Origin of the sequence: Streptomyces sp. L-9-10 (genome assembly GCF_004151105.1) — a bacterium.
GTDB lineage: Bacteria > Actinomycetota > Actinomycetes > Streptomycetales > Streptomycetaceae > Streptomyces.
Genome location: NZ_PHRF01000020.1, coordinates 1 through 112540, shown reverse-complemented (window position 1 = coordinate 112540; position 112540 = coordinate 1). Strand labels below are relative to the sequence as shown.

Genomic DNA, 112540 nt, shown 5'->3' with positions numbered 1-112540 from the left:
GGGTCTTCCCCCCATTCCGGACGGCCGGTTACGGCTCCAGGACGACCTTCCCCATCGTTCCGCGGGTCTCCAGCGCGCGGTGCGCCCAGGCCGCGTTCGCCAGCGGGAAGCGCTGTACGGCGGGGCGCAGCCGTCCCGCGGCGGCCTCGGCAAGTGACCGCTCTTCGAGCGCGCGGACGTCGCCGCCCGCCTTGGCGATCATCACCGGCCCGAGGACGGACTCGGAGGTGATGCCGCGCTCCGCCAGTTCCTCGTCGGTGAAGGTCAGCGGCTCCCCGTCGTGCGGCCCCTCGCCCGACCAGCCGAAGACGATGTGCTTGCCGCCCTTGCCGAGAAGGTCGACGGCGGCGCGCCCGGTCGCCCCGCCGACGGAGTCGAAGACGACGGTCGCGCGCCGGTCGCCCAGCCGGTCGCGCAGGTGGGCGCGGACCCGCTCGGGCCAGTCGGGCAGGGTGTAGTCGACGGCGAGGTCGGCGCCGTTCGCGGCGACCCGCGCGACCTTGGCCGCGCCGCCCGCCAGTCCGATGACGGTGGCGCCGGCGTTCTTCGCGTACTGGACGAGGAGCGTGCCGATGCCGCCGGCCGCCGCCGGTACGAGGGCGATGTCGTCGGGGCCGAGATCCGTGAACTGGAGGATGCCCATGGTCGTACGGCCCGTGCCGATCATGGCGACGGCCTCGGCCTCGTCGAGCCCGGCCGGGATCTCGTGGAGCCGTGCCGTGTCGGTGACGGCCAGCTCCGCGTAACCGCCCGGGACCATCCCGAGATGGGCGACGACCCGCTTGCCGAGCCAGCCCGTGTCCACGCCCTCGCCGAGCGACTCGACCGTACCGGCCACCTCGCGGCCGGGGATGGTGGGCAGTTCGGCGGGGGCGGGGTACGGGCCCCGCATGCCCTCGCGCAGGGCGGTGTCGAGGAGATGGACCCCGGCCGCGGCGACGGCGATCCGGACCTGGCCGGGGCCGGGTACGGGGTCGTCGGTCCGCTCGTGGACGAGGTTCTCGGCGGGGCCGAAGGCGTGGAGGCGGATGGCGTGCATGGCGGGCTCCCAGGGGTGGTCCGGCGTACGAAGGTGTCCGGCGTACGGGGAACAGCCAATGACCTCAAGCATGGTTGAGGTCAAGCGGCACAGCGGTATGGCGGCACAGCGGCACAGCGGCACAGCGGCACAGCGGCACAGCGGCACGGCGGTCCGGCGGTCCGGCGGTCCGGCGGTCCGGGCGGTGTGGCGGTCCGGCGGGCAGGCCGGCATGCGGCCGAGCGGCCGAGCGGCCGAGCGGCCGAGCGGTCGGGCGGCCGAGCGAGGGAGCGGTCAAGCGGCGTCGGAGCTCTGCTGGTTGAGGGCCGAGAGCTGCTGGACGGCCAGCGCCGCCGCGCCGATCCCGCTGTTGAACGAGACCTCCGTGAGCACCCCGGGCGCGGCGACCTCGTCACCCGCGAGGAAGACGCCCTGGCCCCGGTCGATACGGGGCCGGTCCCGCCAGGTGGTGCCCGGCGGGTCGACGGCTCCGGTACGGCCCGTCGCGAGGGACTCGCGCCGCCAGGCGGTACGGTCGCGCCAGCCGGGAAACCCCAGGTCGAGCAGGGTTTCGGCGCGGGCGATGCCCTCGGCCTTGGACGCGTCGGGGCCGATGGGGAAGTGGCCCTGGAGCAGTTGCTCACCGGTCGGGGCGAGGGACGGATCCTGCGCGGTGAACCGTTCGAGCCAGCCGGGCGCGTCGAGGTCCGAGACGATGAACGGGTCGCCCTTGCGCGTACGCAGCGCGAGGTCCAGCAGCGCGGTTCGGCCGCCGGTCCAGCGCAGGCTGTCGTCCTTGAGCAGGCGGCGGGCCGCTTCCAGGGAGGTCGCGACGATCACGGGGGTGTGCTCGGGGAGGCTGTCGATCCGTACGCCGGTCTCGATCCGCACGCCCAGACTCCGGGCGTGCGCGGCCATCCGGTCGGTCAACCGGCCCCAGCCGCCGACCGGGTAGCGGGCCTCGGGCGGCATGGCGGTGGCGCGCCGCAGCCGCTCCTGGACGAAGGCGGCGGAGAGCGCGCCGGGGTCGTGGTGGAAGAGGGCGACGGCGGCGAAGTGTGCGGCGGCGCGTGCGGTGGAGGCGCCGGCCAGCTCCGTGGCCCAGGTCATGAAGTCGGTGTCCACCGGGGCGGTTTCGGTCTTGCGGCGGGCGAGGGTGAACACCCCGAGGGGCGGGGTCCTGCGCAGTGCCCCGGCCCGGTGGAAGCGGAAGCGGTGGCCCTCGCGCAGGGGCGCGGACGCCATCGGACCGAGCAGACCGCGCCGGCGCAGCCAGGCCCAGTGCGGCCCGTGGCTGTAGAGGGCGTGCGGCCCGTCGTTGGCCGCGTACGGGCCCTGAGCGGTGCGGCCCCGGCCGCCGAGGGTGCGGTGGGCCTCGTACAGGGTGACGGCGGCGCCCGACTCGGCGGCGCTGATGGCGGCGGTGAGCCCGGCGAAGCCGCCGCCGATGACGGTGACGCGATGGCTGGGATTCATGGTCTGTCTCTCTCCTTCGCTCGCTCTCACCCCTGTGACGGGAACTGGACAGCCGGATGTGACATCGGCGCGTTGTCAGTGGTGTACGTCACCATGGGGGCATGGCACGGAAGACAACGAAGAGCGGCGCGGGCGGGGCGGGCGGGGTCCCGGCGGCGCGGCGGGCAGAGGTACGGCTGCCGCCGCTGAGCCCGTACGGCGGCGGGCTCGACCCGGACGGCGACTACGACGGGCTGGAGTTCAAGGATCTCGACCTGTCGGGACAGGAGGGGCCCGGCTCGCGGTTCATCGACTGCGCGCTGCGGGACTGCGGACTGGACGAGACGGCGCTGGGGCGGGCGCGGTTCATCGACTCCGTACTGAGCGGTGTCCGGGGTGTGGGCACGGATCTGGCCGGGGCGTCGCTGCGCGATGTGGAGGTGGTGGACGCGCGGCTGGGCGGGACGCAGCTGCATGGCGCCGTGCTGGAGCGGGTGCTGATCCGGGGCGGGAAGATCGACTATCTGAACTTCCGGAAGGCCCGGCTCAAGGACGTCGTGTTCGAGGGCGTCGTCCTGTCCGAACCGGACTTCGGGGGAGCGGAGTTGGTACGGGTCGAGTTCCGGGACTGCGTGCTCAGGCGGGCCGATCTGAGCGGTGCCCGGATGAAGGACGTCGATCTGCGGACGGTCGCCGAGCTGGATATCGCGCGCGGTATGGACCGGCTGGCGGGAGCGGTCATCAGCTCGGCCCAACTGCTACAGCTGGCACCGGCGTTCGCGGCGCAGATCGGGGTGCGGGTGGAGGACTGATGACGAGGACCGATGAGAAGGACCGATGAGGACCCGCCCCGTCCTTCGAAGGCCCCGACCTGGGGGGATGGGTCGGGGCCTTCGTGGTGCTCCAGAGGCACGGCCTTCAGTGGGGGGAGGAAGCGGTCGCCCGGTTCCCGGCAGTGCCCCGGCAGGACCTCGTCTGCCCGGTGCCGAGGGATGTACGCCTGCCGATTCGAAATTCGATGAGTGGGGTGTGTGACCGCGGTGTGGGGGTGATGCGGTGGCCACGGCCGGGACCGTCGGCCCGCGAGGTGTCCCCTGCCCGTGCCCGGCCCGCGCCCGGCCCTGACCTGGGGCTTCGCCGGGTCGGCGGCTGAGCCTCCGTCTGGGTCTCCGCCTGGGTCCCCGTCTGGATCTCCGCCTGGGCGGGTCAGCTGCGGGGGAAGCGGGACTGGAGGTCCCAGACGATCGGATTGTCGGCCAGGCCCTCGTGCATGTCGGCGAGATCCGCGATCAGATCGTGCAGGAAGTCACGTGCCTCACGGCGCAGCAGACGGTGGCTGAAGGTGAGTGGCGGCTCGTCGCCGGGCATCCAGTCGGCCTCCACATCGACCCAGCCGAAGCGCCGCTGGAAGAGCATGCGGTCGGCGGACTCGGTGAAGTCCAGCTCGGCGTACTGCGGCTTGGCCGCGCGGCTGCCGCGCGGATCGCGGTCGAGCTGCTCCACGATGTCGCACAGCGCCCAGGCGAAGTCGAGCACCGGTACCCATCCCCAGGCGGTGGACACCTCGCGGTCCGCGTGGGTGTCCGCGAGATAGACATCCCCGCAGAACAGGTCGTGCCGCAGCGCCCGGACATCCGCGAGGCGGTAGTCGGTCTGCGGGGGATCGGGAAAGCGCCGGGAGAGGGAGTAGCCGATGTCGAGCACGGGCCCGATGGTGTCACGGCCGGCCAGACGGGCTCGTGGGGGTGGTCGAGCACGGGGCGGATGCCTCGGTGCCTCCGTTGTGCCTCCGTGCTTCGGTGTCGCGACGCCTCGGTGTCGCGGTGCCTCGCGTCGAGGTGACCTGGTGCCCCCCGGTGCCGGTGCAGGTGCCTTGGTGCTCTGACGTCCGGTGACCTGGTGTCCCGGTGACCTGGTGTCCCGGTGACCTGGTGTCCCGGCGGCCCGGTGCCCCGGCGACCTGGTGTCCCGGTGACCCGGCGAGTCCCCGCCGACCGGCGAGTCAACGCCACCCGGCCTACGATCACCGGGTGTACCCGCGTCCGGCACTCCGCCCCGCCTCCGCCTCCGGCCCCGCCCCTGCACTCCCTGTCGCTCTCTCCCTCACCACTGCCCTTGTCCTCGTTCTCGTTCTCGGCGGCTGTGTGCCGGGCGGCGGCGTGCACGGCAGGCCGGGTGCCGCGAGCCTGCGCGATCCCTACTTCCCGCGGATCGGCAACGGCGGGTACGACGTCCAGCACTACGGCCTGACCCTCGACTACGCGCCGGACACCGGCCGGCTCAGCGGCACCGCCGAGATCACCGCCCGTGCCACGCAGGACCTCAGCGCCTTCAACCTCGATCTCGACGGGCTGACGGTGGACTCCGTGACCGTCGACGGCGAGAAGGCCGCGTTCCACCACGCGGGTACGGAACTGACGCTGCGCCCCGGCGACGACCTCCGCCGGGGCGCCACCTTCCGTACGGTCGTCCGCTACTCCGGCGCGCCCCGCCGCATCACCGACCCCGACGCCTCGGAGGAGGGCTGGCTGCGGTCCGGGGAGCGCGCGGTCGGGCTGGGGGAGCCGACCGGATCGATGGCGTGGTTCCCGGGCAACCACCACCCGAGCGACAAGGCGTCCTACGACATCCGGATCACCGTCCCCGAGGGACTGAAGGCCGTCTCCAACGGTGAACTGCGCGATGAGCGCACGGCGGACGGGCACACGTCCTTCGACTGGCATGCGGCGGAGCCGATGGCGAGCTATGTGGCCATGGTCGCCATCGGCCCGTACAAGACGCGTCGGACCGACGGGACGAAGGGGGCGGTGCCCGTCTTCACGGCGGTCGACCCGACCGCCGCCCGCAGCGGCGCGCGGCTCCTCAAGGAGCTGCCCGCGATCGTGAAATGGCAGGAGAAGACCTTCGGGCCGTATCCCTTCTCCTCGACCGGTGTGGTGATCGGGCGGCCGGGCGACTCCGGGTACGCCCTGGAGACCCAGAACAGGCCGTTCCTCCCCGGCCCCACCAGCGTCGCGACGCTGGTCCACGAGATGGCCCACCAGTGGTTCGGCAACTCCGTGACCCCCAAGTCATGGCAGGACATGTGGCTCAGCGAGGGCTTCGCCGAGTACACGGAGTGGCTCTGGACGGAACACACCGAGCGAGTACCGGTCCGCCAGAGCTTCGCCGACGCGTACGACGCCGACGCGAACTGGGCTTTCCCGCCGGCCCGCCCGCCCTCCGCGGTGAACATCTCCGACCCGCCGGTGTACGGACGCGGCGCCATGGTGCTCCAGCGCGTACGGGAGACCGTGGGCGACGCCGCCTTCTTCCGTCTCGTACGCGGCTGGGCCCGGACGCACCGTCACGGCAACGCGGACACCCACGACTTCACGACGTACGTGGAGCGGGAGTCGGGCCGCGACCTCGGAGACCTGTGGGACACCTGGCTGTACGGGGAGGACAAGCCGTCGCTGGAGTAGCGGGTGCGGGTGCGGGTGCGGGTGGGGGTGAGGGTGAGGGGTGAGGGGTAGTCGGGGCGGCCCCCGCCCGACATCAAACGTCCCGGGGCGCCCCGACTGTCCCCGGTGTGCGTCCGCGCAGACGGGTGGGCCCCGGCCGGAGCCGGGGCCCACTCGTTTCGCGTCGCTCCGCGCGCGGCGTTCGGGTCAGAGGTTGACGCCGAAGTCCGTGGCGATGCCCACGAGACCCGAGGCGTAGCCCTGGCCGACCGCGCGGAACTTCCACTCCGCGCCGTTGCGGTACAGCTCGCCGAAGACCATCGCGGTCTCGGTGGCGGCGTCCTCGCTCAGGTCGTAGCGGGCGATCTCGGTGCCGCCGGCCTGGTTGACGATGCGGATGTACGCGTTCCGCACCTGGCCGAAGTTCTGGCTGCGGGACTCGGCGTCGTAGATCGAGACCGGGAAGACGATCTTTTCGACGTCGGCCGGCAGGCCCGCCAGGTTGACGTTGATCGCCTCGTCGTCGCCCTCGCCCTCACCCGTGCGGTTGTCACCCGTGTGGACGATCGTCTGGTCCGGCGTCGACTTGTTGTTGAAGAAGACGAAGTGGCCGTCGGAGACGACCTTTCCGCCTCCGTTGACCGCGATCGCCGAGGCGTCGAGGTCGAAGTCGGTGCCGGTGGTGGTACGGACGTCCCAGCCGAGGCCGACCGTGACGGCTGTCAGGCCCGGTGCCTCCTTGGTGAGCGAGACGTTGCCGCCCTTGGACAGGCTTACAGCCATGGGGATGTCCCTTTCGTTGTCGTGTGCGGGCTTCGAGTGGTCCCGAAGCTACCGTCACCCGGCATAACGAAGGCAGAGGCCCGGGAGGTTCCTCACCTCTTTGCTTTCTTTACCCGCGCCGCTCCCCGCCGCTCCCCGCCGGGAACGCAGGGAAAAGAGGGTGACGGAATCGGGCCGGACACGGGACCATGGGGGCATGTCCGGACCCGCTCATGTCATCCGCGGTTCGGTCTCCCTGCCGGAGGCCGAACTGATGTGGCGTTTCTCAAGGTCCTCCGGGCCCGGCGGACAGCACGTCAACACGAGTGACTCGAAGGCGGAACTGCGCTTCGATCTCGCGAAGACGGAAGCGCTGCCGCCGGTCTGGAAGGAACGCGCGCTGGAGCGGCTCGCGGACCGGCTCGTGGACGGCGTGATCACCGTACGCGCGTCGGAGCACCGCTCTCAGTGGCGCAACCGCGAGACCGCGGCCGTACGGCTCGCCTCCCTGCTGGCGGAGGCGACCGCTCCGCCACCGCGCCCGCGCCGTAAGACGAAGATCCCGCGCGGGATCAACGAACGCCGGCTGCGCGAGAAGAAGCAGCGCGCCGAGACGAAGCGCGGCCGTACCGGCCGTGGCTGGACCTAGGCCCCAGGCCCAGGCCCAGGCCCCAGGCCCAGGCCCCAGGCCCAGGCCCAGGCCCAGGCCCAGGCCCAGGACGAGTACGTCCGGAGTCCCGTCCTTCACCGGTGGCGGTAGAGGTCCCGTATCAGGGCGACCTCGGCCCCGTGGTGCAGCAGTTCCTGGTTGACCCACCACACGATGTCGATGAAGACGTTCTCCCGGTCGCTGCCGTGCGGGTAGGTGCTGCGTCCCACCGTGTCCAGCGCGGTCTCGTCCGTGGCGAGCAGCGCCTTCCGCCACGCGTCGGCCCCCGCGTCGAAGGCCGCCATCGCGCCCGCGGCGTCCCCGCTCACCCGGTAGTCGTCCCGGGTCAGGGTGTGGGTTCCGGTCGTGTGGTCGGCGCGGAGGGTCAGCAGTTCACTGAGGTGGCTCAACCGCCAGGCGATGGTGGTGAACGGCGGCGGCGCGGGGTGCGGGGCGGCCGCGTAGTCGTGCCCCCACTCGCCCGCGCCGATGAGCAGCGTCGCCCCGGGCCCCGGCCCGTCCGCACGGCGGCGGACCGACCAGCAGCCGGCTACCGGCTCCCAGAGATACTCCTCGTCGGTCATCGGGACGACGTCGACGTCCGTGCCGTTGCCGCTGTCCATGACCGGGCCCGCCAGACGGTCGGCGAGCCGCGTCCGCGCGAAGTCGAACTGATCGAGCAGAGGGAGCAGCCGTGGGGGCAGAGGTGGGTTCAGCGGCGTCATCCGCCGATCCTACGAACCCAACTGCCGGTAGCGCCCCTTGAAATACATCAGCGGCCCGCCGTCCGCGCTCGGCAGCTCCGCCGTCAGCACCCGGCCGATGACCAGCGTGTGGTCGCCCGCCTCGATCCGCTGTTCCGTACAGCACTCCAGCAACGCCAGCGACCCCCCGATCAGCAGCGCGCCGCTCACCTCGCCCCGGCGGTACGGGACGTCCTCGAACAGCAGCCGGTCACTGATCCGGCCCTTCATCGCGAACCGGCCCGCGACATGCCGCTGGCTCTCGGAGAGCAAGGAGGCCGCCCACAGCGGCTGTTCGGCGAGCAGGTCGTCCATGCGGGAGCCGTTGCGCACGCTGACCAGGACCAGCGGCGGGTCCAGCGAGACCGACATGAAGGCGGTCGCCGTCATCCCGGCGTCCTCGCCGCGCGGTCCGGTGGCGCTCAAAGGAGGCTCGTGCGCTGTCACCAGCACCACACCCGCGGCCAGCCGGGCGAGGGCGGCGCGGAACTCTTCGTTGCTCACCCCCTCAGGATGAGGGATGGCGTCGACGGCTTCGGTACGGGTGTCAGGGGGCGTTTGGTGCACGGAGAAGACGCTAGCCCCGGCGGCCCGCGCCCGCATCGGGCCAGGGGACCAGCCCGGTCCTAGGACCAGGAGCCGCCATGTGAGCGCCACCGCCGCCGTCGCCGTCGCCGTGTCACTCGTTCCCTCACGCGCTGCCACGCCGAAAAAGCCCTTGTAACCCGACGCGTTGAACCGCCCAGAAACCCCCCGTGTGCCATCCTCCGGGATTTTCCCGCTAATCAGGCAGGGGGGATTGGCCGACAGGATCGGCGGCGACGAGAGGGGCGCCTGTGGGGCTTCTTGCCCCGGGTCCGCGTGGGACCTTCGGTAATCTGAGAAGCGTCCCGTCGCCCCCGGCGCCGGGATCCGCGGGCCCGGAGGGTCCTCTTCGGTCTGTCCGCGACATGTTTTCCGTCCAGCGATCCGACCGCTCTCGCGCCGTGGCGCGCGGGAGCGCGGTTCGCCATGTCCGAAAAGAGAGCCTTGTGACTACTTCCGGCGCTCCCACCGCCCCAGCGACCTCCGAGAGTTCCGGCGTCGAGCAGAACGGCCATGCCGGGTCTGCCGCGTATGACGCCAACGCGATCACCGTCCTGGACGGGCTGGACGCGGTACGCAAGCGGCCCGGGATGTACATCGGCTCCACAGGCGAGAGGGGTCTGCACCATCTGGTGCAGGAGATCGTGGACAACTCCGTCGACGAGGCGCTGGCCGGGGTGGCCGACCGGATCGACGTGACGATCCTGGCCGACGGTGGCGTGCGGGTGGTCGACAACGGGCGCGGCATCCCGGTGGGCACGCACCCGGTGGAGGGGAAGCCGGCCGTGGAAGTCGTACTGACCGTGCTGCACGCGGGCGGCAAGTTCGGGGGCGGCGGGTACGCCGTCTCCGGAGGTCTGCACGGTGTGGGCCTGTCGGTGGTCAACGCGCTCTCGACGAGGCTGTCGGTGGAGATCCGGACCGACGGTCACCGGTGGACCCAGGAGTACAAGGACGGGGCGCCGACCGCGCCGCCGGCCCGCCACGAGGCCACATCGAGGACGGGCACATCCCTGACGTTCTGGGCCGACGGCGGCATCTTCGAGACCACCGAGTACTCCTTCGAGACGCTGGCCAGACGGCTCCAGGAGATGGCCTTCCTCAACCGGGGGCTGACCCTCACCCTCACCGATGAGCGTGCGTCGGCCCGCGCGACCGCCGCGGCGGACGAAGCGGGTTCGGACACCGCCGGGGAGCAGGCCGCGAAGACGGTCTCCTACCGCTACGACGGCGGCATCGCCGACTTCGTCGTCCACCTCAATGCCCGCAAAGGTGAGCCGGCCCATCCCTCCGTCGTCTCCATCGCCGCCGAGGACGCCGAGCGGCTGCTGTCGGTGGAGGCCGCGTTGCAGTGGAACAGCCAGTTCGCCGACAGCGTCTACTCGTACGCCAACACCATCCACACGCACGAGGGCGGCACCCATGAGGAGGGCTTCCGCATGGCGCTGACCACGGTCGTCAACCGGTACGCGCGTGAGAAGAGGCTGCTGCGCGAGAAGGACGGCAACCTCACGGGTGAGGACATCCGCGAGGGTCTGACGGCGATCATCTCGGTCAAGCTGGGGGAGCCGCAGTTCGAGGGCCAGACCAAGACCAAGCTGGGCAACGGCGAGGCCAGGACGTTCGTGCAGAAGGTCGTGCACGAGCACCTGACGGACTGGTTCGACAGCAACCCCCACGAGGCGGCCGACATCGTCCGCAAGGCGACGCGGGCGGCCACCGCCCGGCTGGCGGCCCGCAAGGCCCGGGACCTGACCCGCCGCAAGGGCCTGCTGGAGTCGGCGGCCCTGCCGGGCAAGCTGTCCGACTGCCAGTCCAGCGATCCGGCGAAGAGCGAGATCTTCATCGTCGAGGGGGACTCCGCCGGTGGCTCGGCCAAGTCCGGCCGCGACCCGCGGTACCAGGCGATCCTTCCCATCCGCGGCAAGATCCTCAATGTCGAGAAGGCCCGTATCGACAAGATCCTGCACAACCAGGAGGTCCAGTCGATGATCTCCGCGTTCGGCACGGGCGTGCGCGAGGACTTCGGCATCGGGAAGCTCCGGTACCACAAGATCATTTTGATGGCGGACGCCGATGTCGACGGTCAGCACATCAACACCCTGCTGCTGACCTTCCTGTTCCGCTTCATGCGGCCTCTGATCGAGCACGGGCACGTCTACCTCTCCCGCCCCCCGCTCTACAAGATCAAGTGGGGCCGGGACCACGTGGAGTACGCCTACTCCGACCGCGAACGCGACGTACTGCTGGAACGGGGCCGACGGGACGGCCGCCGGGTCAGGGACGACTCCGTCCAGCGGTTCAAGGGCCTGGGTGAGATGAACGCCGAGGAACTGCGGATCACGACCATGGACCAGGAGCACCGCGTCCTGGGCCAGGTCACCCTCGACGACGCGGCCGTTGCCGACGCTCTCTTCTCCGTCCTGATGGGTGAGGACGTCGAGGCCCGGCGCTCCTTCATCCAGCGCAACGCCAAGGACGTGCGCTTCCTCGACATCTGATCGCGCCGGCGACATCCGATCGCGCCGGCCCCCGCCGCCGCCGTCAACGCCCGCCCGCGCCGTCAACGCCCGCGCCCGCCGTCAACGCCCGCGCCCGCCGTCAACGCCCGCGCCCGCGTCCCCCGAGGGCCGTCGTAAAATTTGCGTTCACGAAAGGTGTGGAGCGCTCCCATCAGGCTTTTCGCCTCTTGATCGGATCATGTGACTTGACTCACAGAGTGGGGTAATTGTTGACCCTGTGTACCGAGCGCGCAGCTCCCTGTGATTCAGTGGCGATGCCAGTGCAAGACGAGAGCCGATGAGAATCCTGGAGTTGCTGTCGAGGTCTCGGGGAGAGCGAGCAATGGAGACCGAGTCGGAGCCGTATGTCCGTCTTGCGACCCTGCGGCAGCTGCATGAGGCCGTCGCCGAACTCAACACCGCCCGCAGCCTGGCGGACACCCTGCAGACCGTGGCCGACGGGGTCGTCTCCGGGCTCGGCTACGAACTGGCCTGCGTCAATGTCGTCCAGGCCGACGGCGACCTCGTCGTCGCCGCCTTCGCCGGAAGCGCCGCCGCGGAAGCCCTGATCACGGGCCGCGTCGGCTCCCGGGCCTCCTGGGAGCGGCGGCTGCTGATGGGCGAGAGCTGGGGCGAGCTGCGCTTCATACCGCACACCGAGGGCTGGGTGCTGCTGGAGGACGACGTTCCGCAGTGGTACACCGAGGGCCCCGATCCCCGTTTCGAGGACGAGTGGCACCCGCAGGACCGGCTCTACGCCCCGATGTACGCCTCCGGTGGCGGGAGCGAGCTGCTCGGCGTCATCTCCGTCGACCGGCCGCGCGGCGGGCGCCGTCCGGGCCCCTGGGGGCAGGAAGCGCTCCAGATGTACGCGTCCCAGGCCGCCATTGCGATCAGTAACGCTCGCCTCCGAGCAAATATGCAGCGCGCGCTGGTCCGTCTCGAACGCGAACAGCAGGCGCTGCGGGCCAGTGAGGAATCCTTCCGTCAGGCGTTCGAGTACGCACCCAGCGGGATGGCCATCGCCGAGATGGGCGGCGACCAGCACGGCCGGCTGCTGCGGACCAATGACGCGCTCTGCCGGCTGCTGGGCCGCCCGGCCTCGGCGATGCGCCGCCACTCGTTCTCCGATCTGGTCCACCCCGAGGACATCGGGACCCTCCTGCGCACCTCCGCCGAGGGGGGCCGCGCAGAACTGCGGCTGCTGCGGCGCGACGGCACGTACGTCTGGGTCTCGCTGCGCAACTCCGTGGTCGCCGACACCGCCGACGGCCCGCGCTTCCTGCTCACCCACGTCGAGGACATCGAGGAGCGCAAGAGCCGCGAGCTCCAGCTCGCGCACCGCGCCTCGCACGACTCGCTCACTGGCCTGCCGAACAGCGCCGAGCTGCGCTCCCGCCTCAGCGCCCGGCTCTGCTCGCGGCCCCACGCGATGCGCGAGACCGCGGTCGAGGCGCTGGACGCGGCGTACGGAGGGTACGAGGGCACCGTCCTGTACGAGCCCGGATACGACGCGTACGACGGCTATGACGGCTACGACCAGTACGAGGAGCGCGGCGGCCGGCAGGGCGGCGGACGCTCCGTCGTCCCCGCGGTCGGCGGCGTGCCCCCCGACCACCATGTGCACATGGTCGCGCCCAGCGACGACCCCGAGGCCGACGACGGGACGAAGGGCCTCGCGGTCCTCTTCTGCGACCTCGACGGCTTCAAGTCCATCAACGACCGGTTCGGCCACAACACCGGCGACGCGGTGCTGATCGAGGTCGCGCGCAGGCTGACCACGGGCGTACGGGACGGGGACACCGTCGCGCGCCTCGGGGGTGACGAATTCGTCGTTCTCGCGGACGGACTCGGTTCGGCGGACGCCGCCGACCTCGCCGTACGGCTGCGGAACGCGATCATTCCGCCGATCAGGGTCGACGGCCGGGCGGTCCGGGTCGGGGCGAGCTTCGGTATCAGCTGGGCGAGCTGCGGGATGTCGGTGGAGGAAGTGCTGCAATCCGCTGACCAGCGGATGTATATCGAGAAGCGATCGCGGAGCAAGGTTCACCGGCGTGCGGGGTAGACGCTCGTGGACGGGTCCTCGGGACGGGTCGGAAGCCGTGTTCCCGAACTGTTCGGGACAGGGCTGCGACATGTCCGCGATCCGTTGTTCATCCACGGGGCGCAGACTGGCTGACACCCCTCAAGGCCCGTCCGTGGCCTTGCCCATTCGAGGTAGGCTCGGCCGGTCGGCGACGCTGGCGAGATGGTAAGGAGTGACCAGGGATGACGGCCGGGAACAACGGCGCTAGCACGCCCGAGGACGACGATCCGTTCGGCTATCTGTACGAGGACGGGCAGGCGGCGGGCGCCAATCAGCGACGCCAAGGCGGCTACGGCTACCCCGGTCCGGCCGCGCAGCCTGGCGTGCCCAGGACGTCGTACAACCAGGTCAGGACGGTCGGCGAGCGCCAGTACGGCCAGCAGCAGGCGGCCCCGCCGCAGCAGCCGCAGTACGGTCAGCAGCCGCAGTACGGCCAGTCCGGCCAGGCTCCCTACGGCCAGCAGCAGGCGCCCTACGGCCAGGCACCGTACGGCCAGCAGCAGAACCCGCACTACGCGGCCCCCGAGACCCACCCCGGCGGTGCCACCACCCGTCAGGTGCCGGCGCAGCGGGGCGGCGGACGCGGCAGCGGCGGCGGCCCCAACACCAAGGGCCTGCTGATCGGCGCGATCGCCGTCGTCGCGGTGGTCGTGATCGGTATCACGGCCGCGCTGCTCAGCAACGGCGACGACAAGAACGACAACGCCGACGCGACCCCGTCCGGCGGCCCGGTCCCCTCGGCCGAGCAGTCGCAGCAGCCCACCGACGGGGCGAGCGGCAAGGACGAGACGTCGCCCGACGGGATCGGCCTCCCCAAGCAGGACGCGGCGACCCTCCAGCTGGGACCGCCCGCCGCCCTCGCGACGGACATCGACGGCGCCCAGGGCACCAATGGTTCGTATGTGACCGGCTTCAACGCCGTCGGCGCCTCGGTGACCTGGACCGCCGACATCGAGAAGGCCGGCGCCTACGCGCTGTCCGTGCGCTACGCCATCCCCGCCAAGGACGCCAACGCCACCCTGACCGTCAACGGCAAGGCGAACAACTCCCCGCTCGGGCTGAAGAACTTCATCAGCTCCGACGACCCCGACTGGTCGAAGAACTGGCAGACCACGTGGGCGCCGGTGGAGCTCAAGAAGGGCAAGAACACCCTCAAGATCTCCTGCGAGCAGGGCAATCAGTGCGACGCCATCCTCGACTGGCTGGAGGTCACGCCCCCCAAGGGGTAGTGATCACGTCGTCGCGGAGCCGACCGCCCGCAGGAAGTCCGCCACCGTCCCGGCCATCGCCTCGCGAGCCGGGACGAGGTATTTCCGGGGGTCCACCGTCGTCGGGTGCGCCGCGAGGTACTCGCGTACGGCGCCGGTGAAGGCGGTGTTGAGGGCCGTGCCCACGTTGATCTTGACCATGCCGGAGGCGACCGCCCGGCGGATCTCCTCGTCCGGGACACCGGACGAGCCGTGCAGGACCAGCGGTACGGGGACGGCGTCGCGCAGCGTGGCGATCAGGGTGTGGTCCAGGGCGGCCGTGCGGTGCGTCATCGCGTGGGACGAGCCGACCGCGACGGCCAGCGCGTCCACGCCGGTCTCGGCCACGTAGACGACCGCCTCGGCCGGATCCGTCCGTACCCCCGGGGCGTGTGCGTCGAGGGACGGCTCGCCGTCCTTGCCGCCCACCGCGCCCAGCTCCGCCTCGACCCAGATGCCGTGGTCGTGGCCCCAGCGCACGGCCTCGGCGGTGGCCGCGAGATTCTCCGCGTACGGCAGCTTCGACGCGTCGAACATCACCGAGCTGAAGCCGGCCCCGGGCGCGGCCCGCAGCAGTGCGGCCGATTCGACATGGTCGAGGTGGAGGGAGAGCGGCGCGGAGGAGGCGCGGGCGACGGCCGCCGCGGCGGCGGTGACCGCGCCGGGGTCGCCGCCGTGGAACGTCACCGCGTTCTCCGATATCTGGAGGATCGCGGGCGCACCGGCCCGCTCGGCGCCGGTGGCGATCGCCTCGGCGTGCTCCAGGGTGATGACGTTGAACGCGGCGATCCCGTGGTTTCCGGCCCTGGCGGCCGTGACGAGTTCACCGGTGCTGACGAGTGGCATGTGTCCCTCAGTTCTTCCAGCTCGCGGTTCTTCCAGCTCGCGGATCGGTCCCGGCGCTACGGTCCGGGGTGTTCCGTCACCGCCACCCGCGGCAGCAGCTCCTCGTACGCCTCCGCGTCGAACTCGCCCGCCGTCGGTGCCAGGACCGTCGCCGTGGCCAGCGCGACCGCGCGGGCCAGCCGGGCCGGCCAGGGCAGCTGCTCGACGAGGCCCGAGAGCAGCCCGGCCACCGCCGAGTCGCCCGCGCCCGTCGGGTTGCCCTTCACAGGCGCGGGCGGGGTCGCCTGCCAGACACCGTCCGGCGTGGCCGCGAGGATGCCGTCCGGTCCGAGCGAGGCGATGACGGCGTGCGCGCCGCGGCGCCGGGCGTCGCGCGCGGCGCGCAGCGGCTCCCGGGAGCCGGTGAGCCGGGCGAGTTCGTCGGCGTTCGGCTTGACCAGATCGGGGCGGGCGGCGACGCCGCGGCGCAGCGGTTCGCCGCTGGTGTCGAGGAGCGTCGGCACGCCCGCCGCACGGGCCCGGCGGATCAGTTCGGCGTACGCGCCGACATGGATGCCGGGCGGCAGGCTGCCGCACAGGGCCACGGCGTCGGCGCCGGTGAGCAGTCGCTCGTACGTGCCGAGGAAGGCGGACCACTCGCTGGACGAGACGGTCGGGCCCGGCTCGTTGAGCTGGGTGGTGTCGCCGGTGGCCTCGTCGACGACGGCGAGCGTGCGGCGGGTGGACCCGGAGATCGGTACGAGCGCGTCGGCCGGCCGGCCCCTGGAGCCCTCCGGGCCGCAGCCGGCGAGCAGCTCCCGCAGTACGTCGCCCGTCCGGCCGCCCGCGAACCCCGTCACCACCGACTCGTGGCCCAGCGCCGACAGCACCCGTGCGACGTTCAGGCCCTTGCCGCCGGGGCGCTCGACGACATCGCTGACGCGGTGCGTCGTGTGCGGGATCAGCTCGGGGGTGCGGTAGGTGATGTCCAGCGCGGCATTGAGCGTGACCGTCACGATCATCCGTCGCACCCCCGGGGAAAACGCGCTCATGTGGCCGATACCCGCTCGGCCGATTACCGGAGCGATCATGCCAAACAGAAGGCGGTAGGCCCAGACCCCGAGCCGACCGCCTTCGTATGGCTTTCTTCTGCTTTGCGGTCGAATCAGCTGACTTGTCGCTGATTCAAATGAATCGGCCTACTTGGGGTCAATTACCCATTCGCCCTTGTGCAGGACACCCTTGACCGAGAACTCCTCGTCCAGGACCACCAGGTCCGCGTCCTTGCCCGGCTCCAGCGAACCGACCTTGTCGTACACGCCCAGCAGTCGCGCCGGATTGGCGGAGATCGCCTGGACGATGTCCTCCACCGGCAGCCGGTCCACCGTCGCCGCCCGCTTGAACGCGGTGTCCTGGGTCAGCGTGGAGCCGGCGATCGAGCCGCCCTCCACCAGCCGCGCGACGCCGTCCTTGACCTCGACCGCGAGCGGGCCGAGCTGGTAGCGCCCGTCGCCGAACCCGGCCGCGTCCATCGCGTCCGTGACGAAGGCGACCCGGTCCGCGCCCGCGCGGTGGAAGGCCAGCTCCAGGGCCGCGGGGTGCAGATGCGTGCCGTCGTTGATCAGCTCGACCGTGACCCGCTCGTCCTCCAGCAGCGCGGCGATCGGTCCCGGGGCGCGGTGTCCGAGCGGCGGCATCGCGTTGAAGAGATGCGTCGCGACGGTCGCGCCCGCGTCGATGGCCCGCACGGTCTGCTCGTATGTCGCGTCCGTGTGGCCGACGGCGGCGATCACGCCGTGCTCCACGAGCAGCCGTACGGAGTCGATACCGCCCGGGAGTTCGGTGGCGAGCGTGACCATCCTGGCCGTGCCGCGCGCCGCGTCGAGCAGCTTGCGGATCTCGGCCGGGTCGGGGTCGCGCAGCAGCGCCTCGCTGTGGGCGCCCTTGCGGCAGGGGGAGATGAACGGGCCCTCGAAGTGGATCCCGGCCAGCTCGCCCTGCTCGACCAACTCGGAGAGGAAGCCGGCGCGGTGGGCGAGGAAGTCCATCTCGCCGGTGACGGTGGAGGCGACGAGGGTGGTGGTGCCGTGCTCGCGGTGCGTGCGGATGCCCTTGAGCACGTCGTCCACCGAGCCGGAGGTGAACGAGGCGCCGCCGCCGCCGTGGTTGTGCATGTCCACGAAGCCGGGGACGATCCAGTGGCCGGAGAGATCCAGCGAGGCGGCGTCGTCGCGGGCGGCGCCCGCGATCCGGCCGTCCTCGATGATCACCCGCCCGCCGTCCACGGTTCCGGTGGGCAGCACCACCCGGGCGCCGGTGAGAACGGTGCTGTCGGCGCGTGGGGCGCGTGCGGCGTGCGCGGCGCGTGGGGCGCTAGCGGCCATCAGGCGGATACCTCCGTGGCGAGTGGATCGTCGGCGGGCGGGTCGTTGTCGTCGGCGGGTCGGGCTTCCGCGGGTCGTGTTCCGGTGGGTCGCGCGTCGGTGGGGCGTACGTCGGCGGAGGACCCGGCGGCGGCGAGCAGGTCCCAGGCGAGCAGCCCCGCGCCCAGACAGCCGGCGGTGTCACCGAGGGCCGCCGGGACGATCTCGGGCAGTTTCTGGAACGTCACCCGCTTCTCGACCGCCGCCCGCAGGGGTGTGAACAAGGTTTCCCCGGCTTCGGCGAGACCGCCACCGATGATCAGCGTGCGGGGGTCGAGCAGGGTGAGCGCGGTGACCAGTCCTGCGGCGAGCGCGTCGACCGCGTCCAGCCAGACCCGTACGGCCGCGGGGTCGCCGGATTCCACGGCCTTCGCGCAGTCGGCGGCGTCCGCCTCCGGGTCGCCGCTCGCCGCCGCCCAGGCGCGGGTCACGGCCGCGGCGGAGGCGAGGGTCTCCAGACAGCCGCGCTGCCCGCAGCCGCAGTCGGGCCCGTCGGGGCGGACCACGATGTGACCGATCTCGCCCGCGTAGCCGTGCGCGCCGGCCTCGATGGCGCCCGCGATGCCGATGGCCCCGGCGATCCCGGTGCCCAGTGGCACGAACAGGAACCGGTCGGCGCCCCCGCCCGCGCCGAGCCGCCCCTCGGCGAGCCCGCCGGTGCGTACGTCGTGCCCGAGCGCGACGGGCACGCCGCCGAGCCGGGCGCCGAGAAGATCGCGCATCGGTACGTCGTGCCAGTCGAGGTTGGCGGAGTACACCGCGATACCGCGCTCGGCGTCGACGATGCCGGGCACGGCGACCCCGGCCGCGACGGCGCTCTCGCCGAAGTGCTCGATGCCGTACGCGCGCAGGTCCGCGGCGAAACCGAGGATGGTCTCCACGACGGCCTCGGGGCCGCGCTCCCTGCCGGTCGCCCGCCGCGCCTGATACAGCAGCGCGCCGTCCGCCCCCACCAGGGCGGCTTTCATGCCGGTGCCGCCCACATCCAGGGCGATGACGTGTCTCACGAGAACAGTCTCGCGCGTAGACCCTTGAAAGGTCTAGTCCACTGTCCAGGATTGTTGAGTCTCCATACAAACGCGCGACCCGGATGAGCGATGGGACGGGCGTTGCTCAAGTGAGATCAACCCCAGGTGGCCCCCAAACCTCCGGATGAGGGAAAATCACTTGCCTCTATAACAGTGCGTCACGGGGGACCGACCGGGGCCTTACGCGCAATCGAAGAACAAGGGCGGGAACACAGCCGTGCGACGACAGCGCTATCTGGGAATGACCGCGGCGATAGCCGCCTGGGGCATGACGATGGCGCTGGCCGGCTGCGGCAGCACGGGAGAGTCCGGGGACGAGGTCACCCTCAAGGTCGTCGCCGCGGACTACGGCACCAACTCGGAGAACTCCTCGGAGAAGTACTGGTCCGCGCTCGCCTCGGCGTTCGAGTCCAAGAACCCCGGCATCAAGGTCGACGTCAACGTCCGCCCCTGGAAGACCGTCGACAGCGATGTCGCCACGATGGTCGAGGAGGGCGAGGCGCCCGACATCGCGCAGGTCGGCTCGTACGCCAACTACGTGAAGCAGGGCGAGCTTTACGCCGCCGACGAAGTGCTCTCCGTCCCCACGCAGGCGAACTTCCTCTCCCAGCTCTCCGACGCCGGCAAGGTCAACCGCATCCAGTACGGACTGCCGTTCGTCGCCTCCACCCGGCTGCTCTTCTACAACACGAAGCTCTTCGACCAGGCCGGTCTCGACGCCCCGAAGAACTGGGACGACATCCAGGCCGACGCCGAGGCGCTCAAGTCCATCGGCGTGACCACGCCGTTCGCGCTGCCGCTGGGCTCCGAGGAGGCACAGGGCGAGACCCTGATGTGGCTGCTGAGCGGCGGGGGCGGCTACACGGACACCGCCGACGGCTCGTACAACATCGACTCGCAGCAGAACATCAAGACGTTCGAGTGGCTCCAGAAGCAGCTTGTCGGCAAGGGGCTGACCGGCCCCGTCGCCCCCGGGAAGCTCGACCGCGCCATCGCGTTCAAGGCGTTCACCAGCGGTCAGGTCGGCATGCTCAACGGCCATCCCTCCCTGATGGAGGAGGCCGCCAAGCAGGGCGTCAAGGTCGGGATGGTGCCGCTGCCCGGCGTCAACGGCAAGGCCAAGGCGTCCATGGGCGTGGCCGACTGGATGATGGCCTTCAAGCAGAACGGCCACCGCACGGCGATCGGCAAGTTCCTGGACTTCGCGTACGACGACAAGAACGTGATGTCCTTCGCCGCGCAGTACGACCTGCTGCCGGTCACCTACAGCGCCAACGAGGCGATGGCGGCGGACCCGCAGTACGGGGACCTGCGCAAGTTCCTGGACGCACTGCCCACCTCCGAGCTGCTCCCGTACGGCAAGAACTCGTGGGCGAGCGTGAGCGAGAGCTTCAAGAAGAACATCGGCAAGGCCGTCGAGCCCGGCGCCAGCCCGTCGAACGTCCTCGGAGGGATCGCCAGGGACGCGGCGGCGGCCGAGGCCGCCGAGTAGCGTGTGGTCATATGACCGCGCCTGAGCCCGCCGAGCCCGGTGGTCCCGCCGCCCCCGCCGCCCCCGCCGCCCCCGCCGAGCCCGCCGGGCTGTCCGAGCGGGACCGCGCCGTACTCGCCATGGAGCGGCGCGGCTGGCCGGGGCCCGGCGCCAAGGAGCGGGCGATCAGGGAGGGGCTCGGCCTGTCGCCGACCCGCTACTACCAGCTGCTGGGCGCGCTGCTGGACGATCCGCTGGCGCTGGAGCACGACCCGGTGACGGTGAACAGACTGCGGCGGATCAGGGACGAGAAGCGCCGCCGACGTTAGAGCAGAGACCCCAGAGGCCCCATTGGCCGGACGGGCCCCCCGCGGCGGCGGGCGCCGATAGGCTCGGGGGCATGGGCAGCAATCCGTACCCCCTGCCGAAACCGGCCACCCCCGCAGGCGCCGACGCTCTGGCCGCGCTCCTCGCGCGGCCGGGCGAGGCCGTCGCCGCGTTCGACTTCGACGGCACCCTCGCCGAGATCGTCCCCGACCCCGAACAGGCCCGCGCGCACCCGCGCGCCGTCCCCGCCCTGGCCGCGCTCGCGCCGCACGTCGCGTCGGTCGCGGTCATCACCGGCCGCCCGGCCGGGGTCGCCGTGCGGTACGGCGGCTTCGCCGGAGTGCCGGGCCTGGACCATCTCGTGGTCCTCGGCCACTACGGCGCCGAGCGCTGGGACGCCGTCTCCGGCTCCGTCCACACCCCCACCCCGCACGAGGGCGTCGCGGCGGCCCGCGCCGAACTCCCCGGCGTCCTCGACCGGTTCGGTGCCTGGCGCGGCACGTGGATCGAGGAGAAGGGGCAGGCGGTCGCGGTCCACACCCGCCGCGCCTCCGACCCGCAGGCTGCCTTCGACGCCCTGCGCGACCCGCTCACCGAACTGGCGGCCCGCCACGGCCTGATCGTCGAACCGGGCCGGATGGTCCTGGAGTTGCGCCCGCCCGGCGTGGACAAGGGCGTGGCGCTGCTGGAGTACGTACGCGAGGTCGGCGCCAGGACGGTCCTGTACGCGGGCGACGACCTCGGCGACCTCCCGGCCTACGCGGCGGTGGAGAAGCTCCGCTCGGACGGCTACCAGGGCCTGCTGATCTGTAGCGGCACGGAAGTACCCGAACTGGCCGAGCGCGCCGACCTGCTGCTGCCGGGACCGGCGGCGCTGGCGGACTTCCTGGCGGCGCTGGCGGAGGCGATGGACTGAGAGACGGCCGGCGCGCCCGACCCGGAGCCTCCCTCCAGGCGCCGGGCGCCGTCGGGCGTGTCAGGCGCGCAGCGCCGTCAGCTGGTCCAGGAACCACTGCTTCGGCGGCAGCGCCGTCGCCGCCGCGGCCAGCCGCTTGGCGCGTTCCGCGCGCTCGGCGGCCGGCATGGTCAGCGCCTCGTGGAGGGCGGTCGCCGTGGCGCTGATGTCGTACGGGTTCACCACCAGCGCGTCCTCGCCCAGCTCCTCGTACGCCCCCGCCTCCCGCGACAGCACCAGCGCGCAGCCGCGCTCGGAGACGAGGGGGATCTCCTTCGCGACCAGGTTCATGCCGTCGCGGATCGGGTTGACCAGCGCCACGTCCGCCAGCCGGTAGGCGCCCAGGGAGCGGGCGAAGTCGTCCTGGACATGGAGGACGACCGGGACCCAGCCGTCCGTGCCGAACTCGGCGTTGATCTCGTCGGCCACCCGCTGGACCTCGGCGGTGTACTCGCGGTAGACCGCCAGATCCTGCCGGGACGGGTAGGCGAAGGCGACATGGACGACGCGTTCGCGCCATTCGGGACGGTCGGTCAGCAGCAGCCGGTAGGCGAGCAGTCCGCGCACGATGTTCTTGGACAGTTCCGTACGGTCCACCCGGACGATGGTCTTCCGCTCCTCGCCCGCGCTCGTACGGCCGATCTGCCCGCGCAGGGTGACGATCCGCTCGTCCACGTCGGGGCGGTGCGCGCGCTCGCGCAGGAAGTCGCCGTCCGCGCCGAGGCCGTGCACCCCGATCGCGGTGTTGCCCGTCCCGCCCAGCAGCTCCGTGCAGCACGCCGTGAAGGCGTCCGCCCACCGGTGCGTCAGGAAGGCCGCGCGGTCCGCGCCGAGGATGCCGCGCAGGAGCTGGCGCGCGATGTCGTCGGGCAGCAGCCGGAAGTAGTCCACCGGCGCCCAGGGCGTGTGCGAGAAGTGCCCGATCCTCAGGTCGGGGCGCAGGGCGCGCAGCATCCCGGGCACCAGCGCCAGGTGGTAGTCCTGCACCAGCACGGCCGCGCCGTCGGCCGCCTCGTCGGCCAGCGCCTCCGCGAAGGCGCGGTTGTACGTCTCGTACGACGCCCACCGCGCGCGGAACTCCGGGCCGAAGGACGGCTCAAGCGGGGTCTGGTAGAGCAGGTGGTGGACGAACCAGAGCGCGCTGTTGGCGACGCCGTTGTACGCGTCCGCGTACACCTCGGGCGCGATGCCCAGCATCCGTACGCGCTGGCCGCCGGTGTCGCCGGTGTCGAGCCGGCCGCCCGTGCGCCGTACAGCCTCGCGGTCGCCGTCCCCGAGCGCCGCGCACACCCACACCGCGTCCGCGTCCTGCCCGATGGCCGACAGGCCGGACACCAGTCCGCCGCCGCCCCGCTTGGCCTCCAGCGCGCCGTCGTCGCGCAGCGTGTACGAGACGGGGCCGCGGTTGGACGCGACGAGGACCTGGGCCCGGGAGGGCGGCTCGGTAACCATGTGCCGAACCTAGCCCGTCACGGAAACGCTCAAACGTACGGGCGCGACCATGTCGGCGGCTGTGTCGACCGTCACGGGGGCGGCACCGCCGTCAGTCCCGCCACCGTCACGGGGGCGGCAACCGCCGTCAGTCCCGCCTGCCGCGCAGGGCCGCCAGCGCGACCACCCCGGCGCCGCTCAGCGCGAGCACCACCCCGCCCAGCAGCCACAGTCGCTCGGCGGCGCTTCCCGCCCCGGCCAGGTGCGCGTGCACGGCGGCGGCCAGCGGCCCGGTCAGCGCTCCAGCCCACACATGATTCATGCCCATAACTGGGCAATCTAGATAATTCACATGATCGCATTCCGTTACGCCGCGCGTCCGGCCGTGTACTCCGCGATCTCCCGTACCGGCGGCCGTTCCTCCGTGTCCACCGCGTGCGTACGCGGCACGAAACCGTTCTCGCCGCGCTCGAACTGCGTCAGCTCCGGCCGTACCAAGTGCGCCCGGGACAGCCGCAGCTGCGCCGTACGGTAGATCGCCGCGGCCATCCGCCCCAGCGCCCGCTCGTCCTGGTGGCGGTGGATCCGCACCCCGACGTCGACCTGCCCCAGCGCGTCGAGACCCGCCGTGTGCAGCGCGTCCACGAGCAGCCCCAGTTCCACGCCGTACCCGACGGGGAACGGCAGCCGCTCCAGCAGCGAGCGCCGCGCCGCGTACTCACCGCCCAGCGGCTGAACGAAACCGGCCAGCCGGGGCCAGTGCAGATTGAGCAGCGGCCGGGCCACCAGCTCGGTCACGCGCCCGCCCTGGCTCCCCTGGCCGCCCTGCCCGCCCTGACCGCTCCGGCCGGGGTGTCCCGCCGCGGGCTGGAGCAGCGGACGGTCGTACATCGCCTTGACGAACTGCACGTCCTGGTCGGTCAGCAGCGGCCCCACGATCCCCGACACGAAATCGGCCGAAAACCTCCGCAGATCGGCGTCCACGAAGCACACGACCTCGCCGCTCGTCACCAGCAGCGACCGCCACAGCACCTCGCCCTTGCCGGGCAGAGCCGGCAGCCGCGGCAGTATCGCGTCCCGGTGCTCCACCCGCGCGCCCGCCGCCGCGGCGACCGCGGCCGTCCGGTCGGTGGAACCGGAATCGACCACCACCAGTTCATCGACGAGCCGCACCCGCTCCATCAGTTCGCGCCGGATCACGGACACGATCTCGCCGACCGTCTCCTCCTCGTCCAGCGCCGGAAGGACCACACTCACCGTCGTCCCGCGCGCGGCCTTCGCCACCATCAGCCGGTCGAGCGGGCGGTCGGCCACGGACCAGGAACGCCTGGTCAGCCAGTGCTCCACCTCTTCCAGCACGGTCGGTACTCCCTGTGCGTGTGCCATGAACGTGATCCATCTCGCGGTGCGGACCACTATCTCAACCGTCCGTTCCTTCGGTTACAGTCTTGAACAACACGAATGACCCACGCATGCCGGGGGTCGTTACGTGGAAAAACGCACCGGACCCCGGGTCCGGTGCCATAGCGCTCATCCAGAGGGACTGAGGGAACGGCCCGTTGAAGTCCCGGCAACCCTCCCGCCGACCATTCGAGGTCACGGTGGGGAAGGTGCCAATTCCGTCTCGTGGCGAAGTACGTCGCGAGGAAGATGAGGAGAAAGGGCCTCGCCTCCATGGCTGTGCAGACCGCCGAACAGAACACCGGCTCCGACACCGGCGCCGTTGATCTCGGACCCGCCGCCGCACTCTCGTGCCGCGAATGCGGAGAGCGCTTCGACCTCGGCCCGATCTTCGCCTGTGCCAGCTGTTTCGGGCCGCTCGAAGTCGCGTACGACCTGCCGAGCGGCACCCCCGAAGAGCTGAAGAAGCGCATCGCCGAGGGCCCGGACAACATCTGGCGCTACGCGCCGCTGCTGCCCGTCCCCGCCGACGTGGCCACGAAGCCCAACATCAACCCCGGCTTCACCAAGCTCGTCAAAGCCGACAACCTCGCCCGTGAACTGGGCGTCACCGGCTCCCTCCACATCAAGGACGACTCCGGCAACCCGACGCACTCCTTCAAGGACCGTGTCGTCGCCATCGCCGTCGAGGCCGCCCGCGCCTTCGGATTCACCACGCTCTCCTGCTCCTCCACGGGCAATCTGGCCGGCGCCGTCGGCGCCGCCGCCGCCCGCGCCGGCTTCCGCTCCTGCGTCTTCATCCCGCACGACCTGGAGCAGGGCAAGGTCGTCATGGCGGCGGTGTACGGCGGTGAACTCGTCGGTATCGAGGGCAACTACGACGACGTCAACCGCTTCTGTTCCGAGCTGATCGGCGACCCGCTCGGCGAGGGCTGGGGCTTCGTCAACGTCAACCTGCGCCCGTACTACGGCGAGGGCTCCAAGACGCTGGCGTACGAGATCTGCGAGCAGCTCGGCTGGCGGCTGCCCGACCAGATCGTCGTCCCGATCGCCTCGGGCTCGCAGCTCACGAAGATCGACAAGGGTCTCCAGGAGCTGATCAAGCTCGGCCTGGTCGAGGGCAAGCCGTACAAGATCTTCGGCGCCCAGGCCGAGGGCTGCTCGCCGGTGTCCACCGCCTTCAAGGCCGGACACGACGTCGTACGGCCGCAGAAGCCGGACACCATCGCCAAGTCCCTGGCGATCGGCAACCCGGCCGACGGCCCCTACGTCCTGGACATCGCCCGCCGCACCGGCGGCGCCGTCGAGGACGTCACCGACGAGCAGATCGTCGACGCGATCAAGCTGCTGGCGCGCACCGAGGGCATCTTCGCGGAGACGGCCGGGGGTGTGACCGTCGGCGTGACGAAGAAGCTGATCGAGGCCGGTGTCCTCGACCCGGCGCTCACCACCGTCGTCCTGAACACCGGCGACGGCCTCAAGACGCTCGACGCCGTCGCCCCGACGACCGGCCCGACGGCGACCATCCGCCCGAGCCTGGACGCGTTCCGCGACGCCGGCCTGGCCGGCAGCTGACGACCATCACGACGTTTCCGACGTTTCGGAAGACGGAAGGCAGAACACCACCATGAGCGTCAACGTCCGCATCCCCACCATTCTCCGTACGTACACCGGCGGCAAGGCCGAGGTCGCCGCCGAGGGGGCCACCCTCTCCGAGGTCATCCAGTCCCTGGAGGCCAACCACCCGGGCATCGCCGGCCGCGTCCTGGACGACCAGGGCAAGCTGCGCCGCTTCGTGAACGTGTACGTGAACGACGACGACGTCCGCTTCGAGCAGGGCCTGGAGACCGCCACCCCGGCGGGCGCCGGCGTCTCGATCATCCCCGCGGTCGCCGGAGGCTGACCGCCCGGATTCCGCGGGTTTCCGGATTCCCCGGATTTCCTCCGCTCTGTGACTGGTACGGCCCCCTCCGTGAGAGAAGCGGAGGGGGCCGTTCTACATGGTTGAGCGGGGTACAGTGTGGGAACGCCCCGCTGTCGCCCCTGCCGAAGGCATGCGAGAACGCGACAACATGAGGCCGATGTCGGAGTGCCGTATGCGCCGTAGGTGCGCTTTGCCCGGCCCGACTTGCCCTGGAACGCTGGGAATTCATCTCTATGTGTGTTCGGCCATGCCCAGAATTCTCGTCCGATTGACCTGTTGCAGAGGGCAGTTGGGCAGATACATTCAGCCGCGGTCGACGCGTTCCGGCGCGAAGTGTGGCCCCGTGCAAGGGCCAGTAATAGGGGAGTTAGGCATGGCTCAGGGCACCGTCAAGTGGTTCAACGCGGAGAAGGGCTACGGCTTCATCGCGGTAGACGGTGGTGCGGATGTATTCGTCCACTACAGCGCGATCCAGATGGACGGTTACCGCACCCTTGAAGAAGGTCAGCGAGTGGAGTTCGAGATCTCGCAGGGCCAGAAGGGTCCGCAGGCGGACATGGTCAAGCTCGCCGTCTGATCCCGGCGCGATCGGCCACCGACGCACTGACGTACACGTACTCACGCCGAAGGGTCCGCATCCCGAACAGGGGATGCGGACCCTTCGGGCGTTCCCGGTGCCCCCTGTTCCTCCGGGGCGGCTTCCCGTGTCCTGGAGCGGCGTTCCCGCGTCCTGGAGCGGCGCGGGCGCCGGGCGGCGGGGACCATGGGAGCTTGCACTCTCGGGGGTCGAGTGCTAATCATTGGCGTTAGCACTCTGCAAGTGAGAGTGACAACTTAAGGACCGGGTCGGTGAGGCCCGAAGAGCCGGTGGGGCAAGGAACCGCACGGCTCTCAGGCCGTCCGTCGCGGGCGCCAGCACGGTCCGGAGCAATCCACCCCATGTCCGGGAGGACCACTTCACATGGCCAAGATCATCGCGTTCGACGAGGAGGCACGGCGCGGTCTCGAGCGCGGGATGAACCAGCTCGCCGACGCCGTCAAGGTCACCCTTGGCCCCAAGGGCCGAAACGTCGTCCTCGAGAAGAAGTGGGGCGCCCCCACGATCACCAACGATGGTGTGTCCATCGCCAAGGAGATCGAGCTCGAGGACCCGTACGAGAAGATCGGCGCCGAGCTGGTCAAGGAAGTCGCCAAGAAGACGGACGACGTCGCCGGTGACGGTACGACCACCGCCACGGTGCTCGCCCAGGCGCTGGTCCGCGAGGGCCTGCGCAACGTGGCCGCCGGCGCCAACCCGATGGCCCTCAAGCGCGGTATCGAGAAGGCCGTCGAGGCCGTCTCCGGTGCCCTGCTGGAGCAGGCCAAGGACGTGGAGACCAAGGAGCAGATCGCTTCGACCGCCTCCATCTCCGCCGCCGACACCCAGATCGGCGAGCTGATCGCCGAGGCCATGGACAAGGTCGGCAAGGAAGGCGTCATCACCGTCGAGGAGTCGCAGACCTTCGGTCTTGAGCTTGAGCTCACCGAGGGCATGCGCTTCGACAAGGGCTACATCTCGGCGTACTTCGCCACCGACATGGAGCGTATGGAGGCGTCCCTGGACGACCCGTACCTCCTGATCGTCAACTCCAAGATCGGCAACGTGAAGGACCTCCTTCCGCTGCTGGAGAAGGTCATGCAGTCGGGCAAGCCCCTGCTGATCATCGCGGAGGACGTCGAGGGCGAGGCGCTGTCGACCCTGGTCGTCAACAAGATCCGTGGCACCTTCAAGTCCGTCGCCGTCAAGGCCCCGGGCTTCGGTGACCGCCGCAAGGCCATGCTCAACGACATCGCCATCCTCACCGGCGGCACGGTCATCTCCGAGGAGGTCGGCCTCAAGCTGGAGAACGCCGGCCTGGACCTGCTGGGCCGCGCCCGCAAGGTCGTCATCACCAAGGACGAGACCACCATCGTCGACGGTGCCGGTGACAGCGACCAGGTCGCCGGGCGGGTCAACCAGATCCGTGCCGAGATCGAGAACAGCGACTCGGACTACGACCGCGAGAAGCTCCAGGAGCGCCTCGCGAAGCTGGCCGGCGGCGTGGCCGTCATCAAGGCCGGCGCCGCGACCGAGGTCGAGCTCAAGGAGCGCAAGCACCGCATCGAGGACGCGGTGCGCAACGCCAAGGCCGCCGTCGAGGAGGGCATCGTCGCCGGTGGTGGCGTGGCTCTGCTCCAGGCTTCCTCGGTCTTCGAGAAGCTTGAGCTGACGGGCGACGAGGCGACCGGCGCGCAGGCCGTCAAGCTCGCGCTGGAGGCCCCGCTCAAGCAGATCGCCGTCAACGGTGGTCTTGAGGGCGGCGTTGTTGTGGAGAAGGTCCGCAACCTGCCGATCGGTCACGGCCTGAACGCCGCGACCGGCGAGTACGTCGACATGATCGCCGAGGGCATCATCGACCCCGCGAAGGTGACGCGCTCTGCCCTGCAGAACGCCGCCTCCATCGCGGCGCTGTTCCTCACCACCGAGGCTGTCATCGCCGACAAGCCGGAGAAGGCCGGCGCGGCCCCGGCCGGCGGCGGCATGCCGGGCGGTGACATGGACTTCTGAGCCTGACGGCTCGGACCTGGTCCATGGTCTGAAGTGACCGAGGGCGGTACCCCTTCGCGGGGGTGCCGCCCTCGGGCGTTTCAGCGACTGAAGTCCTTGAGCGCTTCGGTTTCCAGAACGATGCCGACGGGGGCCGGGATCTTGACCGTCGCGCCGTACGGGCGTGAGGTACGGAGCTGGTACCGCCCGTTCTGCGGATCGGTGTAGATCACCAACAGCCCCGCGTCCCTGTCGACGAGGAGATAGACGGGGACTCCGGCGGCGGCGTAGCCATCGCGCTTTTCCTTGCGATCGCGGCGATCGGTGTCGTGATCGTGGGAGGTCACCTCGACCGTCATGAGCACGCCGTTGGTGTCACCCCACTCGCCCTGACCCGCGAAGTGACCCACTGGTGCGAGGGCTCCGTCCGGGCGGGCGCGGCCATTGCGGTAGGTCTCTACCTTCAGGCCCTGCTCCGGGTACAGCCCCAGTTCAGGGCGCTGCTGCATGCACTGGCGCAGCAGCCACATGATGATTTCTCCGTGGTCGCCGTCCGGCACGGGCTTGACCTCCAGCTTTCCTTTGATGAATTCGAGCGTCACGGTCTCGGGGGCCGCGTGGGCGATCTGCTCAAATTCCTCGACGGACATCTGGGCGTGATCAGCGGTGCTGGGGGTCATGGTGTCGCCTCCTCCCCTCCATGGTGCCCCGGATTTATGGCGGCGCATCGACTGGACGGTCATGTCGGGATCCTCTCGGGTGGACGGGTCGCCGCCGCGCGGGCCTGGGCCGCCAGGGCATGGACCTTGGTGGGTGGGAGCGGGCCGGGAGGGCGTACGGGGGCGGGCTCGCCCCGGCACGGGCCGCACTCGCCGTCCGTGAGTGCCTCGGGACGGCCGGGGGCGCCGCACTTCGCACACTCCAGGACCCGCAGCGGCGGGCGTGGCGCGCGGATCCGCTCCGGTGGGAGCTTGGACGTCAGCCGTACGCGGGCGAGCGCCGCCGGGTGGTGGACGACGGCGGGAAGTCCGGCGGTGAGGGCGTGCAGGATGTCCCTCTCGGTGGCGCCCCGTTCGAACCATGGCGTGGTCAGCGGCTCCAGGGCCGCGCAGTCGGCCGCCGACAGCGACATCACCGGCGCGCTGCGGCCGAGCGCGGCGAGCAGGATGAAGGCGCGCGAACGGGTCGGCGGGTCCGAGGTGTTGGCCCGCGCGTCCGCGGTGGCCAGGTCGCCGGAGACGAACGCCGCCCACCAGTCGTTGTCCCGCGCGGTACGGGAGAACCACGTACGCGTCACCCAGCGCATGCCGTCCGGCCCGGAGAGGTGTTCCTTGCCGCGCCGCAGATGCCCGGCCACCTGGAGGCGGCGGAGCGCGGTACGCAGGGCGCACTGCCCGTACGGGAGCACCTTGGCGAGGGCCTTCACCGAGATGTCCGTGCCCTCGGGCAGCCGGTCGACGAACGCGGCGACGGCGGCCTCGCGCGGTGGCAGGTGCGCGAAGGCGTCGGCGCTGCGGGCCTGTTGACCGGGTGTCGAACGCTTGCCGTACCCGGGGGACGCCATCGGGGGAGAAGAGGGTGAAGCGGGCGAGGCCGCGTGCGTCTCGGGCGCGGCGGCACTAAGCTGGCTCTCAGCCATGAGATCGCCTTTCGTGTAGGCGTCGATCTTGTTGGTTAGGCCCTCGCCAGATGTCGCAAGCATCGGCGGGGGCCCGTTTTGTGCTCTGTGCGGCACGCTAAAGCGTCGCGACCCTGCGTGGCAAGTCGGTCACGAAAAGTCAACCCCCCAGGCAGGGAGGGTGGGTGGGGAGAGACCCGCCTTCCATTCCTTGGAAAGAGGGCTCGGACCCTGAGGCTTGAGCCCCGGGCCGTGAGGAAGTTTTTCGGAGGCGGACGCAACCCCGGGGGGTGTCGCACGTCTGGTGGGTTGAAGGCGCCCTTCAGCTGATGTTCCAGACCGTGTAGTCGTACAGTTCGGGAGAAACTCATGTCTTCGCAGGCCAAGCCGAACCGCCGTTCCCTTCGCCGGGGCATGGGCGCCGCCATCGGTGCCGCGCTGCTGCTGGGTGCCGGGTTCGCCACGCAGGCCGTCGCCGACTCCGGCGAGAAGAAGCCGTCTCCGGTCGCGCCGGACGTCGTCGACGACGGCACGCCGGCCGGTGAGGCCAAGGCGCCGAAGTCCGTCGCGCCGGAGGTGGTCGCCGAGGGCAAGCCGGGTGCTGAGGCCAAGGCGCCGAAGTCCGTGGCGCCCAAGGCCGTCGCCGAGGGCGTGGCGCCGGAGGCTGCCGCCGAGAGCGTGCCCGCCGCTGAGGGCAAGGCGCCGAAGGTCGTCTCCGAGGGCCGGCCCGCCTCGGTGAACTAAGCGCCGCGGGGCAGCACCACGGGGCGGGTCGGTCACCCCCGGGCCGCCCGCCCCTCCCGCAACGGAACGAGGTCCATGCAGTACGCCATCCCCGCACCGCCGCCCTGGTGGTCCCGCCTGCTCGCCCGTATGTCCCCGACCGAGGACATGCCGACGCGGGGGCGTCACCTGCGGGCACTCGGTACGCCGCACCACGACGAGCCACGGCCCACTCTGGCCGAGCTGTACCGGGCGCGGCGACTCGACATGGTGCGGCTCGCGCTGTTCCTGGTGGACGATCTGCACACCGCCGAGGACGTCGTCCAGGACGCCTTCGCCGCGGTCTGCCGTCATCACGGCACCTCGCTCGACGGGCTCCAGGACCCGGCGGCCTACCTGCACACCGCCGTGGTCAACGCGGCCCGTTCCGTACTGCGCAGACGCCGCACCGCGCGTGGCCACACCCCGCCCCATGAGGGGTACGGGCCGCCCGTGGACGAGGGGCTGCTGCTCGCCGAGGAACACCGTCAAGTCCTCGACGCACTCGCCCAGTTGACCCGGCGGCAGCGCGAGGTGCTGGTGCTGCGCTACTGGTCGGAGCTGACCGAGGCGCAGATCGCGAAGACACTCGGTCTGTCGCGCGGCACCGTGAAGTCCACCGCGAGCCGTGCGCTGGACGCGCTGGAGAAGAAGCTGGAGGTGGTCCGATGAAGCAGGATGCCGAGGACCGCCGCCTGGCGACCGAGGACCGGCTGCGCGCCGCGCTGGCCGCACGGGCCGCGCTCGTCACCCACCGCGATCTGCGGCACGACGCACCCCCGCAGGGCCGCGCTTGGAGCATGCGCCGGGTGCGCGGGGTCGCCCTCGCCGGGCTCGGTGTGGCCGCCGCGGTGGTGGCCATATACCTGTCCGCGCTGCTGCCCGGCGGCCCGCGCGAGCCCGCTCCGGTGCCGCCCGCCCGAACCCCTGGCATCACCGAACCATCGGCGGCCACACCCGAGGTCGAGGTGCGGCCGGGCGAGCAGGGGTCCGCACCGGACGAGCGCGGGTCCGCACCGGGCGAGCGCGGATCCGTACCGGGCGAGCAGGGATCCGTGCCGAGCGAGCAGGGCGTCGTTTCGAGCGAACAGGGTGTCCTGCCGTCGGGCCGACCGTGAGCGCAGGCGCCTTGAGCGTAGGCGGCAAAAAGGGCAGAGCCATTGTCAGAGGCGGCCCGTAGGATCACACGCGTATTCGATCTTTTGGGGCGGCCGTTCGGGCCGCCCGCAGGAACCTGGGGGGTTCTGATGCGCGAAAGAGCGCTCACCATGGCTGCCGTCTGCGCGGCCGCTGTGCTTGGTGTCACCGCTGTGGCGCCGGTCGCCGGCGCCGCGCCGGTGGCTGTGGGGGAAAAGGCTGTGGGGGGAAAGACCGCGGGGCAGAAGGCCGCGGGGGGAAAGGACGCCGACTTCAACGGCGACGGGTATCCGGACTTCGCCACCGGAGCGCACACCGCGACGGTGGGGGCCGTCAAGCGGGCCGGAGTGGTCACCGTCGCCTACGGGTCGGCCGAGGGGCTGAAGCTCAGCAGCGCCTCCATCATCAGCCAGGCCACGCCGGGGGTCCCGGGGGACCCGGTGGACGACGGGAAGTGGCGGGAAGTCGGTTCGTTCGGGGATCTGGACGGGGACGGGTACGACGACCTGGTGATCCACTGGGCCGAGCGGTTCATGGTGCTCTGGGGGAGCGCGGACGGCATCACCGGCGCGGGCACGACCATTCCGGTCGAGAAGACCTCCGCCGGGCATCCGAGGCTGCTCGGCGGCACCGTCGGCGTGGGGGACGTCAACGGTGACGGGGTGGACGACTTCGTCACCCGCGGACACGACGGCATGACCTATGGCCTTTCCGTCCGGCTCGGTCCGATGAACCGGACCACGGGTGTGTCGGCCGGGGCCTGGTTCCGCAACACCGGGAAGCTCGACAAGCAGTCGACCTCCGCCGTCTACGTGGGGGACCTGACGGGTGACGGCGTCGACGATGTCGTCGCGAGCGGGGGTGTCGTGCTCGGGAACGGCAAGCCGGGCGCCATGGTGCTCAAGGGGTCGGCCACCGGGCTGGTCAAGAGCGGTACGTTCAGCGGGCTGCACCAGTACGAGACCTCCTATCCGGCGGCCTTCGGCGATCTGAACAAGGACGGCTACCAGGACCTGGTCAGCGGCCACTCGGACCAGAACAAGGTCTATGTGACCTACGGCGGCCCGAACGGTCTGAGCGACACCCTGAAGCCCCGCTCCTACAGCCAGGCCAGCACGGGCGTTCCGGGGACCGAAGAGGCGGGCGACAAGTTCGGGTCGGCGGTGGCCATGGGGGACACCGACCAGGACGGCTACGACGACGTGATCATCGGCGCCTCCTACGAGACCGCCTCCGACCCGGCGACCACCTCGCAGTCGGGTGCGTTCACCGTGCTGCGCGGCAGCGCCACGGGCATCACCACCACGGGTGCCGTGACGTTCACCCAGAACTCCAAGAGCGTCCCGAGCACGTCCGAGAACGAGGACCACTTCGGTGCTGCGGCGGCCGTGCTCGACTCCGACAAGGACGGCAGCCCCGAGGTCTACGTCGGCGGCAACGGCGAGGACGGCTACAAGGGCCGGGTCTGGACGTTCCCGACCGGCCCCACCGGCGTCACGGCCACCGGCTCCACCAGCTTCCACCTGGGCACCCTCGGGGGCCTGACCAGCGGCGGCAACTTCGGCTACCGCATAGCCGGCTGAGTGGGTTCTTCCTGTTGAGTGCGCTCCCGGGCCGACACGGTGATCAGTGCCGGGGCGGTCGTTCCCGTGGACCTCAGGGCGTCCACGAAGATCTCCGTCGTCCATGCGGCCACATCGAGTGACCATGCACGGACGCGGCAACGGAACGCGGGTCCGGGGCGCATTCCCTCCGTCTGGACCTCTCCCGCCAGGGGGAGGGCCAGACCTTCCTGAGCGGTCGTCGTGGCCGTGGCGGCCGGTGCGGGCCGAATCGTCATCGCGTCGTACGTACGCTGCCGGGCCGCGGTGAGGAGGTCGGCCGCGCGGGCGAGCAGGTTGGCGGTTTCGGCGGCCCATACGGACACGGTGAGGTCGACCGCCGCGCCCGGGTCCAGGGCCGGGTCCGTGAGGGCGAACCAGGCCGCCGCGTCGGCGAGATCGGCACGGCCGTCGGGGGCCAGATGGAGAGGCGCCAGGGTGTGCAGGCCCGTCAGGCGGAAGCGGCCGAGGCGGGTCAGGACGTCGCGGAGGACCGTCGCCGCGGGCTGGACCGGCAGCCGCTGCCCGGGAAGCTCCTCGCTGACGGCGACCTGGAGCCAGGCCAGTTGGCGGATCTCTCCGTCCTGGGTCCAGTCCCCGCCCGCGTCGTTGTGCCCCCACCGCTCGCCCTCCGGGCCGCCCGCGTGGAACGAACTCAGCCCGTAGGCGACCGTGCGCTTCACAACGAGGCTGTACATGTCCTCTTCGAGGCTGTCGTCGTCATGGGCCCGGCGGATCCACGGCTCCAGATCGAGGACGCCGTGGACGCCCAGAATCATGGTCGGTGCCAGGTAGTCCGCGCGAGTGCTCAAGGCCGCCGGCTCAGCAGACCTTGCCCGGCCCGGCCGCCGTGGCCCGCAGCAGATCCCGGAGAAGCTCGAAGTCGATCTTCTCCGGCTTTCGGAAGCGCAGGCAGCCCTTGCCCATGTCATGGCCCGCCAGCCGGTCGGCGAAGGAATCGCGGACGTCGCCGCGCAGCACATAGACGGAGATGTACTGCTTCTGGCTCGCGAAGGCGATCTCCCCCGTGCCGTTCCGCTCGTAGGCGGGCATCCCGTACGCCATCACCTCGGTGAATCCCCGCAGCTCCGCACGGCACAGCTCACGCAGCCGGGTCAGAGCCTCCTTGCGTTCCTCGGGAACCTCGGCAAGGTAGCCGTCCACATCTTCCGCCTGGCTCTGCACCATGGTCCGAGCGTAAGTGACCCGGGGCGGTGGCCGGGACCTCACATACGTCCGAGAAGGATGCGGGCCAGTTCGTGGGGCGCGGAGAACATCGGCCAGTGGCCGGTGTCCAGCTCGACCAGCCGCCAGCGGTCGCTGGTCAGCAGCTCCGCAACGCGGGGGTTCGGCTCGGCGCCGTCGAGCAGGCACTTGACGTACGTCGCCGGAAGCTCGCCGAGCGGGCGGCGCAGCTTGGCGGGCTCGGTCAGGGAGGCGCCCGGGTGGGGCGTCGAGCCGGTGACGATCCGGGTGATCTGCGCGTCGGTCAGGCCCTGACCGGCGTAGTCGGGCGCGGGCAGCGGGGGCCAGAAACCACCGGTCTCGGCGATCACCGGCTCCACCGTCGCCCGGCCGTCCGGCCAGTCGGAGACGAACGACTCGCCGTCCACCGGAACGGCGGAGTCCACGAAGACCACGCGCGTGAGCCGGTCACCGATCAGCTCGGCGGCCTGGCCGACCGGGATGCCCGAATAGCTGTGCCCGACCAGGACGACGTCCCGCAGATCGTTCCGCTCGACCGCGTCGACGATGTCCCGGACGTGCGTCTGCTGCCCGGCCGGTACGCCCTGCTTCTCGGCGAGACCGGACAGCGTCAACGCGTGGGCGCCGTGGCCCGCCGCGCGCAGCTCCGGCACCACCTCGTCCCACGCCCACGAACCGAGCCATGCTCCTGGTACCAGTACGAAGTCAGTCATGGCGGCAACCTAGTGGAGGGGTCTGACAACGCGTGTCAGGCCACTCCGCCGGTCAGCCGGCGTTGCTGTCGGCCTTGATGTCGGAGAGGAAGGTGGACCAGGACGCCGTACGGAAGACGAGCGCCGGGCGGTCGGGGAACTTGGAGTCGCGGACGGGGACGATGTCGGGGTGACCGTCGGCCACCTCGACACAGCTTCCGCCGCTGCCTCCGCTGTGCGTTGACTTGCGCCAGATCCCGCCTACTTCGACGCAGTTCCCGCCGCTGCCGCCGCTGTGGGTCGACTTGTGCCAGACGGTGCCTACTTCGAGGCAGTTCCCGCCGTCCCCGCCGCTGTGGGTCGACTTGCGCCAGGAGGTGCCGATCTCCAGGCAGTTGCCGCCGCTGCCGTCGCTGTACGTCGACTTCTGCCAGGTGCCCACTTCGAGGCAGTCGCCGCCGCTGCCGCCGCTGTAGCTGGACTTGTGCCAGGAAACGGCGCTCAAGTCGTACTCATGGCTGCTGCTCTGCATGTTCATAATCCTCCGCCACTGATTCGATCAGGGCCAAGGACTTTTCCGGTGAGAGTGCGCTGGCCCCCAATAGATCGTAGGTCAGTTCGTGGCGGGTCACCGTTGCTGGATCGTCCAGCAACTGGCCTGTTCCTGTGCCCTGGAGGTAGGCGAGCGGGGGTGCGTCCTCGAAGGACATGAGCTTGATCGCGCCCTCAAGCGCGGCGTGCGCGCCTGCGCTGAACGGCAGCACCTGCACGATGATCCTGTGCCGCCGGATGAGGGCAGCGACATGGCGCAGCGCCTCCGCCATCACCGCAGGTCCGCCCACGGGTCGGCGCAGAATCGCCTCGTCAAGCACCGTCCACACAACGGGCCTTGTTGGATCCTTCAGCAGCTTTGCGCGATCCAGTCGCGCTGCCACCAACTCGTCGATGACCTCCTCCGTCGCCGTCGGGTGATACCTGCGAAACACCGCCCGCGCGTACGCCTCCGTCTGCAATAGCCCAGGGATCAGCTGCGGCGCGTACTCCTTGATCATCGTCGCGATCGCCTCGGCCTCCGCCGCCTCCGCGAAGTGATCCGGGTATTTCGACTTCCGCAGTGCCTCGCAATTCCGCAGGAAGAAGCCGTCCGTCTTGAAGACCTCATCGAAGTGAATGGCGTATTCCGGCTGCATTCGGCGCGTACCCGCCTCGATCTGGCCGATGAGCGATCCGCTGACGAAGATCGGCCTGCCCAGCTCTTCCTGGGACATGTCCGCTTCGTCGCGCTGATGTCGTAGCTCGGCGCCGAGCATGGCGCGGGGTGATGACGACGGGTCAAGTGGCTTGGGTCCAGGCACAGGTGCTCCCGGTGAGACAGATGTCGGTGTTGTGCTGCTTCCTCTGTTCACGCTAGCGACTGTCGGCCACTCTGTGTAGCCCGGTCGGTCACACACAGTGGAGAGTTGCGTTGCTTCGTACCCAGGACACAAGAGATGCCGTCACGCACCAGTTCAGCCTCGTGCACTGCTCAGCCGACAGTTCCCCGGACTTCGACGACCCCCGTTACGACGGGCTCAAGGCCCGGCCGCCGGAGGGATGCACGGTGGTGCGATTCGAGGCGTACTTCAGTCTGCGCTGCGCGCGCCGGGGTGCGACCCTGCTCGACGCGGTGGCGCCGCTGTGCGCGGAGATCAGGGCCGAACACGGCCTGCTCATGACCGATCTCGGGATCGAGGGGCTCTGGGAGTGGGCCTCCGACGGGACCGACGGCCGGGGCGCGGAGGTGGTGGGGCAGTTGCTGCTGATGGCCGCCGAGCGCGGGCCGCTGCTCGGGTACAGCGTGGACGACCTGGTGCGGTTCCTGCGTACGGCGGCGGTGGGTTGAATGGCCATGACCTGCTGGACGTTCACGCGCCCGTCGTGGAGCCGGGGCGGATGATCATCAGGACCGTGACCGTCGCCCACAGGAGGTTGAAGATCCCCGTGTGCATGCCCAGACGCGCGGTCAGCTTGGTCGTCGATGTTCCGGTGGCCTCTTCGAGGTCCGTCACTATCGCCTCCTGGCGCGGCAGTACCAGCACCATGAGCGTGACGGCCGCGAGCCCGGTCAGGATGATCGAGACGATCAGCCAGGTGTCGCCCAGGACGCCCATCGCGCTGCCCGTGGCGAAGCCGAAGACCGGCACGGCGAGGCCCACCGCCGCGTAGACGCGGCAGATGCGGTGCAGCAGCTGGACCGACGACAGCGCCCGGGGATCCCCGGGCGCTGCCATCGCCCGCCTCGCATACGGGGGGAACATGCTGGCGGCGACGGTGACCGGGCCGATCGCGACGATCGCGGCGAGGACATGAACGGCGAGCAGGAACTTCGTCACGGCGGGGATCGCTCTTTCGGCTTCGGCTTCGGCTTCGGTTACGACTTCGGCTACAGCGGGGGGTCCGGCAGTGCTCATGCCGACGCTAAGGCGCTGCTCACGCACGTAGTAGTGGCTCGATTGCCAGGAACCGCCGGATTCTCGCCACCACCGGCCGGGTGGCCACAGGCGGTGCGGAGGACGCGGCTGAAGCGGGGGTAGCGGATGAATCAGCTCAGGATCTGTGGACGCAGAGACAAGTGTTGTGCACCCTCCGTCAAAGACGGCACGGGCGGGAATGGCGAGAGTGGGTGACGAGCGGAAAGGAAACGAAAACGAAGCTGACGGGCCGCTCAATGCCATCTCTCCGTCATCGAACGCAAACACACCAGACCCCTGGGGGGAACACACGTGTCGTGGAAGAAGAGAACCGCCGGCACCGCCTCGGTCATGCTCCTGGCGGCGGGGGGCATGATGGTGACGGCGCCACCGGCCGCCGCGGACGGCCCATGCCCGGCGAACCGCGTCTGCGTCTACGACGCGACAAGTTTCGGTGGTAATCGCATTGCCAGCGGCAGTACCAACTCCTGTTTCTTCCCTCAGGACTTCACGTTCGGCACCATCGTGTCGTACGACAACAACCTGTCGGTGGACGCGAAGGTCTGGCACTACTACGCCGACGTCGGTGTCTACAAGGTGGCCCGTACGTTGGTGGGCGGCGGATTCAGCAGCAATATCGGTGTCCCCAACCTGGGCGCCGCCTATGGCGACCTGGTGTGCATGGGCAACGCGCGCCCGTGAGCCTTGGGTCGGGGCTGTCCACGGGCTGTCTCCGACCTGGCCTTCTCTTACTTCAGGGCACGGTGCTCTCCGGCGGCTGAGGTCACACTTCCTTTTGTGCCTCAGCCGCCGACGCAGCAGGAGCGGACAGGAACGGACAGGCAGGTACATGGGCACCATCAGGAACAGAGATGTGCGCAAGGCTCTCACGGCCGTTCTGACGGCGGCGCTGCTCATGCCGCTTTTGTGGGCTCCAGCCGAAGCAACCGAAGCGGCCGGCGTGACCGAGGCGGCCGCCGGTGGCGTCGGCCGTCTCACCCTGGCCGCCGACACGGACATACCCCGAGGTGCCACTGTCGACCTGCTGCGACGGACGATGACCCTTGCGGCTGGGGAGAAACGGCATCTGCGTGGCCGGCTCGAAGCCACCAGCAGCACGACCGGAATTGTCGGTCTGACAGAGCGCATCAGGTGCCTGAACTCAACGGGCCAGACCGTGCCCGTCGTCGCGGCGTCCGCCCGTAACCACGAAGGCAGTGACACCACCACGTACGCGACCCCAGGCCATCTGCCGCTCTACGCCGATCTGCTGTTCACCGCGCCGACTGCCGGTGTCTATACCTGCGTGCTCCAGGGCACGGCCTACTCGACGCTGCCGGGCACCTACCATCTCACAGCGGTCGCCAACAGCACGTGGCTGGAGAGCGACGACACCCACCGGCAAGGTGCGCGCTGGTGGCAGAACCCTGCCTGCGAGAGTGCCGACACAGCCGGTGCGTGCACGTATGTCGGTGGCGGAGCCGCCCGCCGGGATGCCTGGGTCTTCTACGACGACGGAACACCGGTCCACAAGTGGCAGGCACACCCCGACGCGGTCAGCGTCTCGGCACAAGCGAATGTCGAACTGACCACGTGCTACCGGGGAACCGCTTCCTGCGCCGAAACGATGCAGGTCCACCCGCGCGGTCAGAACGCGGTCGTGGACACCCGCTTCGAATTCATCCAGCTCGATGCCACCGCCCATGCTTGCCGGACCCACAGTGCGCCCGCCCGTCGGACCGTCACCGACGACGCGCACCACGCCGTCGGCTACTCCGCCCTGTCCAACATCCCCGTCGACCCCGCGTGCGGCAGCCGGACATTCCTGATGCGTGTCTACGTGAAACACGTATCCGGACAGACCGTCAAGATCGACGGTGTGCAGAGCGGCATCACCTCCCTCACCAACGGCATCGCGTTCAACAACTTTCGCCAGGACGTGTCCGGGCGATGACGCGCGGAGCCGGGAGCGGCGGTGTGCTGTGTTGTCGGGCCCACGAAGACCGGCCGGACACGGCTTATCCGTGGAACGTCGTGGTCGACTCAAGCGGAGCCCGCTCGGTCGTGACCCGGTTCACCGGCGCGGTCTCGTCGGCGTAGCCGAAGGAGATGCCGACGAGCAGGCTTCCGCCGGTGACGCCGAGTTCGGCGCGGACCGTGTCGGCGTAGAAGCTCAGCAGCCCCTGCGGGCAGCTGTCCACGCCGTACCCCGTCATGGCCAGGAGCAGCGTCTGCATGTAGGAGCCGACATCCGCGGCCAGCCGTGCCCCGCCGTCGCCGTCACCGTCGACGAACAGGAACGCGGCGTGTGGGGCGCCGTAGAAGCCCAGGCTCTCCGCGTCGTAGGCCGTGCGTGCCGTGTGATCGTCATGGCCGATGCCCAGCGCTCCGTACAGCTCGGCGCCGAACGCCGCCCGGCGTGTCTGGTGCGCCCGCGAGTACATCCCTTCGGAATACGGGACGTCCACCGAGGTTCGCCTCTCGGCGTGGGCCGTCCGCAAGGCATCCGCCAGACGGTCGCGCGCCGCGCCGCTCGCCACCTCCACGTGCCACGGCTGCGTATTGGAACTGGACGGCGCGGCGCCGGCCAGCGAGAAGATCGCGCGCATCGTGTCCTCGGGGACGGCCTCCGGGCGGAACGCACGGGTCGCGTGGCGGCCACGTATCAGCTTCTCCGCGAGGCCGCTCAGCTCCGTGGGAATCGACCTGATCGACCGAATCGACCTGTCCATGGGACTCCTTCATGACAGCTCAAGTAAACGGGAGCGTTTACTTGTGTGGGTGACCTTAACAGGGCGCTCCGCTCGAAGTAAACGCGTGCGTATACTTCCCGTATGAGTACGACGACGGCCACGGCATCTCCGCGGCGAGGGCGTGGCGGCCGGGAGCGCGTTCTGGCCGCCGCCGCTCAGCTGTTCGCGACCCAGGGGATCAACGCGACCGGCATGGAACAGATCGCGGAGGAAGCGCCGGTGTCCAAGCGGACGCTGTACGCGCACTTCCGGACCAAGAACGATCTGGTCATCGCCCACTTGCAGAGCCTCGCGCTGTCGGGCGCCACCCTGGAAAGCGTGCTGACCCGCGAGGACATCCCGCCGCGAGAACGGATCCTCAAGCTGTTCGACCCGTCGCCGGAGGCGGACACGGCGCCGGTGCGCGGATGTCCGTTCATCGATGCCGCCGTGGAGTTCCCCGACCCGGAGAGCGCGGTGCACTCCTACGCCCGCGAACAGAAACTGCGCATGGTGGAACTGATCGCCGCCTCGCTGGCGGAGCTGGGCTGCCGCGAACCAGCCGCGCTCGCCGAACAGCTGGCCATCCTCGCGGACGGGGCGGCCAGCCGCGCCATGGTGCTGTGCGACGCGGACTACGGACGGCACGCGCGGGCGGCGGCGGAGGTCCTCCTCGGACAGGCTCTGCCGGGCACGGACTGACGCGACGGGCAGCCCTTGGCGCGGACGGGGCAGCCCTTAGGCCGTGTCCGTAAAGTCTCGCCTGGTTCGCGACGCCCGGCACGCACGCTCGCCGCGTTGTCGGAGTCGTCCAAGTACGTCCAGTACGAGGACGATCCTCCGCCTTGCGATCGCACGCACCGGACGCCGCGAACCCCGCCCTGCGGGCGGACGGCGATACTTTGCGGACACGGCCTAGCCTGTCGGCATGCACACCGTGGCCGTACTGGCGCTCGACCGGGTCATCCCCTTCGACCTGTCCTCACCGATCGAGGTCTTCTCCCGTACCCGGCTTCCCGACGGCGGCGCCGCCTACCGGGTCGTGGTCTGCGCGGTCTCGGCCGGGGCCGAGATCAACGCCGGGCCGTTCGCGCTCCGGGCGCCGTACGGTCTCGATGTGCTCGCCGAGGCCGACACGATCATCCTGCCCGGTACGGACGATCCGGCCGCCCCGGTGCCCCCGGCCGTACTCGACGCGCTGCGGGCCGCCGCCGCGCGCGGCACCCGTATCGCGTCCGTGTGCACCGGCGCCTTCATCCTCGCCGCCACCGGGCTGCTCGACGGGCTGCGCGCCACCACCCACTGGGTGGCCGCCCCGCTGCTGGCCGCGAACCATCCGGCGGTCACTGTCGACCCGGATGTGCTGTACGTCGACAACGGCCAGCTCCTCACCTCGGCCGGGGCCGCCGCCGCGCTCGATCTGTGTCTGCACCTGATCCGCAGGGACCACGGCTCGGCCGTCGCCGCCGACGCGGCGCGGCTGTCCGTCATGCCGTTGGAACGGGAGGGCGGCCAGGCGCAGTTCATCGTCCTTGAGCAGCCTCCGGTGCCCGCCGGGGCCACGATGGAACCCCTTCTGCGGTGGATGGAGGAGAACGCGGGGCGCGAGCTGACCCTCAAGGACATCGCCGCGCGGGCGGCGACCAGTACGCGCACCCTCAACCGGCGGTTCCGGGAGCAGACGGGGACGACTCCGTTGCAGTGGCTGCACCGGGCCCGTATCCGGCAGGCCCAGTACCTGCTGGAGGCGACCACGCACCCGGTCGACCGGATCGCGACCCAGGTGGGGTTCGGGTCACCCACGGCCTTCCGCGACCGGTTCAAGCGGGTCGTCGGCACCAGCCCGCACGGGTACCGGGCCGCTTTCCGGCACGGCTGAGGGCACGGCTGAGGGTTCTGCCGGTGAAGCGGTCTCCGTCCGCGAAGCGGTCTCCGCCGGTGCGTTGAGGTCCGTCAGCATCGACTTCGTGAAGCCGAAGTAGTACGTGGCGACGAAGCCCACGGCATAGCCGACCAGCAGTCCGCCCCCGTACACCACGACCATCTCGCCGAGGCCCTTGTTGCCGTCGAGCAGCGGGAACAGCGCCCAGCCGGACGGGCCGATCGCCGTCGAACCGACCGCCGCGCCGAGCTGGTTGAAGAGGCCCACGAAGCCGCCGCCGAAGGCACCGCCCACGCAGGCCGTGATGAAGGGGCGGCCGAGGGGGAGGGAGACGCCGTAGATGAGCGGTTCGCCGACGCCCAGGAAACCGGCCGGGAGGGCGGACCTGATGGTGCGGCGGATCGAGCCGTTGCGGGGGAGCCGGACGTAGACCGCCGCCGCCGCGCCGACCTGGCCCGCGCCCGCCATGGCGAGGATGGGGAGCAGGACGGTGTAGCCCTGCTGCTCGATCAGGGTGGTGTGGATGGGGATCAGGGCCTGGTGCAGCCCCAGCATGACCAGGGGGAGGAAGAGACCGCCGAGGACGAGGCCGGCGCCCGCGCCGCCGTTCGCCAGCAGCCAGTTCGCGGCATCGCCGATGGCCGTGGAGACCTCACCGGCCACGTACATCAGGCCGTACAGCGTGACCAGGCCGGAGACGAGGACGGTCAGGGTCGGGGTGACGAGGACGTCGAGTGCCTCCGGGACCACCCGCCTGCACCACTTCTCGACGTACACCGCGAGCACCGCCGCGCCCAGTGCGCCGAGCACGCCGCCCTGGCCGGGGGCCAGCTGCCGGCCGAACGCGTCGACGTCGGCGACGCCGGGGAAGACGATGATCGCGGCGACCGCGCCGCCCAGAATGGGCGTACCGCCGAACTCCTTCGCCGTGTTGTAGCCGACGAAGACCGCGATCAGCGACATGAAGCCCGACGCGAGGGCGGCGAGCGCGGGGACGAGGGCCGGGAGCCAGTGGAGGTTCGTGAGAAGGCCGTTGAGGCCCGCGATGATGCCGCAGCCGATGAGCGCCGGGATGAGCGGGACGAAGATGTTGGCGATGCGGCGGAGGAACAGCTTGAACGGGGTGGCGTTCCTGGCTTTCCGTGCCGCCTTGATGGCCGCTCCGCGTTCGGCCAGTCCGGCCGCGGTGGGGGTCGCCGCCCGAGGCGCGCGTCCCGCTTCCACCAGGCGCTCGAACTCGGGCGTCACCCGGGCAACGGCCCCCGGGCCCAGGACGATCTGGTACGTCTCGTCCTCGACCACGCCCAGTACCGCAGGGAGCGCCTTGAGCGCCTCGTCCTGGACGAGGGAACGGTCGTGCAGGCCGAGGCGGAGCCGGGTCATGCAGTGGGCGACGGACGCGATGTTCGCGGCGCCTCCGACGAGCGGGAGGATCGCCTCGGCCGTGGCGCGGTTTCTGTCAGATGTGTCTGCTGGTGCCATGGTGCGTGGTCTTTCAGTGGGTGCGGGCGGCCTTCAGCGCGGCGCGCAAGTGGCCGTCGGAATCGGTGAGGAGCGACGCGGCGGTGGGTCCGTCGACGGCGCCGAGGATGGTGAGGATGGCGTTCTTGACCTCGCCGTCGGTGGCGGCGAGCGCGGCCTCGATCTCGTCGTCCGACGCGCCCGTGGCGAGCGAGACGATCCGCCGGGAGCGGGCGCGCAGCTTCTCGTTGGAGGCGCGGACGTCGACCATCAGGTTTCCGTACGTCTTGCCGCGCCGGATCATGGTGATCGTCGAGAGCATGTTGAGGACGAGCTTCTGTGCCGTACCGGCCTTGAGCCGGGTGGAGCCGGTGAGCAGTTCGGGGCCGACGACGATCTCGATGCCGTGCTCGGCGGCTTCGGCCAGCGCGCTGTCCGCGTTGCAGGAGAGCCCGATGGTGAGCGCGCCCAGGCTGCGGGCATGCTCGACGGCGCCGATCGCGTACGGGGTACGGCCGGAGGCGGAGATACCGACGACCGTGTCCTCCGCGCAGAGCTTCATGGCGGTCAGATCGGCGGCTGCCAGCTCCTTGGAGTCCTCGGCCCCTTCGACGGCCGTCACCATCGCGCCGGGACCGCCCGCGATCAGGCCGACGACCTCCTCCGGGTCGGTGTTGAAGGTGGGCGGGCACTCGCTGGCGTCCAGCACGCCGAGCCGGCCCGCCGTACCGGCGCCCGCGTAGATCAGCCGGCCGCCACGGGCCGCGCGCTCGGCGGTGGCGTCGATGGCGGCGGCGATCCGGGGGAGCTGGGCGGCGACGGCGGTGGGGACGGTGCTGTCCTCGCCGTTCATGATGCGGGCGATTTCGAGGGTCGGCAGCTGGTCGATCTCGGCGAGCTCGGGGCGGAACGCCTCGGTGGTGAGGGTTTCGAGCTGCGCGCGGAGTTCGCCGTACTGAGAGGTCATGAAAGAGCGCTCTTTCTGCTGAGTACGCGGTATGCGGGTGCGGGTGCGGATGCGGGTGCCGTCACGTACGCGAGAGATCAGCGGGTGCTGCGCGGGCTGTGGCGGTGTGCGAGGGCCTCGTACGAGTCGGAGAGCGCGGGCGCGGCCGTCTCGTACGTACGCTGCGCCACGCCTATGAACAGGCAGTCGACGACGAGGAGCTGGCTCGTACGGCTCGACATGGCGGCGGGGCGCAGCTCGCTCTCGCGGGCGGTGGACGTGGTCAGTACGTGGTCGGCGTACTGCGATACGGGAGCGTCGGGGCGGCCGGTGATCGCGACCGTCGTCGCGCCCCGGTCGAAGGCGACGCGGAGCGGCTCGATGACATCGCCGGTGGAGCCGGAGTGGGTGATGGCGATGGCGACGTCGCCGGCCCGGAGCTGCACGGCGTTGGTGACGGCGAGATGCGGGTCGGAGTGGGCGTGCGCGATCAGGCCGATGCGCAGCAGCTTCTGGGCGAGGTCCATACCGACCAGACAGGAGGCGCCGACGCCGTAGATGTCGATACGGCGGGCGGTGGCGGCAGCGGCGACGACCGCGCCGAGCTGGACGGTGTCGAGTCCGGCGGCGGTATCGGCGAGCGTCTGCTGTTCGTCGTAGGCGAGCTTGGCGACGACGTCCGCGATGGGGTCGTCGACGGCTATGTCGGCCGTGACGGAGGGGGCGCGTCCGGACTGCTGCTGGGCGGCGAGACCGGCGAGCGCGAGGCGCAGATCGCGGTAGCCGGGGTAGCCGAGGAGGCGGGCGGTACGGACCACGGTGGCCTCGCTCGTGCCGGTCAGCTCGGCGAGACCGGTGACGGTGAGGGCGGCGCAGCCGGCGGGGTCACCGGCGACGGCCTCGGCGACGAGCTGCATGGAGCGGGTCATGGTCGGCGCGAGGGTCCGTACCTTGGCGGCCAGGGCGGCGGGGGCGGGTGGGGGCTCTCCGCTGAAACTTTCCTTCACGTCTGGGGTCACTTATGAAAGATATTTTCGGAATTCGGCGGTCGTCAACCCCCCGCAGTCACCGACAATGGCTGAATGGACGACCCGAGACCTGATTCGCGACCCGATCCGAGACCTGATGTGGATGCGCTGGAGCAGGCGCTGCACGCCGCCCGCGCCCTGGTGCTGGCCGACCTGGCGGCGGGCGATGTCGCACGTGCCGAGGTCGTGTCGCTGGTGGAGGACGCGGTGTCGCACCGGCGCTGGTGGGTCGAGCAGTGGCCGGAGGGCGTCGCGTACGTGGCCGGGCTGGTGGCGCAGGACGTACAGGACGCGTTGTTGGAACGGTACGGGCGGTGGCCGCTGTGCCCGGTGTGCGCCGAGGCCGGATCGGATGGGCCGGGCGGGCCGGGCGGACCGCACGGATCGGACGGGCCGCACGCGCTGGAGGTGGAACCGGAGCTGGGGCCCGACCCGCACTGGGTGTGCGCGAAGGCGGGGGTGGTGGTCGCGGCGGTCGGCGCGCTGGGCTCGCGGGGGGACCGGGGCGGGCAGGGGGCTTCGTGACGGTCTACATCGATCCGCCGACCTGGCCGGGGCACGGGCGGATGTGGTCACACCTGGTCAGCGACGACTCGTTCGGTGAGCTGCACGCCTTCGCCGCGTCCATCGGCTGCCCGGCGCGCGCCTTCGAGCGCGACCATTACGACGTACCGGCGGAGCGTTACGGGGACGCGGTGCGGGCGGGCGCGGCGGAGATCGGCTCCAAGGAGCTGGTACGCCGGATCACGGAGGCGGGGCTGCGGCGGCCGAAGGGGCGGCCGGCGGCGTAGCGGGTATTTCGCGGTCTCGCGTCTCGCGGTCGCAGGCGTCACCGGATACCGATGATGGTGACGCCTGCCCGCCCGTGCTCCTGTGTCAGCTGACAGCTGTCAGCTCTTCTGGGCTTTGTCGTACACCTTCTTGGCCGTGGACCTCAGCACCTCTCCGTACATCTTGGTCGGTTCCAGGCTGTCCAGCGAGGCGTTGACCGAGACCAGGACGCCCTTGCCCTTGCCGGTGGTGGCGTCGAAGTCGGCCAGCCACGGGCCGCCGCTGGCCCCGCCGGTCAGGTCGCAGGGGATCATCTGCGTGCCGTTCTCCCGCTTCGTCTTGCCGACACAGCGGAGGAGTTCCTCGCCGAGCTGCGGGCGGGTGGCGGAGTAGCCGAGGGCGGTGACCGTGCCGCCGACGGCGCGGTCGAAGGAGATGGGCTGGCCGCCCACCACGTCGGTGAGCTCGCGGCCCTTCTTGTCGGCGTCGACGACCAGCGCGGACATGTCGTTGAGGGAGTCGTTCTCCCAGGTGCGCGGGGTCGCGGCGGAGCGGACCGCGAACGCGCCGTACGGCTGCTTGCCCTTGTCGTAGGCGGGGACGAACACCATCGAGGTGTTGGTGTTGCCGGGGGAGGAGCCCATGCGCACGCAGTGGGCGGCGGTCATCACGGCGGAGCGGTTGGCGCTCTTGACGGCGGTGGCCGTGCACCAGGTGTCGGCGCCCCGCGCGTTGACGAAGAAGAGCCGGCCCACGGTCTTCAGCGTGGCGCCCTTGTACGGCTTGGCCTTCGGCCCGGTCGGACCGAGGTCCACGGACTTCCCGACGGCCTTGATGCGGGCGGTCGTCCAGTAGGCGAGGGCCTCCCGCCGCTCCTTGGCCGTGTACTTCAGAACGGAGACCGGGTCGGCGGCGGTGGCACTGGCCTGGGCGCTCGCGGCCATCGCCGGGACCGGGGCGAGGAGCGCGAGGGCCGTACCGGCGACGGCGATTCCCGTGACCCGGCCACGAAGGCTCCGGAACAGGGAAGTTGAGGTCTCGGGCATGGCGGGCGTCTCCTCGGGTGGCGCGCTGGCGCGGGCGGCGGACGGTGTGTCCCCGTCCGTCCCACAAGAGAGGACAACCGGTGCGATCGGTTCGCGCTGTCGATGATCTGTGACACACGGGATCAGCGGTCTGTGACACATGGGATCAGCCGGCGGCGAACCAGGTCTCCGCCTCGTGGCGCATGCCGAGGGAGGTGGCCTTGAGGGCGACCGTCCGGAAGGGCAGCCCCAGGCGCATGGCCACGGTGGCGAGGGTGGGAAGCGAGAGCTCGACCGTGTACTCGATGTCGACGATCGGCTCTTCTCCGCGCGAGAGGACATCGATCAGGTCGGCTTCCGCCTTCCGCTCCTGGAGCCAGGTGTCGGGGATCTCGGCGACGTCGTAGCCGAAGTCCGTGAGCGACTGGGCGACATCTTCCGCGGGGCGCCCCAGGTGTTCGGCCACCGCGTAGAGCTGTACCGGAGAGACCGTCGCCGACTCGCCCTCGGCGGGTGTGCCCCACCTGAGCGCGTCGTGGTCCTGTTCCTGGAGGCGGTCGAGCAGCGACTGATCCGGAGCGCAGCTGTACCCGAGACCGCTCAGTTTGGCGGCCGTTTCCGCCATGGACAGGGTGGAGCGGGTGGCTCGCTCCGCGATCGCGCGGAGCCCCATCGGGCGACCTGGCTCGGGCCATGCCCTGCTGGACGCCGATTCGTACCGTCCATAGAGGAAGTTGACGTCCTGTTTGCTCAGCGGCGGCGGGCCGGCGGGGAGCTCGGGAACGTCGAAACCGAGCGCGCGCAGTCGTACGGCGACTTCCTCCGGTGTCTGCGCGGTGCGATAGGCCACCCCGATCACATGGGGGAGCGGGACCTCGCGGTCCACGTCGAGAGAGATGCCGTTGTAGACGAGCAGTGCCCATTCATCGTCTTCGAACGTCTGCTCCGGCGCGTATCGCGGGGGCAACGTGAAGCCGGTGTTCTCCAGCAGTTCGGCGACCGCGAGCGTGGTCGCCCCGGCGGCGCGCGCCACACTGATCAGCTGCGCGTAGGTGATCTCCTGGGCCCGGTCGAGCGGTACCGGATCGGCGTGCAGTCCCCACAGCCTCCGCAGCACCTCGCGGTCCTCCGACGTCCAGGCGTCGGAGTTCGGATACCCCGCAGGGATGCCGAATCCCAGTTCCCGGAGCCTGTCAGCCGCTTCGTGTGTCGACCGCATGGCCCGCGCGGCGCTGAAACAGAGCTGAGCGACCGACAGCTCACCACCGGGACTCAGCCAGCCTTCCCTGACCGAGCCCAGGGGGCGGAGCAGGGGGAGATCCGTCCTCCCGACCTCCTCGCTGCCGGTCGGGGGAACGACCTGATAGCCGAGGGACGCCAGACGCTCCGCGACGTTTCCGGCGGTGAGTTCGGTCCTTGCCACCAGTTGGAAGATGTCATCGAGGGTGACCAGCTGCTCGGGGTCGCGCCACTTGGCCGTTACTTCGATGCTGTAGATGCCCGAGTCCAGGACGAACCGGGAAGAGCCAAAAGACCTTTGAGCGTTGTCCGGTCCGGCGAGCCACCCCTTGTAGTTCCTGGCCCAGTCGAGCGTGATGTGCAGACCGCCGACGGTCAGCAGGAGATGGTCCGACGGACGCGCGCACGGCAGCGGAGGCGAGATCCGCGCGGCCTCGGTCAGCGGATCCCCCAGACCCGCCCGGTAGAGCGTGAGCAGTCTCCAGCGCAGTACGGGCGCGGGGATGGTGCGCAGAAAGGAAGGTCCGTGAGTTTCGCGTGCCGACGGGTAGTCACCGGTGACGAGCGGCAGCAACGTCTGGTCGGGACGGAAGAAACCCAAAGCGTCGAACGGCCGTTCGGTGTCGCCCATGGGCCAGGACACCCCACTCGTCCGGGCACGTTCGGCCACCTCGTCCGCGAACCGGATCGAGGAGAGGCTGACTTCGACCAGCCAGTCCGGTGTCAGGAGCGGTAGCGCGGTGGAGAACAGGGTGGGCAGTGCCTCGCTCAACACCGCCTTGACGTGGTCGTCGTCCTTGGAACGGATCTTCCTCCGGTCGACGCTCAGCTCCGGCTGATACTCACCCTGGAGATTGATCACCGTTCCGTAGGGGCCCTTGGCGCCGTGCACTTGGCCGTACTGCGGGGTCTCCGCGAACAGACCGTCCGCAAGGAATTGTCCCGTGCCGTCCACCCACCACACGTCCGAGATCCCCGACGGATAACAGGCCCCCGAGCGCAGGAACATCTCCGAGTCGTCCATCCACGACAGCTCGGGACCGCTGAGCGAGAGCTGTCCCGGCTCCCACTCGTGCCGCCGTGAGCCGTGCTCGGCGGTCGTACGGTACGGAGCAAGCCACAGCACGCGCTGCAAGGTGTCCACGCAGGACACGCGCTCCTTGTGGTCGGTCAGCAGCAGCCGCACCGTCGTGCCGGAGTCCGTGCCCGGCCCCAGGTCGTCGACGCGGAACAGGTTTCCCGGGCCCGCGATCTTCACCTGGTACTTGTTGCCGGGGCGGCCGTCGCGGGCCATGCGGCACGTCGTCACCTCGATCTCGTCCGCGAGCATGAAGTAGCTCAGCACACCGATGCCGAAACGGCTGTTGGGGTGCAGCTCGATGCGGGGTTCGCCCAGCTCCGCCCAGGCCGTCTGCTCCTCGATGTACTCCGGCAGGTCGACGAAGCGGGCGCCGCCCTGGGAGAAGACGTCGCGCAGCTCGTCGAGGCCCATGCCGACGCCGTTGTCCCGGCACTCCAGGTACGGGCGGCCCTGGGCGTCGGCCTTCTGGACGAACTCGATGAGGCCGTCCCACCGCGTGGGCATCTCGCCCGTCCGGTCGGCTTCACGGGTCCGGCGCAGGTATTCCGTACGGCGGTCCCGGTAGCGGACGGCGTCCAGCGCGTTCTGGTACAGCTCCCGGATCGCCAGCTCGCGTTCGCCGTACAGCTCCTCGCCCATCAGCAGCTCCTGCACCCGGTCCTCGGCGAGCTGGAAGCGGATGCCGTCGGCCAGATGCGTGGGGGTGTTGCCGCCGAGCCTGACGCGGTCGGCGTCGGCGTACGGGGGCAGGGAGCGGAGCGGGGCGAGCGCCGACGTCCGGTTGATGTCGCGCAGCAGTCCGTCCACCCGGCGGGCGTGCTCGCGCAGGGCGATCTGGACGGCCGGATGCCCGCAGACCGCGTTCAGGGAGCGGCCGAGCCCCGAGGTGCGCCAGTCGGAGCCGCGGATCGTCGTCAGCAGATCGCCGAGGTCCACGCTGTCGGAGATGCCGATGTGCTCGACGAGGATCTCCGGCAGGTCCACCGCGTCCACGGCGAACGCCTGGGCGGCCTTGGCGAGGGACGCGACGAGGGATTCGCGTACCTCGTGCTCGTCCCTCGTACTGGCGGCGATGACGTCGCAGTCGCCGTCGCGCTGGTCGCCCGGCCGGCCGGGGGTGTGGCGGGGTACGGCGAACGGCGCCGCCCGCAGCTCCTGGAGGAAGCGCATGAACCGCTCCCCGGACAGGGCTTCCGTCACCCACTCCGGGCACCGCGTGCCGCCCGGCGGCGGGCCGAGCAGAGTCTTCAGGGTCTGGGACGCGTACAGCTCGGGCTGCCGGATGAGCCAGCGGTGGAACAGCCACCAGCGGATGCGTTCGGCCGATCCGTCCGAGACGCCGCGCTGCTCCAGGGTGCGCAGCCGGCGCTGGAGGCGGGGGAACCCCTGGGCGAACTTGCCGAAGCGGTCGCGCTCGGGGGTGGGCTGGTCGGCCGGTCCCGCGGTGACCACCGGCGCCCGCTGGGCCGCTTCGTGCGTCCAGAACGCCTGGCCGAGCAGGGGCAGCAGGACCGTCAACGCGCCTTCGGTCGGGGAGAGTTCCGCACCGGCCGCCAGCCGCCCGGTGAGAAAGCCCAGCCGGTCCTGGGCGCGCTTGGCCAGCTCCGCGTCGTGCCACGGGTCGTCCCGCAGTGTGGCCGCCGCCGTCTCGTACCCCTCGGCGAGCCGGGCGGCGAGGGTGGCGCAGACGTCCTTGAGCGCCTCGCGGGCGACGCCGGGGGTGGTCCGTTCCCATGCGGGGTGGGTGGCGGTGCCGCGTACCCAGGGATGTTCGGCGGCGTCCCGGGCGGGGCCCGGCAGGACCGTGAACTCCTGCCAGGGGATGTCGGTCTCGGCCCTGACCCGCTGGACCGGCTGCGTCTTGCCGTACGCGGTGTGCAGTGCGGTCACCCGGCGCTGCACCTCGTCCAGGAACTCGCCCATGTGCAGGGTGTGCGGCACGGCCGACACGACGTCCGAGACGGCGCGGGAGAAGAGACTGAACGAGTCCTTCGGCTGGGTGCCGGCGGCGTCGGCGTGCTGGGGGAGTACGGCTTCGGACTCGTCCACGTACAGCGCGTACTGGGCCTTGGAGCACGCGTACACGTACGCGACCTTGCGGCGCAGCGTCGCGGCGATCTTGGGGCGTTCCCAACCGGGCATCCTGGTGGGGGCCTTGGTCCGGCGGGCCGACCCTTCGCGGCAGGCGTCGATGAGGAAGACCACCTGGCCGGCGGGGGAATCCTCCAGCTCCTTCTGCCAGCCGATCTCGACGCAGCTCTCGGCGAACGGCTCGCTCTCGTAGTAGGCGTCCTCCGGGACGAGATAGTCCCGGCCGTCGAAGTGCACCCCGTGGCCGCTGAGCATGACGAACAGGGTGTCGCCGCGGCCGGCCTCGCGCAGGAAGCGCAGGACGTGGCGGTTGACGGCGTTCGGGGTGATGCCGCGCTGGGACTCGGCGATCTCCACCGGGCGGAACCCGCGGTCGGAGAGCGCGCCCTCCAGCCGCTGGAGGTCGTCGCGGACGAAGGGCAGCGAGCGGATCGTCTCGTCGTCGTACTCGCTGGCTCCGATGAGGAGAGCCTTGTGACGTGGCATGGAGCCGCTACGACGGGCGCTTGAACGTCAGAGTCAGACCGCGGGTCCCCTGCACCTGGCCACTGCCGATGAGCTGGATGCCGCCGGTGGCGGTGACCTGGAAGGAGAGCTGGGCCTCGGCGAGCGGGAGCGCGCCGCCGCGGTCGGCGACCTCCTCGAAGACCTTCTGGAGGGCGTCGACCGTGTCGGCGAGATTCTTGCGGAGGGGGCCGAGGGGGACCGAGCGCAGGACGGCCTCGCCGTCGTGCCGGAAGAGGCCGCCCATGGCGTTGCCCTCGTCGCCCTCTTCCTCGACGACGTCGACCCAGAACGGCAGCGTCTGTCCCTCGGTCCCGTCCGGCGCGTGCTGCGACATCCCGGTTTCTCCGCCCCCTGAAGCTGATGGTGCCTCAACTCTAGATTGCCGAGGGGGGCGTGGGGAGTGTTACGTAACAGACGGCAGCGGTGTGATCGTCGTCCGTCAGCGGTCGTCCGGCGGCGGTCCTCTGTCAGCGGTCGGCGGTGGCGGCGGACTCGGCCGGCTCGGCCGACGAGGCCACGAGCGAGCCCGCGACCACCCGGCTGCCCGTCGTCGCGCGGTGGTAGCGCAGCGAGAGCGCCGCCAGGCCGATCGCGACGACCGTCATCGCCGCGCCCGCCCAGGCCGTCGAGGCGAAGCCGAAGTCCGCGTCGATGACCGTGCCGCCGAGCCAGGGACCGCCGGTGTTGCCGAGGTTGAAGGCGGCGGTGGTGGTGGCGCCCGCGAGGGTGGGGGCCGCGGCGGCGATGTTGAACATACGGGCGTTGAGGGCCGGGGCCGTGAAGAACGCCGAGACGCCCAGCAGGAAGGCCAGCGTGATGACGGCGGCCGGGTGCGAGGCGGTGAGCGCCAGCAGGGCGAGCAGGACCGTCGACGCGGTGACGCCGCTGATCATGACACCGAAGAGATGCGCGTCCGCGAACCGGCCGCCGAGCGCCGTACCGACCAGCGCGCCGACACCGAAGAGCGCCAGCACGGTCGGCACCCAGCCGCTGTCCAGCCCGGCCACGTCCGTGAGCAGCGGGGCGAGATACGAGAACGCGCAGAAGACACCGCCCGCCGCGAGCGCGGTCACGGCGATCGAGAGCCAGACCTGACGGTCGCGGTAGATGGTCAACTCCCGCTTGAGCTGGGGCTTCTCGGCGGGGAGCGGGATGCGCGGGATGAGTGTGACGACACCGACGAGCGCGACCGCGGAAGCCGCGCCGACCGCCCAGAACGCCGAGCGCCAGCCGAGGTGTTCGCCGAGGAACGCGCCGACCGGGACGCCGAGGACGTTCGCGATGGAGAGCCCGCCGATCATGACGGCCATCGCGCGGGCGCGCGCGGTGTGCGGGACCATCGCGATGGCGACGGCCGCGCCGACCGCCCAGAACCCGGCGCAGGCGAACGCGCTGATGACGCGGGACGCGAAGAGGATCTCGTACGTCGGGGCGAGGGCGCCCGCGACCTGGCCGAGGCCGAAGACCGAGATCAGGGCGATGAGTGTGGTGCGGCGGGGGAGGCGCAGAGTGGCGACGGCGAGCAGGGGCGCGCCCACGACCATGCCGATCGCGAAGGCGGATATCAGGAGCCCGGCCGTGGGGATGGAGACGTTCATGTCGTCGGCGAGGGGCGGCAGCAGGCCGGAGAGCATGAACTCGCTCGTGCCGAGAGCGAAGACGGAGAGGCCGAGGATGTAGACGGCGAGCGGCATACGGGCGGGTGCGGGGGTCCGGGCCGGGGACGAGAGCGGCTTCGACATCGGCTTCGGTATCGGCTTCGACATCGACTTTGGCGTCGGCTTCGGCGGCGGGGAATCGGCGGAGTCGGGCATGACAGGTGCCAACGGTCGTATCGGCCGTTACATTCCGGCGGAGCGTCGGCTCTCAGCTGGTGAGACGGGTGAGGCCGCGCAGTTCGTCGGCCAGGTTCGCGCGGGCGCGCGCCTCCCACTCGCGCGCGCCGTAGGGGGTACGGAACAGCGCGGGCAGGCCGAGCAGCTGTTCCAGTACGGCGGCCCTGCCGGTGCGGAACGCGTCGTCGGGGACGAAGCCGTACTCCTCCCGTACCGCCGTGGTGTAGGCCGCGTACGCCTCCGGGCCGCCCGCCAGGACGGCGAGGTCCGCGTCGCACAGGACGGCGCCGTCGCGGTCGCCGGGCGCGGCGGCATGGGTGGTGGTGAGGCGGACGAGCCGGGCGACCTCGCGCGTACGGTCGTCGCTCAGCCCGGCCTCGGGAAGGGCGCGTTCGGCGAGGCGGGCGGAGCGCTCCTCGTTCTCGGAGCGGTCGGGCTGGTAGACGGCGTCGTGGAACCAGGCGGCGAGACGTACGACGTCGGGGTCGTCGGCGTACTCGGCGAGCGTGTCGATGTGGTCCAGGACGGCGAGCAGATGATCGGTGGTGTGGTAGCGGCGCTGGGGCTCGGCCCAGCGGGCGAGGAGGCGGTCGGCGTACGCGTACGGGTCGGGGCCCTCGCCCCGCCCGGCTTCCCCGGCTTCCCTGGCTTCTCCGGCTTTCCCGGTTCCCTCCCGGAGTGCGAGGAGCGTGGTCACGAACCGGCTGCGCAGATCAGGTACGGGCATGGGACGACGATAGAGCCGGGCCGCGGAACGGGGGTTCCGGGGCCCGGCTCGGTGCCGTCGTCGCGCGGCTGCCGCGCGCGGGGTCACACGGCCTTGAATCCGCGGAGCCGGAGGCTGTTGCCGACGACGAAGACGGAGGAGAAGGCCATGGCGGCGCCGGCGATCATGGGGTTGAGGAGTCCGGCGGCGGCGAGCGGGAGCGCGGCGACGTTGTAGGCGAAGGCCCAGAAGAGGTTGACGCGGATGGTGGTGAGCGTGCGGCGGGCGAGCCGGATGGCGTCGGCGGCGACGCGCAGATCACCGCGGACGAGGGTGAGGTCGCCCGCTTCGATGGCGGCGTCGGTGCCGGTGCCCATGGCGAGTCCGAGGTCGGCCTGGGCGAGTGCGGCGGCGTCGTTGACCCCGTCCCCGACCATCGCGACGGACCGGCCCTCCGCCTGGAGCCGCTTGACGACGTCGACCTTGTCCTCGGGCATGACGTCGGCGATGACCTGCTCGGGGTCGATCCCGACTTCCTTGGCGACGGCGTGGGCGACGGCCTGGTTGTCGCCGGTCAGGAGCAGCGGCGTGAGACCGAGGGCGCGCAGTCGGCGGATGGCCTCGGGGCTGGTGTCCTTGACGGCGTCGGCGACTTCGAGAACGGCGCGTGCCTCTCCGTCCCACGCGACGGCGATGGCGGTGCGTCCGGCGGCCTCGGCCGCCTCCTTCGCGCGCTCCAGGTCCTCGGGGAGACGGATCTCCCACTCGGCGAGCAGCTTCGCGCGGCCGACGAGGACGGCGTGGCCGTCCACGACGCCCTGGACGCCGAGGCCCGGGACGTTGGCGAAGTCCTCGGGCGTGGGGAGCGTACCGATCCGCTCGGCGGCACCGGTGGCGACGGCCTGGGCGATGGGGTGTTCGGAGGCGTGCTCCAGCGCGCCCGCCAGCCGCAGCACCTCGGTCTCGGTGGTGCCGGTGGCGGTGTGGGTGGCGAGGAGGGTCATGTGGCCGGTGGTGACGGTGCCGGTCTTGTCCAGGACGATGGTGTCGGCGCGGCGGGTGGATTCGAGGACTTCGGGGCCCTTGATGAGGATGCCGAGCTGGGCGCCGCGGCCGGTGCCGACCATGAGGGCGGTCGGGGTGGCCAGGCCGAGGGCGCAGGGGCAGGCGATGATCAGGACGGCGACGGCGGCGGTGAAGGCGGCCGTGAGTCCGGCGCCGGTGAGGAGCCAGAAGCCGAGGGTGGCCAGGGCCAGCAGGATGACGAAGGGGACGAAGACGGCGGAGATCCGGTCGGCGAGGCGCTGGGCGGCGGCCTTGCCGTTCTGGGCGTCCTCGACCATGCGGGCCATGCGGGCGAGCTGGGTGTCGGCGCCGACGCGGGTGGCTTCGACGACGAGACGGCCCCCGGCGTTGAGGGTGGCACCGGTGACGGGGTCCCCGGCGGTGACCTCCACGGGGACGGACTCGCCGGTGAGCATGGAGGCGTCGATGGCGGACGAGCCGTCGATGACCGTGCCGTCGGTGGCGATCTTCTCGCCGGGCCGGACGAGGAAGTGATCACCGGTCCGTAGCCGCGCGGTGGGGATGGTCACCTCGCCGCCGTCGCGCAGGACGGTGACTTCCTTGGCACCGAGTTCGAGCAGGGCGCGCAGGGCGGCACCGGCCTTGCGCTTCGAGCGGGCTTCGAAGTAGCGGCCGGCCAGGATGAACGCGGTGACGCCGGCGGCGGCTTCGAGATAGATGTTGCTCGCGCCGTCGGTGCGGGCGACGGTCAGCTCGAAGGGGTGGGTCATGCCGGGCATGCCGGCGTGACCGAAGAACAGGGCCCACAGGGACCAGAGGAACGCGGCCGAGACGCCGACCGAGATCAGGGTGTCCATGGTGGCGGCGCCGTGGCGGGCGTTGGCCCAGGCCGCGCGGTGGAAGGGCCAGGCGGCGTACGTGACGACGGGGGCGGCGAGGGTGAGCGAGAGCCACTGCCAGTACTCGAACTGGAGGGCGGGGATCATCGCCATCGCGATCACGGGGACGGACAGGAGGACGGCGGTGATCAGCCGCTGCCGCAGTGTCACGTCGGCGGGGTCTCTGGCGGTGTCCGTCGTGGCGGTCGCGTCCGTCTCGCCCGGGGTGCCGACGGTGTCGGTGTCCGCCGGGACGAGTACGGGTGCGGGTGCCGGCCGGGTGGCGCTGTAGCCGGTGGCTTCGACGGTGGCGATCAGATCCTCGACCGCGACGTCCTGGCCCCGGTAGCTGACCTTGGCCTTTTCGGTGGCGTAATTGACGGTGGCCTCGACCCCGTCCATCCGGTTCAGCTTCTTCTCGATCCGCGCCGCGCAGGATGCGCAGGTCATACCGCCGATCATGAGCTCGACTTCGGCGGCTGTGCCGGCGGTGGTCCGTGTGGGGCTCATGGCTGACGGCTCCTTCTCCTCGACAATGTTCATCCTACCCCCTAGGGGTATCTCACTCCTCTATCTATACCCCCATGGGGTATGTAACGCAAGGGATGTCCGTGGATGCGCTGATGCGCGCGGGCGGGAGGGCCCCGTAGGCTGGGATATTGGACTAGACCTATATCGGGGTCCTGTCCAGTCATGTCCCTGACCCGCCGGCATACGTATGAATGAGGTCCCATGAGTAAGCGTGCACTCCTGGAGGTGATCGCTCTCGACGCGGAGGACGCGGTCGCCGCCCGGAACGGAGGCGCGGACCGCCTTGAACTCGTCACCGACATGGCGGCGGACGGGCTGACCCCACCCCGCGAGACCTTCGCGAAGATCCGGGCCGCCGTCGACATCCCGCTGAGGGTGATGCTGCGGCTGGCCGACGGATTCGCGGTGGGCGAGCCGGGAGGCGCGGACGCCCTGGCCGAGGTGGCGCGGGGGCTGCGGGCGGAGGGGGCGGACGAGTTCGTCCTCGGCTTCCTCGACGCGGACGGGACGCCGGACCTGGTCACGGTGGAACGCCTGATCGCGGAGCTGGACGGCTGCCGGTGGACCTTCCACCGGGCGATCGACCGCGCGGCCGACCGGGACGCGCTCCGCAAGCAACTGGCGGATCTGCCGGGCCTGGACACGTACCTCACGGCGGGCTCGGCGGCGGGCGTGGACGACGGGCTGCCAACGCTGCTGGCGGAGTCGGAGGCCGGGGCGCGGGGGGAACCGGGGTACGGGGCGCGGCTGATGGTGGGCGGCGGACTGCGGCTGGACCACGTGGGGGCGCTGCTGGCGGCGCGGGTGGACGCGTTCCACATCGGGGGCGCGGCGAGGTTGGGGGGCTGGGGGGGATCGGTATCGGCGGAGGCGGTACGGGGGTGGCGCGACGTCATCGACGCGTAGCGCCTTCCGGCGGGGGGGCGTCCGGGGGGTTCGTCTTTGGCTGGGGCCGGTTTTCGTGTGCGGGTTGTTGCCGGGGGCGTTTGTCTTTGGCTGGTGCCGGTGGTCCGGGTGCGGGTTGTTGCCGGGGTGTGCTCCGGGGCTCGCGTCCGGGACTGCATGCTGTGCTTTCCCGGGGGGACACCCCCGGACCCCCGTACGGCGCACGGACGCCCGAACCATCGACTGGCCGGAGTCGCGCCGTACATCATGCCGTCCGGACATGCGCCTCCGGAGGCCCCGGCGCCCGGCCCACGACAACGCAACCGCAACCCGGCGACCGCACCCCGCACCCCCCGCCCCCGCCGGACGGCGCTACGCGGACAGTGACCCCGGCATCTCCGTCGCGTGCACCACGATCAGGCCCGACACGGCTCGCGTCAACGCCACGTACAGCCGCCGCAGCCCCGTCCGCTCGTCCGGTTCGCCGTCGACCACCGCCGACGGCTCGTCCAGGACCACGTAGTCGTACTCCAGGCCCTTCGCCAGGGACGCGGGCACCAGCGTCAGACGGGCCTCGGCCGTCGTCTCCTCGCCCGGGGACAGGTACGGCAGCCCCGCCGCCGTCAGCGCCTCCCGCAGCGCCGGGACACGGGCGTCCGCCGCGATCAGACCCGTGGAGCCCTCGTGCGCGAGTGATTCCACGCAGGCGGCGACGACAGCGCCGTCGAGGCCCTCCGCCGCCACCGACCGTACCGAGAGCGAGCCCGGCGACTCACGGACCGACGCCACCTCCGCCAGCCCCGGCGCGATCGACGGCAGCAGTCTCGACGCGTACGCGATCACCTCGCGCGGCACGCGGAAGCCCGCCGTCAGTTCCTCCACCACCGCGTCCGCCTTGCCCAGGTGCCGCAGCGCGTCGGCCCAGCTCGTCGTCGCCCAGGGCGTCGTCCCCTGCGCCAGATCGCCCAGTACCGTCGCCGAGCCGGTCGAGCAGCGGCGGCCCACCGCGCGGTACTGCATGGGGGACAGATCCTGCGCCTCGTCGAGCACGACGTGGCCCAGCGAGTGGGTGCGGGCGATCAGATCGCCCGCCTCGTCGATCAGTACCGCGTCCGCCGCCGACCACTTCGCCGACTTCACGCTCCGCGCCGGCTTCGTCCACAGGATCGTCTTCTGCTCGTCGGGCGTGAGGACGCCCTCCGCGTGCGCCGCGAGGAACTCCGCGTCGGAGAGCAGCCGCAGCACCAGCTTCGCCGGATCGACGGGTGGCCAGATCGCCTTCACCGCCGCCTTCACCGCCGGGTTGCGGGCCACCGCGTCCTGTACGCGGTCGTCCGGCGCCTCGCCCGCCTCCTCCATCCGGACGAGCACGGCGTGTGCGATCCGCTGCGGGAGAGCCTCGCGCGCGGCGCCGTAGCGCATGTCCCGGGCGAGCAGCTGTCCGACCATCTCTTCGAGTTCGTACGCCGGTACCCGCCACCGCCGCGAGCCGCGTACGACCACGACGGGCTCGGCCGGCGGTGTGACGTGGGACCGTACGGCCCGTCTGAGGACTTCGGCCATGCGGGCGTCGCCCTTGACGACGGCGGCGGGCGCGGGGTCCGCGCCGCGTACGTCCACCGAGCCGACCAGATCGTCCACCGTCGCCTGCCGTACCTCCAACTCGCCCAGCGCGGGCAGGACTTGCTCGATGTATTGGAGGAAGGAGGCGTTCGGGCCGATGACGAGCGTGCCGGTACGGGCCAGCCGCTCGCGGTGCGCGTACAGGAGATACGCGACCCGGTGCAGGCCGACGGCCGTCTTGCCGGTGCCGGGGCCGCCCTGGACGCAGACGGAGCCGCCGAGGCCGCTCCGTACGATCTCGTCCTGCTCGGGCTGGATCGTCGCGACGATGTCGCGCATCGGGCCGACGCGCGGCCGTTCGATCTCGGCCTGGAGCAGTTTGCTGGAGCGCGCGGCCTCGGCGGGATCGGACAGGTGCTCGTCCTCGTACGCGGTGATGTCGCCGGCCGTGTAGCCGAAGCGCCTGCGCAGCCCGACGTCCAGCGGCTCCTTCCTGGACGCCCGGTAGAACGGCTGGGAGGCGGGGGCGCGCCAGTCGATGACCATGGGATCGCCGCCGGCGTCGTGGACATGGCGCCGGCCGATATAGAAGCGCTCGCCCTCCGCGCCCTCGGCCTCGGCCGCGCCCACGGGGTGCAGGTAGTCGAGGCGGCCGAAGAAGAGCGGGGTGTGGGCGAGATCGGCGAGCGCCTTGACGCGGTCCTCGATCTGGGCCTCCAGGACGGCCGCGTTGACCCAGTTCGCGGTGACATCGCGGATGTCGAGCGCCTGGACGTCCTCACGCATGGCGCGGAGGGCGGAGCGGGAGGCGGCGAGGTGGGCGCGCTCCCGCGCCAGCAGGGGGTCCTGGGAGTCGTTGCCGGGGGTCGTGGCGGGGTCAGGGGCGTGCGCGGACACGGTGGTGCCTCCGGGGGCTTTACGCAGGCCGACGGGCCGCACCCCGTCGGGCGACGGGCCGCGGTGGCCGTTCGGCGTGGATCACGTCATGGCGGTCGGCCGTCCGGTTTCCGTCCGGACGACGGCGCTCCGCGAGGGAGGCGGGCAAGGTGGGCGATTGTAGCCAGCAGGTGACGAGGAGACGAATGGTTTTCCGCGGGGGCTCACGCCGCGGGGCGTGCGTACCGGTCCGGCGCGGGGCGTGCGTACGTTCCGGCGGGGGCGTGCGTACGGTCCCGCGGGGGTCCTCGGCGGCGGGAGCGCGTCCGTCCTGCGGGCCATCCGCGGCCTCCACCCCGTAGGGGATGCCACGGGACCGGAGTCGTACACGGCCTCGCACGAGGCTCAAACCGCAGGGCGATGACTCATCCGGCGCATGTGCCCATCATGGATGTATGAGTACCGCGACCTTTACCCCGGCCCATGCCCCGCACGGTTCGCCGCTCCCCGGCGCGACCGCCACGGGTTCCGTCTCCCACCACGCCCACCACGTCGGCAACGCGCTGCGTGCCGTCAAGGTCTTCGTGAGCGCCGCGTTCAACGTGGCCGTCCTCGGGGAGTACGCGGAGGAGGCGGGTATCAAGCGCCGCTGACCCGTACCGAGCACCGCCGGCGCGTATCGCGCCAATCGCGCGCCACCCCGTCCCGCCGCGCTCCTGAGTAGCGCCTCTGATCCACTAGGGTCGCGGCCGTGACCTACCGGACCGTGACGCCTCGTTCACTCGCCGCAGTGGGCGCGCTCGCCCTGTCGCTGGCCGCACTCGCCACTCTCTGCGTCGCCCGGCGCATCCCCATGGCCGACACACTCGTCTACCGTGCGGAAGGCGCTGCCGTCGTGGACGGCACCGATCTCTACGGTTTCACGGTCACCCAGTGGCAACTTCCCGCCACCTACCCGCCGTTCGCCGCGATCCTCTTCGTACCCACCACCTGGCTGTCCCTCGACGCCCTCAAGGTCGTCTTCGTCATCGGGAACGCGGCGCTGCTGGCGCTGCTCGTACGGCTGTCCTGGCGGTTCGCGGGGATGCCCGCCGGTCCTGTGCCGCTGCTGGCCGCCGTCGCCGTCGGGCTCTGGCTCGAACCCGTCTTCCAGACCGTCCTCTTCGGACAGATCAACCTCGCACTCGTCTGCCTCGTCCTGTGGGACCTGTCGCGGCCCGAGCAGGCGCTCGGCAAGGGGTTCGCGCTCGGTGTCGCGGCGGGCATCAAGCTGACTCCGGCCGTCTTCATCGTGTATCTGCTGGTGACCGGGCGCGTACGGTCAGGACTGATCGGCCTGGCCGCCTTCACCGGCACCGTGCTGCTCGGCGCGCTCGTACTGCCCGAGGCGAGTGGCGAGTTCTGGACGACGCGTCTTTTCGAGACGGGCCGGGTCGGCAAGGCGTGGATCGTCGACAACCAGTCGCTGCAAGGGATGCTGGGACGCCTCCTGCACACCGCGGAGCCGGGCGTGGTGTGGGCCGTGGCCGCCGGGGCCACGGCGGTCGCCGGGCTGTGGATCGCCCGCCGGGCCGTCGTACGGGCCGGGCTGGAGACCTGGGGCGTGCTGGTCATGGCGCTGACCGCGCTGCTCGTGTCGCCGATCAGCTGGTCGCACCACTGGGTGTGGTGCGTACCGCTGCTGGCGGTGCTGATCGCGGAGCGCCGGTTCCGTACGGCGGCGGCGGTCGGGGTGGTGTGGACGGCGCGCACCTTCTGGATCGTGCCGCACGACGGCGATCTGGACCTCCGGCTGCCGTGGTGGCAGCAGGTGCCGGCGTCGCCGTACCCGCTGCTCGCGCTGGGGCTGCTGGTGTTCGCGGCGTGGCGCACGGGCCCGGGGGCGGACAAGGGGGACTCCGCCCTCGTCCTTCCGGTGCAGCGTGCGGAGGCCGGCTCGGGGGTGAGTACGACGGCGGGTACGGGGTGAGTACGGGCGCCGAAGCGGGGCGCCCCGTCCCGGTGATGTCATCGGGGCATGGAAACGACGACGGTCCCCACCCCCACTCCGGAACAGACCACCGACCGCGGCGCCCTCCTCGCTCTCCGGCTCTGGGCGCTGGGCGGTCTCGGGCTGCTGCTGGGCGGCTATGTCCTGTTGGCCGTCATCGCGCTGACCGACGCGGTCGATCCGGGCGACGGCGTCGCGGGCGCGTACATCAGCGCGGGCTTCTGGTCCCTCCACCTGTCCGGGCTCATCGGTCTGGCCGCGGCGGCGCTGCCGGGTGGCTCGATGCTGCGGGGCGTGCGGAGCGGGGCGGTGGGGGCGCAGTACGTGCTGCTGGCGGCGGGGCCGGTGCTGGCGCTGATGGACTGAGACGGCCCGGGGGGCCGGGGGCACGTGGGGTCCCTGAGGCCCGGGGGCCCGGGGGCCGGTGGGCACGGAGGCGCGCGGAATCCCATGGGCCCGGAGGCCCGTGGCCCGGAAGCCCGGCTCAGTTCTCCGCCAGCAGCTCGTCCGCGTCGACGATCCGGTAGGCGTAGCCCTGCTCCGCCAGGAACCGCTGGCGGTGCGCCGCGAAATCCTGGTCGATCGTGTCGCGCGCGACCACCGAGTAGAAGCGGGCCTCGTGGCCGTCCGCCTTCGGGCGCAGGACACGCCCCAGGCGCTGGGCCTCCTCCTGGCGGGAGCCGAACGTACCCGAGACCTGGATCGCGACCGTCGCCTCCGGCAGATCGATCGAGAAGTTCGCGACCTTCGACACGACCAGCACCGAGATCTCGCCCTGCCGGAACGCCTCGAAGAGCTTCTCGCGCTGCGCGTTGCTGGTCTCGCCCTTGATGACGGGGGCGTCCAGATGCTCGCCCAGCTCGTCGAGCTGGTCGATGTACTGACCGATGACGAGGGTCTGCTCGCCCCGGTGCTTGCGTACCAGCGCCTCCGTCACCTTCCGCTTCGTCGCGGTCGTCGCGCAGAAGCGGTACTTCTCCTCGGTCTCGGCCGTCGCGTACGCCAGTCGCTCGCTGTCGGTCAGATTGACCCGTACCTCGACACAGTCCGCCGGAGCGATATAGCCCTGCGCCTCGATCTCCTTCCACGGCGCGTCGAACCGCTTCGGCCCGATGAGCGAGAAGACGTCCGACTCGCGGCCGTCCTCCCGTACGAGCGTCGCCGTCAGCCCGAGGCGGCGCCGGGCCTGGAGATCGGCGGTGAACTTGAAGACGGGCGCGGGCAGCAGATGCACCTCGTCGTAGATGACCAGGCCCCAGTCACGGGAGTCGAACAGCTCCAGGTGCGGGTAGACGCCCTTACGGCGGGTGGTCAGCACCTGGTACGTGGCGATGGTGACCGGGCGGATCTCCTTCTTCGTACCGCTGTACTCGCCGATCTCGTCCTCGGTCAGTGACGTGCGCTTCACCAGCTCGTGCTTCCACTGGCGGGCCGAGACGGTATTGGTCACCAGAATCAGCGTCGTCGCCTTGGCCTCGGCCATCGCACCGGCCCCGACCAGCGTCTTTCCCGCGCCACAAGGCAGCACGACCACACCCGAACCGCCATGCCAGAACCCCTCGACGGCCTGCTTCTGATACGGGCGCAGCGCCCAGCCCGACTCGTCCAGCTCGATGGCGTGGGCCTCGCCGTCGACATAACCGGCGAGGTCCTCGGCCGGCCAGCCCAGCTTGAGGAGCGTCTGCTTGATCTGGCCGCGCTCCGAGGGGTGGACGGCGACGGTGTCCGGGTCGATGCGGTTGCCGACCAGCGGCTGGACCTTCTTGGAACGGAGGATCTCCTCCAGCACGGGACGGTCGGTGGAGGTCAGGACCAGCCCGTGGGAGGGGTGCTTGGAGAGGGTGAGCCGGCCGTAGCGGGCCATCGTCTCGGCGACATCGACGAGCAGCGCGTGCGGCACGGGATACCGGGAGTACTCCACGAGCGCGTCGACCACCTGCTCGGCGTCATGCCCGGCGGCACGGGCGTTCCACAGCCCGAGCGGGGTCAGCCGGTAGGTATGGATGTGCTCGGGGGCGCGCTCCAGCTCGGCGAAGGGCGCGATGGCGCGGCGGCAGGCGTCGGCCTGCTCGTGGTCGACTTCGAGCAACAGGGTCTTGTCGCTCTGGACGATGAGGGGTCCGTTCACGCGCGGCTGCCTTTCGGGGATGGCTCTGCACGGCCGAATGACCAGTGGCCAAATGACCAGTGTCGCGCATCTTCGGCGGATCGGGGACGGGGGCGCGTATCCGGGGCCTGTCTCCGGGGCCGGGGGCGCGTATCCGTGACGGGCCGGGGCACCCGGGGTCTATGACCGCAGAGACGGAAAGGCCCAACCCGGCGAAGGCTGTCCCAGGGAGTATTCCGTGGGGGCGTGCTGTGCTGCGGATTCTCATCATGACGGTGGCGCTGGTCGCCCTGACGGGGTTCGCCGCGGTACTGGCCGAACTGACTCTGACGCCGTCTCCCGCGTCCGCGGAGATCGCGGGTGCCAATCTCAGGCCGGGGCACTCCCTGAGGCAGTACGCGGAGGACTACACGTTCCTCGCCGCGTGCAAGCAGATCGGCGGGAATCTGCTGATGGGGGCGCCGTTCGGACTGATCCTTCCGGTGCTTGTACCGCGCAGGCTGCGGATGGTGCGGGTGGTGGTGCTGACGGCGCTGGTGATGGTGCTGGTGGAGCTGGCGCAGGGGGCCGTGGTGCAGGGGCGGGCGTTTGATGTGGACGACGTGATTCTGAACACGAGTGGTGCGTTGATCGCGTATGTGCTGGTGGGGAGGCTGATCGGGCGGCGCTTCCACGCGCTGGGCGCGGTGGGCGCGCAGGGCGCGCCGGGTGCGGGTGCGGGTTCGTCCGCCGGGCGGAAGTCGGAGCCTGGGCGGCGGCCCCAGGCGAAGCCGAAGGGTAGGCCTGTGATGACGAAGGCGAAGCCGAAGGTCAGGTCTGGGGCGACGAAGGCGAAGTCGGCTGCGGCGAAGGCCGGGGCCAAGACGAAGCGGTCCGGCTCGGCGCCTGGGGCGGCTTGGCGCGAGCGGCTTGGCCGGCTCGGTCGGCGCTGATCGCCTCACGGCGGGATGCGGTGCGCCGTCCGGCGGGGTGCGGGTGCGGTGCGCCTCCGGTGCGGGGTGCGGGGTGCGCCTGCGGCGCTGGGGCCGGTGGTGGTGCCGGGGGTCGGGGTCTCCGGAGGTCCGTGTCCGGACTGCGCTGCGATCCATATGCGACTCCGTCGCGTGGTCACCGCGCTTCGCGCGAGCTGCGACGCTTTACGTCCGGACACGCACCTCCTCCGACCCCGCCCCCTCCCGCCCGTGGTCGGCCCCGGCCGCCGCCCGGCTGGGGCAGGGGCGCCTCGGGCGGTCACCCGTCCGGGCTCAGTTCAGCGGAAGTTCCGTCAACATCACCGCGTACACCGGCGAGTCAGGGAAGGGCCGGCGCTCCCCGACTTTCCGGAAGCCCCAGGACTCGTGCAGGCCCTGAACCCTGGGATGTTCTACGTCCACCAAGAGGACGGCGAGATCCTCGTCGCGGGTTTCGAGCAGCATGCGCGTGACCAGCTCGGCGACGCCCTTCTTGCGCCACTTCGGGCGGACGGCCAGCTCGGAGTAGGCGAACGTACGGGTCTTCTTCGGCGCGGGGTCGAGGTGCTCGCGCCACCACTCGCGGTCCGGGTTGGCGGGGGCACCGTACGCGAAGGCCACTGGCTCGTCACCGTCGTACGCGATCACACAGGCGAAGGCAGGGGTGCCGCCCCAGTGGTCCACGAACCAGGGGAACTTCTTCTTGAACTCGTCATCCCTGTCGGTGCCTTGGGCTTCGGCGTGCACGTCGATGATCATCTGCCTGATCTGCGGCAGGTCCTCGTGCGTGAAGTGTCGGACGTCCAGCTCGGCGGCGCTCAAGCGCGGCTCCATTCGGATCGGTAGCGGTCTCCCCACTCTCTGGCGACGCTCGCGTCCGGTGCAAGGGTGATCAAGTCCCGGTAGTAGTCCCGAGAACTGGCGCTCCCCGGTGGCTGTGGTCCGGGGCCGGGGCGGCTGGCTCGGCATCCCCCGGCCCGACCGTACGGAACCGGCTCCCGTCACGCCGTACTGGGCCGTGCCGGTGAGACGGGCCGGGAAGCTGTGCCTCCCGGAGACGGTGGCTGAGCTGCTCCGGGTCGGGCAGGCACGGCTCGAAGGCGACGTCCGGTGAAGTGGTCGCCCCAGTCCGACGTACGGGGTGCGGACTGGGGCGGGGTGCCGATTCGTTCCGGGTGCCCACCAACTACGCCGGGTCGTCCGCCAGTTCCGCTACTCCCGTGATGCGGTGCAGCGGGTACGTGCGGACCTCGTCCGCCGTGTGGTCGTAGCCCGTGACGTAGCCGCCCTCCACCCGGACCGGGGCGATGACGCGCTGGCTGGCCGCGCCCTCCGCGTTGACGTAGCCGATCCAGACCGCTGAGCCGGTCATGGCGGCGGCCTGGACCGTGGCGAGGGTCTCGGCGGAGGTGGTGCGGGGGAGAGCGCCGTTTCTGGAGGCGGCTGCCGCGGAGGCCAGGGCCGCCGAGCCGGAGCCGGAGGGTTCGGGGACCGGTTTGTGGACGACCGTGGCGGCCAGGTCGCCCGCGCGGATCGCCTTCACCGCCGCGCCGAGCAGCGCCGTGTCCGGGGTGGGGGGTCCGTCCGGGACCGGGGCGGGAGCCGTTCTGGGTGGGGTGCGGTGGGCGTGGGCGCGGGTGATCATCACGTCGCCCTCGGCCGACTCCGCGGCCGGTGCGAAGCCCATGACGCGCAGCCCGTCGAGCAGGGTCACCGCGTCGGCGTGGCCGGCCAGTACGGTCGGGGCGAGGCGGCGCAGCCGTAGGCCCTGGGAGCGTTTGTCGGCGAGGATCTCGTCGAGTACGGCCTCGTCGTCGCAGCGTACGTAGGCGGAGGCCGCGCCGACCCGGAGGTGGCCGTGTTTACGGGCCACGTCGTCGATGAGGTAGGCGAGCGGCTGGGGTACGGGCGTACGGCTGTGGTTCCTGAGGAAGTCGTGCAGGTCGGAGGCCGACTGTCCGGCGTCGAGCGCGCGGCGTACGGAGCCGGGGGTGAAGCGGTAGACGGTCGCCCCGCCCTTCGACTCGACATCGGCCGCGATGGCGAGCAGTTCGGCCAGCGGGCGCAGGAGCGGGCCCGGTGCCACGGCGGTCAGGTCCGCCTGGAGGAGGACGTGGTCGAGCGGTTCGGGGAGGAGCGGCGCGAGGGCGCGGGCCGCTCGTGCGCCCGCTCCGGCCAGTTCGGCGGGGGTGCGTGCGACGTCGGTGCCGGCCGGGTCGCCTGAGGCGCGTACGACGTCGGTGGCAGCGGGGGCGTCCATGGCGTCCGGTGCCAGCAGTGCGCGTGCGTGCGACGCGAGCGCTCCCCGGCCCGTGATGCCCAGCATCTCCGCCTCGTTCAGCGTCCAGGCCGCCAGCCGTGCCCGCAGATCGTCATGCCGGCCGGTGCCGGACGCGCCGCGCAGGGGGCGTTCCCAGCGCAGTCTGCCGAGCAGCGATTCGGGGTCGGGGGCCGTGCCTTCGGGGAGGGTGGCGAGGAGGTCGAGGATCCGGCGCCGTACCTCGGGCGCGGCGCCGCGGTCCAGGTCGGGGCCGAGCGCGGCGAGCGTACGGCCCTTGGAGTCCTGGCTGCCGACCAGACCGGCCGTGCGGGTCGCCGTCAGCCAGGCCGTGGCGAGCCGTGCCCACTGCTCCGGGGCGGGCAGTTCCTGCCAGTCGTCGTAGGCGGGCGTCGGGGCGTACCGTTCGTCGGTTTCGCCGTCGGCCGCCAGCAGCCCTGCCGCGTAGGCGAGTTCGACCCAGAACGCGGCCACGGGCTCGGTCACGTCGAGAGCGGTGGCGGTGCGCTTGAGGTCACGTACGGACAGACCGCCGGCCCGCAGGACGTTCGGGCCGCCCTCGTTCCAGTCCTTGGCCAGTTCCTCGATGGTGGCGAGTGCCGTGTACGCCTGCCCGGCCGCCGTGTTGTCCACAACCTGTGGACGGGCGCCCGCGCTCGCATCCGAGGCGCGGGGCGCGATGGCGGGCGCCACGGGCTCCGGCGTACGGTGCGCGCGCCCGGCGCGCAGATGCAGCGCCGCCTCGCGCGGCAGGACGACCGTGCGGGTGGTCGCGGGCAGCAGCAGCCCGCGGTCGCGCAGCCACTGCACGGGTGGGGTGGGGCTGGAGGTGACCTCGCCGTACGGCGGCCCCCACACCAGCCGGTCCAGCACCGACAGGGCCTCCACGGGGGCCGTGTCGAGCAGCGCCGCCATCCGCGTACGGTCGGTGAAGAGCGCGGTGAGCGAGGCCACGGCGGATACCGGATCGTGGGTGGACGGCAGCCCGGCGGCGGTCAGGATCTCCTGGAGCCGGCCCGGCGACATGCCCGCGGTGGCCTCGGCGACCGTCGGGCCGAGCCCGGTCGGCGAGGGATGGGTGGGGGAGGGGGCGAGCAGCTCGCGGGCGGTGCGTACCAGCCGCAGCCGGTCGTCCGCGCCCCAGATCAGCGCCCGGTCGCGGAGGGTCTCCACCGCGCGGGGCAGGGCCGCCTCGATCTCCGGGTCGCCCTCGTCGCCGGTCAGCAGCGCGCGCAGCGTGTCGTACGGCGCGGGCTCCGTGGCGACGGCCAGGGCCTCCGCGGTCTGGAGCGTGAACCGGTCGAGCCGTTCCAGCGCCCGTACGACGGAGGCGCGGGTGCCCGCGCGCGTCGCGAGCTGCGAGAGGTCGCTCGGTACGGGGTTGAGCAGATCGGGGCGGGCACGCAGGAGCGCGACGAGCGAGCCGTCACCCTGGGTGCGCAGGGCCTCCGCGAGCGTACGCGGTGGCGTACCGCCGGTTCCTTCTGGCACGTGCGCCTCCTGGTCAGGCTTCGCGGGTCCCCATCCGTTCCACGTTAGCCCCTGGGAGGCGCTCCGCCCGCGCCCCCGGGCCACGGGGCGCCGCCGCGCCTTCTTCGTACTGGATGTTTCGTACTGGATGTACGGGCGGATGTGCGAGTGGGCGCGCGGGCGGGGCGCGGCGGTGCCGGGGTGGACGTACGGGAGTGACTTCGACACGATCGCCTACGGGTATCCGTCGTGATGGCGGCTGCCGGGCGTGCGTGTGCGGAGGACTGTGTGGGGATCGAGAGCGATCAGCTGGTCTATGACTATCTGAGCCGCGTGGGAGACGAGGCTCAGCAGCGGCATCTGCCCTCCGGGGACCGGATGCGGCTCGTGTCGTCGCTGCGGAACGAGATCGACGAGCAGCGCGGAAAGGCCGGCGGGGACAGCCCGGCCGCCGTGCGCCGCATCCTGGGGCGGCTGGGGACACCGGACGCGGTGGTACAGGCGGCCTCCCAGGGCTCCTCGGGCGACGACGCCCCCGCCCGTGCGCCGGAACCGCGGACCGCGCTGCCGGAGCAGCGCGCCCGCCGGGTGAAGGGAGCCAGGAGACTGGTCATCCCGGAACAGGCGTCGGAGTCGCCCGCCCCCGCGATGCCCGCCGCGTCGCCGCCGCATCTGGCGGGCATGGACGAGCTGGGCCCGTCCGGCCGGCAGCCCGACTGGTGGCGGATCGAGACGGGGCCGATGGGCGCGGGCCCGGCCGAGCAGGTGCCGGGGTTCGTGGGCGGGGTCGAGATCCCCGAGATACTCAAGCCGCCGCCGAAGCAGAAGCCGGGCAGGACGGCGGAGGGTGCCGAGGCCGCTGACGGCGCCGAGGCCGTCGAGGGCGCCGAGTCCGCGGAGGATGAGGACACGGCGGAGGACCAGGCGCGAGAGGCGGCGCGGGGCGCGGGCCGTCGCCGCCGGCTCCTCCGGCTCGCCCGCCGGAAGCAGAGCGCGGAGAAGGGGGCAGGCGGACGGGCCGGCGGACTCGCCCACCCGTTCCTGCTGCTCGCCGCCGCGCTGCTGGTCGCCGGGGCGGTGTTCGGCTCCTTGCTGGCCCTGGGCGGCGGCTGGCTCCTCGCGTACGCCTCCCGCACGCTCTCCCGCGCCGAGGCGAAATGGGCGGTCTTCGGCCTTCCCGGGATCTCGGCCGCCGGGGGTCTGCTCTGGCTCTGGGGGCGGCTGGACGGCCGCTGGGGCGAGGCGATCCCGGAGGACGGGATCGCCGACGCCCTGTCCAGCGCCTGGCCGGTGGTGCTCCGTACGGCGGCGGTGACCTCGGCGCTGTTTCTGGTGTGGCGTGCGCGGCGGAAGTCCGCGGGGTAGGGCCTCGGGGGCGGGGTCCGACTGGGTCCGGCGGGGTGCGTACGGGCGTCCGGACACCCGTACGCACCCCGCCGCCCTCAAGCAACCCCTCAATCAACCCCTCACTCCACCTCGCGCTCGACCCGGATCCACAACTCCGCGTCCGCCTGCGTCCCGTCCTCCGACAGCCGGGTGCGCAGCAGCTCCGGGCCCGGCACGCTCCGGTACGGGTTGGACGGGAACCACTGCGTGTAGACGTCCCGCCACAGGTACTGGAGCGCCCGCGGGAACTCCCCCGAACTCTCGAAGACCGCCCACGTCCCGGCCGGGACCGTCAGCGTCTCCATCCCCTCGGGCGCGGCGGCATCGGTCACCACGCCGTGCAGGTAGTCGAGTTCGGTGCCCTCCGCGCGACTCTCGGAGAGGTCGTCGGTGACGGCGACGATCCCGCGCGGCTCCTGGCCGGAGCGCTCCCCGAGCTCCTCCAGCCGCTGGAGCGTCTCCCGGCCGAGGCCCCGGATGAACGAGACGATCGCCGGGTTCATGCCCTCGTGCACGAGCGGGACCCGTGTCTTCGGGCCGACCACCCTGAACTCCGGCTTCTGGACTACTCGGTACCGCATGTCGGTACTCCCTTCGACGATGAGGCGAAAGGACATCCGTGGCTGGGAGCGCAGCGTCGCGCCGGTCCGCCGGGCCTCGCCGGGCCCGACGCCGTGCAGGGCACGGAACGCGCGCGCGAACGCCTCGCCCGAGCCGTACCCGTACCGCACCGCGACATCGAGCAGCGTCCGCTCCCCGCCGAGCACGTCCGCGCCCGCGACGGTGAGCCGTCTGCGGCGGATGTACTCGGAGAGCGGTATGCCCGCCAGCGCGGAGAACAGCCGCCGGAAGTGGTACTCCGACGTGACCGCGATCCGCGCGAGTTCGGCCACCTCGATCGGCTGACCGAGGTTCCGCTCGATGTGCTCCATGGCCTGGTTCAGCCGTTCCAGCATCACCGGACCTCCTTCCCTTACTGATCAGCCACGTTAGGGAGGGACCGCCCCACCGGACCCGGCAATCCGTGCCCGGTCCTGTCGGGTCGGCCGCGGCGGGGCCACGCGGCGCGGAGGCGGCCGCGAGGCTTACGAGGGGCCGCCACCCGGCCGGTACGGCGCGCCCGGCACCACCAGCGGCGATCCCGTCACCGGGTCCGGTACCACCACCGACTCCAGGCCGAAGACCTCCCGCACCAGCTCCGCCGTCACGATCTCCCCGGGCCGCCCCTCCGCCACGATCCGCCCCGCCTTCATCGCGACCAGGTGATCCGCGTACCGCGCCGCCTGGTTGAGGTCGTGGAGCACGATCACGACCGTACGGCCCTGGTCGTGGTTGAGGCGGCGGACCAGATCGAGCACCTCCACCTGGTGCGCGATGTCCAGGAACGTCGTCGGCTCGTCCAGCAGCAGCAGATCCGTCTCCTGCGCCAGCGCCATCGCGATCCACACCCGCTGGCGCTGGCCGCCCGACAGTTCGTCCACCGAGCGGTCGGCGAGGGCCGTCACGTCCGTACGCTCCATCGCGTCCGTCACCGCGCGCTCGTCCTCGTCCGACCACTGCTGCCACCAGTGCTGGTGCGGCTGGCGCCCGCGCGAGACCAGGTCGGCGACCGTGATGGCCTCCGGGGCGACCGGCGACTGCGGGAGCAGGCCGATGGACTGCGCGATCTTCCGGGTCGGGATCCGCGCCAGCTCCGTACCGTCCAGCAGCACAGAACCGCCGCGCGGCTTCAGCAGCCGGCCGAGCGCGCGCAGGGTCGTCGACTTCCCGCAGGCGTTCGGGCCGACGATCACCGACACCTGCCCGTCGGGGACGGCCAGGTCCAGTTCGTGGACGACCGTGCGGTCCTCGTACGCGAGCGTCAGCTCGCGGGCGACGATCCTGCTCATGCCTTGCCTCCTGCGGTACGGCCGGTACGGCCGCGGATGATCAGCCAGATCAGATACGGGGCGCCGACCGCCGCCGTCAGGACACCCACGGGGAGTTCGGTCGGTGAGAGCAGCCTGCGGGCCAGCAGATCGGCGAGGACGACGATCACCGCGCCGGTCAACGCGGAACACAGCAGCGGGATCTGCGCGGTACGGGTCATGCGCCGGGCGATCTGCGGCGCCAGCAGCGCCACGAAGTCGACCGGGCCCGCCGCGCCCGTCGCCACCGACGCCAGCACCACGCCGAGCAGGACGAGCCCGAGCCGTACGCGGCCGAGCCGTACGCCCAGGCCCGTGGCGGTGTCGTCGTCCATCGAGACCGTGCGCTGCGCGCGCGCCGCCCACAGCACCGCGGGCACCAGCGCGAGCAGCAGCCAGCCGAGCGGCGCGGCGGAGTCCCAGCCCCGGCCGTTGAGCGAGCCGGTCATCCAGACCTGGGCCTGCTGGGCGACCAGATAGTCGCCCTTGGTCAGGAAGAGCGTCGTGACGGAGCGCAGGGCGATCGCGAAGCCGATGCCGATCAGCACGAAGCGCGTGGCGTGCAGCCCGCCGCGCCAGGCGAAGAGGTACACCAGCGCCGCTGCGACGATGCCGCCGGCGACGGAGAGATACGGCAGGACGGTGTACGAGGTGACACCGAAGGTCATCGCGCCGACCGTGAGCGCGCTCGCGCCCTGGCTGATGCCGATGATGTCGGGGCTGGCGAGCGGGTTGCGCGCCACGGTCTGGATCAGCGCGCCCGCGATGCCGAACGCGAGCCCGACCAGCAGCCCGACCACCATGCGGGGCAGCCGCAGCGTGCCGACCACCAGATCGGCCGACGAGGTCTGTCCGAGCAGCACCTTCAGGACCTCGGACGGTGCTATGAAGCTCTCGCCGACGCTCAGATACGCCACGCACACGGCGGCCAGCGCGACGGCGAGCGCGACCGCCACGGCCGCCGCCCGCCGGTGCAGCAGGAACGAGGCGCGTCCGATCCGTACCCGCGTACAGCCCGCCGGGCGGATCCCGCCGGCCCCGGCGACACGCGCCGGGGCCTCCTTGAGAGCCGTCGTCATGCCGGCACCGCCTTCCGGCGTACGAGAGCGACCAGGAACGGCACCCCGAGCAGGGCCGTCATCACACCCGCCGGGACCTCGCTCGGCGGGAAGACGATCCGCCCGATGACATCGGAGACCAGCAGCATCACGGGACCGATCAGGGCCGCCATCGGCAGCACCCAGCGGTGGTCCGAGCCGACGATCGCGCGGGCGATGTGCGGAACGGCGAGCCCGATGAAGGCGATCGGCCCCGCCGCCGCGACCGCCACTCCGGTCAGTACGGTCGCGCCGAGGCCGCCGACGATCCGGACGGCCGCGACGTTCTGCCCCAGGCCCTTCGCCACGTCCTCGCCGAGGGCCAGGGCGTCCAGGCCGCGGGCCACGGATATCACCAGTACGGTGCCGAGCAGCAGGAACGGCCAGACCTGACCGGCCACTTCGGCGTCCCGGCCCGCGATCGAGCCCACCTGCCAGAAGCGGAACTCGTCCAGCGTCGCCGCGCTCGTCGTCAGGACCCCCATCGTCACGGAGACCAGCAGCGCGTTGATCGCCGCGCCGCCGAGGGCGAGTGTGACGGGGGTCGCGCCGCCGCGTCCCCGGGAGGCGATCGCGTACACCGCCACCGACGCCACCGCCGCGCCCGCGAAGGCGTACCAGACATAGCCGGAGAGGGTGTGCACCCCGGCGAAGGCGATGGCCAGGACGACGCCCACGGAGGAGCCCTGGCTGATGCCGAGGATGCCGGGGTCGGCGATCGGGTTGCGCGTGATGCCCTGGAGCGCGGTGCCCGCCAGGGCGAGCGCGGCGCCGACCATCAGTCCGATGAGCGTGCGTGGCACACGTAGTTGGCGGATGACCTCGGCGTCGTCGCTGTGGCCGCCGTGCAGCAGCGCGTCGACGACGGCGGAGGGAGCGACGGCGCGCGCCCCGACCGCGAGGCTCAGCAGGACCGAGAGCAGCACGGCGGCCACGGCTGCCGCCGTCCAGCCGATACGGCGGGCGACCAGGGCGTGTCTGGTGCTGTGGGTCGGCGGGGCGGCGGCTGGCATCGGAACCAATCGGACGGTGCGACAGGACGGGCGAGCGACGGCGGGACGGGAGAGGGGGCGGGCGAAGACGGAGGGACGGACGAAGAGGGACGGGCGGACGAAGACCGGCGGTGGTTAGGCTTGGCTAAGTCTAAGCACCCGGTTTCGGCCACCTCCCGGGGCCCGACGCGGGTACCGGCGCCCTGGGCACAATGGCCCCATGGCTTCCCTCACGGCTCGGCGACCGCTCACCGTCGGCTTCGACCTCGACATGACCCTGATCGACTCACGGCCCGGGATCCGCGCCGTCTACCAGGCGCTCTCCGAGGAGACCGGGGTGCCGATCGACGCCGATCTCGCGGTCACCCGGCTCGGGCCGCCGCTCGAACAGGAGCTGGCGCACTGGTTTCCGGAGGAGCGGGTCGGTGAAGTGGCCGACCGTTACCGGGAGATCTATCCCACATTCGCGATCCCGCCGACGCGCGCGCTGCCCGGCGCCCGGGAGGCCGTGACCGCCGTCCAGGAGCTGGGCGGGCGCGCGATCGTCGTCACGGCCAAGCACGAGCCGAACGCCAAACTCCACCTCACCCACCTCGGGATCGAGCCAGATGTGGCGATCGGCTGGCTGTGGGCCGAGGCCAAGGGCGAGGCGCTGCGGGAGCACGGCGCGTCGGTGTTCGTCGGCGACCACATCGGTGATGTACGAGGGGCGCACACGGCGGAGGCGCTCGCCGTCGCCGTACCCACCGGGCCGTGCGACGAGGAGGAGCTGCGCCGGGCGGGAGCCGATGTGATCCTGCCCGACCTGACGGTCTTCCCCGCCTGGCTGGAGGGTTACGCCGCAGGCTGAGACGGGTGGGCCCGCCGGCGCTGGGCCGCGATCGAGCGCAGCACACCCGCGCCCGCGATCAGGAAACCCACTCCCATCAGCATGCAGACGGCGTACGCGAGGGACGGGAAGGGCTCGGTGCCGAGGAACAGCGGCGCGACGGTGATCAGGGTGGCGAGAGCGCCGACGATGAAGACGATCGCGCCGATACGGACCAGTCCGTCGCCGGGGCCGGCCTCTTCCGTCGCACGTGGTTCAGGAGTAGCAGTCACGCCACCAGGGTAGTTCCCTGCGGAAAGCAGCGGACAGGAACCATCCGGCGACGTCTTGTCACCAGCCTCTGGACCATTAGCCTTGGTGATGGCGGGTCGATGGACCCGCTGTAGTGCTATCCAGAGCCGTTTTTGTGCGTCAGGGGGTGTCGACATCCTCCGGCGCCCCAACGAGTACGAGGACGAGGACAGACGTGCCTACCGGCAAGGTCAAGTGGTTCAACAGCGAGAAGGGCTTCGGCTTTCTCTCCCGCGACGACGGCGGCGACGTCTTCGTGCACTCGTCGGTCCTCCCCGCCGGAGTCGACGCGCTCAAGCCAGGCCAGCGCGTGGAGTTCGGCGTGGTGGCGGGACAGCGCGGTGACCAGGCTCTCTCGGTGACGGTCCTCGACCCGACGCCCTCGGTCGCGGCGGCCCAGCGCCGCAAGCCCGACGAACTGGCCTCCATCGTCCAGGATCTGACGACGCTGCTGGAGAACATCACGCCGATGCTGGAGCGCGGGCGCTACCCCGACAAGGCGCAGGGCGGGAAGATCGCCGGCCTGCTGCGCGCGGTGGCCGACCAACTGGACGTGTGAGCCGCACGGGGGCGGTTCCGGCGCGTGCCCCAGGCGGCGGCCGGCCGGACGGTTCGGACACGCGGCCACGGCGGTGACCGGCCGGGCGGATCAGGATCAGACGAAACGCAGCGCGTCGTGGCCGAGAGGCGGTACGAGCCCCTCGGCCGCGGCGCGGGTGAGCAGCCCGCGGACCGCCGCGTAGCCGTCCTCGCCCAGGTCCGCGGTGAACTCGTTGACGTACAGCCCGATGTGCTGGTCCGCGACCGCCGGGTCCATCTCCTGGGAGTGCGCCAGCACATACGGCCGTGAGGTCTCCGGATCGTCCCAGGCCATCCGTACCGACCTGCGGATCGACCCGGCCAGCAGCTGGAGCGCCTCGGTGCCCAGCGAGCGCTTCGCGATGATCGCGCCGAGCGGGATCGGCAGCCCGGTCGTGGACTCCCAGTGCTCGCCCATGTCGGCGAGGCGGTGCAGCCCGTAGTCCTGATAGGTGAAGCGCGCCTCGTGGATGACGAGTCCGGCGTCCACCTTGCCGTCGCGTACCGCGGGCATGATCTCGTGGAAGGGCAGCACGACGACCTCGCCCACCCCGCCGGGGAGCACATCCGCCGCCCACAGCCGGAAGAGCAGATAGGCCGTGGAACGCTCGCTCGGTACGGCGACCGTTCTACCGGTCAGATCGGCGCCCGGCTCCTTCGTCAGGACGAGCGGGCCGCAGCCCCGGCCCAGCGCGCCGCCGCAGGGCAGCAGGGTGTACTCGTCCAGGACCCAGGGCAGTACCGCGTACGAGACCTTCAGTACGTCGAACTCCCCGCGCTCCGCCATGCCGTTGGTGATGTCGATGTCCGCGAACGTGACGTCGATGTCGGGCGCGCCGGTGACCCTGCCGTGCGCCCACGCCTCGAAGACGAAGGTGTCGTTGGGGCAGGGCGAGTAGGCGATCTGCAGCGGCTGCGGGGTCATGACGGCTCCTCGAATACGGGGGTGAGCAGCGTGAACGCGTACCGCAGCGCGTCCAGCGCCTCGCCGATCCGCCAACTGGCGCGGTCGCGCGGGCCGACGGTGTTGGAGATCGCGCGGATCTCGGCGCACGGTACGGAGTGGGCGGCGGCGGCCTCCGCGACCCCGAAGCCCTCCATCGCCTCGGCGGCGGCGCGCGGATGACGCGCGGTCAGCTCGGCGGTACGGGCGGCCGTGCCGGTCGCCGTCGTGACGGTGAGGACGGGCGCGAGGACCGAGCGGACCCGCGGATCGGCGTCCAGGACCTTCGACAGCCGGGCGGTCAGCGCGGCCGGCGGAGAGTGGACGCTACGGCCGAAACCCAGCTCCTCGACCGGCAGAAAGCCGTCGGGGGCGTCGGCGCCCAGATCCGCGGCGATGATCGTGTCCGCGACGACGAGCGAGCCGAGCGGGGCGTGGGGCGCGAAGCCGCCGCCGATACCGGCGGAGATGACCAGATCGTACGGAGGGTCGTACGGGGAGGCCGCCAGCGCCGTCGCCGTGGCGACCGCGGCGGCCACCGGTCCCGCGCCGCCCGCCAGGACCTCCACCACCGGTATCCGCACGGACCCCGGCCGCGGGGTGAACTGCGCGTGGGTCGTCATCTCGTACCCACCCGTCAGCTCCCGGACACCGGCGCCCGCGAACCGGTCGAGGCCCGCGGCGACGGAGTCCGCCTCCGCGGCCACCGCCGTGACGACAAGTACACGCATGGCGGGAGCCTCCAGGGGCGCCCGGCCTCCGGGGCCGACCGGCCGCCGGATCACCGGGTCGGTCAGGAATTCTTCTTGAACTCGAAGTGCCAGATGCCGGTCAGCGTCTTGCCGTTGGTCTCGACGATGCTGACCTGCGTGTCGCTCGTGGTCTCGCCGGTCTGGGTGGAGAAGAACGCGTTGCCGGGGATGGTCCGGTAGGTCTTCTTGTACGGCTCCTGCTCGGCCTGCTGGCCGTTGATGAAGAGCGTCCAGCCGTGCTCGGCGATCGTCGGGTCGACCCCGAAGTGGACCTTGTCGTCCATCGAGATCTCGACGACCTTCTCCGCCTTCTTGTTCAGGCAGGGCTGGATGTCGGCGGTCTTGATCGCCTTGCCGTCGTTGTAGCAGGCCGCCGCGGTGTTGATCGAGTTGTCACCGACCGTCACGGTCGCGAGCGGCGTCGGCTTTTCACAGGCGGCGAGGACGAGGAGCCCGGCGGACACCGCGCCGAGGGCGACGCCTGCCCGGCGGGACCTACCAGAGAAGAACGCAACGGTCATGGGGCGAAGGCTATCGGTCGCCCGCGCCCACGCCGCGAGGGGGTACGGCGAGCCGTCGACCGGACGTACCGCGGGCGCCGGCGGGCCGCCGCGCCCTCCGGTGTCACGTTGGGCCGGTGTCACGTCGGGCCGTGTCACGCGACGCGCGCGTGGGCCGTGCCGCGACGGGCCGCGGTCAGCAGTCCGCGCGCGGCGGTGACCGCCCCGATCCCGACGATCGCCGCGGCGACCGACATGCCCAGCACGCCGTTGAGCGGCAGCGCGATACCGATCGCGCCGCCCACCACCCAGGACATCTGGAGCAGCGTCTCGGAGCGGGCGAAGGCGGAGGTCCGTACCTGCTCGGGGACGTCCCGCTGGATCACCGCGTCCAGGGACAGCTTCGACAGGGCCTGGGTGAAACCGGCCACCGCGCACAGCACCGCCATCATCAGGCCGCCGAAGAGCAGCGCCGCGACGATCGCCGCGGTGAGGGCGATGCCCAGGACCGTGGCGATGATCAGTTCGGGACCACGGGCCTTCAGCCAGGCGCCGACCGCCGTACCCAGGGCGTTGCCCGCACCGGCGGCGACACCCACGATGCCCAGCGAGACGACGGCGCTGTGACCGAACAGCGGGTGCTCGCGCAGCAGGAAGGCGAGGAAGAAGGTCAGGAAGCCCGAGAGGGCGCGATGGGACGCGTTCGCCTGGAGGCCGTGCAGCACCGCCGGGCCGACCGTACGAAGCGACGGCTTCCGCTTCTCCCCGTGGACGACCGTGACCAGCCGCGCCCTGCGCTCGCCCTTCGCGGAGTCCACCTTGCCCGGCAGCGTGAACGCCAGGAACGTACCGGCGAGAAAGATCAGACACGCGCCGTACAGAGGCCACTTCGGACCGATCTGATGCAGCCCCGCGCCGATCGGCGCCGCCACGCCGGTCGCCAGCAGCCCGGCCAGCGTGACCCGGGAGTTGGCCCGCACGAGCGAGAAACGGGGCGGCAGCAGCCGGGGCACGACCGCGCTGCGGACCACCCCGTACGCCTTCGACGCCACGAGCACCCCGAGCGCGGCGGGATACAGCTCCAGACTGCCCGTTATGACGGCGGTCGACATCAGGATCGCGAGCGCGGCCCGGGTGAACATGGCGCAGGCCATGGCGGCCCTGCGGCCGTGCGGCAGATGGTCGAGGAGCGGGCCGATGACGGGGGCGAGCAGGGTGAAGGGCGCCATCGTGACGGCGAGATAGAGCGCGACGCGGCCCCGCGCCTCGTCCGTCGGTACGGAGAAGAAGACCGTGGACGCGAGAGCGACGGTGATCATGACATCGCCCGCGCCGTTCACGGCGTGCAGCTCGATCAGCTTGCCGAGACCCGACTCACCCGCGCCGTGCGCGTGGGTGGCCTTGCGGATCCACCTCGCCCCGGCCGCGAAAGGAAGCCGCAGGGCATGACCGATGGCCCGCCCGGTCCTCCGGAGCGGGCCGGCCGTACGCGTGTCGGACGACCTCACGGCTGTCACCTCGTCATAGTGCCCCAAGGGCCCCTGGTGCGAACCGAACCCGAGCATGACGGGGCCGTGACGCTGCCATGACGGACGAGCCGGCGCGGGTCACCGGCGAGCCGGAGGGAGTTCACCGGCCGGTACCGGAGCGAGGCGGTCCGGTACTGGAGCGACGGACGCGCCCGGAATCTCTCCCGGGTGGTCTCCCGGGTGGATCCGAACACATTGTCGGCCTCCCACCATGGGGTTTCTCCGGGTCACGGCCTGGTTGCGGTGTGGTCCGAAGTCCGGGAAAGGCGGCGTGCAGGTGGGCGGGGGGCGAGAGAGGGGGTAGCGTGCGTAGCGCGCCACCGGCGGTTGTTCTCGGCCGCGCGCCTCTTCGTCATCCCGCAGAATGGATAACGATAGGTGTGCCCGAGAAGAGATCGGGCGTGGACGTCGATGCGGCCCTCAGGTCCGCTCCGCCCTCGGCTCGTACATCGCGAATCGGCCGGCGCACCCGTGAGACGGCGTAGGAGAGAAGCGAGACCTGTGAGTGCTGCGACGACGCGAAGCCGAACCCCCGACCGCCTGTGCGCCGAGGCGGTAGACCTCGCCAGGTCGGCTGCCGAGGAGGCCGCCGCGCCCGGCGTCGTCGGGGAACATGTCTCGGTGGTGGCGGACGGAGACCGGGTCGTCACGCACTTCTTCGAGTGCAAGGAGCCCGGTTACCGGGGCTGGCGCTGGGCGGTGACGGTCGCGCGGGCATCCCGCGCGAAGGTCGTCACGCTGGACGAAACGGTGCTGCTGCCAGGACCCGACGCCCTGCTGGCCCCCGAGTGGGTCCCCTGGAGCGAACGGCTCCGGCCCGGCGACATGGGCCCCGGCGATCTGCTGCCCACCGAGGCGGAGGATCTGCGGCTGGAGCCCGGCTACTCCGGCGCGGACGCACCGCCGCCGAACTCGGTCCTGCCGGACGTGGTGACTCCGCAGAACCTCGCGGACCTCGTCGAGGCGGAGGACGCGGGACCGGAAACCCCCGAACCGGCCGGCGGCACGACGGACACGTCGCCCGCGCCCGAGCGCGGCTCGATCGCGTCGGTCGCCGAGGAACTCGGCATGCGCCGGGCGCGAGTGCTGTCGCGGTACGGGCTGCACGCGGCGGCGGACCGCTGGGACGAGGCGTTCGGCGCGAAGACCCCGATGGCACAGGCGGCGCCCGCGCCCTGCGTGACCTGCGGCTTCCTGCTGCCGCTCGCGGGCTCGCTGCGGCAGGCGTTCGGCGTCTGCGCGAACGAGTTCTCGCCGGCGGACGGGCGGGTCGTGTCGCTGGCGTACGGGTGCGGGGGGCACTCGGAGGCGGCGGTGATGCCGAAGCCGCCGAGGCGGGCGGCGCCGGTGCTGGACTCGATGGCGACGGACGCGTTTCCGCTGAGACCGTCGCCGGACAGCGGGTCGGTGGTCACGGCGGAGGACGACTCGGAGGACCTGGGCCACTCTTAGCCTCCCGGCTGGGGGTCGTGGTCGTGGGTGCGTCTCGGCTTGGGCCGGTGGTCCGGGTGCGGGTTGTTGCCGGGTTGCGCTCCGGGGCTCGCGTCCGGGACTGCATGCTGTGCTTTCCCGGGGGACACCCCCGGACCCCCGTACGGCGCGACTCTGCCCGATCGATGGTTCGGGCGTTCGCGCGCCACACATCACGCTCTACGTCCCGGACACGACCCCTGCGCGCCCGCCTTCACCGCCCGCACAAGCGGCCCGGCCGTGCGCGGGGGGTGGGAGAGGTGGCGGCATCCTTCCCGACACCGCCGTGCGCGAGGGCAGTCGGGAAGGGCGGATGCGCCCTCCCGCACCCGGACAGGGTGGCGAGTGGCGAGGCCACCGGACCGCACCAGCCCACTCACCTCCACCGGGACGGCGAATGGCCGGGGCCACCGGGCCGCACTCGACCCCGTACCCCCACCAGGTCGGCGGGTTGTGGGGGGACCACCGGCGGGAGGGGGTCGGGGGCGTAGGAGGTGCGTGTCCGGACACTAAAGCGTGATGTGTGGCGCACGGACGCCCGAACCATCGTCAGGGCGGAGTCGCGCCGTAAATCATGCCGTCCGGACATGTACCTCCGGAGGCCCCGGCCCCCGGCCCACGACAACGCAACCGCAACCGCAACCCGGCGACCGCACCGCACCCCCCGCCGGAGGCGCACCGCACCCCCCGCCGGACGGCGCACCGCCCCCGCACCCCCGCCGGACGGCGCCTCGCGGTACCTTCGGCCCGCACGTACGCGACAGCGAAAGAGCGGAGTCACAGCGTGAGCGTCAGGACCACCGAAGGGGCCGACCCGTTCGGGACGGCTCGGCTGCGGCGTGGAGTGCTCGATGCCTGGGGCGCCAGCCCCGCGCGGTTCCGGGAGGACGCCAACGCCGAGGAAGACCTCGCGCTCGGCGGCTACCGCGACCGGCTCGTCATCGAGCTGGCCCAGAACGCCGCCGACGCGGCCGCCCGCGCCGGCGTGCCCGGCCGGCTCAGGCTGACCCTGCGCCCCGGCGGCCCCGACGCCAGCGCTCCCGCCGTGCTCGTCGCCGCCAATACCGGCGCGCCGCTCGACGCGACCGGCGTCGAGTCGCTCAGTACGCTGCGGGCCTCGGCCAAGCGCGAGGGGCACGAGAGCGCCGTCGGCCGGTTCGGCGTCGGGTTCGCCGCCGTGCTCGCCGTCAGCGACGAGCCCGCCGTCATCGGACGGCACGGCGGGGTCCGCTGGTCGCTCGCGGAGGCCCGTGAGCTGGCCGGGCGGGTCGCCCAGGCGAGCCCCGGGCTCGGGGACGAGCTGCGGCGCCGTGACGGACACGTACCGCTGCTGCGGCTGCCGCTGCCGGCGGAGGGCACGGCCCCCGACGGGTACGACACGGTGGTGATCCTGCCGCTGCGGGACGGCACCGCCGCCGATCTGGTGGCGCGGCTCCTCGCCGGGGTCGATGACGCGCTGCTGCTGACGCTCGCCGGTCTCGCCGAGGTCGTGGTCGAAACCCCCGACGGGGAACGGGTGTTGCGCCGCTCGCAGGACGGGCCGTACATCGACGTGGACGACAGCGCGGACGGCGCCACGCACCGCTGGCGGGTTGTCGCTCACCATGGCGCGACACCGCCCGCGCTGCTCGAAGGGCGGCCCGTCGAGGAGCGGCTGCGGCCCCACTGGTCCGTCACGTGGGCCGTGCCCGTGGACGGAGAGGGCGCCCCGGCGCGGCCCCGTACCGCGCCCGTCGTGCACGCGCCGACGCCCACGGACGAGCCGCTCGGTGTGCCCGCGCTGCTGATCGCCTCGCTGCCGCTCGACACCACGCGGCGCCATCCCGCGCCGGGACCGCTCACCGATTTCCTGGTCGGGAAGGCGGCCGACGCGTTCGCGGAGCTGCTGCGGGGCTGGGAGCCGGTCTCGACCGGGACGATCGATCTGGTGCCGGGCCCGCTCGGCAAGGGTGAGCTGGACGGCCGGCTGCGGGCCGCGATCCTGGAGCGGCTGCCCCGGGTGGCCTTCCTCGCCCCGGCCGCTCCGAGCGAGGAGCTGACCGCGCTGCGGCCGTTCGAGGCGGAGGTCGTGGAGGGTGCGGGCGCCGACACCGTGAGCGTGCTGGCGGAGGTGCTGCCGACCCTGCTGCCCGCCGGGTTCGAGCGGCGGGTGGAGTTGCGCACGCTGGGCGTCGGGCGGCTGCCGCTCGGCGAGGCCATCGAGCGGATCGCGGGCGCCGAGCGCCCGCCGGCCTGGTGGCGGCGGCTGTACGAGTCGCTGGCGGGCGTCGATCCCGAGCGGCTGTCCGGGCTGCCGGTGCCGCTGGCCAATGGGCGTACGACGATCGGGCCGCGGCAGATCCTGCTGCCGCTGCCCGACGCCGTGGGGTCGGCCGAACTGGCCCGGCTGGGGCTGAAGGTGGCGCATCCGGAGGCGGCGCATCCGCTGCTGGAGAAGCTGGGCGCGCTGCCCGCCACGCCTCGTGCCGTACTGACGACCCCGCAGGTGCGCGCGGCGGTCGCCGCTTCGCTGGACGCGGGCGAGGTCTGGGACGAGGACGCCGACACGCCCGACGCGGAGGAACTCGCCGAGATCGTGCTCGGTCTCGTACGGGACGCCGGTCTGGAGGCGGGGGACGAGCCGTGGCTCGGCGCGCTGGCGCTGACCGACGAGGACGGGGAGCTGGCGCCGGCCGGTGAACTGGTGCTGCCCGGCGGCTCGTTCGCGTCCGTGCTCCGCGAGGACGAACTCGCCTTCTGCGACGCGGAGCTGGCCGAGCGCTGGGGCGCGCAGCCACTGGCCGCGTGCGGTGTCCTGGCGGACTTCGCGCTCGTACGGGCCACGGACGTCGTTCTGGACCCCGATGAACTGGAGCCCCGCGAAGGGGACTTCGCCGAGCCCGACGACGCCGGGCTGCTGGACGCCGTCGACGTGTGGTGCGAGGACGTACTGGACCGGCTGCCGGAGACGCCCGTACCGCCGGTCGCGACGGAGATCGTGGCCGTACGGGACCTCGACCTGGTCGACGACGACGCGTGGCCGCGTGCGCTGGCGCTGCTGGCACGGCCGCCGCTGCGGGACGCGCTGACCCAGTCCGTACGGGTGCTGCTGCCGGACGGTACGACGGAGACGGTGCGTTCGTACACCGCGTGGTGGCTGCGCGACCATCCCGTACTCGACGGGCGCCGCCCGGCCGGACTGCGGGCCGCGAGCGGTGACCCGCTGCTGGCGGGGCTGTACGACTCCGTGGACGCGACGGGCTTCGACGACGCGCAGGTGCTGCGGGCGCTGGGGGTACGGACCTCGGTCGCCGCGCTGCTGGACGAGCCGGGCGGCGCGGCGGAGCTGCTGGGGAGGCTGGCCGACCCGGAGCGGGAGGTGAGCCCGGAGCAGCTGCACGGGCTCTACACGGCGCTCGCGGGCCTCGATCCCGAGCAGGTGACGCTCCCGGACGAGCTGCGCGCGGTCGTCGACGGCGAGGTGCGGGTGGCCGACGCGGCGGACACCGTGATCGCGGACGCGCCCGATCTGCTGCCGCTGGCGGGCGGGCTGCCGCTGCTGCCGGTGTCGCCGGCCCGGGTGAGCGAGCTGGCCGAGCTGCTTCAGGTGCGGCGGCTGAGCGAGGTGGTGGCCGGCGCGGCGGAGGTGACGACGGAGGGCGAGGAGCACACCGTCCCGGAGTCCGTGCGTGTACTGCTCGGCGCGGGCACCCCCGACACCTATGTGGAGCACGAGGAACTCCTCGCGGGCGGCGTCGAGCTGGACTGGCGCCGCACGCCGGACGGAGTGCTGCACGCGGCGACGCTGGAGGGTGTGGCGGCGGGGCTCGCCTGGGCGGCGGGCCAGTGGCCGAGGCGCTTCGAGGTGGCGGCGCTGCTGGAGGATCCGTCGCGGACGGCGGAGCTGGCCAGGGACCGCTGGTTCGACTGACGGTCCGGGGCGGTGTGTTGGCAGTCCCAGACATCAGCCCCAAACATGCCTTCGCGAAAACTTCACCTTTGTGCACAACCTTTCACGTTGGTCCCAGGTCTGGTCAGTCGGGTCAGCAGACCCACAGACCAGACTTGGGGAACACATGCGTATTCGTGCCACCGTTGCCGCTGTCTCCGGCGCCCTGGCCCTGTCCGCCCTCGCCGTACCGGCGTCCCAGGCGGCTCAGTCCCACGACGACCTCCCGGCGATCACGTCCTTCGGTTTCCCGGCGCAGGACCGAGCCGCCGCGCCCAAGGCCAAGGGACTCGCCGCGTCGAAGGCCGCCGCGCTTCCGGTGATCAGCAAGGTCGTCGTGAACGGCGGCAAGCCCATCGTCGTCGGCACCACCGCCACCAAGAAGGTGTCGATCGCGATCACCGCGTCCCACAAGTCGGGTATCGCCGACGCGGCGACGTTCCTCTGGTTCAGCAAGGACGCCGCCACGGACATGTACTACGGCTTCGACCAGAACGAGGACGCCGCCACGTGCAAGGCGGCCAGCGCCACCACCTCGACCTGCACGCTGAGTGTCACGGTCGACCCGTGGTATCTCACCAACGCGACGGCCACGTACTGGAAGGCCGCCGCCTTCGTCCTCTCCAACGACTTCGAGATCGCGGAGAAGTACACCGCCGCGCAGATCCGGATGCAGCGTCTCTCCAAGCTGGACGTCAACGCCGCCCCGGAGCCGGTGAAGAAGGGCAAGACCATCACGGTCACCGGCAAGCTGTCGCGCGCCAACTGGGAGACCGGCACCTACAAGGGTTACGCCACCCAGTCCGTGAAGCTCCAGTTCCGGAAGAAGAACAGCAGCACCTACACCACCGTCAAGACCGTGAAGGGCTCCAGCACCGGCACGCTGAAGACCACGGTCAAGGCCGTCGAGGACGGCTACTGGCGCTGGAGCTTCGCCGGTACGGCCTCGACCCCCGCGGTCAGCGCCACCGGTGACTTCGTCGACGTGAAGTAGCCCGAGCGTGCGGTGGCGACAGAAGCCAGGAGGGGCCCGGCCGACTGCCGGGCCCCTCCTGGCTCTGTCGCCACCGCCGGCAACTACGCCGTGAATCTGCGGCCCACCCACCGCCAGCAGAACTCCAGCGCCGCCGATGCCACCACCGCGATGGCGACCGCCGTCCACGGCATCGTCGTACCCACCAGTTTCAGCGCGAAGAAGTGCTGGAGCCACGGCACGGCCAGCACCACCAGGAACGCCGCCCCCATGGACACCACCAGGCCGATCCGCCACCAGGTGTAGGGGCGCGCCACGATCGCCAGCACCCACATGGAGACCAGGAACAGCGTGAGCGTGGCCGCGCTGGTCTCCGCGTTCAGGGCGCCGGGGCCCGAATAGTGGCTCCGGGCCAGCAGATACGTGACGAAGGTGGCGATCGCCGCGATGACACCCGAGGGGATCGCGTACCGCATCACCCTGCGAACGAAGTTCGGCCGCGCGCGTTCGGTGTTCGGGGCCAGCGCCAGGAAGAACGCCGGGATGCCGATCGTCAGCGTGGAGAGCAGCGTCAGATGGCGCGGCAGGAACGGGTACTCCACCTGGAAACAGGCCACCAGGATCGCCAGCAGCACCGAGTAGACCGTCTTCGTCAGGAAGAGCGTCGCCACGCGCGTGATGTTGCCGATGACCCTGCGGCCCTCGGCGACCACCGACGGCAGCGTCGAGAAGCTGTTGTTCAGCAGCACGATCTGGGCGACGGCGCGCGTCGCCTCCGAGCCCGAGCCCATCGAGACGCCGATGTCCGCGTCCTTCAGCGCCAGGACGTCGTTGACGCCGTCCCCGGTCATCGCGACCGTATGCCCGCGTGACTGGAGCGCGCCGACCATGTCGCGTTTCTGCTGCGGGGTGACCCGGCCGAAGACCGCGCCGGAGTCGAGCACCTCGGCCATCTCCGCCCGGTCGGCGGGCAGGTGGCGGGCGTCGACCGGGTGCTCCGCGCCCGGGAGGCCGAGCTTTCCGGCCACCGCGCCGACCGAGACCGCGTTGTCGCCGGAGATGACCTTGGCGGCGACGTCCTGTTCCGCGAAGTAGGCGAGGGTGTCGGCGGCGTCGGGCCGTAGCCGCTGCTCCAGGACGACGAGCGCGGTCGCGCGGGCCCCGGAGGCGGCGTCGGGGGCGTCCAGCGCACGGTCGGTGCGGGCGAGCAGCAGGACGCGCAGGCCCTGCTGGTTGAGGTGGTCGATCTCGGCGAGCGCGGGGTCGTCGGAGGGCAGCAGCACATCGGGCGCGCCGAGCAGCCAGCGGGAGGACTCGCCGGCCGGCTCGCCGAAGGCGGCGCCGCTGTACTTGCGCACGGAGGAGAAGGGCAGCGCCTTCGTGACGGGCCACCGCCCGCTCTCCTCGCGGTACGCGTCGATGATCGCCCGGAGGCTGGCGTTCGGACGCGGATCGGACTGCCCGATCGCGCCGAGGACCTGCCGTACGTACGTCACGTCCGCGCCGTTCAGCGGTCGCAGCTCGCGGACGTCCATCCCGCCCTCGGTGAGCGTGCCCGTCTTGTCGAGACAGACGACATCGACGCGCGCCAGCCCCTCGATGGCGGGCAGCTCCTGCACCAGGCACTGCTTGCGGCCGAGCCGGATGACCCCGATCGCGAAGGCGACGGAGGTCAGGAGGACGAGGCCCTCGGGGATCATCGGGACGATGCCGCCGACGGTCCTGGCGACGGAGTTCTTGAAGTCGTTCTGTTGGACGACCAGCTGGCTGATGATCAGTCCGAGGGCGGTCGGGATCATCATCCACGTGACGTACTTCAGGATCGTGCTGATGCCGTTGCGCAGCTCGGAGTCGACCAGCGTGAAGCGGGACGCCTCCTCCGCGAGCTGCGCGGCATAGGCGTCGCGCCCGACCTTGGTCGCCCGGAACGCGCCGCCGCCCACGACCACGAAGCTGCCGGACATCACCTGGTCGCCGGGGCGTTTCAGCACCGGATCGGCCTCGCCGGTGAGCAGCGACTCGTCGACCTCGATGCTGTCGGCCTCGACCATCTCGCCGTCGACCACGACTTTGTCACCGGGGCCCAGTTCGATGAGGTCCCCGAGGACGATCTCACTGGTGGAGATCCCGGCGGAGACGCCGTCACGCCGTACGGTCGGCTTCGCCTCACCGATGACCGCGAGCCCGTCCAGGGTCCGCTTGGCGCGCCACTCCTGGATGATGCCGATCCCGGTGTTGGCGATGATCACGAAGCCGAAGAGGGTGTCCTGGATCGGCGCGACGAAGAACATGATCACCCAGAGCACGCCGATGATCGCGTTGAAGCGGGTGAAGACGTTGGCGCGGATGATCTCGGAGAGCGAGCGGCTGCTGCGGACCGGGACGTCGTTGACCTCGCCGCGGGCGACATGCCGCGCCACCTCGGCGGCGGTCAGACCACTGTGGCGATCGCCGGGCCGGGGCGGTCGCATGGGGTGTACGGGGTCGAGTTCGGCGCCCGCGTCGATGGCCGGGCCACTGGAGCCGGACGGGCCGGTGGGGTCGGTCGGGCCGTGAGATCCGCGGCCGTGCGGCTCGGGGCCGTCGGTGTCGATCTTCGCCCGCTGCGTCATGGTTTCGACGGTACGGCCGGCCGGGCGCGTTCACCCGCCGGCCGGGGGGAAGATCCGACCCGGGAATGAGGCGGATCGTTCTCCGGCGGTACGGCGAGGGGGCCGGGGATGTGACTTTGGCCGGGGTCGCAGCCGCGGTTCAGGGGGTGGTGCCGTGAGGGTGGTCGGAGCCGTCCGTCCCGTCCGACGTGTTCGCCGCCGCGGCCGCCGCGCGCTTGATCGCCGCGTCCCGTCCCCGTACGTACCAGATGCCGATGAGCCCGAGCCCGCCGCCGGCGAGGCAGGTCCAGATCCACCAGGTGTGCCCATGGTCACTGAACCAGCCATAGAACGGGAGCTGGAGAAGGAAGAGGGCGAACCAGATGATCGTGCCGCCCGTGATGGTGCCGACGACCGGCCCCTCAAGGGGCTCGGGCGCCGCACGCCGGGGAGTTCCCGTCCAAGAACCGGTCATGCCCGTCAGTCTATGCGGGGCCTCCAGGGGGCCGCGGAGGCGGGCGCCGGCAGTATCTACGCGCGGAGATAGCGATCTTCGACTCATGTATTCATACTGAAACGGTTTCTGGCTGACTGGTTTTGTTCGTTTGAATGTCCAAGTCCGGCTGGATTTCGCTCGCTCGTCCGTTCTTTTGCTGTCTCGTTGTTCTTCCCCGCTCGCCTGACCTGCCTGACCCGCCTGCCCTGCACGTCCCGCACGTCCTTTGTCCTGCACGTCCTTCTCGTACGACGACTGAGGTTCCGCATGCCCCCCTCGGCCACCGCTCCGGTCGGTTCCGATGCCCAGCCGCCGACCCCCGGGCAGCCGTCCGGCGGGCTGGACCGGTTCTTCAAGATCTCGGAGCGTGGCTCCACGGTCGGCCGTGAGGTACGCGGCGGCTTCGCCACCTTCTTTGCGATGGCGTACATCATCGTGCTGAACCCGATCATTCTCGGCAGCGCGAAGGACATGTACGGGCATCAGCTCGACAACGGCCAGCTGGTCACCGCGACCGTACTGACCGCCGCCTTCTCCACTCTGCTGATGGGGGTCATCGGCAATGTGCCGATCGCCCTGGCGGCCGGCCTCGGCATCAACACCGTCGTCGCCCTCCAGCTCGCCCCCAGGATGAGCTGGCCGGACGCGATGGGCATGGTCGTACTCGCCGGTCTCGTGGTGATGCTGCTGGTGGCGACCGGTCTGCGGGAGCGCGTGATGAGCGCCGTGCCGCTCGGGCTGCGCAAGGGCATCGCGATCGGTATCGGCCTGTTCATCATGCTGATCGGTCTGGTCGACTCCGGCTTCGTGTCGCGTATCCCGGACATCGCCCAGACCACCGTGCCGCTCCAGCTCGGCTCCAACGGGCATCTGTACGGCTGGCCGGTGCTGGTCTTCGTCATCGGGGTGCTGCTCACGCTCGCGCTGATCGTCCGCAAGGTGCCGGGCGCGATCCTGATCTCCATCGTGGCGATGACGGTCCTGGCGATGATCATCGATGCGGTCGCGAAGGTGCCGAGCTGGGGACTGACGACCCCGAAGTGGCCGGGGAATCCGGTCTCCACCCCGGACTTCAGCCTGATCGGGGACTTCAGTCTGTTCGGCGGCTTCGAGAAGGTCGGCATCCTGACCGGCGTGCTGTTCGTCTTCACCGTGCTGCTGTCGTCCTTCTTCGACGCGATGGGCACGATCCTCGGCGTCGGTGACGAGGCCAAGCTGATGGACAAGCGGGGGAACCTGCCCGGTATCAACAAGGTCCTCTTCGTCGACGGCATCGCGGTGGCGGCCGGCGGCGCGTCCTCGGCCTCGGCGAACACCTGCTTCGTGGAGTCCACGGCCGGTGTCGGCGAGGGGGCGAGGACCGGACTGGCCTCCATCGTCTCGGGTCTGCTCTTCACGGTGGCGCTGTTCCTCACACCACTGGCGACGATGGTCCCGTCCCAGGCGGCGACGCCCGCTCTGGTGGCGGTCGGCTTCCTGATCCTGGCCGGTTCGGTACGGGACATCGACTGGAGCGACTTCACCATCGCCGTTCCGGCCTTCCTGGCGATGGTGATGATGCCGTTCACGTACTCGATCACCAACGGCATCGGCATCGGCTTCATCAGCTTCAGCGTGCTGCGGCTGGCGGCCGGGCGGGGGCGCGAGGTGCCGGTGGCGATGTATCTCGTCTCGGCGGTCTTCGTCTTCTACTACGCGATGCCGGCGCTCGGTCTGACGTAGCGGCCGGGGCCGAGGCCAGGGCCAGGGCCAGGGTCCGCGGGGGCCGCCTCATTTCACCCCGTAGAACTTTTCCGTCTCCTCGACGGCCGACTTGAAGCGTTCGTCGAAGTCATCGCGAATGAGCGTCCGGACCACATAGTCCTGGACGCTCATTCCGCGTATGGCGGCATGGTGCCGGAGCCGGTCGAGCAGCTCACCGTCGATCCGCAGGCTGAGCACTGTCGATCCCATACGCACCAGAGTCGGGCCCGTACGTGCCCCGGTGTGTCACTTTCCGCAGCGCTCTCACTCGTTTGGGTGATCCTTCGCATGATCTTCGCGGTCGCTGCGGAGCATGCCGTGGGGCGCGTGTAGCCGGGTGGTATTTAGGTTGGGTAATGAGTTACGCTAACAAACATGCCTGACCTGCTCCACGGCGACGAGAACGAAGCCGCCGTGAACTCCCTTCGCTCCGCCGTCATGCGGCTGGGCCGGCGCCTGAAGCACCAACGTGTGGACGAGTCGCTGAGTCCCACCGAGATGTCGGTACTGGGCACCCTCGCCCGCTGCGGTTCCGCCACCCCGGGCGAGCTGGCGCGCAAGGAGCATGTCCAGCCGCCGTCGATGACGCGCATCGTGGCGCTGCTGGAAGCGAAGGGTCTCGTCAGGCTCGAGCCGCACCCCGACGACCGTCGGCAGAAGGTGGTCAGCCAGACAGAACGGGCCGAGGCGATGCTCGAAGAGAGCCGTCGCAAGCGCAATGTCTGGCTGGCGTCCCTCGCTGAAGGCCTGGACGATGACGAGTGGGCGAAGCTGCGCGCTGCCGCCCCCGTACTGGAGAAGCTCGCCCACTTGTAATCCGCGCGCCGTAAGGAGGCGAACCCACTTTGAGTACGGGATCCGGAGCAGACTCCGCCCCCGCACCGAAATCCGCCCACGACCTCACCACCTCGGACAGAGCCAACAAGGCTTCGGAGAAAACGACTTCGGAGCGTGCGACTCAGGACAGCTGTCCGCGCGACAGCGGCACACCCGCCAGCGGCACACCCGCCAGCGGGACAGCCAACAGCGGGACAGCCATACCTGACAGCGACATATCCGACAGCGGCATATCCGACGGTGCGATACCCGACGGTGAGATAGCCGACGGCGCGGCCGTCGAGCGCACGACCGGCGGCGGGACGTTCTCGTCGCTGAGGATCCGCAACTACCGGCTGTTCGCGACGGGCGCCGTCGTCTCCAACATCGGTACGTGGATGTCCCGCATCACCCAGGACTGGCTGGTCCTCAGCCTGACCGGCTCATCGGCGGCCGTCGGCATCACGACGGCCCTCCAGTTTCTGCCGATGCTGCTCTTCGGCCTCTACGGCGGCGTCATCGCCGACCGCTATCCGAAGCGTCAGATCCTGCTCCTCACCCAGGGCGCGATGGGCCTGTGCGGTCTCGCGCTCGCCTTCCTCACACTCTCCGGACACGTCCAGGTCTGGCACGTCTATCTGATCGCCTTCCTGCTCGGCATGGTGACGGTCGTCGACAACCCGAGCCGCCAGTCCTTCGTCTCCGAGATGGTCGGCCCGAGCCAGCTGCGCAACGCGGTCAGCCTCAACTCGGCCAACTTCCAGTCCGCGCGGCTCATCGGCCCCGCCGTCGCGGGCGTCCTGATCACCACCGTCGGCAGCGGCTGGGCGTTCATGCTCAACGGACTGTCCTTCATCGCCCCGCTCACCGGCCTGCTGCTGATGCGCCAGCACGAGCTGCACAAGTCCGTCCGCGTACCGCGTGGAAAGGGACAGCTCAGGGAGGGACTGAACTATGTGCGAGGCCGCCCCGAGCTGATCTGGCCGATCGTCCTCGTCGGCTTCATCGGCACCTTCGGCTTCAACTTCCCGATCTGGCTGACGGCCTTCGCGCACGAGGTCTACGACGGCGGCGCCGGGCTGTACTCCTTCTTCAACATTCTGATGGCGGCCGGTTCCCTGGCGGGCGCCCTGCTCGCCGCCCGGCGCGGCACCAGCCGGCTGCGGCTGCTCGTCCTCGCGGCGATGGCCTTCGGCGTGCTGGAGATCGTGGTGTCCTTCTCGCCGTGGGTCTGGCTGTTCTCGCTGCTGCTCCTGCCCATCGGCATGCTCGGCCTGACGACCAACATCAGCGCCAACACGAGCGTCCAGATGGCGTCCGACCCCGAGATGCGGGGCCGCGTGATGAGCCTCTACATGATGGTCTTCGTCGGCGGCACCCCCATCGGCGGCCCGCTCCTCGGCTGGGTCACCGACACGTACGGCGCCCGCGTCGGCTTCGCCACGGGCGGCCTGGTCTCGCTGCTCGCGGCGGCGACGATCGGCCTGATCCTGACCCGGGTGGTGGGGGTACGGCTGAAGGTCGGCCTGCGCGGCGGACGGCCGCATGTGGCGTTCGTACCGAAGAAGGAGGAACTGGCGACGGCCGCGTGAGGCGACGGCGGCGGTGGTCCGTACCGATCAGTACAACGATACGCACGGTGACCGGGTACGTACGGTTTCGGACGGCTGGGAGACTCGGCTTCATGAGCAGGGGAGGTTCATGACCATGAGACTGTTCGCCGCCGTACTGCCGCCCGCCGAAGCCGTCGAGGAACTGGACCGTGCCGTGGACCGGCTCCGGGGGCTGCCCGGCGCCGACGGGCTGCGGTGGACCGGTCGCGACGGCTGGCACTTCACGCTCGCCTTCATGGGCGAGGTCGAGGACCGGCTGCTTCCCGACCTGACCGAGCGCCTGGAGCGGGCCGCGCGGCGTACGGAGCCGTTTCCGTTCCGTATTCACGGGGGCGGGCACTTCGGCGGACGGGCCCTGTGGGCCGGGGCCGCCGGGGGGATCGGTGACGTGCGCCTCCTCGCGGAGCGCGCCGGTGCGGCGGCGCGGCGGGCCGGGGTGCCGATGGAGGAGCACCACCACTACCAGGCGCATCTGACGCTCGCGCGCAGCCGTGGCAGCCGTGGCAGCCGTAGGAACGCGGGGGACGCGGGGGATGCGGGCGATGCGGTGGGTGTGACTGACAGTACGGACGTGGACCTGCGGCTGTACGCGGAGGCCCTGAGCGGGTTCGAGGGCACGCCGTGGGAGGTGGCCGAGCTGGTGCTCGTCCACAGCCGGCTGCCGGTGAGCGGGGTGCCGAGGGAGCAGCCGCGGTACGAGGCGGTCGCACGCATGCCGCTCGGCCGGGCTCGGCCGGGGGCGTCCGGGTAACCCGGGCGTCGGTGCTGTCACCCCCGGCCGTTAACCTCGTCGCGTGGACCCCAAAACCCGGAACCGCATCATGGCGGGCGTGCTTGTGCTGATGTTCGTGATCATCGCTGTGGCGGCCGCGGTCGGTTAGGTCCTGTCCGGCCGGACAGGACCGGTCACCGGCCCCGGCCGCGCTCAGCTACGTCTCTCAGCCGCGTCCGTGGGTGGCTGCCAGGCGTTACGACAAGGCGTCACTACCAGGCGAAGGCCTCCGGCGACGGGCCGGGACCCGGGAAGATCTCGTCCAGAGCGGACAGGACCTCCTCCGACAGCTCCAGCTCGACCGCGCGCCGGGCCGACTCCAGCTGCTCCAGCGTCCGCGGGCCGACGATCGGGCCCGTCACCCCGGGCCGGGTGAGCAGCCAGGCCAGCGCCGCCTCGCCGGGGTCGATGCCGTGCTTGTCGAGCAGGTCCTCGTACGACTGGACCTGCGCCCGGATCGTCGTGTTGGCGAGCCCGCTGCCCGAACGGCCCTGGGTCGTACGGGATCCGCCGCCCTCGCGCTCCTTGCGGATCGCGCCGCCCAGCAGACCGCCGCTCAGCGGCGACCAGGGGATGACCCCGAGGCCGTACTCCTGCGCGGCCGGGATGACCTCCATCTCGGCGCGGCGCTCGGCCAGGTTGTACAGGCACTGCTCGCTGACCAGACCGTACGAGCCGAGCCTGCGGGCCGTCTCGTTGGTCTGGGCGATCTTCCAGCCGGGGAAGTTGGAGGAGCCCGCGTAAAGGATCTTGCCCTGCTGGATCAGGGTGTCGATGGCCTGCCAGATCTCCTCGACCGGGGTGTCGCGGTCGATGTGGTGGAACTGGTAGAGATCGATGTGGTCGGTCTGGAGCCGCTTGAGGCTGGCGTCGACCGCGCGGCGGATATTGAGGGCGGAGAGCTTGTCGTGGTTGGGCCACGCGGGGCCGTCGCCGCCCATGTTCCCGTAGACCTTGGTGGCGAGGACGACCTTGTCGCGGCGGTCGCCGCCCTTGGCGAACCAGGTTCCGAGGATCTCCTCGGTACGGCCCTTGTTGTCGCCCCAGCCGTAGACATTGGCAGTGTCGAAGAAATTGATGCCCGCGTCGAGCGCGGCGTCCATGATCGTGTGACTGTCGGCCTCGTTGGTGAGCGGGCCGAAGTTCATCGTCCCGAGGACGAGTCGGCTTACCTTGAGTCCGGTGCGTCCGAGCTGCGTGTACTTCATGACTCCACAGCCAACGCGTTCGAGCGCACTCGAAGCAACCCCTGCTGAGCCTTGTGGCCGCCTCGGCACGTCTCAGTCCGCCTCAGTCCGTCCGCCTCAGTCCCCCTCGGCCCGTCTCAGCCTGTCTCCGCTTGTCTCGGTTCGTCTCCGTTCGCGAACGCGTCGAGGGCCGACCGTACTTCGCGCCGCTCCGCCGCGCTGCCCTTGTGTCCCGCGTCCTCGATGACGACCAGCCGGGCGTCCGGCCAGAGGCGGGCCAACTCCCATGCCGTGCCGAGGGGCGCGCCCAGATCGAAGCGGCCGTGCACCAGTACGCCCGGGATCCCCGCCAGCCGCCCCGCGTCGCGCAGCAGCGCGCCCTCGTCGAGCCAGGCGCCGTGCGAGAAGTAGTGCGCGCAGATACGGACGACGGCCCGCCGGGCGGCGGGGTCCCGGTCGCCATACGGATGGGCCGAGCCGTGCGGCTCCATGGAGAGTACGGCGTCCTCCCACGCGCACCAGTCGGCCGTGGCCCGCTCCCGTACGGCGGGGTCGGGGTGCTCCGTCAGCCGGGCGTAGGCGGCGACGAGATCGGCGGTGCGCTCGCCGCGCTCGGCCTCCGGGACGCCCGCGCGGAAGCGGTCCCACTCCTCGGGGAAGATCTGTCCGGCACCCCCGTACAGCCAGTCGATCTCCGACCGCCGGGTCGTGGTGACCCCGGAGATGACGATCTCGGAGACTCGCTCCGGGTGCCGCTCGGCGTACGCGAGGATCAGTGTCGAGCCCCAGGAGCCGCCGAACAGCAGCCAGCGGTCGATCCCCAGATGGATCCGCAACCGCTCCATGTCGGCGATGAGATGGTCGGTGGTGTTGTGGCGCAGGTCGGCGGCCGGGTCGCTCGCGTGCGGGGTGCTGCGTCCGCAGTTGCGTTGGTCGAACAGGACGGTGCGGTAGCGCTCGGGGTCGAACAACCGCCGGGAATGCGGACCGGTTCCCGATCCAGGGCCGCCGTGGACGACGAGCGCGGGCTTGCCCCGCGGATTGCCGCAGACTTCCCAGTGGACGAGATTGCCGTCGCCGACGTCGAGCATGCCGTGGTCGTAGGGGTCGGTGGGCGGGTAGAGCGGGTCCGATGACTGGGGCTGGGGCTGGGGCTGGGGCTGGGGCCGAGATGGGGACTGGGGCATGGGCGGGCTCCATGGGTGCGGCGCGCGGCGCGCGGGGCGTTGGTTCAGTCGGTGGATTCGTTGGGGACGGCGCCGACCCTACAGATGCAACAGCGCTGTTACATTTCCTTTTATGACTTCAGACAGTCCTGGTTCACCGGGTCCGGGTCCCGAGCTGCTCGGGACCCGGCTACGGCATCTCCTCGATCGTCTCGAAGCCGGCGTCGAGGCCACGTACACGGATCTCGGCCTGGACGGCTTCCGGCCCCGCTACGCCCCCGTCGCCCGAGCCCTGGCCGCCGCTCCGGGGCCGTGTTCCATCCGCGAACTGGCGCGGACGACCGGGGTGACGCACTCCGCGGCGAGTCAGACCGTCGCGCGGATGGCCAGGGACGGGCTGGTCGCTCTGGCTCCGGGGGACGACGTCCGCCAGCGCATGGTCCGTCTGACACCTGAGGCGGAGGAACTGCTTCCGGCGCTGAACGTCGAGTGGGAGGCGACCTCGGCCGCGGCGGCGGAGTTCGAGGCGGAGCTGCCGTACCCGCTGAGCCGGCTGATCGGTGAGGCACTGGAGGCGCTGGACCGCCGTCCGATGCGGCAACGGATCGCGGACCGGGCGGCCTTGGGGACTGGTCCGGGTCCGGGTACCGGGGGCTGACCGGGCCGGGCGATCATGCCGTCACGCGGCTGCGCCGTCACACGGTTACGCGTCGGGGATCCAACTGCCGTGGAAGCCGAGGGGTACCCGCCCCGGCAGATGGATACGGGCGACCGGCTCCCCCGTGAAGTCCTGGGAGGCGAGGACGACCAGGCCGGGCGCCCCGCGCTCGGGGTTGTGCACGTAGGCGAGGGCGTAACCGTCGTCCTCGGCGCGGGTGTCCTCGGTGCGGGTGTCCTCGGCGACGCCGGTCTCCGCCCGCGACGGTACGAACACGGCCTCGCTCGCCGCCGCGTCCGGGGGGAAGCGGTGCACCTCGGTGGTGCCGCGGAACAGATCGTGCTTGATCAGGGCGTTGCCGAAGGCGCGGTCCGGCGGGACGCCGTCAGCCGTCGGGTACGCCTGCCACATCGCCCCGGCCGTGGCGGAGTACGCGTAGCGATGCCGCCGTGACACCAACGCCTGGTCGACGCGCGGGAATTCCTGCGGACGGTCGTCGAGACGCCGCGTACGCACGCGGCCGTGCGCCAGGTCGATGGTCCAGCGGTCGAGGGACGGGGTTCCGAGCGCCGTGGGGCCACCGGAGCCCCGTCCGGCCACGAAGAAGGGCGCCGGCATGGTGGTGAGATCCACGACCACGGACGAGCCCTCGTCATACGCGTTGAGGGTGTGCGAGTAGAAGGCGGACGGCACCTCGAACCAGCGGATCCGGCCGCCGGCCCGTGGCATCACCCCGACGCGTGCCGGATGCCGGTCGTTCCAGACGTACGGGACGAGAGCGCCGGCCCCGGCCGCCACGGGGTCGAAGGTGACCGGCATGTCGAAGACGACCACATACTTCTCGGTCAGGGCGAAGTCATGCATCATCGGGCTGTCGGCCACCGGGATCCTCGTGGTCCGTACGACCCGGCCGGTGCGGTCCACGACGAGATGCCGGACGTGGTCCCACGACGGGTAGTACGTGATCGCGTGCAACTCGTCGGCCCGCGCGTCGAACTTGCTGTGCGCGGTGAACGCGCCACTCAGCGTTCCGCCGAAGTCGTGCGTGCCGACGGTGTTCAGTTCGTCGTCGAGTTCGTACGGCAGCGGCCCGCTCTCCTGCACCGCCAGAACGCGCCCCTTGTACGGGATCACATGGGTGTTGGTCGCGAAGTCGCTGTCCGGAACCGGACCGTCGTACGGCTCGCCCAGCTTGCGGGCCACGGCGGCCGACCGTATCCAGCGGTTGCGGTACCACTCGGCGCGGCCGTTCCTTAGGCGTACGCCGTGGACCATCCCGTCGCCGAGCATCCAGTGGTGCGCCAGGGGGTCCTCAAGGCCGAGGGCGTTGGGGCCGTTGCGCAGGTAGCGGCCGTTGAGCTCGCGGGGTATGCGGCCCCCACCCGCCATGATGAATTCCGGGTCACCCCGACTACCCCTCGGCGTGAACCTGTACGCATCTCTCCCTCCCCCCACCTATCCCCCCAGCCACCCCGCCGCGTCCAGGCGGAAGGCCTGGGGCGGGGTGACCGCGCGGAGGTCCGACTCCATGGCCTGGACGCGGTCCCGGCCCAGCGTCTCGGACCACTCGTCGCGCAGGCGGTCGAAGATCGCGGCCGAGCGGGCGAGGGCGTCGAAGCCGTGTGGGGTGAGGCGGATCAGTTTGCGGCGGGCGTCCGTGGGGTCGTCGGTGCGTACCGCGTAGCCCAGGGCTTCCAGGCGGTCGACCGTTTTGCCCGCGGCCTGTTTGGAGACGCCGAGGCGGCGGCCGAGGGTGACCGCCGTGGCGCCGTCGCGGCCGATGGCCTGCATGGCGAAGCCGTGGACCGGCCGTACGTCCGGGTGGCCCTGGCGGGCGAGTTCGATGTGCAACTGGTCGATCAGGGACCGGAATCCGGCGAAGAGCAGCAGGGGCAGCTCGTAGCCGGGCGCGTCCGGGGCGTCACCTCGGCCCCCGCCCTCCGTGCGCTCAGTCATTGCAGAACCCGACAACCTGGTTTACCTTTTTATCGTCAACCATGTTGTCCATTCTATCGAGGAGAGTCCTCCCCGTGCCTTCCCGCTTCGTTGACCACACCCTTGAATCCGCGCCCGCCGCCTCCCGTCGCGCCATGGAGGCCACCACCCGCCATCTGGGCTTTCTGCCGTCCGCGGTGGCTCGTCTTGCCACCTCGCCGCAGTTGCTCGACGGCTTCCAGAAACTCACGGGCCTCTTCGAGTCCACGACGCTCGATCCGCTCGCGCGTGAGGTGGTCGTCATGACGGTCGCCGTACGCAACGCATGTCATCTCTGTGTCGTCATGCACACCGGGAAGCTCAGGGCGCTCGGCGCCGGTGACGAGCTGATCGACGCGCTGCGGGAGCAGCGTCCGGGCCGGCCGCTGCCGGACGAACGCCTCGAAGCCGTACGGCAGTTCACCCTCGCTGTGCTCGCGACCGCCGGGGGTGTTGACGACGAGACGCTCGACGCCTTTCTCGCGCACGGATATACGGAGCGCAACGCCCTGGAAGTCGTGCTCGGCATCGGCACGTACACGCTGTCGACTCTGGCCAATCGGCTCACCCGGGCACCGATCGACCCTCAGCTCGGGGTGGAGCCCGGGGGTGCGTAGGTCCCGGTGTGCGTAGGGCGTAGGTGGGGGCGGGGAATCCCGGTGGGCATGATCCAGGTCGGTCGTTCGGTAAAACGAACGCAGGGTTCGTTATGGTGGGGGTTGTTCGGTATAGTGAACGCATGGTTCATTCAATCGAGGCTTCTCGGGTAGGCGCACGGGCCGGCGTCCACCTCGATGACACGCGCGGGAGCCGCTGATGACGCCCCCGTCGTCCGGCCGTCGACCGGTGAGCAGCACCGCGGCCGCGGTCGGTACGAAGATCCGCCTGCGCCGCCAGCAGCGCGGCATGAGCGCCGCGGAGATGGCCCGGCGCGCCGGGCTGAGCAAGGCCACGCTGTCGCAGCTGGAGGCCGGCAACGGCAATCCGACGATCGACACCCTGGACGCGATCGCGATCGCCCTGCGCATCCCGATCGCCGACCTGCTGGCGCGTGACGCCGACACCGGACCGGTCTTCCGGCCGGGCACGGACATCGAGCCCGGCGAGGTCTCCCGGGAACTGCTGCGCCGCATCAGCAGCGGCAACAGCCTGGAGATCTGGCGGCTGCGCATTCCGCCCGAGACGGAGCTGCCCGGCGTCCCGCATGCCACCGGCACGATCGAGCACCTGCTCATCGCCACCGGGCATGTCACCGCCGGACCCGTCGACGCCCCGCAGGAACTGGGGCCCGGAGACATGCTCGCCTTCGCCGGGGACGCCCCGCACTTCTACCGGACCGGTGCCGAGGAAGTGGACATCACCGTCGTCTTCGCCTCCCCCATCAGCACCTGAGACCAAGGAAGACCGCTCATGAGCGCCACCATCGCCATCACCCCCTCCAGCCGTGCCTTCATCAGCGACAACATGGCCGGGGCGTCCCCGGAGATAGCCCAGGCCGTCACCGACGCGGCCGCCGGGCAGGTCCTGCCGTACGGCAACGACCCCTTCACCGAGAGCGCCCGCCGCAGGCTGAACGAGATCTTCGACCGGGACGTCGATGTCTTCCCGGTCTCCACCGGGTCCGCCGCGAACGGCCTGAGCCTGGCCGCCCTCACCCCGCCGTGGGGCAGCGTGCTCTCCCACCCCGACAGCCACATCAACCACGACGAATGCGGCGCTCCGGAGTTCTTCACCAGCGGCGCCAAACTCGTCGGTGTCCCGGGTCCCGACAGCAAGATCGCCCCCGAGGCGTTGCAGCCGGTGGTGCGCCGCCGGGCCGGTGACGTGCACAGCGTGCAGCCGTCCGTGGTGAGCATCAGCCAGGCCACCGAGAGCGGCAGCGTCTACACCCTGGAGGAGATCCGCCGGCTGTCCGCCATCTCCAAGGACGCGGGACTGCGCGTCCACATGGACGGCGCGCGCTTCGCCAACGCCCTGGACCATCTCGGCGCCACCCCGGCCGAGATGACCTGGAAGGCCGGCATCGACGTCCTGTCCTTCGGCGCCACCAAGAACGGCGCGATGACCGCCGACGCCATCGTCTCCTTCGACCCCGCACTCGCCACCGAGCTCGCCTTCCGCGCCAAGCGCGCCGGCCAGCTCGCCTCCAAGATGCGCTTCCACGCGGCCCAGATCGACGCGTACCTCACCGACGGCCTGTGGCTGCGCAACGCCCGCCAGGCCAACGCGATGGCCACCCGGCTCGGCGACGGCCTCAAGGCCGTCCCCGGTGCCGGCCTTCTGGCCACGCCGCAGGCCAACATCCTCTTCTGCCGCCTGCCCCAGCAGGTCACCGAAGGACTCCTCGCCGAGGGCTACGCCTTCTACCACGACCGCTGGGAGCCGGGGATCGTCCGGTTCGTCACCGCCTTCTCCCACAGCGCCGACGACATCGACCAGCTCCTCGACGCGGTGCGCCGCCACATCCGCTGACCGACGGCCGGCGGGAACGTCTCGGTCGCATCGCAGCTCGGCCTGGAGCGTCACCCCGGACCGGTCGTACGGACTGGTCGTACGGACCGGTCATACGGACTGGCTGTCCGGACCTTCCACCCGGACCGGCCGGTGTGTGCGGGGATGGCAGTCTTGGTGGATGCGTTCGCTTCCGCGCCACCCCGGCCCGCGCGTTTCCGGTGCCGCCACCGCCACCGCCGGTGCCCTCGCCGCCGTACTGCTCACGACGGCCTCAGCGGTGGTGCTCGCGCCCGCCGCCACTCCCGCCGCGGCGGCCGACGGAGCACCCGACCAGAGCTTCACGATCAAGGACCCGAGGATCACCGAGTCCAGCGGTCTGGCCGCCAGCCGGGCCCATCCCGGCGTCTACTGGACACATAACGACAGTGGTTATGGGCCCCAGATCTATGCCGTGGACTCCAGGACCGGTGAGACGGTCGCGACGCTCACCCTTGAAGGCGTGGGCAAGCCCCGGGATGTAGAGGCCATCTCCATGGGGCCCGATGGGAATGTGTATGTCGGCGATATCGGCGACAACCTGAACGGCACCTGGGACCACGTGTGGATCTACCGCTTTCCCGAGCCCGAACAGCTCAAGGACGCGACGGTGCGCGCCACGCAGTTCACCGTGAAGTACGCCGACGGGCCGCGTGACGCCGAGTCGATGATGGTCGACCCCAAGACCGGGCGGGTCTATATCGCCTCGAAGAACGACAACGGCGGCGGCCTGTACGAGGGCCCGGCCGAGCTGACCTCGTCCGGGACGAACACCTTCCGGCGGATCGACGACGTGCCCTGGGTGACGGACGGGGCGTTCTCGCCGGACGGCAAGGAGTTGGTGCTGCGCTCGTACCTCAGCGCGCGTGCCTATGCGTGGCAGAACGGCCGGCTGGGTGAGGAGCGCCCGGTCAGTGCGCCGTTCCAGGGGCAGGCCGAGTCGGTGACCTACACGGCGGACGGCAAGGCGCTGATGTTCGGCGCCGAGGGCAAGGAGAGCGGGGTGGTGCGGGTGGAGCTGGAGAAGGACACCGGCGGCCCGGCCTCCGGTGGCAACTCGTCCTCCGGCGGCGGGAGTTCCGCGTCAGGCGGGGGAGGGGACGGGGGTACCGCCGACGGCGCGGGCGACGGCGGGAAGCAGGGGAACGCCACCCTCGGCGCGATCATCGTCATCGGTGGGGCCGCGCTGGTCCTCGCCTTCAAGCGCATGCGCCGGAAGGGCTGAGGCGGAGCGCCGGCCGTCACGCGCTAGCCGTCACGCGCCGGCCGTCTCATGTCCGCCGTCTCACGTCCGCCGTCCCACGTCGTCCGCCGTCCCACGTCGGCTGCCGTCCCACGTCGGCCGCCGTCTCGCGTCGGCCGACCGTCCGGCCTCAGTCGGCCGTCCCGGGTTCGCGTCAACCCGCCTTTCCCTGCTCCGCCTTTCCCCGCTCTGCCATACCCCGCTCCGTCGTACCCCCCTCTGCCGCGCGTCGTTCGACCAGCACCTCCAAACCGTCGAGGATCCGCTGGAGCCCGAATGCGAAGTGGTCGAATTCGGGGGCGAACGCCTCCTCGGACATGGAGGCCATGACCGGATACACCCCGCTGGTCATGGCCTTCGACAGGACGGGCTCCTGCGCCTGCCAGAACTCCTGGTCGGTGATACCCGACTTCTTCTCCGCCTCGACGGCATGGACGTGCGTGCGGGCGACCCCGGTGACATAGCCCTCGACCATGATGATCACTGAGATCAGCTCCGGGTCGCTCAGACCCATGCCCTTGATGGCGGCGAGTTTCCTCTCCAGTCCGCTGACCGAGTTCGGGCCGAGGACCGGCCTGGCCTGGTTCACGGAGAGCAGCCAGGGGTGGCGCTGATGGAGCGCGAGCGCGTCGCGCGCCATCGCCTCGGCGGCGGCGCGCCAGCCGGTGCCGGGGGCGGAGCCGAGTTCGGAGTCGGAACCGGAGCCGGGGGCGGGGTCGGGGCTCTCGGCCGGCGCGACCGTCTCGCCCTGTACCTGGTTCAGCATCAGGTCGATCAGCTCGGCCTTGCCCGGCACGTACCGGTAGAGCGACATGGTGCCCGTGCCCAGCTCGGTGGAGAGCCGGCGCATCGAGACCGCGTCCAGCCCCTCGGCGTCGGCGAGCGCGACGGCGGTCGTGACTATGCGGTCGAGCGTGAGGCCGGGTTTGGGGCCGCGGCTGGGGCGTTCGCCCGAGCCCCAGAGGAGTTCGAGACTGCGCGTGACATTGCCGCTGCCGGTCGATTCCGTCGATGTCATGGGCTCAGCGTAATCCCCTGGAAAGAAAATGGGTACGGTGTACTCTGCTGTGGGTACGCTGTACTCAGTTGATCGATGGCTTGCCTTGGAGGGGCTGTGAGCGACCATGCCGTGTTGGCGGAGGCGATCCAGAAGAGGTACGGGGAGCGGGGAGGGAAGTACGCGCTCGACGGCTTCGACCTCGCCGTGGGCAGAGGCACCGTGCACGGACTGCTCGGGCCCAATGGCGCGGGCAAGACCACCGCGGTCCGTGTTCTGGCGACCCTGCTGCGGTTCGACGGCGGGCGGGCGGAGGTGGCGGGCGTCGATGTGGCGCGCGATCCCCGGCGGGTGCGGAGCAGGGTCGGCCTCGCCGGGCAGTACGCGGCGGTCGACGAGATCCTGACGGGCCGGCAGAACCTGGAGATGTTCGGCCGTCTCTTCCATCTGGGCGGGCGGCGGGCGGCGCTGCGCGCCGGTGAGCTGCTGGAGCAGTTCGATCTGGTGGAGGCGGGAGGCAAGGGCGTCGGCGAGTACAGCGGCGGGATGAGGCGCCGTCTGGACCTGGCCGCGTCGATGATCCTCGCTCCGCAGGTCCTCTTCCTCGACGAGCCGACGACGGGTCTCGACCCGCGCGGCCGCGGTGAGGTCTGGGACGCGGTGCGGGCCCTGGTGGCGGGTGGTACGACCGTACTGCTCACCACGCAGTATCTGGACGAGGCGGACAAGCTCGCCTCGCGCATCACGGTCATCGACCAGGGGCGGGCGATCGCGGACGACAGCCCCGCGGAGCTGAAGAACACCGTGGGCGGTGACCGGATCGAGGTCGTGGTGGCGGAGCCCGCGGACATACCGGTGGCGGTCGAGGCGGTGGCGCGGGTGGCCGACGCGGCGGTGGAGACGGACGGCGCGGCCCGCCGGGTGCACGCGGCGGTGAGCGACCGGGTGGCCGCGCTGACGGAGGTGGCGCGCACGCTCCAGGACCGGGGGACGGCGGTGGAGGACATCGGGCTGCGCAGGCCGAGCCTCGACGATGTGTTCCTCCGGCTGACCGGGCGCCGTACGGGCGCCGACGCGGACGCCGACGCCGGCTCAGGCGGGGGCACGGACAGGGGCCCGGACGGGGACGTGGCCACGGGTGTGAAGGAGGGGATGGCGGCATGAGCGTCGCGCTGGATCTGGAGACAGGGAGCGACTACGGGAGCGGCCATGGCCGTGCGTACTGGGCGGTGGCCGACTGCTGGAACGTCGTACGGCGAGGGCTGACGCACTACCAGCGTCAGCCGGTCTTCATCCTCTGGCAGCTGGGCTTCCCGATCGTCTCCGTGCTGCTGTACGGGTATGTCTTCGGCAGCGCCATGACGGTGCCGGGCGGGGGTGACTACCGGGAGTTCCTGATGCCCGGGATGTTCGCGATGACGATGGCCTTCGGCTTCATGAACACGGCGGTGGCGGTGGTCACCGACAGCACGAAGGGGGTCATCGACCGCTTCCGGTCGATGCCGATGGCGCCGTCTGCGGTGGTCACGGGCCGGGGGGTCGGCGATCTGCTCACGGCGGTCGCGGAGCTGCTGATCCTGGCCGTGACGGCGTACGCGATCGGCTGGCGGTGGGACAGCGGGTTCCCGGGGGCGCTCCGGGCCTTCGGACTGCTGCTGCTCCTGCGCTTCGCGCTGATATGGGTGGGGGTATGGCTGGGGCTGCTGGTGCCCGGCCCGGAAGCCGCCGGGAACCTCTTCGTGGTGGCCTTCCCGCTCACGATGATCTCCAGCATCTTCGTGGCGCCCTCGCTGATGCCGGACTGGCTGGGCACCGTGGCCGCGTGGAACCCGGTGTCCTCGACGGTGACGGCGACGCGTGAGTTGTTCGGCAATCCGGTGGCGAGCGGCGGCAGCTGGCCCGAGGAGCACGCCCTGCTGCTGTCGGTGGCCTGGCCGGTGGCGCTGACGGCGGTGTTCGTACCCCTGGCGGTACGGAGGTTCCAGCGGCTGAGCAGATGAGATGAGGTCCGGGGGCGCATGCGACGGGCCCCGGCGCGGTGTGCGTGCGCCGGGGCCCGGGAGGCGAAGCCGAGGATCACCGGATCCGAACCGTCAGAGACCACTCGGAGGCGGCTCGGAGGCGGCTCAGAGACCGCTCGGAGACGTCAGCGGCTGTCAGAGGCGTTCGATCACGTAGTCGATGCACTCCGTCAGCGCCGAGATGTCCGCCGGGTCGATCGCCGGGAACATCGCCACGCGCAGCTGGTTGCGGCCCAGCTTGCGGTAGGGCTCGGTGTCGACGATGCCGTTGGCGCGCAGCGTCTTGGCGACGGCCGCCGCGTCGATCTCGTCCGCGAAGTCGATCGTGCCGATGACCTGCGAGCGCTTCGCCGGGTCGACGACGAACGGGGTCGCGTACTTGGAGGCGTCGGCCCATCCGTAGAGCGTGCGCGAGGAGGTGGCCGTACGGCGCACCGACCAGTCCAGGCCGCCCTGGGAGTTGAGCCATGTGAGCTGCTCGTTGAGGAGGAAGAGCGTGGCCAGCGCCGGAGTGTTGTACGTCTGGTTCTTCAGCGAGTTGTCGATCGCGGTCGGCAGCGAGAAGAACTCGGGGACATGGCGTCCCGAGGCGTGGACGCGCGCGGCGCGCTCCAGCGCGGCCGGCGAGAAGACGCCGATCCACAGGCCGCCGTCGGAGGCGAAGGACTTCTGCGGGGCGAAGTAGTAGACGTCCGTCTCGGCGATGTCGACCGGCAGGCCGCCGGCGCCGGAGGTCGCGTCGACCAGCACGAGCGACCCTTCGTCGGCGCCCGCGACGCGCTTGACCGGGGCCGCGACACCGGTGGAGGTCTCGTTGTGGGTGAACGCGTAGACGTCGACGCCCGCCTCGGCCTCCGGGTCCGGGTGCGAGCCGGGGTCGGAGGAGATGACGGTCGGGTCGGCCAGCCATGGCGCGAGCTTCGCCGCCTTGGCGAACTTGGAGGAGAACTCACCGAAGGAGAGGTGCTGGGACTTGTTCTCGATCAGTCCGTGCGTCGCGATGTCCCAGAAGGCGGTGGAGCCGCCGTTGCCCAGGATCACCTCGTAGCCCTCGGGAAGCTCGAAGAGGCTCCGTACGCCCTCGCGCACCGCGCCGACCAGGTTCTTGACCGGGGCCTGGCGGTGGGACGTGCCGAGGAGCGAGGTGCCGGTGGCGGCCAGCGCGTCCACCGCCTCCGTCCGCACCTTGGAGGGGCCTGCGCCGAAACGGCCGTCGGCGGGCTTGATGTCAGCGGGAATCTGGATATCGGCCACGGGCCGGAGCGTAGTCCCTTACGTCACACGGCCGAAAACCGTGTCCGTCGGGTGAGACACCCGCGCGGGCGCCGGGAAGCGGGCGGCGGGAAGGGGGTCGCGGCGGTCCCGCGCGTGTCGCCGCCACCCCGGCCTCCCGCCCGGAGCTTCACCCGTACGGAGTGCATGGTCGGAGTGCGACGGTCCTCAGGGAGACACCCCCGGGGCCGCCGCTCTCTTCTCGGACAGGGCGTGGAGGTACTCGACGAGCGTGATCAGCACGTACTTGCTGGAGGAGCGGTCCCGCGCGTCGCACTCCACGAGCGGCACGTCCGGCGTCAGGACGAGCGCCGCGCGGATCTCCTCCTCGGTGTGGACGGGCCCGCCGAAGTCGTTGCAGGCCACCATGAAAGGTATGCCGTGGTGCTCCAGCCGGTCGATCGCGTACCAGGAGTCGGAGAGACGGCGGGTGTCGACGAGTACGACCGCGCCGAGGGTGCCGGAGAAGAGCCGGTCCCAGAGATACCAGAAACGTTCCTGCCCAGGGGCCCCGAAGAGATAGAGCACCGAGCGCGCGTCGAGGGAGATCCGGCCGAAGTCGAAGGCGACGGTGGTCGTGCTCTTTCTCTGGAGTCCGTCGAGTCCCGCGAGTTCGCCGATGTCCTGGCCCGCGCGCGTCATCGCCTCCTCGGTGTTGAGGGGACGGATCTCGCTGACGGAACGGACCATGGTCGTCTTGCCGACACCGAAGCCGCCGACGATGACGATCTTCAGGCCGTTGTCGGCGGTACTGGCCAGGGTCGGCCGGGCCGTTGACGGGCTGGTGGCCCGTTCGGAGGTTGCGGAGTCCAACGCGCACCTGCTCCAGGATGTGGGGATCGGGAAGGCGGTCGGCCGCCCGGGCCGTCCGGGGATGAGGGGCGCGGGCGCTGTTGGATAGTGCTCAAACGGTGGCCACTATATGAGAATTGACGATCAGTTTGGGAGGTTCCTGTTTCCTTTCTTCGCTGTTCCGGGAGCGGCGAACCGGGAAAAACCGGGACGGTGAGTGCGACGGGGGCATGCTGGATTCATGGCTGAGCGCGAAACGCGGGATATGCGGGATACACGCAACGCACGAAAAGCGACGGCACAGGCGGGAGACACGGCACCGGCCACCGAAGTGGCCGCGGCGCTGACGGCGGCCGTGCGCGGCGAGGTGGACTTCGGCGCGGCCGCCAGAGCCCTGACGACCATGGACGCGTCCAACTACCGGCGGGTACCGGTCGGCGTCGTCGCCCCGTACGACGCGGCCGACGTGGCGGCGGCGCTGGCGGTCTGCCGTACGTACGGGGTGCCGGTGGTGCCGCGGGGCGCCGGGACCTCGATCGCCGGGAACGCCACGGGCCTGGGCGTGGTGCTCGACCTCACCCGCCATCTGCGGTCGATCGTGTCGGTGGACACGGCGGCGCGCACGGCGGTCGTCCAGCCCGGCGTCATCCTGGACGAGCTGCGCGAGGCCGTACGGCCCCACGGGCTGACGTTCGGCCCCGATCCGTCCACGCACAGCCGGTGCACGCTCGGCGGGATGATCGGCAACAACTCGTGCGGAGCGCACTCGGTGGCCTGGGGTACGACGGCCGACAACGTCCACGAGCTGTCGGTGACCACCTACGGCGGCGCCGCACTGCGCCTCGGCAAGGGCTGGGACGGCGCTCCCGCCGGGGTGCGCGAGCTGGTCGAGAGCAATCTCGCGCCGCTGCGCACCGGCTTCCCCGCCGGGCTGCCCCGGCGGATCTCCGGCTACGCGCTGGACGCGCTGCTGCCCGAGGCCGGCCCCGATCTGGCCCGCGCCTTCTGCGGCAGCGAGGGCACGCTCGGGGTCGTCACCGAAGCGACGGTACGGCTCGTTGAGTCGCCCCCGGCCCGCGCCCTGGCCGTCCTCGGCTACCCGGACGAGAGCGCCGCCGCCGAAGCCGCGGCCGGGCTGCTCCCGTACGGTCCGCTGACGGTCGAGGGCATGTCCGAGGACCTCGTACGCGTACGGGGCGACGGCGGGCACGGACTGCCGCGCGGCGGGGCCTGGCTGTTCGTGGAGACCGGCGGCGCGACGCCCGGCGAGGCGCGGGCCGCCGCCGCCACGATCCTGCGCGCGGCCGACGCGCTGGACGGGACGGTCGTGGCCGATCCGGCCGGACAGCGGGCGCTGTGGCGCGTACGGGAGGACGCCGCGGGGACCGCGACCCGGATGCCCGACGACACGGAGGCGTGGCCGGGCTGGGAGGACTGCGCGGTGCCGCCCGCCCGGCTCGGCGCGTATCTGCGCGACTTCCGCGCGCTGCTCGCCGAACACGGCCTGCGCGGCACGCCCTACGGACACTTCGGCGACGGCTGCATCCATGTCCGTATCGACTTCGATCTGCTGACCGACGACGGCGTACGGCGCTTCCGGCGCTTCTCGCAGGAGGTGGCGTCGCTGGTCGTCGCGCACGGCGGCTCGCTCTCCGGCGAGCACGGCGACGGACTGGCGCGCTCGGAGCTGCTGCCGAGGATGTACGGGGAGGAGCTGGTCGGGCTCTTCGGCCGGTTCAAGGACCTGTGGGATCCGGCGGGCGGGATGAACCCGGGCGTGCTGGCCCGCCCGGCACGGCTCGACGAGAACCTGCGCTTCGCGGTGCTGCCGCGCGAGCGCGTCGAGGTCGCGTTCGGCTATCCGCACGACGGGCCGGGAGGCGGGGACTTCTCGGCGGCCGTGCGCAGGTGTGTGGGCGTCGCCAAGTGCCGGGTGGGCGGGCCGGGTCCGGGAGCGACAGCGGGTTCCGGGCCGGCTTCCGGGCAGGGCTCCGGCGCGGCTTCCGGATCGGGTTCCGGCGCGGCTTCCGGGCCGGGGGTGATGTGCCCGTCGTTCCGCGCGACGGGCGAGGAACAGCACTCCACGCGCGGGCGCGCCCGGCTGCTCCACGAGATGCTCGCGGGCGAGGTGGTGACGGACGGCTGGCGCTCGACGGAGGTACGGGACGCGCTGGACCTCTGTCTGTCCTGCAAGGGCTGCCGCAGCGACTGCCCGGTGGGCGTGGACATGGCCACGTACAAGGCGGAGTTCCTGCACCACCACTACGCGGGCCGGATGCGGCCCGCCGCGCACTACGCGATGGGCCTGCTGCCGCGCTGGCTGCGGCTGGCGGCGCCGTTCGCGCGGGTGCTGAACGCGGCGGCGCGGGTGCCCCCGCTGGCGTCGCTCGCCAAGCTGCTGGGGGGCATCGCCCCGGAGCGTACGATTCCGCGGCTGGCGCCCGAACCGTTCGGGCGATGGCTGGGGCGGCATCTGAAGGCCCGTACGGAGGTCTTCGCGCGAAGCCGTTCCGCGGTCCTGTGGCCGGACACCTTCACCGAGTATCTGACGCCGTCGGTGGGCCGGGCGGCGGTACGGGTCTTCGAGTCGGCCGGGATCGGTGTCGTGGCGCCGCCGCAGGGGGGCCGGGTCTGCTGCGGACTGACGTATGTCTCGACGGGCCAGCTCGACCGCGCGCGTACGGTCATGCGCCGCACGCTGGATCTGATGGAACCGCTGCTGGACGCCGGCCTGCCGGTCGTCGTCCTGGAACCGAGCTGCGCGGGCGCGCTCACCACGGACCTGCCGGAGCTGCTCGGCGACGACCCGCGCGCGGCGCGGCTGGCCGCGGCCGTACGGACCTTCGCCCAGGCTCTGGAGGAGTGCGCGCCGTGGTGGCGGCCGCCCCGGCTCGACCGTCGGGTCACCGGCCAGACGCACTGCCACCAGCACGCGGTCCTGGGCGACGAGGCGGACCGCAGGCTGCGGGAACGCGCGGGCCTGACCGGCGAACTGAGCGGCGGCTGCTGCGGGCTGGCGGGCAACTTCGGCTTCGAACGCGGCCATTACGACGTCTCGGTGGCCTGCGCGGAGGACCAGCTGCTGCCGTCGGTGCGGGCGGCCGGAAAGGGGACGGAGATCCTGGCGGACGGCTTCTCGTGCCGTACCCAGCTGGCGCAGCTGGGCGGCCACCGGGCACGGCATCTGGCGGAGGTGCTCGCGGAGGCGCTGGAGGAGGCGCAACCGAGGGAGAGGAAGGAGAGGGAGAGGCCGGCCGAGGGGCGGTGACGGGGGGGGGTGCCCCTATGGGTTTCGTCAACCCGTGGGGGCGGGTTGGGGTTCGTAGAAGGTGCCGTCTCGGAGCATGGCGAAGAGGACGTCTGCTCGTC

General features: G+C 71.2%; 101 protein-coding genes, 3 pseudogenes and 1 riboswitch. Of the genes and pseudogenes, 48 read left to right on the top strand and 56 right to left on the bottom strand.

Going from position 1 to position 112540, the window contains the following annotated elements:
* Positions 1 to 28: 28 nt before the first annotated feature.
* A complete protein-coding gene (locus tag CU044_RS04505; protein WP_129767125.1) occupies positions 29 to 1039 on the bottom strand; it encodes a zinc-binding dehydrogenase in 1011 nt (336 codons plus the stop codon).
* Positions 1040 to 1312: 273 nt separating this feature from the next.
* Positions 1313 to 2494, bottom strand: coding sequence for an FAD-dependent oxidoreductase (locus tag CU044_RS04500; protein WP_129767124.1), 1182 nt, complete (start codon positions 2492 to 2494; stop codon positions 1313 to 1315).
* A gap of 101 nt (positions 2495 to 2595) precedes the next feature.
* On the opposite strand from CU044_RS04500, the gene CU044_RS04495 reads away from it, so the two are divergent.
* Positions 2596 to 3285 carry a pentapeptide repeat-containing protein gene (locus tag CU044_RS04495; RefSeq protein ID WP_129767123.1) on the top strand — a complete coding sequence of 230 codons (690 nt, stop codon included), beginning with the start codon at positions 2596 to 2598 and terminating at the stop codon, positions 3283 to 3285.
* 394 nt (positions 3286 to 3679) lie between these two features.
* On the opposite strand, the gene CU044_RS04490 is transcribed toward CU044_RS04495, so the two are convergent.
* Positions 3680 to 4177 (bottom strand): hypothetical protein, encoded by a 498-nt coding sequence (locus tag CU044_RS04490; RefSeq protein ID WP_129767122.1) that lies wholly within the window; start codon positions 4175 to 4177, stop codon positions 3680 to 3682.
* 440 nt (positions 4178 to 4617) lie between these two features.
* On the opposite strand from CU044_RS04490, the gene CU044_RS04485 reads away from it, so the two are divergent.
* Entirely contained in the window at positions 4618 to 5937 is a 1320-nt protein-coding gene (locus tag CU044_RS04485) for a M1 family metallopeptidase (protein WP_240045341.1), read from the top strand.
* A 186-nt stretch (positions 5938 to 6123) separates the two neighbouring features.
* Here the strand turns inward: CU044_RS04485 and CU044_RS04480 are convergent, their stop codons facing one another.
* Entirely contained in the window at positions 6124 to 6699 is a 576-nt protein-coding gene (locus tag CU044_RS04480; RefSeq protein ID WP_129767120.1) for a TerD family protein, read from the bottom strand.
* A 196-nt stretch (positions 6700 to 6895) separates the two neighbouring features.
* Here CU044_RS04480 and arfB point away from each other — a divergent pair, with 196 nt between their 5' ends.
* Positions 6896 to 7327 (top strand): alternative ribosome rescue aminoacyl-tRNA hydrolase ArfB, encoded by a 432-nt coding sequence (gene arfB, locus CU044_RS04475; protein WP_129767119.1) that lies wholly within the window; start codon positions 6896 to 6898, stop codon positions 7325 to 7327.
* Between the two features lie 95 nt (positions 7328 to 7422).
* Here arfB and CU044_RS04470 read toward each other — a convergent pair whose 3' ends face one another.
* Together CU044_RS04470 and CU044_RS04465 are read right to left on the bottom strand one after the other, a co-directional pair.
* Positions 7423 to 8052 (bottom strand): DinB family protein, encoded by a 630-nt coding sequence (locus tag CU044_RS04470; protein ID WP_129767118.1) that lies wholly within the window; start codon positions 8050 to 8052, stop codon positions 7423 to 7425.
* 9 nt (positions 8053 to 8061) lie between these two features.
* On the bottom strand, positions 8062 to 8574 hold the full coding sequence (locus CU044_RS04465) for a flavin reductase family protein (protein WP_129767117.1): 513 nt from the start codon (positions 8572 to 8574) through the stop codon (positions 8062 to 8064).
* A gap of 527 nt (positions 8575 to 9101) precedes the next feature.
* Here CU044_RS04465 and gyrB point away from each other — a divergent pair.
* The 3 genes from gyrB to CU044_RS04450 all read left to right on the top strand — a co-directional run bounded on the left by gyrB (position 9102) and on the right by CU044_RS04450 (position 14471).
* Positions 9102 to 11156, top strand: coding sequence for a DNA topoisomerase (ATP-hydrolyzing) subunit B (gene gyrB, locus CU044_RS04460; protein WP_129767116.1), 2055 nt, complete (start codon positions 9102 to 9104; stop codon positions 11154 to 11156).
* Positions 11157 to 11499: 343 nt separating this feature from the next.
* The gene (gene cdgB / locus CU044_RS04455; RefSeq protein WP_129767115.1) at positions 11500 to 13221 is read left to right on the top strand and encodes a diguanylate cyclase CdgB; all 1722 of its coding nucleotides are present in this window, start codon (positions 11500 to 11502) and stop codon (positions 13219 to 13221) included.
* Positions 13222 to 13424: 203 nt separating this feature from the next.
* A complete protein-coding gene (locus tag CU044_RS04450) occupies positions 13425 to 14471 on the top strand; it encodes a CBM35 domain-containing protein (RefSeq protein WP_129767114.1) in 1047 nt (348 codons plus the stop codon).
* A 3-nt stretch (positions 14472 to 14474) separates the two neighbouring features.
* Here the strand turns inward: CU044_RS04450 and CU044_RS04445 are convergent, their stop codons facing one another.
* The 4 genes from CU044_RS04445 to CU044_RS04430 form a co-directional block, all read right to left on the bottom strand.
* Complete coding sequence (locus tag CU044_RS04445) at positions 14475 to 15335, bottom strand: class II fructose-bisphosphate aldolase (RefSeq protein WP_129767113.1); 861 nt, start codon at positions 15333 to 15335, stop codon at positions 14475 to 14477.
* Positions 15336 to 15391: 56 nt separating this feature from the next.
* Positions 15392 to 16336, bottom strand: coding sequence for a 1-phosphofructokinase family hexose kinase (locus CU044_RS04440; RefSeq protein ID WP_129767167.1), 945 nt, complete (start codon positions 16334 to 16336; stop codon positions 15392 to 15394).
* A gap of 177 nt (positions 16337 to 16513) precedes the next feature.
* Entirely contained in the window at positions 16514 to 17698 is a 1185-nt protein-coding gene (gene nagA, locus CU044_RS04435) for an N-acetylglucosamine-6-phosphate deacetylase (RefSeq protein WP_129767112.1), read from the bottom strand.
* On the bottom strand, positions 17698 to 18744 hold the full coding sequence (locus CU044_RS04430; RefSeq protein WP_129767111.1) for an ROK family protein: 1047 nt from the start codon (positions 18742 to 18744) through the stop codon (positions 17698 to 17700). Before CU044_RS04430 ends, nagA begins: the two co-directional genes overlap by 1 nt.
* Positions 18745 to 19033: 289 nt before the next feature.
* Between CU044_RS04430 and CU044_RS04425 the strand changes: the two genes are divergently transcribed.
* The 3 genes from CU044_RS04425 to otsB all read left to right on the top strand — a co-directional run bounded on the left by CU044_RS04425 (position 19034) and on the right by otsB (position 21479).
* Positions 19034 to 20257: an extracellular solute-binding protein gene (locus CU044_RS04425; RefSeq protein WP_240045338.1), complete on the top strand. Its 1224-nt coding sequence runs from the start codon at positions 19034 to 19036 to the stop codon at positions 20255 to 20257.
* Positions 20258 to 20268: 11 nt separating this feature from the next.
* Entirely contained in the window at positions 20269 to 20565 is a 297-nt protein-coding gene (locus CU044_RS04420; RefSeq protein WP_129767110.1) for a DUF3263 domain-containing protein, read from the top strand.
* A gap of 71 nt (positions 20566 to 20636) precedes the next feature.
* A complete protein-coding gene (gene otsB, locus CU044_RS04415) occupies positions 20637 to 21479 on the top strand; it encodes a trehalose-phosphatase (protein WP_129767109.1) in 843 nt (280 codons plus the stop codon).
* A 60-nt stretch (positions 21480 to 21539) separates the two neighbouring features.
* Here otsB and CU044_RS04410 read toward each other — a convergent pair whose 3' ends face one another.
* The 3 genes from CU044_RS04410 to CU044_RS04405 all read right to left on the bottom strand — a co-directional run bounded on the left by CU044_RS04410 (position 21540) and on the right by CU044_RS04405 (position 24308).
* Positions 21540 to 22970, bottom strand: coding sequence for a trehalose-6-phosphate synthase (locus CU044_RS04410; protein ID WP_129767108.1), 1431 nt, complete (start codon positions 22968 to 22970; stop codon positions 21540 to 21542).
* 127 nt (positions 22971 to 23097) lie between these two features.
* Complete coding sequence (locus tag CU044_RS38335; protein WP_165371770.1) at positions 23098 to 23271, bottom strand: hypothetical protein; 174 nt, start codon at positions 23269 to 23271, stop codon at positions 23098 to 23100.
* A 44-nt stretch (positions 23272 to 23315) separates the two neighbouring features.
* Positions 23316 to 24308 carry a glucosyl-3-phosphoglycerate synthase gene (locus CU044_RS04405; protein ID WP_129767165.1) on the bottom strand — a complete coding sequence of 331 codons (993 nt, stop codon included), beginning with the start codon at positions 24306 to 24308 and terminating at the stop codon, positions 23316 to 23318.
* A gap of 168 nt (positions 24309 to 24476) precedes the next feature.
* Positions 24477 to 24606, top strand: a riboswitch (SAM riboswitch).
* A 17-nt stretch (positions 24607 to 24623) separates the two neighbouring features.
* On the opposite strand from CU044_RS04405, the gene thrC reads away from it, so the two are divergent.
* From thrC to groL, 4 genes are all read left to right on the top strand, one after another.
* Positions 24624 to 25925: a threonine synthase gene (gene thrC / locus CU044_RS04400; protein ID WP_129767107.1), complete on the top strand. Its 1302-nt coding sequence runs from the start codon at positions 24624 to 24626 to the stop codon at positions 25923 to 25925.
* Between the two features lie 52 nt (positions 25926 to 25977).
* Positions 25978 to 26253, top strand: a complete 276-nt coding sequence (locus CU044_RS04395) for a ubiquitin-like small modifier protein 1 (RefSeq protein ID WP_129767106.1) — start codon at positions 25978 to 25980, stop codon at positions 26251 to 26253.
* Positions 26254 to 26647: 394 nt separating this feature from the next.
* Positions 26648 to 26851 (top strand): cold-shock protein, encoded by a 204-nt coding sequence (locus CU044_RS04390; protein ID WP_005315736.1) that lies wholly within the window; start codon positions 26648 to 26650, stop codon positions 26849 to 26851.
* Positions 26852 to 27235: 384 nt separating this feature from the next.
* Positions 27236 to 28861: a chaperonin GroEL gene (groL, locus tag CU044_RS04385; RefSeq protein ID WP_129767105.1), complete on the top strand. Its 1626-nt coding sequence runs from the start codon at positions 27236 to 27238 to the stop codon at positions 28859 to 28861.
* 80 nt (positions 28862 to 28941) lie between these two features.
* Here groL and CU044_RS04380 read toward each other — a convergent pair whose 3' ends face one another.
* Positions 28942 to 29520 (bottom strand): Uma2 family endonuclease, encoded by a 579-nt coding sequence (locus CU044_RS04380; protein ID WP_129767104.1) that lies wholly within the window; start codon positions 29518 to 29520, stop codon positions 28942 to 28944.
* 59 nt (positions 29521 to 29579) lie between these two features.
* The gene (locus CU044_RS04375) at positions 29580 to 30404 is read right to left on the bottom strand and encodes a hypothetical protein (RefSeq protein ID WP_129767164.1); all 825 of its coding nucleotides are present in this window, start codon (positions 30402 to 30404) and stop codon (positions 29580 to 29582) included.
* Between the two features lie 423 nt (positions 30405 to 30827).
* Between CU044_RS04375 and CU044_RS04370 the strand changes: the two genes are divergently transcribed.
* The 4 genes from CU044_RS04370 to CU044_RS04355 all read left to right on the top strand — a co-directional run bounded on the left by CU044_RS04370 (position 30828) and on the right by CU044_RS04355 (position 33940).
* Complete coding sequence (locus tag CU044_RS04370) at positions 30828 to 31202, top strand: hypothetical protein (protein ID WP_129767103.1); 375 nt, start codon at positions 30828 to 30830, stop codon at positions 31200 to 31202.
* A gap of 147 nt (positions 31203 to 31349) precedes the next feature.
* A complete protein-coding gene (locus CU044_RS04365) occupies positions 31350 to 31892 on the top strand; it encodes a sigma-70 family RNA polymerase sigma factor (protein WP_240045337.1) in 543 nt (180 codons plus the stop codon).
* Positions 31889 to 32338, top strand: a complete 450-nt coding sequence (locus CU044_RS04360; protein WP_129767101.1) for a hypothetical protein — start codon at positions 31889 to 31891, stop codon at positions 32336 to 32338. The genes CU044_RS04365 and CU044_RS04360 overlap by 4 nt, the downstream gene beginning before the upstream one ends.
* A gap of 240 nt (positions 32339 to 32578) precedes the next feature.
* Positions 32579 to 33940 carry an FG-GAP and VCBS repeat-containing protein gene (locus tag CU044_RS04355; protein WP_240045332.1) on the top strand — a complete coding sequence of 454 codons (1362 nt, stop codon included), beginning with the start codon at positions 32579 to 32581 and terminating at the stop codon, positions 33938 to 33940.
* On the opposite strand, the gene CU044_RS04350 is transcribed toward CU044_RS04355, so the two are convergent.
* The 6 genes and pseudogenes from CU044_RS04350 to CU044_RS04330 all read right to left on the bottom strand — a co-directional run bounded on the left by CU044_RS04350 (position 33922) and on the right by CU044_RS04330 (position 37211).
* Positions 33922 to 34770, bottom strand: coding sequence for a hypothetical protein (locus CU044_RS04350; RefSeq protein WP_240045331.1), 849 nt, complete (start codon positions 34768 to 34770; stop codon positions 33922 to 33924). The two genes, CU044_RS04355 and CU044_RS04350, sit on opposite strands and share 19 nt — an antisense overlap.
* 10 nt (positions 34771 to 34780) lie before the next feature.
* A complete protein-coding gene (locus tag CU044_RS04345; protein ID WP_129767099.1) occupies positions 34781 to 35146 on the bottom strand; it encodes a DUF1801 domain-containing protein in 366 nt (121 codons plus the stop codon).
* A gap of 38 nt (positions 35147 to 35184) precedes the next feature.
* Positions 35185 to 35877 (bottom strand): alpha/beta hydrolase, encoded by a 693-nt coding sequence (locus CU044_RS04340; protein WP_129767098.1) that lies wholly within the window; start codon positions 35875 to 35877, stop codon positions 35185 to 35187.
* Between the two features lie 52 nt (positions 35878 to 35929).
* Positions 35930 to 36241, bottom strand: coding sequence for a DUF397 domain-containing protein (locus CU044_RS04335; protein WP_240045336.1), 312 nt, complete (start codon positions 36239 to 36241; stop codon positions 35930 to 35932).
* 54 nt (positions 36242 to 36295) lie between these two features.
* Positions 36296 to 36388: pseudogene (locus CU044_RS39315) on the bottom strand (DUF397 domain-containing protein); the annotation flags it as partial.
* The gene (locus CU044_RS04330) at positions 36369 to 37211 is read right to left on the bottom strand and encodes a helix-turn-helix transcriptional regulator (RefSeq protein WP_129767096.1); all 843 of its coding nucleotides are present in this window, start codon (positions 37209 to 37211) and stop codon (positions 36369 to 36371) included. The pseudogene CU044_RS39315 and the gene CU044_RS04330, both read right to left, overlap by 20 nt.
* A gap of 110 nt (positions 37212 to 37321) precedes the next feature.
* Between CU044_RS04330 and CU044_RS04325 the strand changes: the two genes are divergently transcribed.
* Positions 37322 to 37738 carry an amidase gene (locus CU044_RS04325; RefSeq protein ID WP_129767095.1) on the top strand — a complete coding sequence of 139 codons (417 nt, stop codon included), beginning with the start codon at positions 37322 to 37324 and terminating at the stop codon, positions 37736 to 37738.
* A gap of 22 nt (positions 37739 to 37760) precedes the next feature.
* On the opposite strand, the gene CU044_RS04320 is transcribed toward CU044_RS04325, so the two are convergent.
* Complete coding sequence (locus CU044_RS04320) at positions 37761 to 38228, bottom strand: hypothetical protein (RefSeq protein WP_129767094.1); 468 nt, start codon at positions 38226 to 38228, stop codon at positions 37761 to 37763.
* A 390-nt stretch (positions 38229 to 38618) separates the two neighbouring features.
* On the opposite strand from CU044_RS04320, the gene CU044_RS04315 reads away from it, so the two are divergent.
* Both CU044_RS04315 and CU044_RS04310 read left to right on the top strand, forming a co-directional pair.
* Positions 38619 to 39008: a peptidase inhibitor family I36 protein gene (locus tag CU044_RS04315; protein ID WP_129767093.1), complete on the top strand. Its 390-nt coding sequence runs from the start codon at positions 38619 to 38621 to the stop codon at positions 39006 to 39008.
* A 148-nt stretch (positions 39009 to 39156) separates the two neighbouring features.
* Positions 39157 to 40260 (top strand): hypothetical protein, encoded by a 1104-nt coding sequence (locus CU044_RS04310; RefSeq protein WP_240045330.1) that lies wholly within the window; start codon positions 39157 to 39159, stop codon positions 40258 to 40260.
* Between the two features lie 64 nt (positions 40261 to 40324).
* Here CU044_RS04310 and CU044_RS04305 read toward each other — a convergent pair whose 3' ends face one another.
* Entirely contained in the window at positions 40325 to 41038 is a 714-nt protein-coding gene (locus CU044_RS04305; protein WP_129767092.1) for a nitroreductase, read from the bottom strand.
* 102 nt (positions 41039 to 41140) lie between these two features.
* Between CU044_RS04305 and CU044_RS04300 the strand changes: the two genes are divergently transcribed.
* A complete protein-coding gene (locus CU044_RS04300) occupies positions 41141 to 41740 on the top strand; it encodes a TetR/AcrR family transcriptional regulator (RefSeq protein ID WP_129767091.1) in 600 nt (199 codons plus the stop codon).
* A 226-nt stretch (positions 41741 to 41966) separates the two neighbouring features.
* Positions 41967 to 42917 (top strand): helix-turn-helix domain-containing protein, encoded by a 951-nt coding sequence (locus tag CU044_RS04290; RefSeq protein WP_129767090.1) that lies wholly within the window; start codon positions 41967 to 41969, stop codon positions 42915 to 42917.
* On the opposite strand, the gene CU044_RS04285 is transcribed toward CU044_RS04290, so the two are convergent.
* The 3 genes from CU044_RS04285 to CU044_RS04275 all read right to left on the bottom strand — a co-directional run bounded on the left by CU044_RS04285 (position 42834) and on the right by CU044_RS04275 (position 46346).
* Positions 42834 to 44402: a PTS transporter subunit EIIC gene (locus CU044_RS04285; protein ID WP_129767089.1), complete on the bottom strand. Its 1569-nt coding sequence runs from the start codon at positions 44400 to 44402 to the stop codon at positions 42834 to 42836. The genes CU044_RS04290 and CU044_RS04285 overlap by 84 nt on opposite strands.
* A 13-nt stretch (positions 44403 to 44415) precedes the next feature.
* Entirely contained in the window at positions 44416 to 45348 is a 933-nt protein-coding gene (gene murQ / locus CU044_RS04280; protein WP_129767088.1) for an N-acetylmuramic acid 6-phosphate etherase, read from the bottom strand.
* A 77-nt stretch (positions 45349 to 45425) separates the two neighbouring features.
* Positions 45426 to 46346: a MurR/RpiR family transcriptional regulator gene (locus CU044_RS04275; protein ID WP_129767087.1), complete on the bottom strand. Its 921-nt coding sequence runs from the start codon at positions 46344 to 46346 to the stop codon at positions 45426 to 45428.
* Between the two features lie 63 nt (positions 46347 to 46409).
* On the opposite strand from CU044_RS04275, the gene CU044_RS04270 reads away from it, so the two are divergent.
* Entirely contained in the window at positions 46410 to 46880 is a 471-nt protein-coding gene (locus CU044_RS04270; protein ID WP_129767086.1) for a hypothetical protein, read from the top strand.
* Complete coding sequence (locus tag CU044_RS04265; RefSeq protein ID WP_129767085.1) at positions 46877 to 47146, top strand: DUF4031 domain-containing protein; 270 nt, start codon at positions 46877 to 46879, stop codon at positions 47144 to 47146. The genes CU044_RS04270 and CU044_RS04265 overlap by 4 nt, the downstream gene beginning before the upstream one ends.
* A gap of 99 nt (positions 47147 to 47245) precedes the next feature.
* Here CU044_RS04265 and CU044_RS04260 read toward each other — a convergent pair whose 3' ends face one another.
* From CU044_RS04260 to CU044_RS04235, 6 genes are all read right to left on the bottom strand, one after another.
* A complete protein-coding gene (locus tag CU044_RS04260) occupies positions 47246 to 48172 on the bottom strand; it encodes a peptidase (RefSeq protein WP_193563873.1) in 927 nt (308 codons plus the stop codon).
* A 145-nt stretch (positions 48173 to 48317) separates the two neighbouring features.
* Entirely contained in the window at positions 48318 to 53048 is a 4731-nt protein-coding gene (locus CU044_RS04255; RefSeq protein ID WP_129767084.1) for a caspase family protein, read from the bottom strand.
* Between the two features lie 7 nt (positions 53049 to 53055).
* Complete coding sequence (locus CU044_RS38330; RefSeq protein ID WP_165371771.1) at positions 53056 to 53403, bottom strand: hypothetical protein; 348 nt, start codon at positions 53401 to 53403, stop codon at positions 53056 to 53058.
* A gap of 133 nt (positions 53404 to 53536) precedes the next feature.
* Complete coding sequence (locus tag CU044_RS04245) at positions 53537 to 54763, bottom strand: Cmx/CmrA family chloramphenicol efflux MFS transporter (RefSeq protein ID WP_129767161.1); 1227 nt, start codon at positions 54761 to 54763, stop codon at positions 53537 to 53539.
* A gap of 172 nt (positions 54764 to 54935) precedes the next feature.
* Positions 54936 to 55631, bottom strand: coding sequence for an HD domain-containing protein (locus tag CU044_RS04240; RefSeq protein ID WP_129767083.1), 696 nt, complete (start codon positions 55629 to 55631; stop codon positions 54936 to 54938).
* Positions 55632 to 55714: 83 nt separating this feature from the next.
* Positions 55715 to 58024 (bottom strand): heavy metal translocating P-type ATPase, encoded by a 2310-nt coding sequence (locus CU044_RS04235; protein ID WP_129767082.1) that lies wholly within the window; start codon positions 58022 to 58024, stop codon positions 55715 to 55717.
* Between the two features lie 222 nt (positions 58025 to 58246).
* On the opposite strand from CU044_RS04235, the gene CU044_RS04230 reads away from it, so the two are divergent.
* Positions 58247 to 58951 carry a copper homeostasis protein CutC gene (locus tag CU044_RS04230; protein WP_129767081.1) on the top strand — a complete coding sequence of 235 codons (705 nt, stop codon included), beginning with the start codon at positions 58247 to 58249 and terminating at the stop codon, positions 58949 to 58951.
* A gap of 351 nt (positions 58952 to 59302) precedes the next feature.
* On the opposite strand, the gene CU044_RS04225 is transcribed toward CU044_RS04230, so the two are convergent.
* Entirely contained in the window at positions 59303 to 61390 is a 2088-nt protein-coding gene (locus CU044_RS04225) for an ATP-binding domain-containing protein (protein WP_240045329.1), read from the bottom strand.
* Positions 61391 to 61824: 434 nt separating this feature from the next.
* Here CU044_RS04225 and CU044_RS04220 point away from each other — a divergent pair, with 434 nt between their 5' ends.
* The 3 genes from CU044_RS04220 (at position 61825) to CU044_RS04210 (ending at position 63725) form a co-directional block, all read left to right on the top strand.
* Positions 61825 to 62022, top strand: coding sequence for a hypothetical protein (locus CU044_RS04220; protein ID WP_129767080.1), 198 nt, complete (start codon positions 61825 to 61827; stop codon positions 62020 to 62022).
* 200 nt (positions 62023 to 62222) lie between these two features.
* Entirely contained in the window at positions 62223 to 63338 is a 1116-nt protein-coding gene (locus CU044_RS04215) for a glycosyltransferase 87 family protein (protein ID WP_193563876.1), read from the top strand.
* A gap of 48 nt (positions 63339 to 63386) precedes the next feature.
* Positions 63387 to 63725: a hypothetical protein gene (locus CU044_RS04210; protein WP_129767079.1), complete on the top strand. Its 339-nt coding sequence runs from the start codon at positions 63387 to 63389 to the stop codon at positions 63723 to 63725.
* A 118-nt stretch (positions 63726 to 63843) separates the two neighbouring features.
* Here the strand turns inward: CU044_RS04210 and CU044_RS04205 are convergent, their stop codons facing one another.
* The gene (locus CU044_RS04205; protein ID WP_129767078.1) at positions 63844 to 65487 is read right to left on the bottom strand and encodes a DNA repair helicase XPB; all 1644 of its coding nucleotides are present in this window, start codon (positions 65485 to 65487) and stop codon (positions 63844 to 63846) included.
* Positions 65488 to 65717: 230 nt separating this feature from the next.
* Here CU044_RS04205 and CU044_RS04200 point away from each other — a divergent pair, with 230 nt between their 5' ends.
* Positions 65718 to 66398 (top strand): VanZ family protein, encoded by a 681-nt coding sequence (locus tag CU044_RS04200; RefSeq protein ID WP_240045328.1) that lies wholly within the window; start codon positions 65718 to 65720, stop codon positions 66396 to 66398.
* A 312-nt stretch (positions 66399 to 66710) separates the two neighbouring features.
* Here CU044_RS04200 and CU044_RS04195 read toward each other — a convergent pair whose 3' ends face one another.
* A complete protein-coding gene (locus CU044_RS04195; protein ID WP_129767076.1) occupies positions 66711 to 67250 on the bottom strand; it encodes a GNAT family N-acetyltransferase in 540 nt (179 codons plus the stop codon).
* A gap of 97 nt (positions 67251 to 67347) precedes the next feature.
* On the opposite strand from CU044_RS04195, the gene CU044_RS04190 reads away from it, so the two are divergent.
* Positions 67348 to 67530, top strand: a complete 183-nt coding sequence (locus CU044_RS04190) for a hypothetical protein (protein ID WP_129767075.1) — start codon at positions 67348 to 67350, stop codon at positions 67528 to 67530.
* Between the two features lie 72 nt (positions 67531 to 67602).
* Here the strand turns inward: CU044_RS04190 and CU044_RS04185 are convergent, their stop codons facing one another.
* A complete protein-coding gene (locus tag CU044_RS04185; protein ID WP_129767074.1) occupies positions 67603 to 70185 on the bottom strand; it encodes a helicase C-terminal domain-containing protein in 2583 nt (860 codons plus the stop codon).
* 267 nt (positions 70186 to 70452) lie between these two features.
* On the opposite strand from CU044_RS04185, the gene CU044_RS04180 reads away from it, so the two are divergent.
* Positions 70453 to 71529 (top strand): hypothetical protein, encoded by a 1077-nt coding sequence (locus CU044_RS04180; RefSeq protein WP_129767073.1) that lies wholly within the window; start codon positions 70453 to 70455, stop codon positions 71527 to 71529.
* Between the two features lie 101 nt (positions 71530 to 71630).
* On the opposite strand, the gene CU044_RS04175 is transcribed toward CU044_RS04180, so the two are convergent.
* From CU044_RS04175 to CU044_RS04160, 4 genes are all read right to left on the bottom strand, one after another.
* A complete protein-coding gene (locus CU044_RS04175) occupies positions 71631 to 72506 on the bottom strand; it encodes an AraC family transcriptional regulator (protein ID WP_129767072.1) in 876 nt (291 codons plus the stop codon).
* Between the two features lie 129 nt (positions 72507 to 72635).
* The gene (locus CU044_RS04170; RefSeq protein WP_129767071.1) at positions 72636 to 73439 is read right to left on the bottom strand and encodes an ABC transporter ATP-binding protein; all 804 of its coding nucleotides are present in this window, start codon (positions 73437 to 73439) and stop codon (positions 72636 to 72638) included.
* Positions 73436 to 74536, bottom strand: coding sequence for an iron chelate uptake ABC transporter family permease subunit (locus CU044_RS04165; RefSeq protein WP_129767070.1), 1101 nt, complete (start codon positions 74534 to 74536; stop codon positions 73436 to 73438). The genes CU044_RS04170 and CU044_RS04165 overlap by 4 nt, the downstream gene beginning before the upstream one ends.
* Positions 74533 to 75567 (bottom strand): iron ABC transporter permease, encoded by a 1035-nt coding sequence (locus CU044_RS04160; protein ID WP_129767069.1) that lies wholly within the window; start codon positions 75565 to 75567, stop codon positions 74533 to 74535. Before CU044_RS04160 ends, CU044_RS04165 begins: the two co-directional genes overlap by 4 nt.
* 199 nt (positions 75568 to 75766) lie before the next feature.
* On the opposite strand from CU044_RS04160, the gene CU044_RS04155 reads away from it, so the two are divergent.
* A complete protein-coding gene (locus CU044_RS04155; RefSeq protein WP_129767068.1) occupies positions 75767 to 76396 on the top strand; it encodes an HAD hydrolase-like protein in 630 nt (209 codons plus the stop codon).
* Here the strand turns inward: CU044_RS04155 and CU044_RS04150 are convergent.
* Entirely contained in the window at positions 76381 to 76647 is a 267-nt protein-coding gene (locus tag CU044_RS04150) for a hypothetical protein (RefSeq protein WP_129767067.1), read from the bottom strand. The genes CU044_RS04155 and CU044_RS04150 overlap by 16 nt on opposite strands.
* Before the next feature lie 194 nt (positions 76648 to 76841).
* Between CU044_RS04150 and CU044_RS39990 the strand changes: the two genes are divergently transcribed.
* Entirely contained in the window at positions 76842 to 77225 is a 384-nt protein-coding gene (locus CU044_RS39990; RefSeq protein WP_129767066.1) for a cold-shock protein, read from the top strand.
* A gap of 96 nt (positions 77226 to 77321) precedes the next feature.
* On the opposite strand, the gene CU044_RS04140 is transcribed toward CU044_RS39990, so the two are convergent.
* From CU044_RS04140 to CU044_RS04125, 4 genes are all read right to left on the bottom strand, one after another.
* Positions 77322 to 78170 (bottom strand): 1,4-dihydroxy-6-naphthoate synthase, encoded by an 849-nt coding sequence (locus tag CU044_RS04140; protein ID WP_129767065.1) that lies wholly within the window; start codon positions 78168 to 78170, stop codon positions 77322 to 77324.
* Positions 78167 to 78919, bottom strand: a complete 753-nt coding sequence (locus tag CU044_RS04135; RefSeq protein ID WP_129767064.1) for a futalosine hydrolase — start codon at positions 78917 to 78919, stop codon at positions 78167 to 78169. Before CU044_RS04135 ends, CU044_RS04140 begins: the two co-directional genes overlap by 4 nt.
* A 62-nt stretch (positions 78920 to 78981) precedes the next feature.
* Entirely contained in the window at positions 78982 to 79461 is a 480-nt protein-coding gene (locus tag CU044_RS04130; protein ID WP_129767063.1) for a DUF2771 domain-containing protein, read from the bottom strand.
* A gap of 134 nt (positions 79462 to 79595) precedes the next feature.
* Positions 79596 to 80957: an MFS transporter gene (locus tag CU044_RS04125; protein ID WP_240045327.1), complete on the bottom strand. Its 1362-nt coding sequence runs from the start codon at positions 80955 to 80957 to the stop codon at positions 79596 to 79598.
* Positions 80958 to 81470: 513 nt separating this feature from the next.
* On the opposite strand from CU044_RS04125, the gene CU044_RS04115 reads away from it, so the two are divergent.
* From CU044_RS04115 to CU044_RS04105, 3 genes are all read left to right on the top strand, one after another.
* Positions 81471 to 82421 (top strand): DUF3027 domain-containing protein, encoded by a 951-nt coding sequence (locus CU044_RS04115; RefSeq protein ID WP_129767061.1) that lies wholly within the window; start codon positions 81471 to 81473, stop codon positions 82419 to 82421.
* Between the two features lie 802 nt (positions 82422 to 83223).
* Positions 83224 to 86349 carry a molecular chaperone Hsp90 gene (locus CU044_RS04110; RefSeq protein WP_129767060.1) on the top strand — a complete coding sequence of 1042 codons (3126 nt, stop codon included), beginning with the start codon at positions 83224 to 83226 and terminating at the stop codon, positions 86347 to 86349.
* A 145-nt stretch (positions 86350 to 86494) separates the two neighbouring features.
* On the top strand, positions 86495 to 87361 hold the full coding sequence (locus tag CU044_RS04105) for a DUF5707 domain-containing protein (protein ID WP_129767059.1): 867 nt from the start codon (positions 86495 to 86497) through the stop codon (positions 87359 to 87361).
* A gap of 83 nt (positions 87362 to 87444) precedes the next feature.
* Here CU044_RS04105 and CU044_RS04100 read toward each other — a convergent pair whose 3' ends face one another.
* Both CU044_RS04100 and CU044_RS04095 read right to left on the bottom strand, forming a co-directional pair.
* Positions 87445 to 89952 (bottom strand): cation-translocating P-type ATPase, encoded by a 2508-nt coding sequence (locus CU044_RS04100; RefSeq protein ID WP_129767058.1) that lies wholly within the window; start codon positions 89950 to 89952, stop codon positions 87445 to 87447.
* Between the two features lie 139 nt (positions 89953 to 90091).
* On the bottom strand, positions 90092 to 90406 hold the full coding sequence (locus CU044_RS04095; RefSeq protein ID WP_129767057.1) for a DUF2530 domain-containing protein: 315 nt from the start codon (positions 90404 to 90406) through the stop codon (positions 90092 to 90094).
* Between the two features lie 288 nt (positions 90407 to 90694).
* Between CU044_RS04095 and CU044_RS04090 the strand changes: the two genes are divergently transcribed.
* Positions 90695 to 92149 carry an NCS2 family permease gene (locus CU044_RS04090; protein ID WP_129767056.1) on the top strand — a complete coding sequence of 485 codons (1455 nt, stop codon included), beginning with the start codon at positions 90695 to 90697 and terminating at the stop codon, positions 92147 to 92149.
* A gap of 48 nt (positions 92150 to 92197) precedes the next feature.
* On the opposite strand, the gene CU044_RS04085 is transcribed toward CU044_RS04090, so the two are convergent.
* Positions 92198 to 92380 carry a ribbon-helix-helix protein, CopG family gene (locus CU044_RS04085; protein ID WP_193563872.1) on the bottom strand — a complete coding sequence of 61 codons (183 nt, stop codon included), beginning with the start codon at positions 92378 to 92380 and terminating at the stop codon, positions 92198 to 92200.
* Positions 92381 to 92545: 165 nt separating this feature from the next.
* Here CU044_RS04085 and CU044_RS04080 point away from each other — a divergent pair, with 165 nt between their 5' ends.
* The 3 genes from CU044_RS04080 to thpR all read left to right on the top strand — a co-directional run bounded on the left by CU044_RS04080 (position 92546) and on the right by thpR (position 95350).
* A complete protein-coding gene (locus CU044_RS04080; RefSeq protein ID WP_030351310.1) occupies positions 92546 to 92986 on the top strand; it encodes a MarR family transcriptional regulator in 441 nt (146 codons plus the stop codon).
* 266 nt (positions 92987 to 93252) lie between these two features.
* The gene (locus CU044_RS04075) at positions 93253 to 94578 is read left to right on the top strand and encodes an MFS transporter (protein ID WP_129767158.1); all 1326 of its coding nucleotides are present in this window, start codon (positions 93253 to 93255) and stop codon (positions 94576 to 94578) included.
* A 115-nt stretch (positions 94579 to 94693) separates the two neighbouring features.
* Entirely contained in the window at positions 94694 to 95350 is a 657-nt protein-coding gene (thpR, locus tag CU044_RS04070) for an RNA 2',3'-cyclic phosphodiesterase (protein ID WP_129767157.1), read from the top strand.
* Positions 95351 to 95583: 233 nt separating this feature from the next.
* Here the strand turns inward: thpR and CU044_RS04065 are convergent, their stop codons facing one another.
* Together CU044_RS04065 and pip are read right to left on the bottom strand one after the other, a co-directional pair.
* Positions 95584 to 96579, bottom strand: a complete 996-nt coding sequence (locus CU044_RS04065; RefSeq protein ID WP_129767054.1) for an aldo/keto reductase — start codon at positions 96577 to 96579, stop codon at positions 95584 to 95586.
* A 116-nt stretch (positions 96580 to 96695) separates the two neighbouring features.
* Entirely contained in the window at positions 96696 to 97745 is a 1050-nt protein-coding gene (gene pip, locus CU044_RS04060) for a prolyl aminopeptidase (RefSeq protein ID WP_129767053.1), read from the bottom strand.
* Between the two features lie 112 nt (positions 97746 to 97857).
* Between pip and CU044_RS04055 the strand changes: the two genes are divergently transcribed.
* Complete coding sequence (locus tag CU044_RS04055) at positions 97858 to 98382, top strand: MarR family transcriptional regulator (RefSeq protein WP_129767052.1); 525 nt, start codon at positions 97858 to 97860, stop codon at positions 98380 to 98382.
* A gap of 45 nt (positions 98383 to 98427) precedes the next feature.
* On the opposite strand, the gene CU044_RS04050 is transcribed toward CU044_RS04055, so the two are convergent.
* Positions 98428 to 99771 carry a carotenoid oxygenase family protein gene (locus CU044_RS04050; protein ID WP_129767051.1) on the bottom strand — a complete coding sequence of 448 codons (1344 nt, stop codon included), beginning with the start codon at positions 99769 to 99771 and terminating at the stop codon, positions 98428 to 98430.
* 66 nt (positions 99772 to 99837) lie between these two features.
* Positions 99838 to 100390 (bottom strand): annotated as a pseudogene (locus CU044_RS04045) (MarR family winged helix-turn-helix transcriptional regulator).
* Here CU044_RS04045 and CU044_RS04040 point away from each other — a divergent pair.
* The 4 genes from CU044_RS04040 (at position 100380) to CU044_RS04025 (ending at position 104071) form a co-directional block, all read left to right on the top strand.
* Positions 100380 to 100973, top strand: a complete 594-nt coding sequence (locus tag CU044_RS04040) for a carboxymuconolactone decarboxylase family protein (RefSeq protein ID WP_129767049.1) — start codon at positions 100380 to 100382, stop codon at positions 100971 to 100973. The pseudogene CU044_RS04045 and the gene CU044_RS04040 overlap by 11 nt on opposite strands.
* A gap of 229 nt (positions 100974 to 101202) precedes the next feature.
* Positions 101203 to 101748 carry an XRE family transcriptional regulator gene (locus tag CU044_RS04035; protein ID WP_240045326.1) on the top strand — a complete coding sequence of 182 codons (546 nt, stop codon included), beginning with the start codon at positions 101203 to 101205 and terminating at the stop codon, positions 101746 to 101748.
* An 18-nt stretch (positions 101749 to 101766) separates the two neighbouring features.
* On the top strand, positions 101767 to 102828 hold the full coding sequence (locus tag CU044_RS04030) for a low specificity L-threonine aldolase (RefSeq protein WP_129767047.1): 1062 nt from the start codon (positions 101767 to 101769) through the stop codon (positions 102826 to 102828).
* A 160-nt stretch (positions 102829 to 102988) separates the two neighbouring features.
* Positions 102989 to 104071 (top strand): WD40 repeat domain-containing protein, encoded by a 1083-nt coding sequence (locus CU044_RS04025; protein WP_129767046.1) that lies wholly within the window; start codon positions 102989 to 102991, stop codon positions 104069 to 104071.
* A gap of 172 nt (positions 104072 to 104243) precedes the next feature.
* Here CU044_RS04025 and CU044_RS04020 read toward each other — a convergent pair whose 3' ends face one another.
* Positions 104244 to 105107 (bottom strand): TetR/AcrR family transcriptional regulator, encoded by an 864-nt coding sequence (locus CU044_RS04020; RefSeq protein WP_129767045.1) that lies wholly within the window; start codon positions 105105 to 105107, stop codon positions 104244 to 104246.
* A gap of 75 nt (positions 105108 to 105182) precedes the next feature.
* Here CU044_RS04020 and CU044_RS04015 point away from each other — a divergent pair, with 75 nt between their 5' ends.
* Together CU044_RS04015 and CU044_RS04010 are read left to right on the top strand one after the other, a co-directional pair.
* Positions 105183 to 106250, top strand: a complete 1068-nt coding sequence (locus CU044_RS04015; RefSeq protein ID WP_129767044.1) for an ATP-binding cassette domain-containing protein — start codon at positions 105183 to 105185, stop codon at positions 106248 to 106250.
* On the top strand, positions 106247 to 107086 hold the full coding sequence (locus CU044_RS04010) for an ABC transporter permease (protein ID WP_129767043.1): 840 nt from the start codon (positions 106247 to 106249) through the stop codon (positions 107084 to 107086). The genes CU044_RS04015 and CU044_RS04010 overlap by 4 nt, the downstream gene beginning before the upstream one ends.
* 156 nt (positions 107087 to 107242) lie before the next feature.
* Here the strand turns inward: CU044_RS04010 and serC are convergent, their stop codons facing one another.
* The 3 genes and pseudogenes from serC to CU044_RS39305 all read right to left on the bottom strand — a co-directional run.
* The gene (gene serC, locus CU044_RS04005) at positions 107243 to 108361 is read right to left on the bottom strand and encodes a phosphoserine transaminase (RefSeq protein ID WP_129767042.1); all 1119 of its coding nucleotides are present in this window, start codon (positions 108359 to 108361) and stop codon (positions 107243 to 107245) included.
* Between the two features lie 186 nt (positions 108362 to 108547).
* A complete protein-coding gene (locus CU044_RS04000; RefSeq protein WP_129767041.1) occupies positions 108548 to 109192 on the bottom strand; it encodes an ATP/GTP-binding protein in 645 nt (214 codons plus the stop codon).
* Positions 109176 to 109271 (bottom strand): annotated as a pseudogene (locus tag CU044_RS39305) (DUF742 domain-containing protein); the annotation flags it as partial. The pseudogene CU044_RS39305 and the gene CU044_RS04000, both read right to left, overlap by 17 nt.
* Before the next feature lie 165 nt (positions 109272 to 109436).
* Between CU044_RS39305 and CU044_RS03990 the strand changes: the two are divergent.
* Positions 109437 to 112439 (top strand): FAD-binding and (Fe-S)-binding domain-containing protein, encoded by a 3003-nt coding sequence (locus CU044_RS03990; RefSeq protein WP_129767156.1) that lies wholly within the window; start codon positions 109437 to 109439, stop codon positions 112437 to 112439.
* Positions 112440 to 112540 lie beyond the last annotated feature (101 nt).

Bases quoted from the DNA above. Each gene is read 5' to 3' on its own strand.
- CU044_RS04130 (WP_129767063.1), bottom strand. From the start codon at position 79,461: ATGACCGTTGCGTTCTTCTCTGGTAGGTCCCGCCGGGCAGGCGTCGCC.
- CU044_RS04025 (WP_129767046.1), top strand. From the start codon at position 102,989: ATGCGTTCGCTTCCGCGCCACCCCGGCCCGCGCGTTTCCGGTGCCGCC.
- CU044_RS04235 (WP_129767082.1), bottom strand. From the start codon at position 58,024: ATGAGCCCCACACGGACCACCGCCGGCACAGCCGCCGAAGTCGAGCTC.
- nagA (WP_129767112.1), bottom strand. From the start codon at position 17,698: ATGGCCGCTAGCGCCCCACGCGCCGCGCACGCCGCACGCGCCCCACGC.
- CU044_RS04230 (WP_129767081.1), top strand. From the start codon at position 58,247: ATGAGTAAGCGTGCACTCCTGGAGGTGATCGCTCTCGACGCGGAGGAC.
- CU044_RS04245 (WP_129767161.1), bottom strand. From the start codon at position 54,763: ATGCCGCTCGCCGTCTACATCCTCGGCCTCTCCGTCTTCGCTCTCGGC.
- CU044_RS03990 (WP_129767156.1), top strand. From the start codon at position 109,437: ATGCGGGATACACGCAACGCACGAAAAGCGACGGCACAGGCGGGAGAC.
- CU044_RS04450 (WP_129767114.1), top strand. From the start codon at position 13,425: ATGACGGCCGGGAACAACGGCGCTAGCACGCCCGAGGACGACGATCCG.
- CU044_RS04260 (WP_193563873.1), bottom strand. From the start codon at position 48,172: ATGCCCGAGACCTCAACTTCCCTGTTCCGGAGCCTTCGTGGCCGGGTC.
- CU044_RS04390 (WP_005315736.1), top strand. From the start codon at position 26,648: ATGGCTCAGGGCACCGTCAAGTGGTTCAACGCGGAGAAGGGCTACGGC.
- CU044_RS04170 (WP_129767071.1), bottom strand. From the start codon at position 73,439: ATGAGCAGGATCGTCGCCCGCGAGCTGACGCTCGCGTACGAGGACCGC.
- CU044_RS04065 (WP_129767054.1), bottom strand. From the start codon at position 96,579: ATGAAGTACACGCAGCTCGGACGCACCGGACTCAAGGTAAGCCGACTC.
- CU044_RS04095 (WP_129767057.1), bottom strand. From the start codon at position 90,406: ATGACCGGTTCTTGGACGGGAACTCCCCGGCGTGCGGCGCCCGAGCCC.
- CU044_RS38330 (WP_165371771.1), bottom strand. From the start codon at position 53,403: ATGTCGCAGCACGCGCCGGACGGGACCGAGGGACAGACGCTGCCGTTC.
- CU044_RS04175 (WP_129767072.1), bottom strand. From the start codon at position 72,506: ATGCTGGAACGGCTGAACCAGGCCATGGAGCACATCGAGCGGAACCTC.
- CU044_RS04140 (WP_129767065.1), bottom strand. From the start codon at position 78,170: ATGACCCCGCAGCCGCTGCAGATCGCCTACTCGCCCTGCCCCAACGAC.
- CU044_RS04420 (WP_129767110.1), top strand. From the start codon at position 20,269: ATGACCGCGCCTGAGCCCGCCGAGCCCGGTGGTCCCGCCGCCCCCGCC.
- thpR (WP_129767157.1), top strand. From the start codon at position 94,694: ATGAGACTGTTCGCCGCCGTACTGCCGCCCGCCGAAGCCGTCGAGGAA.
- CU044_RS04165 (WP_129767070.1), bottom strand. From the start codon at position 74,536: ATGACGACGGCTCTCAAGGAGGCCCCGGCGCGTGTCGCCGGGGCCGGC.
- CU044_RS04055 (WP_129767052.1), top strand. From the start codon at position 97,858: ATGACTTCAGACAGTCCTGGTTCACCGGGTCCGGGTCCCGAGCTGCTC.
- CU044_RS04270 (WP_129767086.1), top strand. From the start codon at position 46,410: ATGGACGACCCGAGACCTGATTCGCGACCCGATCCGAGACCTGATGTG.
- CU044_RS04480 (WP_129767120.1), bottom strand. From the start codon at position 6,699: ATGGCTGTAAGCCTGTCCAAGGGCGGCAACGTCTCGCTCACCAAGGAG.
- CU044_RS04285 (WP_129767089.1), bottom strand. From the start codon at position 44,402: ATGGCACCAGCAGACACATCTGACAGAAACCGCGCCACGGCCGAGGCG.
- CU044_RS04220 (WP_129767080.1), top strand. From the start codon at position 61,825: ATGAGTACCGCGACCTTTACCCCGGCCCATGCCCCGCACGGTTCGCCG.
- CU044_RS04080 (WP_030351310.1), top strand. From the start codon at position 92,546: ATGCCTGACCTGCTCCACGGCGACGAGAACGAAGCCGCCGTGAACTCC.
- CU044_RS04255 (WP_129767084.1), bottom strand. From the start codon at position 53,048: ATGCCACGTCACAAGGCTCTCCTCATCGGAGCCAGCGAGTACGACGAC.
- CU044_RS04500 (WP_129767124.1), bottom strand. From the start codon at position 2,494: ATGAATCCCAGCCATCGCGTCACCGTCATCGGCGGCGGCTTCGCCGGG.
- CU044_RS04445 (WP_129767113.1), bottom strand. From the start codon at position 15,335: ATGCCACTCGTCAGCACCGGTGAACTCGTCACGGCCGCCAGGGCCGGA.
- CU044_RS04050 (WP_129767051.1), bottom strand. From the start codon at position 99,771: ATGGCGGGTGGGGGCCGCATACCCCGCGAGCTCAACGGCCGCTACCTG.
- CU044_RS04360 (WP_129767101.1), top strand. From the start codon at position 31,889: ATGAAGCAGGATGCCGAGGACCGCCGCCTGGCGACCGAGGACCGGCTG.
- CU044_RS04310 (WP_240045330.1), top strand. From the start codon at position 39,157: ATGGGCACCATCAGGAACAGAGATGTGCGCAAGGCTCTCACGGCCGTT.
- CU044_RS04215 (WP_193563876.1), top strand. From the start codon at position 62,223: ATGGCCGACACACTCGTCTACCGTGCGGAAGGCGCTGCCGTCGTGGAC.
- CU044_RS04375 (WP_129767164.1), bottom strand. From the start codon at position 30,404: ATGGCGTCCCCCGGGTACGGCAAGCGTTCGACACCCGGTCAACAGGCC.
- CU044_RS04195 (WP_129767076.1), bottom strand. From the start codon at position 67,250: ATGGAGCCGCGCTTGAGCGCCGCCGAGCTGGACGTCCGACACTTCACG.
- CU044_RS04020 (WP_129767045.1), bottom strand. From the start codon at position 105,107: ATGACATCGACGGAATCGACCGGCAGCGGCAATGTCACGCGCAGTCTC.
- arfB (WP_129767119.1), top strand. From the start codon at position 6,896: ATGTCCGGACCCGCTCATGTCATCCGCGGTTCGGTCTCCCTGCCGGAG.
- CU044_RS38335 (WP_165371770.1), bottom strand. From the start codon at position 23,271: ATGAATCATGTGTGGGCTGGAGCGCTGACCGGGCCGCTGGCCGCCGCC.
- CU044_RS04085 (WP_193563872.1), bottom strand. From the start codon at position 92,380: ATGGGATCGACAGTGCTCAGCCTGCGGATCGACGGTGAGCTGCTCGAC.
- CU044_RS04290 (WP_129767090.1), top strand. From the start codon at position 41,967: ATGCACACCGTGGCCGTACTGGCGCTCGACCGGGTCATCCCCTTCGAC.
- CU044_RS04240 (WP_129767083.1), bottom strand. From the start codon at position 55,631: ATGCCCGTACCTGATCTGCGCAGCCGGTTCGTGACCACGCTCCTCGCA.
- CU044_RS04340 (WP_129767098.1), bottom strand. From the start codon at position 35,877: ATGACTGACTTCGTACTGGTACCAGGAGCATGGCTCGGTTCGTGGGCG.
- CU044_RS04010 (WP_129767043.1), top strand. From the start codon at position 106,247: ATGAGCGTCGCGCTGGATCTGGAGACAGGGAGCGACTACGGGAGCGGC.
- groL (WP_129767105.1), top strand. From the start codon at position 27,236: ATGGCCAAGATCATCGCGTTCGACGAGGAGGCACGGCGCGGTCTCGAG.
- pip (WP_129767053.1), bottom strand. From the start codon at position 97,745: ATGCCCCAGTCCCCATCTCGGCCCCAGCCCCAGCCCCAGCCCCAGCCC.
- CU044_RS04410 (WP_129767108.1), bottom strand. From the start codon at position 22,970: ATGGTTACCGAGCCGCCCTCCCGGGCCCAGGTCCTCGTCGCGTCCAAC.
- CU044_RS04160 (WP_129767069.1), bottom strand. From the start codon at position 75,567: ATGCCAGCCGCCGCCCCGCCGACCCACAGCACCAGACACGCCCTGGTC.
- CU044_RS04470 (WP_129767118.1), bottom strand. From the start codon at position 8,052: ATGACGCCGCTGAACCCACCTCTGCCCCCACGGCTGCTCCCTCTGCTC.
- CU044_RS04100 (WP_129767058.1), bottom strand. From the start codon at position 89,952: ATGACGCAGCGGGCGAAGATCGACACCGACGGCCCCGAGCCGCACGGC.
- CU044_RS04030 (WP_129767047.1), top strand. From the start codon at position 101,767: ATGAGCGCCACCATCGCCATCACCCCCTCCAGCCGTGCCTTCATCAGC.
- CU044_RS04380 (WP_129767104.1), bottom strand. From the start codon at position 29,520: ATGACCCCCAGCACCGCTGATCACGCCCAGATGTCCGTCGAGGAATTT.
- thrC (WP_129767107.1), top strand. From the start codon at position 24,624: ATGGCTGTGCAGACCGCCGAACAGAACACCGGCTCCGACACCGGCGCC.
- CU044_RS04305 (WP_129767092.1), bottom strand. From the start codon at position 41,038: ATGGACAGGTCGATTCGGTCGATCAGGTCGATTCCCACGGAGCTGAGC.
- CU044_RS04015 (WP_129767044.1), top strand. From the start codon at position 105,183: ATGGCTTGCCTTGGAGGGGCTGTGAGCGACCATGCCGTGTTGGCGGAG.
- CU044_RS04440 (WP_129767167.1), bottom strand. From the start codon at position 16,336: ATGATCGTGACGGTCACGCTCAATGCCGCGCTGGACATCACCTACCGC.
- otsB (WP_129767109.1), top strand. From the start codon at position 20,637: ATGGGCAGCAATCCGTACCCCCTGCCGAAACCGGCCACCCCCGCAGGC.
- CU044_RS04495 (WP_129767123.1), top strand. From the start codon at position 2,596: ATGGCACGGAAGACAACGAAGAGCGGCGCGGGCGGGGCGGGCGGGGTC.
- CU044_RS04345 (WP_129767099.1), bottom strand. From the start codon at position 35,146: ATGGTGCAGAGCCAGGCGGAAGATGTGGACGGCTACCTTGCCGAGGTT.
- CU044_RS04505 (WP_129767125.1), bottom strand. From the start codon at position 1,039: ATGCACGCCATCCGCCTCCACGCCTTCGGCCCCGCCGAGAACCTCGTC.
- CU044_RS04155 (WP_129767068.1), top strand. From the start codon at position 75,767: ATGGCTTCCCTCACGGCTCGGCGACCGCTCACCGTCGGCTTCGACCTC.
- CU044_RS04105 (WP_129767059.1), top strand. From the start codon at position 86,495: ATGCGTATTCGTGCCACCGTTGCCGCTGTCTCCGGCGCCCTGGCCCTG.
- CU044_RS04040 (WP_129767049.1), top strand. From the start codon at position 100,380: ATGTTGTCCATTCTATCGAGGAGAGTCCTCCCCGTGCCTTCCCGCTTC.
- CU044_RS04300 (WP_129767091.1), top strand. From the start codon at position 41,141: ATGAGTACGACGACGGCCACGGCATCTCCGCGGCGAGGGCGTGGCGGC.
- cdgB (WP_129767115.1), top strand. From the start codon at position 11,500: ATGGAGACCGAGTCGGAGCCGTATGTCCGTCTTGCGACCCTGCGGCAG.
- CU044_RS04135 (WP_129767064.1), bottom strand. From the start codon at position 78,919: ATGCGTGTACTTGTCGTCACGGCGGTGGCCGCGGAGGCGGACTCCGTC.
- CU044_RS04370 (WP_129767103.1), top strand. From the start codon at position 30,828: ATGTCTTCGCAGGCCAAGCCGAACCGCCGTTCCCTTCGCCGGGGCATG.
- CU044_RS04425 (WP_240045338.1), top strand. From the start codon at position 19,034: ATGACGATGGCGCTGGCCGGCTGCGGCAGCACGGGAGAGTCCGGGGAC.
- CU044_RS04395 (WP_129767106.1), top strand. From the start codon at position 25,978: ATGAGCGTCAACGTCCGCATCCCCACCATTCTCCGTACGTACACCGGC.
- CU044_RS04090 (WP_129767056.1), top strand. From the start codon at position 90,695: ATGCCCCCCTCGGCCACCGCTCCGGTCGGTTCCGATGCCCAGCCGCCG.
- CU044_RS04365 (WP_240045337.1), top strand. From the start codon at position 31,350: ATGCCGACGCGGGGGCGTCACCTGCGGGCACTCGGTACGCCGCACCAC.
- murQ (WP_129767088.1), bottom strand. From the start codon at position 45,348: ATGACCTCTCAGTACGGCGAACTCCGCGCGCAGCTCGAAACCCTCACC.
- CU044_RS04210 (WP_129767079.1), top strand. From the start codon at position 63,387: ATGGAAACGACGACGGTCCCCACCCCCACTCCGGAACAGACCACCGAC.